The organism is Flavobacterium nitrogenifigens (assembly GCF_003254565.1).
GTDB classification, from domain to species: Bacteria; Bacteroidota; Bacteroidia; order Flavobacteriales; family Flavobacteriaceae; genus Flavobacterium; species Flavobacterium nitrogenifigens.
The window spans coordinates 1-115,343 of record NZ_QJRI01000178.1 but is presented as its reverse complement, the minus strand read 5'-3'; the positions used below and the strand labels follow the sequence as shown (position 1 = coordinate 115,343).

Sequence of the window (115,343 nt, the reverse complement as noted above, 5' to 3'; positions counted from 1 at the left end):
AGAAGAACACAGAGGTTTTTTCAGCCGTTTGTTCGGAAGATAAATTGAGTTATTTTTTAGGTTTGAATATTTGGATAAAAGTCCGTCTTGAGTTTTCAAGGCGGATTTTTGTTTTTAAGTTTAATTTAAAAAACATGAATTTAAAAAGGTTTATATTTGTATTGTAAAATGAAAGCATTATGGAAGCGATTAGATTAGAATTTCAGCCAGAAATTAGAGAAAAAATCTTAAAATTATTAAGTTCATTTTCTTCTGATGAATTGAAAATTGTGCAAGAAGATAGTTTTTCTGATCCAGAATTTGAAAAGAATAAGAAAATTTTGCAGGAAAGAGCTGAAAAAATAGAAAATCAGACAGCTCAATATATTACTTTTGAAGAGTTGGATATTTTGTTAGAGGAGACAATTAAGAAATAAGAAGATTAAGTTAACTGTTGAATTTAATGATGATCTTAAAAATATTGTGTACTTTATTGCGAAAGATAAACCTATTACGGGAAGAAAATTCAAAAATGAATTATTGAAACATTTAAAAAAAGATTTACAAAATCCATTTCACTCTAAAAAATCCATTTATTTTGATACTGAAACTTATAGGGATTATGTTTTTAAAGGTTGTACCACTATTTTTAAAATTGACTCCGAACAAAAGACTATTCATGTGATTGGTGTTTTAAAACATCGACTTTTTTAAATTAAATTTGCTGAAAACTAATCAAAATGCCAAGAATCCTTTCAATAGATTACGGACAAAAACGCACAGGAATTGCAGTGACAGACGAAATGCAGATTATCGCTTCGGGCTTAACCACGATTCCGACTCATACTTTAGTTGATTTTTTAAAAGATTATTTTGCCAAAGAAAAAGTCGAAGCGGTTTTAATTGGCGAACCTAAACAAATGAACGGTCTTCCTTCTGAAAGCGCTTCTGTAATTAATGGTTTTGTGACTCATTTTTCGAATATCTTTCCAGATATGAAAGTGATTCGTGTTGATGAGCGTTTTACTTCAAAAATGGCATTTCAAACCATGATCGACAGTGGTTTAAGTAAAAAACAGCGTCAGAACAAAGGTTTGATAGACGAAATTTCTGCCACAATTCTGCTTCAAGATTATCTTTCCGCAAAAAAATAGCGCTGTTCGTCGTATTTTTTATTTATAATTTAATGGTTTTTAGAAAATCCTAACTTTTATCGTCTAAAAATTAGTTTTTTTTTGCAATTAAAAAAGTACCTTTGCACTTTAAATAAAAATACTGTTATGCCTGACGAAACCATACGTTCAAATAGTGATGTAGTACTCATTGGCGCTGGAATAATGAGTGCCACTCTTGGAGTAATTTTGAAAGAATTACAACCAGATATAAAAATTGAAATTTACGAAAGATTAGATGTTGCTGCAGCAGAAAGCTCTGATGCTTGGAATAATGCAGGAACCGGACACTCTGCTTTTTGTGAACTAAATTATACTCCAGAAAAGGCAGACGGAAGCATAGATCCTAAAAAAGCAATAAGCATTGCAGAATCATTTGAGATTTCTCGCCAGTTTTGGTCTTACTTAGTGCAGCAGAATAAAGTGCCGTCGCCGGATAATTTTATTAAAAGCGTGCCTCATATGAGTTTTGTGTGGGGAGATAAAAATGTAGATTATTTAAAAAAGAGATTCGAAGCGCTGCAAAGCAATCCAATCTTTGCCGACATGACTTTCAGCACCGATTTTGAACAGCTTCAAAAATGGATGCCATTGGTAATGGAAGGCAGAAATGCTGATGAGAAATTAGCAGCAACACATATGGAAATTGGTACCGATGTTAATTTTGGTGCTTTAACAAGAAGTATGTTCAATTACTTAGAAAAGCTAGACGGTGTTTCTTTGTTCTTCAATCATGAAGTTAAAAAACTAAGACAGCGTGAAGACAAATCTTGGAGAATTAAGATTAAAGATTTGTCAACAGGAACTACTCGTAAAGCCTACACTAAATTTGTATTTATTGGTGCAGGAGGAGGTTCTCTTCCGTTATTAGAAAAAGCAAATGTTCCTGAAGGAAATGGATATGGAGGTTTCCCAGTAAGTGGTCAATGGCTGAAATGTACAAACCCAGAAGTAATTGCAAAACATCAAGCAAAAGTATATGGAAAAGCAAGCGTTGGAGCTCCTCCAATGTCTGTGCCTCATATTGATACTCGTGTAATTGATGGCGAAAAAGCACTTCTTTTTGGTCCATTCGCAGGATTCTCAACTCGTTTCCTTAAAAATGGTTCTTATTTAGATTTGCCGATGTCTATTAAGCCAAACAATTTAATTCCGATGTTGGCTGCAGGATATCATAATATTCCATTAACGAAATATTTAATAGAGCAGGTTCGTCAGTCTCCAAAAGACAGAATGAAAGCTTTACGCGAATATCTTCCAACAGCGCGCTCAAAAGACTGGAAATTAGAAAAAGCAGGACAGCGTGTTCAGGTGATCAAAAAAGATGAAAAAGAAGGTGGAGTTTTAGAATTTGGTACAGAAGTCATCAATACGCATGACGGAACTTTAGCAGTTCTATTAGGTGCTTCTCCTGGTGCTTCTACAGCTGTAGCAATTATGGTTGATTTGGTAAGCAGATGTTTTACAAATCAAATTAAAACACCAGAATGGCAAGCGAAATTAAAAACAATGATTCCGTCTTACGGGCAAACTTTAAATGATAAGCCTGAACTTTTAGAACAGCTTAGAAAACAAACAGCAGAAGTTTTAAAATTAAATTAAGCTTCTCATATTTCAATATTAAAAACAAATCCAGATGAATTAATCTGGATTTGTTGCTTTTAAGTCGGTTGTGTTTTTTAGAATCTTTTCTGCTAGATTGCTCATCCAGATTAATTGCTCAATTACCATTTGCGCTTCCTGCATTTTAGCTTGACGCGTTTCTTTATCCAAATCGTCATCTTCTGCTAAACGTGTAAAATGTCTGCGTTTTAATTCTTCAAATTGTAAAGTCACATCTTCTTTTTCGAAAAAAGTATCTTGTACCACAACTTCATTTCTTAAAACAGAAATAGAATGATCTAGATTGGCCAGAATAGTTTTGATGATGTAATTAAAAGAATCAGATGCAGAAGTGGTTTGGTGCGATTGAATATAAGTTGAAAGTGACGCTAAAGCAGATAATAAAGAGTGATTTAAAACCACTAATTTATTTACCAAAGGCATTGTTTTTTGTTTCGACTTAGGTTCTTGCATCATACGTTGAAAAGAAGTCATCAGGTTTCCTATTTCAACAAAAGCATTTTTTCTTGCTAAACGATATGAAGTAGGAACTTCTCCTTTTTTATTGTAAAAATCTGCAATCTCTTTTAAGTAATTTCTATTGGCTCGAATGGTGTTTTCAATATGAATGGGTGTATTGATGAATTCCCAAGCAGGCCATAAAAACTGATTGGCAATAAAAGCTAAAGTTGCTCCCGCGAGCGTATCTAATATTCTGTATTGAATAACTTCGTTAATATCTGGAGTTAAAATTCCGTAGATAAAAACGACATACATCGTAACAAATGTCGCACTAATCTTGTAATTGATTTGGGTAAATGAAATCCCAAGAAGCATACATACAATAGAGAAGATGCTCAGTGCAACATGATTCTGAATGACAGAGACAATTCCGAAAGCTATAATTCCTCCTAAAATAGTTCCAAACATTCTGTTATACGATCGTTCTTTGGTTAAACCATAACCAGGGCGCATGATTACTACAATAGTTAACAGAATCCAATATACGTTTTGAAATGGCAGAACTTGTCCAAGGAAAAAACCGATCAAAATAGTAATCGTCAAACGTATCGAATGTCTGAAAATCGAAGAAGAATAACTTAAATTTTCAATTAAAGTTCGAAGTGGATAATACTGTGGTGTTAAGAATTTTTCAAGTTCTTTGTCTTGATCTTTTAGTTTATAGGACTGCATTGCTAAAGAAAGCGCACGCTGAATCGTTTTAATTTTGCCAACCTGATTTTTGGCATATTTCAGCATATTAGTCAGCATTAAAACACCTTCTGCGGCTTCTTCTTTTCCTAGCGATTTTTCGTAATCAAAAATGGCAAATTCAAGAGCGTCCAATTCATTTTTTAAATCATGTTTGTCAACATAAACACTGATATGATTGACATTTTTGGAAAGTTTTTTGAGGGTTGAAGCCAATTTGTATGCAACATTCTGATATGTTCTTAAAACATCAGGATGCTTCGCAAATTTTTCATGAAGCTTGCTATGATCAAAAGAAGTATATAGCGCCAATTCTTGAATTTCGACTAAAGTGATAAAAACCAAAAGCATTTTTCTATTCTGGCTTGTAGTTCCAGATGCATTCTGGTTTCCAATCAGCATTTTTCTTAAATCTTCGTGAATAAGATTCAATTCTACCTGTACAGCCAGCTGTTTTTCTATAATAGCGGTTCTGTTGGCCTCGGGACTCCACAAATCTCCTCTTAATTTGAGATATTTGGCAGTAAGTTTTATTCCTTCGGCAATTTGTAGTTCTACATATTTATAAGGTTGTACGAAATGAAAAACAAGCGATACTATTAAATACAGAATTCCTCCAATAAAAATGAAACCCGAATATTCAAAAGCTTCCCAGCCTTCGTGCAAGTGTCCAAAAGATAAAGAAATTGATAATAAGGCAGAGAAGGAGATTAAAGTGGCTCGTTGTCCATAAACCGAAATCATAGAGCATAAAAACAGCAGAAACCCTAAAAAAATATAGAAAAGTATGGGAAATGGATAAACGAGATTTACTAAAAGATTAACTCCAGAGACAATAAACGAAGCAGCAATTAATCCTTTTATTTTATGGCTAAGAGAACTCGGAATATCACTGGGATACGTATAAAAAGCACCAAGCGCAATTGTAAATCCGATTTCAAAATGACCTAGAAAATTTAAAACTAAAACAGGAACAACAGAAGCAATAGTTACTTTAGAGGCGTTGAGGAAGGAAGTGCTGTTAGTAAATTTCGAAATTCTATCAATCATAAAAAGAGGTTTACTAACAAAGGTAAGAATTGTAGGAATGATTTTGGCATAATTATGGATGAGATTTTTAGTAGCGAGTAAAAAATACGAATAATACCGTATAAGAATTATTCATTGACTATTTTTTACTATTTTTGCCAGCTGAAATATCAGAACTTTAATTCTGTTTTTACAGCACATTAAAACATAAATAAAAACAAATGATTTTACCAATTGTAGGATACGGTGATCCTGTTTTAAGAAAAATAGGGCAGGATATTACACCAGAATATCCAAACCTAAAAGAAACGATCGCAAATATGTATGAGACTATGTATAATGCGTATGGAGTTGGACTTGCAGCACCGCAGGTTGGATTGCCAATTCGTTTGTTTGTGATAGATACAACGCCTTTTAGTGATGATGAGGATCTTCCTTCAGAGGAACAAAAAGATTTGAAAGGTTTTAAAAAGACTTTTATCAATGCTAAAATCGTTAAAGAAGAAGGAGAAGAGTGGGGATTTAATGAAGGCTGTTTGAGTATTCCTGATGTGCGCGAAGACGTTTACAGAAAACCAACTGTTACAATCGAATATTGTGAGGAAGATTTTGTAATGAAAACGGAAGTATTTGACGGATTAATTGCAAGAGTTATCCAGCATGAATACGACCACATTGAAGGAATCTTGTTTACAGATAAAATCTCATCTCTAAAAAAACGTTTAATCCAAAAGAAATTGAAAAATATTACTGAGGGAAAAACATCTCAGGAATATAGAATGAAATTTTTTGCAGCTAAAAAAGCAAGATAAGTTTTCTAAATATTTAGAAACAAAAAATAAATAAAATTCTTAATACTAATTTTAATAAAAATGAATTTAACGAAAATTTTAGCCATTTCAGGAAAACCAGGTTTATACGAATTAAAAGTACAAACTCGTACAGGTTTTGTGGCGGAATCATTAATTGATGGGAAGAAGATTACTGTAAATCTAAAAAGCAATGTAAGTTTATTGTCTGAAATTTCGATTTATACTTATGAAGGCGAGAAACCGTTAACTGAAGTAATGCAGCAGATTGCCGTTAAAGAAAACAAAGGACAAGCTATCTCTCATAAAGAAGATAACGCTACTTTATCTGCTTATTTTAAACAAATTCTTCCTGATTACGACGAAGAAAGAGTTTACCCATCAGATATCAAAAAAGTATTAAATTGGTATAACACGCTTCAAGCAAAAGGTTTGGTTACAGATTTAGCTCCTGCTGCTGAAGAACCAAAAGAAGAAGCTCCAGTTGCTGCTGAAAAACCGAAAAAAGCTCCAGCAGCTAAAAAAGCAAAAGCTAAAAAAGAAGAATAATAGTTTTTCTTTAAACATAAATAATCCTGTTAAGATGTTTTCTTGGCAGGATTTTTTAATTTTACAGAATCGAGTTTAAATCAAAAGAAACTTCAAAATGAGTAGAGAAAACCAGTTAAAAGCATTTGAGAGATTATTGAATATCATGGATGAACTTCGTGAGCAATGTCCGTGGGATAAAAAGCAGACTCTTCAGACATTAAGACATTTAACAATCGAAGAAACTTATGAATTGGGCGATGCTATTTTGGATAATGATTTAAATGAAGTTAAAAAAGAATTGGGAGATTTGTTGCTTCATATTGTCTTTTATGCCAAAATTGGCAGTGAAACCAATGATTTTGATATTGCTGACGTTTGCAATGAAATCTGTGAGAAACTCATTCACCGTCATCCTCATATCTATGGAGACGTGAAAGTAGAAAATGAAGAAGAGGTAAAACAAAACTGGGAAAAATTAAAACTTAAAGAAGGCAAGAAGTCTGTTTTAGAAGGTGTTCCAAGAAGTCTTCCGGCAATGGTTAAAGCAAGCCGAATTCAAGATAAAGTAAAAGGCGTGGGCTTCGATTGGGAAGAGCCACATCAAGTTTGGGATAAAGTGCAAGAAGAATTGCAAGAATTGCAAGACGAAGTAAAAACTGGAAATCAAGATAAAATTGAAGACGAGTTTGGTGACGTTTTGTTTTCTATGATTAATTACGCAAGATTTTTGAATGTAAATCCTGAAGATGCTTTAGAGAGAACCAATAAGAAGTTTATAAAACGTTTTCAATACTTAGAAAGTAAAGCCAACGAATTAGGAAAACCTTTAATGGATATGACGCTTACAGAAATGGATGTTTTCTGGAACGAGGCTAAAAAACTCTAGTTGTCGGCCAATTTTTTTAAAGCGCGAACATCTTTCAACATGATTTTTTTACCAACTAATTCTATTAATTCCAATTTATTAAAATCAGATAATAGACGGATACAGCTTTCTGTTGCCGTTCCAATAATACCTGCAAGCTCTTCTCTTGTTAGCTGAACTTTAAGTGTTTTGTCGGTATCTTCACCAAATTCATCATGCAAGTGCAGTAAAGTTTCGGCAAGTCTCTGCTTAACTGTTTTTTGAACTAAGGCAATTTTTTCATTTTCAGATTCTTTTAAATCTTCGCATACAGATTGCATCATATTTAAAGAAAACTGATTGTTATTATTAAAGAAATTGATGATTTCAGCTTTAGGAATAAAACAAACTTCCATGTCGGCAATCGCTTTTGCGGTCAAATTTGCAGGTTCATTGCTAATCATAGAACGCTGTCCCAGAAGTTCGCCAGATTTGACCAATTTTACAATTTGGTCTTTTCCGTTTGCACTCAGTTTTGAAAGCTTTCCAACACCATCTTTTACACAGAAAACGCCATTGGTTACTTCTCCTTCTTCAAAAAGAGCATCACCTTTTTTAATTTTGTAAGTCGTTTTACTGCTGGCTAATTTAATAACTTCTTCTTTGTTAAGGGCTTTTAATGAGCTTAACTGGCGTACAATGCATTGATCACATTTGTTCATGACAATATTTGTTTGCTGCAAAAATAAGGATATTTGAGTGTTTTTAACCACCTTTATAAGGTAAATTTATTATAAATTAGGGTTAGCTCTCTTTTGAGCTTTTTATTTTATAAATTTAGAATTCCAATTTCAAAATAATATGACAATTATCATCTTAATAATTGTGCTTTAATTGGAAATTTGTGGCAAATAAAAACAAGTTTATGAGGGAGCAAAGTTGTTTTCATTGTGGTTTAACTATTGAACAAAATGAAGAAATTGATTTTGATGATAAAAAGTTTTGTTGCACTGGCTGTAAAACAGTTTACGAAATTTTCAGCATCAATGACCTGACATCTTATTATGATTTTGAAAAGTCTCCAGGCGCCACTCCACAAGACATCAGAGGAAAATATGATTTTTTAGAAAATGAAACTATACTTGCAAAAGTTTTAGAGTTTCAAGAAGGAAACACATCGATTGTTTCTTTAAATATTCCACATATTCATTGCAGTTCTTGTATATGGATTTTAGAAAACCTAAATCGTCTTCAGCCTGGAATTAGCACTTCTCAAGTTAATTTTCACGAAAAGAAAGTTAGAATTACCTTTAATTCTGATGTAGTTTGTTTAAAAGAAATAGTTTATCTCCTTAGTTCTATAGGTTATGAACCTTATATTAGTTTAGAAAATTACGGATCTGCAAAAGCAAAAGTCGACAGAAGTTTAACCTATAAATTGGGTGTTGCATTTTTCTGTTTCGGAAATATCATGCTGCTTTCATTTCCAGAATATTTCGAAATGAAAGAGTTCTGGCTAGATAGTTACAAGCCGTTTTTTAGATTACTTATTTTTCTCCTAGCATTACCCACTTTTTTATACTCAGCGAGCGGATACTATGTTTCTGCTTATCATAGTATTAGAACGAGAATGCTTAATATTGATATTCCGATTGCTTTAGGAATTGTCGTGATGTTTATTCGCAGCACTTATGATATGCTGATGGATCACGGTCCAGGATTTTTTGACAGTTTGGCCAGTTTGATATTTTTTATGCTTCTTGGCAAAATGTTTCAGATTAAAACCTATAGTTTTTTAAGTTTCGAAAGGGATTTTAAATCTTATTTTCCAATCGCAGTTACCAAAATCAATAAAGATGCTTCTGAAGAAAACGTTGCCATTTATGATGTTCTAAAAGGAGATCGATTGTTAATTAGAAATCAGGAGCTTATCCCTGTTGATGGAATTTTAATCAGCGAAAGTGCCGAGATAGATTATAGTTTTGTTACAGGTGAAGCGGTACCAATCACTAAAAAGTCTGGTGATAAAGTTTTTGCAGGAGGAAAACAGATTGGTAAAGTAATAGAAATGGAAGTCTTGCATTCTGTTTCTCAAAGTTATTTAACTCAATTATGGAGTAACGAGATTTTTCAGAAAAAAGTAGATCAAAAACACAAAACCATAACAGATGCAATCAGTCGATATTTTACCCCCATATTATTGCTCATTGCATTTGCTGGTTTTGGTTATTGGATTTTTATAGATGCCAATACAGCTTTTAATGTCTTTACAGCGGTATTGATTGTAGCTTGTCCGTGTGCATTAGCACTAACTGCTCCGTTTACTTTTGGAAACATATTACGCATTTTAGGTAAAAAGAAATTCTATTTAAAAAATGCTGTAGTAATAGAACAGCTTGCCAAAGTTGATACTATTGTTTTTGATAAAACAGGAACAATTACGACCAACAAGAAATCAAATATAATGTATGAAGGAAATGCTATTTCAAATTCAGATATTATATTGATTAAAAACGTACTGCGAGGTTCAAACCATCCGTTAAGCAGAATGCTTTATGATTTTCTTCCAGAGACAAAACGTATTAATATAGAAGAGTTCCAAGAAATTACAGGAAAAGGTATTTTGGCTACTGTTGATGGGAAAGAAATAAAAATTGGTTCTGGACAATTTGTTAATGATATAGTTGCGGATGGTTTAGAAATTGAGAAGACAGCATTGCACATTAAGATAGGAGAGATCTATTTTGGAAAATTTACTTTCCAAAATCAATATAGAGAAGGTTTGGAAAAGCTTTTTGCAAATTTGAGTAAAGATTACAAAATAAAAGTGCTTTCTGGTGATAATGATGGAGAAAGATCAAATCTAGAAGCTATTCTGCCCAAAGGCACTGAGTTAGTGTTTAATCAAAAACCTGAACAAAAGCTTGAATACATAAAAAAACTTCAAGAAAAAGGACAAAATGTAATGATGGTTGGCGATGGCTTAAATGATGCTGGGGCATTAGCCCAAAGTAATGTAGGGATTTCCATATCAGAAAATGTCAATGTTTTTTCGCCAGCCTGCGATGCAATTTTGGACGCAACAGAATTTTCGCGTTTCAATTACTTTTTAAAGCTTTCCCATAAAGCAATTTTGATTATAAAGATGAGTTTTGGGCTTTCATTGCTGTACAACGTGGTCGGACTCGTATTTGCGGTTACAGGAAATCTGCTTCCGCTGGTTGCTGCGATCATTATGCCATTGAGTACAATTACGATTGTAAGTTTTGTGACTTTTATGTCTAACTATTTCAGTAATAGAAATTTAGAATGATTTTAAATTATTAAAGGACATATTTTATTAAATTTAACATAACTAATCGTCTATGATAATTATCATATTTTATGCGCCTTTAACAAACTAATTTTGTTAATATAAATTCAAGGTATGAGTGTTATTTATCTATTAATTTCAGTAAGTATTTTTGTGGCAATCTGTTTCTTTATTGCCTTTATCGCAGCTGTCAAATCTGGACAGTATGATGATGATTATACACCTTCAGTCAGAATTCTTTTTGATGACGAAACCAAAATTAATTCCCAAAATAATAATTCAACAATCGAAGAAAAACAAGTATAATTATGGAAATGGAACAGTTTTATTACGACAACAAAATTGTAAAAAAATTCATTTATGCCACAATTCTTTTTGGAGTTGTAGGTATGTTAGTGGGACTTACCTTGGCGGTAATGTACCTTTTTCCCAACATTACAGATGGGATTTCGTGGCTGAGTTACGGCCGTTTGAGACCGTTACACACCAATGCAGTTATTTTTGCCTTTGTAGGTAATGCTTTCTTCGCTGGTATGTACTACTCGCTGCAAAGATTGCTAAAAGCCAGAATGTTTAGTGATTTTCTTAGTAATCTTCACTTCTGGGGATGGCAGTTAATTATTGTAGCCGCTGCGATTACACTTCCGTTAGGTTATACTTCTTCTAAAGAATATGCAGAGTTAGAGTGGCCAATTGACATTGCTATCGCTTTAATTTGGGTGGTAATGGGTATCAATATGATTGGTACCATGCTTCGCCGTAGAGAGCGTCACTTATATGTTGCAATTTGGTTTTATTTAGCAACGTTTGTAACGGTAGCAGTATTGCATATCTTTAATAATATTGAAATTCCAGTTTCAGGTTTAAAAAGTTACTCTGTGTATGCTGGTGTTCAGGATGCGCTTGTACAATGGTGGTACGGGCACAATGCGGTGGCATTCTTCCTTACAACTCCATTCTTGGGATTAATGTACTATTTCGTTCCAAAAATTGCAAACAGACCTGTTTACTCTTATAGATTATCTATTATTCACTTTTGGTCTTTAATCTTTATCTATATATGGGCTGGACCTCACCACTTATTATACTCTGCATTGCCAAACTGGGCTCAGAATTTAGGGGTTGCATTCTCAGTAATGTTAATTGCTCCATCGTGGGGAGGTATGATCAATGGTCTTCTTACTTTAAGAGGAGCTTGGGATAAAGTTCGTGAAGAACCAGTTTTAAAATTCTTCGTAGTAGCGATTACTGGTTACGGTATGGCGACTTTTGAAGGGCCAATGTTGTCTTTAAAAAATGTAAATGCACTTGCTCACTATACTGATTGGATTGTAGCGCACGTACACGTAGGAGCTTTAGCTTGGAACGGCTTCATGTCATTTGGTATTATCTATTGGCTGATTCCAAGAATGACGAAATCGGAATTATTTTCTAAGGGCTTAGCAAACTTCCATTTCTGGATTGGGACTTTAGGTATTATATTTTATACAATTCCGTTGTATGTAGCTGGTTTTCAACAAGCATCAATGTGGAAACAGTTTAATCCAGATGGTACTTTAACTTATGGGAACTTCCTTGAAACGGTAACCGCTATTATGCCAATGTATTGGATGAGAGCTATCGGAGGTAGTTTATATCTAATAGGTATGCTGGCATTGGTTTATAATATTATTATGACTGTAAAGGCTGGTAATACAATTGAAGATGAATTGGCTCAAGCACCAGCTTTGCAAAGAATCAGCAGCAGTAGAGTAAGAGGAGAGAAATTCCATTCATGGTTAGAAAGAAAACCAATTCAGTTAACTATTCTAGCTACAATCGCAATTTTAATTGGAGGTATTATTCAGATTGTGCCAACAATTATGGTAAAATCAAATATTCCGACAATTTCAAGTGTAAAACCATATACACCGTTAGAGCTTGAAGGACGTGATTTATATATCAGAGAAGGTTGCGTTGGATGTCACTCACAATCAGTTCGTCCGTTTAGACACGAAGTTGTTCGTTACAATGGGCCGCAAGCTAAAGCGGGAGAGTTTGTTTATGACCATCCATTCTTATGGGGATCAAAACGTACAGGACCAGACTTATTGAGAGTAGGTGGTAAGTACAATGACAACTGGCATTTTAACCATATGTGGAATCCGCAAAGCACATCTGCTGGATCTATCATGCCAGGTTATAAATGGCTGTTTGATAACAAACCGATGGATATTTCATTGACTCAGAAAAAAATGCAGGCAATGATTTCTTTAGGAGTGCCATATACTCCAGAAGAAGTTGCAAATGCACAGAGAACTTTAAGAGAGCAGGCTGTTAAGATTGAAAAAAGCTTAGAAAGCGATCCTGATTTCGTTAAGAGTTATGAAGACAGCCGTAAAAAAGCTGCTGCAAAAGGCGAGAAATTCATTCCGATGAACGAAAGAGAAATCGTTGCTTTGATTGCTTATATTCAAAGACTTGGTACTGATATTAAAGTAAAAGAAACTTCAAAATAATAGCATTATGTTTGAACAGATAAAACACAATATGGAAACAATATCGGGTGTAGAATTATACCCGATTATTTCCCTCTTGATTTTCTTCTTCTTCTTTGTAGGATTAGGCATTTGGGTGTTCTCTTATAGAAAAGAAAAAATTCAAGAAATGAGTAATATACCTTTAGATGAAGGACTTAGTGTAATTACAAAAGATAGATAAAAATGAAAAAGTTTTTCCCAGTATATGTTAGAGTACCGCTGATTTTCTTCATCGTATTTGCTTTGATGGAATATTTTATAGATTCGGGCGATAAGCCAGCTTTTGTAAAATATCCAATGGTATCACTCTTTTTATTTGTCTTTTTGTTTATTCTAATTGCCATTGAGATTACGCTTAGCGCTGTAAATCGAGTAATGTTCCAATTATTATCACCAGAAGAAAAAGCACAAAAAGAACTTGAAGAAAGTTTAAGTTTCAAAGAAAGCACTTGGTTTAAAAACCTAATGCATAAATTGACTAAAACAGAACCAATTGAAAAAGAAGCCGACTTATTGATGGATCATGATTATGACGGAATCAAAGAGTTGGATAATAATTTACCGCCATGGTGGGTGTATTTATTCTACATCTGTATCATTTTTGGAGTAATTTATGTTGTTCGTTACGATGTTTTAGGTGCGGATGATCAGGAGATGGAATTGAAAAAAGAAATGGCACAGGCAAAAATTGATGTTGAAGAGTACATGAAAACTGCTCCAGATTTAATGGACGAAAAAACAGTTGTTTTACTAACTGATGCACCAAGTTTAGATGAAGGTAAAACAATCTTTACAACCAATTGTGCTGCCTGTCACCGTGCCGATGCAGGAGGGCAGATTGGACCAAACCTTACAGATGATAAATGGATTTTAGGAGGAGGAATTAAAAATCTATTCCATACCATTACAAATGGAGGTAGAGACGGTAAAGGGATGATTGCTTGGAAAGGAACCCTTAAGCCAAAAGAAATACAAAAAGTGGCAAGCTATATTCTGTCTTTGCAAGGAAGTAATCCTAAAGATCCTAAAGAGGCAGAAGGAGAAGTTTGGGTAGATGATAGTGCTCCTAAAACCGATGCCGCTGCAGCAACCACAAAAGATACCACAGAAGTTAAAAAATAATTAGAATATCATGTCAAATTTACCAGACGAAGCTTTTAGAGATACCATTGGAACAATAGATGAAGGTGGTAAACGAAAATTTATATTTCCTAAAAAACCGTCTGGTAAATTTTATGATTATAGAAAAATTGTCAGCTACGTTTTATTGGCGATTTTATTCATAAATCCTTTTATTAAGGTTAATGGGAATCAGTTTATGATGTTCAATATCTTGGAACGTCGTTTTAATATTTTTGGATTCCCTTTTTGGCCACAGGATTTTTATCTCTTCGTAATTTCAATGCTTGTCGGCGTTGTATTTATAATATTATTTACTGTTGTTTTCGGAAGAATATTTTGCGGCTGGATCTGCCCGCAGACTATTTTCCTCGAAATGGTTTTCCGTCGTATAGAGTATTGGATCGATGGAGATCGTGGGTCTCAGAGTCGATTAGCGAGACAGGAATGGAATGCTGAAAAAATTAGAAAGAGAGTTCTAAAATGGACGATATTTTTCCTAATCTCTTTCCTTATTGCTAATATTTTTCTTGCGTACTTGGTAGGAAGCGATGCTTTATTCTTAATGATAGAGCAAGGTCCTGTAAAACAAGCAAGCAATTTTATTGCGCTACTTATATTTACGAGTGTTTTCTATTTCGTTTTTGTATGGTTCCGTGAACAGGTTTGTATTATCGCTTGTCCATACGGAAGATTGCAAGGTGTTCTTCTAGACAATAAATCTATAAATGTTGCTTATGATTTTGTGCGTGGAGAAAAAGAAGAAGGACGTGCAAAATTCAAAAAAAATGAAGATAGGGCATTAACTGGAAAAGGAGATTGTATTGATTGTCTTCAATGTGTTCACGTCTGCCCAATGGGAATTGACATTAGAAACGGAACGCAGTTGGAATGTACAAACTGTACAGCTTGTATAGACGAATGTGATCATATTATGGAATCTGTAGGATTGCCAAAAGGTCTTATCCGATATGCTTCTGAAGATGAAATTGCAAAAAAAGAACCTTTCAAGTTTACAGCAAGAATGAAAGGATATACAGCTGTTCTCTTCATTTTATTGAGTATTTTTGTTGGAATGCTATTTTTAAGAACAGATGTTCAGGCTGTTGTTTTACGTTTGCCAGGTCAGTTGTTCCAGCATGATGGTGAAAAAATCAGTAATGTTTACACTTATAAAATTGTAAACAAAACAATGAAAGATTACAACGACATTCATTTTGAATTAATAGATCAAAAAGGAGAAATCAAAAATGTAGGAAAAAGACATTTTAAAGTTGCTAAAGAAGGAATTTCTCAAGGAACATTGTTTATCGAAATTGATGAAGTTTTATTGGAAAGTGATAAAACTAAAGTAAAAATAGGAGTTTATAATGGTTCTGAACTCATAGAAACTACATCAACAAATTTCTTAGGACCACGCAGTTTTAATTAAAACATTTACATCATGAAATTTAATTGGGGAACAGGAATTGTCATTGCATTCGGATTGTTTATGACCTTTATTTTATATTTTGTTTTTGAAGTGCAGTCAAATTCTAAATACGATAATGATTTGGTTGTCGAAGAATATTACAAACATGACACGCACTTTCAGGAAGAAATGGCAAGAATTCAGAATGCACACGATTTACAGCATAAGCCATCAATCAAATATACTGGAGAAGGTGTAGCAGTAATTTTTCCTGCAGGATTTGAAAGCGATAAAGTAAAAGGAAATATTCAATTGTACAGACCTTCAAATAAAAAATTTGATTTTAATACTCAAATTGCTTTAACCAATTCTGAAATCATTATTCCACAGAAAAAATTAATAAAAGGACGTTGGGATGTTAATATGGAATGGCAGTACGAGGGTAAAAAATATCTCACTAAAGAAGTTATTTACGTAAACTAAACATCATGTTATTCTCAGCTTTCTTCTTAGGTTTAATCAGCAGTTTGCATTGCGTCGGAATGTGTGGACCAATTGCTATGATGCTTCCTGTAGATAGGCAAAATGAAGCTAAAAGAGTGACGCAGATTATGACGTATCATTTCGGCAGATTATCAGCTTATGCTACTATCGGATTGATTTTTGGTTTGCTTGGAAGAGGTTTTTTCTTAGCAGGACTACAGCAAAAAATGTCAATTATTATTGGTGTCATAATGATTATTGTGGTTTTAATTCCTGAGAAAAAATTTGCACAATACAATTTTTCTAAGCCAGTTTATAAAATCATTTCAAAAATTAAAACTAATCTAGGAAGTCAGTTTAAAAATAAGAGTTACAAATCTCTTTTTACAATTGGTCTTCTAAACGGTTTTTTACCATGCGGAATGGTTTATGTTGCTTTGTTTGGAGCAATTGCAATGCAAAGCGCAAGTCTTGGAGTTCTTTACATGTTTTTGTTTGGAATCGGGACGATACCGTTAATGACAGTTGTGGTTTATGTCAACTCATTATTAAAATTGCCCTTCAGAAACAAAATCCAAAAGGCAATTCCGTATGTAGCCGTTATAATTGGTGTTTTATTTATCCTTCGTGGATTGGGATTGGGAATTCCATATATTTCTCCTTCAAACATGAGTTTGTTTGTACAGCAGACTCCAAACTGCCACTAGAAAATATCTTATTTCTTTGATGAAAATTGAAAAAATATTTCAATATATAGAAATATGGGCTTTTTCATTTCGAAAAAAAAAAGAGATTTTAAAGAAATAAGTTTCTGCATATAATAAACTATGTGCATTTAAATTAGTGAAACGGCTTTTTTAAAATTTCCAAATAAACTATGTTTCTTTGTGTTAAAAGAAAATATACTTGACGTTTATCCTAATTTAAACTATACGGTCATCGAAAACAGATTTGTTTCCGGTGACTTTCTTTTTAGATGTAAATCAAATGCCATGCAGATATTGCGGACAAAAGGTCTTCCTTCTTCTGTAATCTTGATTTTATTGTTTTCAATGACAATTAAATTATCATTTTCTATTTCTTTCAAAGCAGTTAACACTTCAGGAAGTTCGGTAAAATTTAAAGATTCTGCAGTCCAGGAAGTTTCTAGTTCGCAAGTTAAATTCAGAATATGTTTTCTAATGATAAGATCTTCATCGTTTAAAATATGACCTTTTACAACAGGAAGTTTATTAGATTCTAAAATCTCGTAGTACTCTTCTAAAATTTTGGTGTTTTGCGCAAAACTGTACCAACTGTCGCTAATTGAAGAAACACCTAGACCAATCATAACTTGAGTTTTAGAAGCGCTATAGCCCATAAAGTTTCTATGTAGATTCCCATTATGAGCCGCTTTGTATAAGCTGTCATCTTTTAAGGCAAAATGATCCATGCCAATTTCGTGATAGCCATTCTGAATAAGAAGTTTTTTACCAATTTCGTATAGTTTTCTCTTTTCGGCATCTTTTGGTAGATTCTCATCATTAAAACCACGTTGTCCGTTTCCTTTTATCCAAGGCACGTGCGCATAGCTGTAAAATGCCAATCTATCGGGTTTTAATGAATTTGTTTTTTCGACAGTATCAACTACATCTTCGATGGTTTGAAATGGAAGGCCGAAAATAATATCGTGTCCAATTGAAGTGTAGCCAATTTCTTTAGCCCAAAATGTTACTTTGGCAACATTATGAAACGGCTGAATTCTATTGATTGCTTTTTGAACTGTAGGTGAATAATCTTGCACACCAAAACTTACTCGGCGAAAGCCTAAATCATATAATTTTTTAAGCTGTTCGTGAGTGGTGTTGTTTGGATGTCCTTCAAAACTAAATTCATGTTTTTCTGCTTTTACAGCATGATCAAAAATTCCGTTAATAAGACACTCTAAATTTTCTTTTGAAAAGAAGGTAGGAGTTCCTCCGCCTAAATGAATTTCTTTAATTATGGGTTTTTCAGGAAGCAAATCACAATACATTTTCCATTCTTTCAGAACTGCCTGAATGTATTTTTCTTCTACCGAGTGATTTTTTGTAATACGTTTGTTGCACCCGCAAAAAGTGCACATACTTTCACAGAAAGGCAGGTGAATGTATAAACTTATTCCGTTTTTTGAATTGCTTTCAGAAAATGATTGCCTTAAAGTAGTAATCCATTTTTCGGATGTAAAGTCAGCTTCATTCCAATATGGAACTGTTGGGTAACTAGTATATCTTGGACCTGGAACATTATACTTTTGAGTCAAAGAAATTTTCATAATGACGGATTTAGTTTACATCAAAATTAAAACTTTAGGCTAAGACATAAAATGACAAATATCATATAACCTATAAAAAAAAGAGACTCAAATTGAGCCTCTTTTCTGAATTAAATAACTAACGTGATATAGAATCTTGGATGATTTTAAGCCATTTTTTCGCAAACTGATGATCTTGATAGACGCTAATCTGTTTGATGCGATCGTCGTCAAAATCATAGAATGGAATTATTATTTTTTTACCTGTTTCTTTTTCTTGAAAATCAAAATCAATTTTAACAATAGTATCAGAACCAGAATCTGTTGTCGGAACCAATTTGCATGAAGCAATTGTATTTAAATCGACATATATTGACTCTTGTTGATTCGGATTGAAATTCATCAAAATGAACTTGTTGTTTTTCTGATCAATAGTTAAAGTCTTATTATTGATCGATTCTGTCAAATCAAAATCTTCTGGATGAGTTGGATTGAATCTTTTTTTGATATTTAAAATTCTTGATTTGCTTGCAGCTGATGAACGCGCAGAAAAGTAAATAGGGATAGCGACAATAATTAAAATCACAATACCCATTATTGTGGTAGTAGTTTCCATAATGTTTTTAATGTAATAAATAAATGATACGCATAACAGTTTTCGGTTTGAAAACGGCTAAGTGCGTGCTGAAGAATAAGTCTTCTAATGAAAAATCAAGAATTTATTTACCAGAAAAAATGGAAAGCATAAAGTATGACTAAAACCTTTTTACTTTGAGTTGTAAAGAGTTTAGTGTATGCTGTACTAACTGAAACAGTTTGATGTTGCGGAATAAGCGGTAAAAGGGTATCAAAACATTTAATTATCCCAGTTGGATTTGTTTTGATGTTTGCGGCAAGCTGATAACTTCCCTGTGGCTGTATAAATGCAGATGAATCGGGAATGTCTTTGCAGAAGTTGGTGTCAGATTTTTCCGTTTCAATTACGTGTACAGAAGCTTGGTCTGCCTGATAAGCAAACAGTCCTGCAAGTATAAGTGTAATAAGAATAACGGTTTTACGAATCCAATTCATGTCGGCGAATTTAAGTCATAAAACGCAATTAAAGAAATTTTATAGAATTAATTAACACTCAAAAAAAAGTCCTCAGCGTAACTGAGGACCTATGAGGTTATTGTTGCATTTTAAAGTAATAATCTGCAGAATGTTTGCCACTTCCATAAAAGAGGAAGAATATGCAGACTAATAAAACGACTATAGCAAGAACTAAACTTTCAGAATGCATTCTTCCCATAGAGTTGACAAGAACGGCACCAAATAAAATGGGTAATTGAGCCGCAATCGCCCATCGGGTTAAAAGCCCAAAAATAATCATTATACCACCAATCATGTGGGCAGGAGCAATGTAATGCAGCATAAACATGCCTCCGCCATACTTATCGATAGGGGAAATCAAATCATGCAGGTATTGAATATTGGTGACGAAAGAGACACCTTTCATAAATAAAAATCCACCCAAAACAATACGTACTAAATCAACTGGTAAATAAGTGTGCGAATTTGCCCATTTATTTAAACTTTTTACATTTTCCATGATGTTGTGTGATTAAAAATTATATACTAAGTTACTAATTTTTAATTAAATATTTATTTTTAACACCTTGAAAATAAGTTTTTTACTTTTTATTTAACGCCTTGTTGAGAATTCTTAAATTGTTACACTTGAATGACTCCCAAATTAAAAGGTTTTTGAATAGGAGCATGGTTTGCTGCTTCGATTCCCATGGAAATCCAATTGCGGGTTTCGAGTGGGTCAATGATGGCATCTGTCCAAAGTCTAGAAGCAGCGTAGTATGGCGATGTTTGTGCATCGTAACGGGCTTTTATTTTATCGAATAATTCGGTTTCTTTTGCTTCATCGACTTTTTCTCCTTTTGCTTTGAGAGAAGAAGCTTCAATTTGCGCCAATACTTTTGCGGCTTGAGTTCCTCCCATAACAGCAAGTTCTGCACTTGGCCAGGCAAATATCAATCGAGGATCATAAGCTTTTCCGCACATAGCATAATTTCCTGCTCCGTATGAGTTTCCAACAATAACAGTGAATTTTGGAACAACAGAATTACTCACAGCATTTACCATTTTGGCACCGTCTTTAATAATTCCGCCGTGTTCTGATTTTGAACCAACCATAAAGCCTGTAACGTCTTGTAAAAATACTAAAGGAATTTTTTTCTGATTGCAATTGGCAATAAAACGAGTTGCCTTATCAGCGCTATCCGAATAAATAACGCCTCCAAACTGCATTTCACCTTTTTTGGTTTTTACTACTTTTCTCTGATTGGCAACGATTCCGACAGCCCAGCCATCAATTCTAGCATAACCTGTAATAAGAGATTGTCCGTAGCCTTCTTTATAAGCTTCAAATTCTGAATTATCAACCAAACGTTTAATGATTTCCATCATGTCATATTGTTCGGTTCTGGCTTTTGGAAGAATTCCGTAAATTTCGTTTGGATCTAAAGCTGGTTTTTCGGCTTTGATTCTGCTGTAGCCAGCTTTATCAAAATCACCAATTTTATCTACAATGTTTTTGATTTTGTCTAAAGCATCTTTATCGTCTTTAGCTTTATAATCGGTAACACCTGAAATTTCGCAATGAGTTGTTGCTCCGCCTAAAGTTTCATTGTCGATTGTTTCGCCAATTGCTGCTTTTACTAAATAGCTTCCAGCAAGGAAAATACTTCCAGTTTTATCAACGATTAGAGCTTCATCGCTCATAATAGGTAGGTAAGCGCCTCCAGCAACACAGCTTCCCATAACGGCAGCAATTTGGGTAATTCCCATACTGCTCATTTGAGCGTTGTTTCTAAAAATGCGTCCGAAATGTTCTTTATCTGGAAAAATTTCATCTTGCATTGGGAGATAAACCCCTGCGCTATCTACAAGATAAATAATTGGAAGTCGGTTTTCCATTGCGATTTCCTGCGCACGAAGGTTCTTCTTTCCTGTTATCGGGAACCAAGCTCCAGCTTTTACAGTAGCATCATTGGCAACCACGATACATTGTTTTCCTCTGATATAGCCAATTTTTACCACAACACCTCCCGAAGGACAACCGCCGTGTTCTGGATACATTCCTTCACCAGCAAAACCTCCAATTTCAATACTTTTAGAATTTTCGTCCAATAAATAAGCAATTCTTTCGCGAGCTGTCATTTTTCCTTCAGAATGCAATTTCTCGATTCTTTTTTCGCCTCCGCCTAATTTAACTTTTGCTAATTTTTGTTTTAGTTCAGAAAGAAGTAATTTATTGTGATCTTCGTTTTTATTGAAGTTTAAATCCATAATATAGTATTGATTTGATAAAATAGTGTTGGCTAATTTACAAAATCAATTGAAATAAACGAGTTGCTTTGTAAATTAAGAAAAAGTATTAAATAAAAAAAACATCCATTTTAGAGGATGTTTCTTTATTAGTGTTTTTAATTGGGATTATTTTTTAGGACCACAAACCATTTGCTTTAACAAAGCCCATTGCTTTAAAGCATCACGAGCTTCGACAGCAGGGTATCCTAACATAGTTTTTCCAGCAGGAACATCTCCAGTAACGCCAGATCCAGCGCCAATTATGGCGCCATCTCCAATTGTGGTGTGATCTTTTATAGAAGCGCTTCCTCCAATAATAACTCCATTTCCTAAGGTTACTGAACCTGCTAAACCGCTATTTCCAGCCATAATACAGAACTTGCCTAGTTTACTGTTATGTCCAATCTGAACTAAATTGTCTATTTTACAGCCATCACCAAGAATTGTAGAACTGAATTTACCGCGGTCTACACAAGAATTTGCTCCAATTTCTACACCGTTGCCAATAATAACATTTCCAATCTGTGGAATTTTTACCAAGCCTTTTTCTGTACAAGGACGAAATCCGAAACCATCTGCTCCAATTGTTGCGTTGGGGTGAATGATGCATTCGCTTCCAATATGGCAACGTTCGCGAATAACCGTCCCAGACCAAATAGTTGTGTTTCTTCCGATTGTGCACTCATCTAAAATGGTCACATTCGGATAAATTACTGTATTAGCGCCAATTTCAACTTTTGGGCCAATGTAACAGCCAGCGCCAATTTTAGCACCTTCGCCAATTATAGCAGTCTCGTCTATAGTGGCTGTTTTATGAATATTGTTATGAAAGATTGGGGCGGGGGGAGCAAAAAGGGCAAGGATTTGTGACATGGCCAAATCGGCATTTTTTACCTTTATGAAAGCACGGTTTTCTCCAGGTTCAATTGAAATGTCTTCATTTACAACTGCTATTGAAGCGTTAGATGTTGACCAGTATTTTTCGTATTTTTTATTTCCGATAAATGAGATTTCCGAAGTTGTTGCTTTTTCTAATTGTTCTGTTGCAGTTATGCTTTGTGAAGTGCTGCCGTAAATTACGCCATTAATAACTTCGTTAATTTCTTGGATAGAATAGGATCTCATTGACAAATTTTAATCGACTAAAAGGTTATTTTTTGCCAAATAAAATGAATTAGATTTTAATTACCTAATTATTTTTTCTCGTTTCTTAATAAATGTTTAAAATAATACGTGGATTTTTACAAAATTAACATTTTGGATATTAATTTAGTGAGTTTTTTTTAATGAATTGAATAGCAGTGGCTTGATGGTTTTGCCTAAAGTAAATGAGAATTCAGATGAAGAAAATAAATAATTTAATTGCTAAGTTATAGCTTACATTTGTTTTGTTAAATCATTTATAAAGTAGAGATTATAAAAAAAGCGATTCATTTTTAATGAAACGCTTTTTATAAATTATTCTTTAATTTTTGATAATGAAACTGCGTTAATGCAATAACGCAAGCCACTTGGCGGCGGACCGTCAGGAAAAACGTGGCCTAAATGTGCATCGCAAACATTGCAGACAACCTCAACACGAATCATTCCGTACGATTTGTCGGCATGGTAGCCAATTGCATTTTCTTTAATTGGTTGTGTAAAAGAAGGCCAGCCAGTTCCTGATTCAAATTTTTCGCTTGCATCAAAAAGAACTGTTCCGCAGCATTTGCATTCATAAATTCCAGGATCAAATAAACTGCACAATTCCGAGCTAAAAGATCTTTCCGTTCCTTTTAAACGCGTAACTTGAAATTCTTCTGGAGTTAGAATCTGTTTCCATTCGTCCTCTGTTTTCTCCACTTTTTTGTCTGGAGTTGGATTTCCTTTATTTGTAAAATGAATTACGTCTGCCCATTTTATCATAACTATTTATTTAAGTTTTCAGTCACAGTTTTCAGTCACAGTTTTCAGTCACAGTTTTAGCTAATTTAAACTGAAAACTGTGACTGCGACTGAAAACTTTATTCCTCTTCTTTCTGTCCCATCATCATGAGATAGGCTTTCAAGAATGGATCGATATTTCCGTTCATTACACCGTCAACATCACTTGTTTCGTAGCCGGTACGAACGTCTTTTACTAATTTATAAGGCTGCATTACGTAATTACGAATTTGCGAACCCCATTCAATTTTCATTTTTCCAGCTTCAATATCAGCACGCTGTGCTTGTTGTTTCTTCAACTCAATTTCATACAATTGAGAACGAAGCATTTGCATAGCACGCTGTCTGTTATCCTGTTGTGATCTCGTTTCAGAACACTGAATCTGGATTCCAGTTGGTTTGTGAACTAACTGAACTTTAGTTTCAACCTTGTTTACGTTCTGTCCACCAGCACCACTCGAACGAGAAGTTGTAATTTCAATATCGGCAGGATTAATGTCGATTTCGATGCTATCATCAACTAACGGATAAACGTAAACCGATACGAATGAAGTATGACGTTTTGCATTACTGTCAAAAGGCGAAATTCGAACTAAACGGTGAACTCCATTTTCTCCTTTTAGATATCCGAAAGAATAATCTCCTTCAAATTCTAAAGTTACGGTTTTAATTCCGGCAACGTCACCTTCTTGAAAGTTAAGTTCTTTAATTTTGTAACCATAACTTTCTCCCCACATCATGTACATACGCATCAGCATCCCTGCCCAGTCACAGCTTTCCGTTCCACCAGCACCAGCAGTGATTTGTACTACTGCACTTAAACTGTCACCTTCATCAGAAAGCATGTTTTTGAATTCGATATTTTCGATATGTGCTTGTGCAGCTTCATATTGTTCATCCAATTCTTCTACAGAAAGTTCTCCTTCTTTGTAAAAATCATAAGCAAGCTGTAATTCTTCTGTAAGCGCTACTGCTTTATCATAATCTTCAATCCATTTTTTCTTGTTTCGAAGATTCTTTACAATGTTTTCTGCTTCTTTTGGATTGTTCCAAAAATCAGGAGCGAAAGTTTTTTCTTCTTCGTTTGCGATTTCGATTAGCTTGGCATCAACGTCAAAGATACCTCCTCAACGCACCAAGGCGCTCCACAATACCTTTTACTTGTTCGGCTGTTGTCATAAATTAATTACTAGGTTTTATATGTTTTTTAGAATTATTACGTTAATTTGGTCTAGAGAAACCAGCGAGTTAAATTTTACCAAAACTTGCTGAGAATAACTATAAGTAATACGTAATTTTGCATACAAAAATAAGATATAGTTTTTAGAATATGGAAATAAATTTAATCAGCGATACCATAACAAAGCCTACTTATGAAATGCTGCAGTATATGTTTAATGCCCACGTTGGCGATGATGTATACAAACAGGACCCAACGGTGATTGAATTGGAAAACAGAACAGCAGAGTTTTTTGGTATGGAAGCTGGTCTTTTCTTTCCGTCTGGAACTATGGCAAACCAGACTGCAATAAAACTGCATACGCAGCCAGGAGAGCAGTTAATTGCTGATAAATATGCCCATGTTTATCATTATGAAGGAGGAGGAGTTTCTTTTAACAGCGGTGTTTCTTGCTGTTTAGTAGACGGAAACCGTGGAATGATAACTGCCGCACAAGTAAAAGCTGCAATAAACGATCCAGAGTTTTATCATAGTCCGCTAACAAGTTTGGTTTGTGTGGAAAATACAACCAATAAAGGCGGTGGTGCGTGTTACGAATTGGAAGATTTAAGAGAAATAAAAAAAGTATGTGACGCTCATAATTTGAAGTTTCATTTGGATGGCGCTAGAATATGGAATGCGTTAGTAGCTAAAAGGCAGAATCCTAGAGAATTTGGGGCTATTTTCGATACAATTTCGGTTTGTTTGTCTAAAGGTTTAGGCGCTCCAATTGGTTCTGTACTGCTTGGAAGTAAAGCTGATATTCACAGAGCGTTGAGAATCAGGAAGATATTAGGTGGTGGAATGCGTCAAGTTGGTTATTTAGCTGCGGCAGGATTGTACGCTTTAGCTCATAATATCGAAAGATTAGCGGAAGACCATCGCAGAGCAAAAGAAATTGCAAAAATCTTAAGCACAAAACCTTGGATTTTGTCTATTGAACCTGTAGAAACGAATATTTTGATTTTTTCGCTTGCAGAAGGTTACAGCGATCAATTATTAATTGAAAAATTAAAACAGAAAAATATACTTATAAGTTCTTTAGGACATAATAAGCTCAGAATTGTAACGCATTTAGATTACAAAGAAGTAATGCATACTTATGTGTTGGAAACGCTTTCGAAGTTTTAGCAGAAAGGTTCAAAGTCGCAAAGGTTCAGAGGGACAGAGGTTATAAAAAAAGAGGATGTAAAAACATCCTCTTTTTTTATGCCAAAGAAAGAAACCTCTGAACCTTTGCAACTCAGAACCTTTGTCCCTATTATTTAAACAAATTATCCATTCCAGGAATAGAAGGCATATCCATTCTTGCAACGGCATCTAATTCTCTTTCGTTTACACTTGTAGCTTTTTCTATTGCTTTATTTAACGTTACGATTAAGTAATCTTCTAATTGCTCTTTGTCTTCTAAAAGAGAATCATCAATAGAAAGCGACTTTATTTTTCTGCTAGCAGTAATTGTAACTTTTAATAATCCGTCAGCGCTTTGTTCATCAATCAAAACAGTATCTAAACGCTTTTTTGTATCTTCAATTTTTTGTTGGGTTTCTTTAAGTTTACCCATCATTCCCATTAAATCCATTTTTGTTGATTTTTTAAATTATTTCAGACAAAATTACTATATTGCTGTGTTAATTCAATAGAATAATTTAAGAAAAAATTAATTCTGTTCTGTTGGGTTTGTGCTATTTTTGCGTCTTCATATTTAAAAATTAATGCTTACTAAATGCAAAATGATATATCGGCCCCAAAGGCTAAAATAATACCAAAGACATTAAAAAAACATAAAGAAACTAGGATTGACAACTATTTCTGGCTTAACGACAGAGAAGATTCTGAGGTTATCGATTACCTAAATCAGGAGAATGCTTATTACGAAAGCATGACTTCTCATACAAAGACTTTACAAGACAATCTTTTTGAGGAAATGAAAGGAAGAATTAAAGAAGATGATTCTTCGGTTCCTTATTTCTACAATGGATATTTTTATATAACACGTTTCGAAACAGGTCAGGATTATCCAATTTTTGCCAGAAAAAAAGGAAGTCTTTCTGCGGAAGAAGAAATTCTTTTTGACTGTAACGAAATGGCAAAAGGACATGCTTATTTCAAATTAGGAGGTTTAAGCATTAGTCCAGACAATAAATTTGCCAGTTTCGGAGTAGATATTGTAGGGAGAAGAATCTACACTATTCAAATTAAAAACTTAGAAACAGGAGAGATTTTAGCAGATAAAATAGAAAATGTTACAGGAGCTTCTGTTTGGGCAAATGATAATAATACTATTTTTTATGTTCGACAAGATCAGGTAACCTTAAGAGCTGATAAAGTTTTTAGACATAAATTAAATACCAATTCAGAAGATGATGTTTTGGTTTATGATGAAGTAGATGATACTTTTAATGTGTCTATTAGCAAAGAAAAATCAAGGAAATACATTGTTATTGGTTCTGGAAGCACTTTGACAACGGAATATAGAATCTTGAATTCAAGTAATCCAGAAGGAGAATTTACTGTTTTTCAGCCACGCGTTCGCGGATTGGAATATAGTATTTCTCATTACGAAGATTCGTTTTATATTTTAACTAATAAAGACAAGGCGACGAATTTTAAGTTAATGAAAACGCCTGAAGCCAAAACAGGAAAGAGAAACTGGGTTGATCTTATTCCGCACAGAGAAGATGTTTTGTTGGAAGATATTGAGATATTTAAAAACTATTTGGTTGTTGAAGAACGCTCTAATGGATTGAATCACATCAGAATCATGCCTTGGAATGGAGAGCCTGATTATTATCTTCCTTTTGGTAGTGAAACCTATAATGCTTACACGACAACCAATGTTGATTTTGATACTGATATTTTACGTTACAGCTATCAGTCATTGGCAACTCCGTCTTCTGTAATCGACTTTAATATGAAGACTAAAACCAAAGAAATTTTAAAAGAGCAGCAGGTTTTAGGAGGAAAGTTTGATAAAGAGAATTATACAGAAGAGAGAGTTTGGGCAACGGCGAGAGATGGAGTAAAAGTGCCAATTTCGATGGTTTATAGAAAAGGAATAGAGAAAAACGGTAAAAATCCGTTGTTGCTTTATGCATACGGTTCTTACGGAATTACAATGGATACGTATTTTTCTTCAACAAGGTTATCGCTCTTAGACCGCGGATTTGTTTATGCGATCGCACATATTAGAGGAGGTGAGGACTTGGGAAGACAATGGTATGAGGACGGAAAACTGTTAAAAAAGAAAAATACCTTTACAGATTTCATCGATTGCTCTAAATTTGTAATAGACCAAAAGTACACTTCTCCAGAACATCTGTATGCAGAAGGAGGATCTGCTGGCGGACTTTTGATGGGAGTAATTGTAAATGAAGCTCCCGAATTGTATAATGGTGTTATCGCTCAGGTGCCCTTTGTAGACGTAATTACTACGATGCTAGACGACAGTATTCCGCTTACAACTGGAGAGTATGATGAATGGGGGAACCCAAACAACAAAAAATATTACGATTATATGTTGTCGTATTCACCTTACGACAATGTAAAAGCACAAGAATATCCTAATATGTATGTATCTACAGGTCTGCACGATTCGCAGGTACAATACTGGGAGCCAGCTAAATGGGTTGCGAAATTGAGAGATTTAAAAACAAATAATAAACTTTTGTTTTTAGATACCAACATGGATGCAGGTCATGGTGGGGCTTCGGGACGTTTTGAGGCTTTAAAAGACTTAGCAAAGGAATTTAGTTTTTTATTAGATTTAGAAAAAATTAAAAGCTAATTAGAAATTTTTTGTTAAATTTGCAACCTATCAAGGTTAATTTAAAAAGGCCTTTGATTAACTATTTTTTTATGAAAGAAGAAATAACTGCTTATAATAATGTTTTAGAGTTAATAGGAAATACCCCCCTTATTAAGCTAAATAAAATTACCGAAGAGTTAGAAGGAAATTTCTACGCAAAGGTAGAAGCTTTCAACCCAGGTCATTCCTCAAAAGATAGAATAGCATTATATATTATTGAAGAAGCCGAAAGAAAAGGAATTCTATCTCCGGGAGATACCATTATCGAAACAACCTCTGGTAATACAGGATTTAGTTTAGCAATGGTAAGCATTATTAAAGGTTACAATTGTATTTTGGCTGTAAGTTCAAAATCATCTAAAGACAAAATTGACATGTTGAGAAGTTTAGGCGCCAAAGTGTATGTCTGTCCGGCTCACGTTTCTGCAGATGATGAAAGATCTTATTATAATGTAGCAAAACGTTTGCACGAAGAGACAAAAGGTTCTGTCTATATTAATCAATATTTCAACCAACTTAATATTGATGCCCACTACAACACTACAGGTCCAGAGATTTGGGAACAAACAAAAGGACAAATCACGCACTTAGTTGCTTGCAGCGGAACAGGAGGAACGATCTCTGGAACTGCAAAATTCTTAAAAGAAAAAAATCCAAATATTAGAATCTTAGGAGTTGATGCTTTTGGGTCTGTATTGAAAAAATACCACGAAACAAGAGAATTTGACAGCAAAGAAATTTACCCTTACCGTATAGAAGGTCTTGGTAAAAACTTAATTCCATCGGCTACCGATTTTGATATTATTGATAAATTCATGAAAGTAACCGACGAAGAAAGCGCTCACTCTGCTAGAGAGGTTACTAGAAAAGAAGGTTTATTTGTTGGGTATACTTCGGGAGCAGTAATGCAAGCTATTAAGCAATATGCTGAAGAAGGAGAATTTACAAAAGACAGTAATATTATTGCTATTTTCCCAGATCATGGTTCTCGTTATATGAGTAAAGTATTCAGCGATGACTGGATGAACGAGCAAGGTTTCTTTGACAGTGTCAACGAAGAAGAAGCTCAAAAAATTGAATTCGTGAAGTAATAAAGTGCTTCTCAAAATATAGAAACTCCATTCGTGTTCGAATGGAGTTTTTTTTGGATAAACTTTTTTGAGTTATGGATGTTTTTCTTGTGATTGTTAAAGTGTGCTATTTCTTTTGATATACCGTATTTATACGTAAGAAATTGTTGTTTTTGATGATTTAAGTTTAATGTTTTGGTTGAAACTTTAAATTTTATTTAATATTTTTTATCCTCAAAATGCATAAAAATGTTGTTTTAACGAGTTTTTAGGTAATTTGTCGGAAATTTTTCTTTAAAAAAATGTAATAGTCTAGTTTTGAGGTATTAAGGCAACGAAGGTTGTTTAATCCCTAAAATCTACTATTATGAAAAAATTACTACTAACAGTATTGTTTGTAAGTTTTTTGAATGTGAAAGCACAAACACCAATTCAGGAATTTAATTTTAATGGTACTTTAAACAATACAGCAAATACGATTTCATTCATTGGAACCAATAATTTTGTAACTGACAGAGCAGGAGTTTTAAAAGGAGCTCAGCGATTAAATAATAAAGCTTTAGAAGCTGTGATAGATAATCTGCCTCAAGGAAAAAGTTCAAGAACAATTAGTATTTGGGTTAAATTCAACGATATTTCGAATGCAAACTATATCTGGGGCTACGGAAACCCTCTAAATGCTCAATATTGCGGTTTATTACAGCAAGGGACAACTTCTTCTGACTCTGACTTAAGTTTAGCTGCTTGGGGCGCTTCTAATGATGTCATAGTGTCTACACCCTTAGAAAAGAATATTTGGTATAATTATACTATAACATACGAAGGGGCTAATTCTAAGATATATCGTGACGGTAAATTATTGAAATATCTGGATGGGATGACTAGATCTACAAATGGAAATATTTTTAGGTTGGGAGAAATCAACACAATGGTGGGGATTAATGCTGATATTGACGATTTAAAGATTTACAATATAGCTTTAACGACAGATCAGGTGAGAGCATTATATGATAGCGAAATGACTTCTGATTTGTTAACTACGGCATCTGTAAAAGTAAAAACTGCAAATGAAACTATTGTTGCTCCAAATGAAGTTAATGGAACAGTAAAAAGTGTTGAGGTTTATTCGCAAGGGCAAAAAATAATGGGAAGCAATGCAACAAACATAGCAGATCTTCCTGAAGGGACTTATTTATTAAAAATTACCAGTACTCCGTTAAAAAAAATTACTTCGAAATAAATGGTTTTTTAGTTTGTTTTTAAATGTTAGTTAGTTTTTTTTTTTATTGCGTAAGCAATTGACTTTTTGGAATAGTAAGGAAAGCTTTCTGAGTTCAGGAAGCTTTTTTTAGTCTAATTTCCATCCAAAAGTAGTCTGAAATACATAATCATCTTTTGATGCTCCTTCTTTAGGTTTATTGTCATAATTGTAGATAAATGATAATTTGATGAAAAAATCTAATGGCAAATCATATTTTGTATCTACAGAAAAATCGGTACGAATTCTTTTGCTTTCTGTTAAGCTAGGATAAGCAGTCACTTTAGACTGAATACTAAAATCTCCAATATCATATAAATTTAGATCACTGCCCAGAAATAACTCCAAACTTTTATTTGCTTCTGTTACTCCTGTAAAACGTTCGTGGTTAAAAGATAATCCAGAAGCAACTCCCCAATATTTTTTGTTGTTATGTATTAGATATTTTCCATAACCTGCCTTTGATACAATACGAAGATCGATATCTTGCTCTGTATTTTTTAAAGTAACAACTGATAATGGAATAAAATAATCTTTTGGAAGTAAATGAATATAGCTTAAATCGGTGTCAATTCTACGTATGGGTTCGCTATCGTCTTGAATTGATTGAATTTGTTTGTACGTTGCAGTTCCGTACCATTTTTTCGCTGTATAGCCTAAATTCACATTTATAGTTAGTTGCTGTAAGCTTTGTGCTTTAGTTAATTTGATTCCTGCATCGAAACTAGCATCAAGTCTTCCCCAAAAGCTCTCGTCAACAGGTTTAATTCGTACAATATCAGCGAGATCAATAATGCTTTTGGTTTGTGTTTCAATATTGGTGATTTCGCATTTTCCAGGAGTTTCAATTTTGATGATTTTTCCGTTTAGTAAATCTCCATTCGAAAGATTTATAATATAAATTCGATCTGAACTAATATTTTTAACATGTTTCCATTCTAATTTAAAATCCTCTTTGCTATAGTCGGTTTCTATTTGCAGAACACCTTTATTCATTGTCTTTATTTCACCAATAATAATATCATTATTTTTTAGTACAAGAGTATCAGAAATCTGTGCATTGATCTTTAAGAAAAATAAAAGAAAAAATAAGAGTAAGGTTTTCTTCATGCTAAGGCTTATTTCTTTGATTTACAGCTTATAATGTTAAAGTTAGAAATAAAAACACAATTTTAGACAAAATCAAAAAAAATCCTGTTGCAATGCAGTCAAATTTTGCAAGTATGAGGGAGTTTAATTGAAATATTTTTAGATAGAATGTTATTTGAACAATAAAGTATTTTTGTGAGAATTGTGTATTTGCATGTAGGAATTGTTTGGATATGCTGAATTTTAATTATAGTTTTAACAAATTTTTTAAAAATAATAAATGAAATTTTAAAATTGTAAAATCTTTTAAATGCAAATTTTACAATAAATTGCTATTTGCCTCAAACCGAAACGATTCTGATAAAAGCTATAACTATGAAAAAAATATTACTCACTTTATTGTTTGTAAATTTTTTAACTGCCAATGCGCAAAATCCGGTACAGGAATTTAACTTCAATGGAAATTTAAACAGCGCCGATAATACTATTTCTTTTTTAGGTACGCCAGTTTTTGTAAATGACAGAATGGGAAGCCCTAAAAGTGCTTTACGGCTTACAAATAAAGCTTATCAGGCAGTAATAGGAGAGCTTCCTCAAGATAACAAGCCCAAAACAATATCGGTTTGGGTAAAATTTAATGCCATAAATATTCCTAATTATATTTTAGGTTATGGAGCAGCAGTAAACGGGCAGTATTTTGGTTTAGTTCAACAGCCCGTAACTGGAGGAAGTGCAGATTTAAGTCTAGTAGGCTGGGGAGATACCAACAATGTCATAGTTTCTGTTCCGTTAGTAAAAGAAACGTGGTACATGTATAGCATTACTTACGATGGCAATGTCTCAAAAATATATCGTAATGGCGAATTGCTAAAATCTGTAGAAGGAATTAAGCGTTCGGCAAAAGGTTATATTTTAAATCTTGGTAAATTAAATACATCAACGAGTATTAATACAGATATTGACGATTTAAGACTATATACTGTTGCTATGACAGACGAGCAGGTTAGGGAAGCATATAATAGTTCGAAAGTAAATGATGTTACTGTAGCTGAAGCAGCTGTTTCGAATTCGTCAACTTTAAATACTTCGAAAAAAACTGCTGCAGTACCTGCAAAAACTTCAGCATCTGCGGACAATACTATTGAGACAAATAAAACTGGTAAAAGGATTGAAGTTTTTTCACAAGGAAGACAAATAATGAGTGCTAATGCTTCTAATATTATTGATTTGCCAGAAGGTACTTATTTGATTAAGGTTATTAATACGAATGCTAAAAAGTAGAGTTCTTATATTGTTTTATATATAAAAAAAGCCTTTTGAATTTCGGAAGGCTTTTTTTGTTTTTAGCTTAGTACGCTGATTACTATGAATAGTACTACTAGTAGATTTTCTTTTTCATCAACTTTTATCAATTTCTTCTCACGATTTTTGTAAAATTAATTAAAAGAAGATATTTCCTGCTTTTTATTTAATTCGTTAATTCTTATTGTTTCATGGAATTAATATTAGTTTTCCTTTCCTAAGAAATAATCTACATCAATTTTTTTCTTTTTACATTCTATGCGTAAACGCTGTTCTATATACAGAGGTAGTTTTTCGATTTTGTCAAAATGTAAATCTTTATTTCCGAAAAGTATTAAATGTGTTGGTGTCATTTCAAAATCATAGACAAAGTTTGTATTACCATCACCTATTCCTAGAAATTTTTTATCAGAAGTTATTTCTACGCTTAAAGATTTTACAAAATTTGTTCCTAATAATTCAGCTTTTATAGGTGAAATCTCAATAGAAAAACCGTAATGTTTTGGCTTAACAATGATATCGTCTTCCGTAAAATAGAAGTTTAAAGATAGACCATTACTCATTATTTGATAGTTATTAGAATCTTCCGAAGAAACCCATATTCCATTGAAGTCTTTCACATTGTTTTGAGAATATGTATATAAAGTAAAAAAGAGCATTAATGTTATTAATAGCGATATTTTTCTCATTTCAATATAGTTTTAAAATTTGTAAGATTATCTTTTCTTTGTGCTATTCCATTGGCTGGATCAATGCCATTGACAATGCTTGATACTTTATCTACGTCATCATTGTCAGCGCTTTTGTTAATGTTATTTATTTGCCAAAAATACATACTAGCTTTCATCGCAACGTCAATGTTATTTTCTAATTCATTAATATGTCCCCCATCTTCTTTTTGTTTGTGAAAATACTTTTTGTTATTTTTATTTTCTTTATCTTCATTCCATGCATTACTAACGGCTTCGTAATTAGATTTTCCAGTTAAATGAATAAAGCCTTTTGCCATAAATGTAGAACCATCTTTTGATAATGGATTTCCATTACCCATTCTACATGAATATGTATAATCCATTAATAATGGAGAGCATAAGTATTTGTCTTTTACTACTAAATCTTTCGTGATTTTGTCTAATACTGGTACACAAGGCGAGGGATGTCCTCTTAAACATTTGCTTAAGTCTGAGTCATAGCCTTCAAATAAATCGCAGTAAAAGGTCTTACCAAATATTTCTTTAATTCTCTTTTTGGTTTTATAACAAACATCCTCGCTTAATTTCTTTAACCCCATAGTTTCTGCTCCAATTTGAGCCAAAAAATGATTCATTCTTAATGGAGTTGTAAGCTCAAATTTATCACTATATTTATTTATTGCTTTGGCTATTTCTTCTAATCTCTCTTTATCAACATCAGAAAACACTTTACTAAGTATATCTGCAGTAATATTAATTGTTGCTGGTTTATCTTCAGTGTCTTCTTCTTTAGATTCGCTGTCACATTTAAGCCATTTTTCAAGTACATCTATTTTTACTTTTGAGATATCTTTTCCATCTTTTATTTCTTGCTTGATTTTTATCCATAAAGTTTTATTGAAAATTAATGTCCAATAATCTCCGCCGAAATTAGACTTTGTAATTTCATTTGTAAAAGTTACCTCTTTGACGGTACTAGTTTTATCTGTCATTGATGAATAATCAATTAGAATTGGATCAAAACAATTTTTACCAATGCTTATTTGAGCTTCGAGATTGGTCATTATTTTTGTAAAGGTATATGGTTTTTTGTTTTGAATAGCATTTTTTAATTCTTTTAAAATTCTAATTACCGCTTCCCAATCACCATCATTCATTGGGTTTTCAATACCCCCTGTTGCTGGACACCCTCTTGCAGGTGATGGTAGTGAACAAGTTGTTTTTCCAGATGCTTCTTCAATTTCTTTTGATTCTTTTTCTACAGGAGCTGTATAACAATCAAAAGTGTCTTCTTCAATATAATATTCTCTAGGACCGCCTTTTTCATTTTTGTCACTTGTATTTGCACTTTTTGCACATGGAATACGATTTTCTAGACCATTCCAAGAATCTTTTGCATTATTTTGAGCTTCTATAATTTTATTTTTATCTTCTTGCGATAGGCTTTCATCTGCTAAAAGCAGAGAAATTTGTTCCTCTTGTATTTTATGTAATTCTTTAGCCTTAGCTACATCCTCATCTGTACCTTTGTAATTATTTAGGAAATTTTTAATATCATCAACTAATTTGTCTCCATCCAATAGCGAATTCCACCCATCAGGATCATAACTAGCAATAATCTCCCCAGAGATTAATTTAAAGTCTGTATTGATTCCGATGTTATCGAAAGTGATTCTAATACGAGAATATTTGCCAATATCTGGTCCGCCTGCAGCATTTGCCGCGTCGATAAGTGTACGGAATTTTTCTAAGAAAGGTAAAGTTACATAACCATCTCCGCTGAATTTACCGTTGCTTCCAGTTGAATGTAAAACGACTATTGGGAAATCTCCAGCTTTTACAACGTCATTTGCAAAAAGTTCAGGAAGCGGATTTTTATTGGCTAAATCTGCAGGGTCTGGCTTAATGCCACATCCTACAAAAGCAATTTCATCTTTTGCCATTGTGGAAAATTCGTGAACTGTACTATGAGTATATTTTCCAACTTCACAAGAAGCACCTACTGTATATTCGTAAGTAGCATTTGGTTTTAAATTACTGATCGTTGCAAATTCTCTTGGCGTAACTATTTTGTACCAATCCGAATTTGCGTTTTTCTCACGATAATTTACCTGATAATCAAAATTATCAATATCTCCGCTCCAAGTTATCTTTGCTTGATCTTGGCTGATATCAGTTGTAGTAATTGCTAGCGGTGCGGTACAATACATTTCGTAATCAAAAGCGAAAATTTCGCTATATCCATTATTTTTAAAAACACCAATTTCTTCTGCCCCCAAAAGCGCCTTTGCTTTTACTCTCCAAGCGTATTTTTTTCCAGGAAGCAACTGCGGTTCTGAAACTCCATATTGTAATGTTGTAGAACGTGTAGTTGTTGTATAAAGAGGAGGAGAGTATAAAAATGCATTTTGAACTGGAGTATATTTATCCCAAATTTCTACTAAAGAAAACTCATATTCAACATTGCTAACATTGATCTGACGCGGTGTCCAGCTGAAAATAATGTTCTGAATGTTCTGCTGCATAATAGAAGCATTATTCAGCGGAAGATTTAGAAACGGCGGATCGTTTTGGAAAATAATGGTGGTTACACTCGTTTTCTTAGAAAGCTTTTTGTTGGTTGCAAAGTCATATACCTCAACAGAAAAATTATAAATACCTTCTGGAAGAGCTTGCGCATATTGATTCGGATTGATTCCGACAAGATTCTGATATTCAAAGTATGGTGCTAAATCTACATTGGTCAACTGCAACGGAACTCCTCCTTCTAAGAAAAGATTACGTGCTCCGACAACAAAATCGTTGGTCATTAACGAAATAGACTGTCCTTGGAAATAACATTTCAGTCGAATCTGACGATTCGAAATAGTTAAATCGTTTAAAGCAATCTGTACTTTAATGGGACTGTTTATAGTAGTCGCATCGGCATAATTGCTTAAATAGATTGGCGATGGCTGCGTTATTTGAGTGCTAATTGTTACTGGATAAGTCTGTGCTATACCAGAAACTATTGCCGAAAGCCAAAACCCAAGGGTTAAGAATAGTTGAAATTGTAGTTTTTTTAGCATTTGGGTGTTTTTATAACTATTATACTTTAAAAATCTTTTCTTAATGGTTTAATTCGATTGAATCATTTACAGCTCTTTCTACTGCAAGCTGATGGTAAAACGGAATCATTTTTTCTTCTAATTGCTTACTGATTTCTTCTGTCGGTTTTTTATTATTATTTAAATCAAAAAACGTATTTATTTCCATTTTGCTGAAAGCTGCAATTGATTCGTTATTTTGCAATTCGTTTTGAGGTAGTTTTGAAAGCATCGCAAATTCTCTCATCATCCATCTGTGATTAACTAGTTGCTTTTCTGCTGTATTGCTTCTTTCTACCAATTTTAAATATTTATTGTAAGCCACTTTGTCTTTTGCATCTTCACTATTTATGCCATGCATTTTGTCCGTATTAACACGTCCAATTGCTGTGGTATAAACTTGTTCTATATTTTGATCTTTTGCGGTTATTTCACGATTTAACTTCTGAATGACGTCTGAAAGAACAGAATTATATTGCGTAATAGTTTCTTTACTTGAATTGTAAACATCCAGATAATCCAATACTTTTTCTTTGAATTCTTTATCTTCTAAAGCCATTCTTGCTGTATTCAATTCCTTATTCAGCTTTTCTAATTGTTCATCAGGTAGTGGTTTTAGATCGTTTTGAAGCTGTTCCAGTTTGGTGATAATTTCACTTTTCGTTCCTTCTAAAACAACATCTTGAGAAGAAATTTTTAAAATATTATCTAGAGTTTCATTTGCCGTGACTGCAGGTTTTTCTTCCACTCGTTTTGGACGGAGTTTTATTTTGTCAAAAGAGTAAGTGTAAGATAAAGTAGCAGTTAAATCATTATTGCGAACGGTTTGTGAACTGCTAAAAAGCGTAATGCAGTTTACCCCGAAATTATGTTTCTGCATGTAGATGTAAGAACCATTCAAACGGATATTAAATATGTCATTTACTTTATCGCCATTGTTAAAACTTGTGTTGTAACTTGTAGAAAATGAAGTGTTTAATTTTTTGTCGTAAAACAATTTTGTAGCTCCAATTGTAGGTCCTAAAATTAGATTATCACTAGTGTCCAGTTTTCCAATGGTGCTATTGAAAGAAGCTGTAAGATTTAAATCTCTTTGTGGATAGCCAATAATGTATGACAGTCCGGTGTTATAATAAGTGCTTGAGCCGCCTGCAATTGTTTTTCCTTCCTGTTGATTTACGGCATCCTGCATACTGAAAGTAGCATTAAAAGCTTGTTTTTGCTTTTTATCATTTTTCAAAAGATAATTGACAGTAAGTGCTGCATTCTGATTGACTTGTCTGAAGTTTAAAGTATCTAAATATTCATATTGATTGGTTTGATTAATGTAATCAAACTGATTGCGGCTATTGGTATATGATTGAAAGTTAGAGTAATTAATATTAAAATTTAATTTTTGATTAGCTCTGAAATCTGCACTGATTGAAGAAACCAATCTTTTCATCTGGCTTTGTTTCTGCTTGTCTAAATTGTCTTTCTGTAAACCTAAATTCAGGTTTAGACTTAATTTATCTTTATATAAAGTTTGAGAAGCATTTACTGTAATGTTCTCCAAATCATTATTAAAATAATATCCGCCCAATGTTCTGTAATTTGGATCAACTCGTTCGTAGCCTAAACCTAAAGTTCCTTTTCCGGCAGGATAAACCAATTGCCCTTTCATTGCTTTATAGCTTGTTGTAGTTGGGTTAGAATTTACAAATAATGAAGCGACATTTTTTGCTTTAGTATTTCCTTCAGCTCTTGTATCTTCTGTTATTGCACTGTTTGCAAATTCAGTTAAAATCTGTAATTTTTTAAATAATTTAAAAGAGGTTTCAAAACTGATTGCAGCGTTTTCTTTTGGCGAAACTCCCAACTCAAATGGAATAGGAATATCTAATGAATTTATCTCGTCTCTTGCCTTAAAAAAGGTAAGTCCAAGATTTATTTTTTCTAGCGCATATTGCGTTTTAAAACCGTATCCCATTCTTTTATATGTAGGAACAAGTTCAGTGTTTATAGCATCATATTCGCTGCTTCTAACCAAACGTCCATACATTGCGCTGATTTTGAATTTTCCTTGCGGAGTTAAATCAACACCCAAACCTGTAAACTGATGCCCAGCTAAAGTGTATGGCGAAAAAGTCATGCTCACGTCTCCAATATGGCCAGTTATCCATTTATAAGACGGATGAATGCTAAGGCGGTTCATAAGAGTTGGTTTGTTGTATCCAAACTTCTGATTGGTGTATGAAAATGAAAACGGAATATTGTATAAACCTGCGACATTCACATTGATATTTCCGTTTAAGAAATAGGTAAAAGGTTCTCTGGCGGCGTTTCCAGAATAGAAAACTCCATTGGCTGAAGCTCCTCCAGAAACGTTTACTAATTTGGCTTTTCCTAATTCTTCAACATTGAAATTCTGCGCAAATCCGATCGTATTACACAATAGTATGCTGAAAAATAATATTCTTTTTAAATTCATTATGATAAATTCAGGGCAATGAAATAGGGAAGGACTAACCTAATATTTCAAACTGTTTTATTTAAAAATTGACTTTTGATTTTACGCTTTTGACTTATTGTATAATTAGTTTTCTCAGTTTTGTTCCTTGCTGTGATTCAAACAATACAAAATAAATCCCCGATGAAAGTCCATTTAAACTAAAGTTGAACGAATATGTATCTTTTCCAGTTCCGCTTTTTGAATCGATTACGACATTATTATTTAGATTATAAACTTTAACGCTGGCTGACATCACGTTATCTAATGTTGCATCAACAGTAAAAATTCCGTTCGAAGGATTTGGATAAAGCTTTATATCAAATTTCTTCTGTAAATCGGTATCGTCCGGATCTACATATTCACCTTCAGTTACTATAATAGTTTTTGTCTGATAAGCTGTGCATCGGCCTTTCTCTGTATTGATTGTAATATCATATTCGCCAGCTTTAGGAAAACTCATTTCAGCATAATCGCCATTATTTGTTGTAACAATTGCTTCTGAAGGTAATTTCCATTCAATTTTGTCCGCCTTTGGATTGCTGATATCTACAATAATGAATTTTTCATTTACGAATACTTGAGATGACATCATAAACTCCGCACTGATATCAGATTCCTGACTCGAAATATTAATGGTATCTGTTGCCTGACAACCTAATTTGTTTGTTACTACTAAAGTATAATTGGCAGGTTCTGAAACTGTGATAATAGGATTTGTACTCTTGAATCCTTTGTCAGATGTCCATGCATAAGTTGCCTTATCATCATCGATTGTACCATTAATTGTAAGGCTTTGTTTGTAGCAAAGTGTAACATCTTCTCCTAAATAAATAACATCTTTTGGAGGATCTACGACAGTATAATTTCTTAAAATTTTACAACCTCTAGAATCTGTTATCTCAATAGAATAAACGCCTGCTGGAGCATTGCTTAATGTATTTGTTTTCTCACCAGTGTTCCATAAATATGTATAAGGAGCTGTTCCTGCAATTGGAGTTACAACAATTTTTGCATCAGAACCAAGGTAACATGTTGGCATTTTAATTGTTTCTGAGGCATCAAGATGAGGTGGAGCTACAAACGAAATAGATTTTGTTATAGTACATCCATTAAAGTCTGTAACTGTTACGGAATACGCTCCTGGTGTAGCATTTTTTAGAATTTCTGTAGTTGCGCCAGTATTCCATAAATAGCTATAAGGTTTTGTTCCGCCAGTAGTAGCAGGAGTAATAGTCCAATCGTTTCCATCTCCGCAAAGTGTGTAATCTGCAGAAAGTGTATTATTCAATTTTTGAGGTTCGCTAATTACAAACGAATCGCTTTTTGAAACGTTGTTTTTTGTATCGGTTACCTCAATATAGTAAGTTCCTATTCCAAGATTTCCTAAGGTAACATTTGTTCCAAGAACGCCTGTATCAGGAACAGAATGCCATTCGTATGTATATCCGGCAATACCTCCAGTTACATTTGCTTTAATGCTAGCATTTTTATCTCCATTGCATAAAACTGGATTAACAGAAGTAATAGTAGTAACTAATAAATCAGGTTGTGTAATTTCGTATAATTCAGAAGTAATTGTACATCCTTGGGCATCAGTTACAATGGCATAATATTTACCAGCAGGAAGACTTACGACAGTTGCAGTATTTCCGTTAACCTGAATATTTGAATTTGTAAACCATTTATAGTTGTAAGCTTGGGTTCCGCCTTGAACCACAATATTGATACTTCCATTAGAAAGCCCAAAACCTGTTGTTGGCGTAATTGTATTTTGAGTTATTAAAAGCTGTTTTGGCTCTGTAATTTCAATATTTACAATTGAAGTATAATTACAGCCTTTGCTGTCTTGTACTTGTATATCGTAAATATTAGCTTTTAAATTTGGAATTACAGCTGTAAGATTATTAAAAGCTATCCAATTCTCATAACCTGAATCTTGCGATTTATAACGGTATTGAAAACTATTGCTTCCGCCAGAAGCTGTTAACGTTATATTACCGTCATTGAATCCTAAACAGTTTGCATTTTTTTGTGTATAAGAAACCACGATCGGATCTGGCTGCGTAATTATAATTGATTTACTTGTCACTTCTACTTTATTGAAATCTTTTACAACAGCATAATAAGTTCCGATTTCAAGATTGCTTAGTAGCGCATTTGATTCGTTTGGAATTTTAACTCCATTTTTATACCAAGAAATAGTTCTAATTCCAAAACCTCCCTTTACAACCGCAGTTAGAGATCCATTTTTACCATTATTACAAGTAATTTCTGCCGATTGACTAACGCTGATTTCTAATACATTGTTGTTAAAATCAAACTCTGTTGATTTTGTACATCCAGTTGCATCGGTTGCTGATACAGTAAAAATGCTTGAAGCAAGATTTGTAAAATCAATTTGTTTTAAATTCGAATTCGGAACGTCTTTTATAATTGTTCCGTTGCTATCTTTACATACATATCTGTAAGGAGCAACTCCACCGACAATTTCGATATGAAGTTTACCATCATTATTTCCAGCAGTTGGAATTGTTGGTACAATTTTGTCCAAATCAAATCCGAAATCTTGAGGCTGATTGATGATAATATTGTTTAGTGTTCCGATACATAAATTTCCATCATAAACCGAAACAGAATAAGTGCCCTTTCTTAAAGTATATTGGTTTTTATCTGTGCTACCATTGCTCCATAAGTAAGTATATAGGGGAGATCCTGAAACGATATCAGGCGTTCCTCCAGTTACGTTAATTTCTACAACTCCATCGTATCCATCATAACAAGTTACATCTTGTTTATTTGCTGCAGTTACAATGATTTGAGTTGGCTGTGTGATTTCGAATAGACTAGAAGTAGTCTGATTGTTATTTGAGTCGATAACAGTTACGTAATATTTACCGGCAGGAATATTTCCTGTCGTTGCTTCGGCAATTAAAGTTGTATTGATTAAAGTGCCATTCTCTCTGTACCATTTGTAAGTATAGAATCCCTGCGCATCTGGAACACCAGTTCCTGTAACTGCTTTAGCTTTTAAAATACCTGTTGCATTGAAACAGTCAATAGTTTTGGCTATAGAAATAGTAACTTTAAGTTCTAATGGTTCTGTTATTGTAAATGGTTTTTCTAAAGTACAATTTTTACTATCTGTAACGACGAGTTTATATGATCCCGCTGATTGATTGTCTAAAACAGCTGTTGTTTGACCAACAATTTCTATGTTGTTTTTAAACCATTTATAAGAATAATTTGGAGTTCCACCAGAGATTTGAATAGAAATTTTTCCGTTGCTTAAGCCAAAACCTGAAGCGTTTGTAATATTTTGATTTGCAATAGCTAATGCATTTGCAGGTTCCGTAATTTCAAATGTTTTACTGATATAACAGTTTACAGCATTTTTGTCTGATACTGTCACAGTATAAGTTCCAGCAGGAAGATTATTAATATTAGTTTTCCCGTTATTAACGGCAGAATTATAATTCCATACAATATTATAATCAGAAGAACCTCCAGTTATAGTTAAATTGATCGTACCATCGTTTCCATTTTTACAAGAAACCTCTGTTTTTGTATTAGCAATTGCTAATGGATTTGGTTGTGTAATAGTATATTCGTTTGTTCCATATAATACGTTACTGTTTTGGTCTGTTACTGAAACAATGTATTTTCCAGCTCCTAAATTAGAAACTTTGTTTGTTGCTGATAATATTATAGTTGGAGCTAAAGCATTATACCATTTATATATATAAGCAGGTACACCACCAGTTACTGTTGCGGTTAATTCTGCAGTTGTGTCTCCAAAACATTTTACTTCTGTATTTGGAGTCATTGTGATAGCAGTAATATCTAATCTAGGTGGTTGAACTAATGTATATTCTTTAGTAATGGAACAATTATTTTGATCTGTAACAGTAAGTACATACGTTCCAATTGTTAGCTGATCTAATAATTTTGAAGTTCCAATAACTGGAGTTGTTCCTTTTACCCTCCAAGCATAAGTGTAATTTGCTGTACCGCCCGCAATATTAACTTCAATAACACCATTTTTGGTTTCAAAACCAGTTAAGTCTTTCACTTCGATGTCGTTTATAGTCAGTGGGGCTGTAGGCTGGGTTATTGTAATGTTGTTTAATACCGCTGTACATCCGTTTTTATCTGTAATCACTAAACTATAAATTGCTGCTGTAAGCCCTGTCAAGTCTTCTGTTGTTGCATAAGCTATATTATCTTTTTTCCATGCAAATGAATAAGGTAGAGTTCCTCCTGTAGTCGTAATATTAATTGCTCCAGTATCGTTGCCGTAACATAAAACAGGTGTGCTTGAAGTTAGCGTAGCGGCTAATTCATTAGGCTGTACAAGGTCAAGTTCAGTACTTTCTTTTGTCGCACCTACATTGTCACTTACAATTACTTTATATTTTCCAAAGCCTAAGTTCGGAAGAACATTAGTGTTTCCAGCAACTAAAGATCCATTTTTATACCATTTGTAGATGTAGTTGGCAACTCCCCCGTTAACAGTAGCTGTTATTTCTCCATTAGTGTTTCCATTGCACAAAATAGATTTAGTTTCATTTAAAGAAACGATTAATTCTGGATTTTCTGCAATCGTGTACGTTTGTGTAGCAATACATGATTTACTATCTGTTACTGCCAAAGTATATTTACCAGCTTTGAGTCCAGAAATATCTTTTGTAGTTCTTAAAAATGCATTGTCTTTGTCGTATGTCCAATTATATGTATAATTTCCATTATTTGGAGTTCCTCCAGTTATAGTATTAAGAGTAATAGCCCCAGTACTTTGTCCATATATAGCAACATTTGTTATTGAAGGTGTCGGAATATTAATAGCAGTAGGCTGACCGATAACAATTCCATTTATTGTAAAAGGACAATTGTTAGCATCTTTTACAGTTACCGAATAAGTTCCAGCAGTTAAAGTAGTTTGATTTTTCGCCGTACTTCCATTACTCCATAAATAAGTGTAACCACTTCCTATTGTTCCGCCAGAAACGTCCAATGTAATATTACCATTATTTCCTCCAAAACAATCTGGATCAGCCTTAGTATAAGTGACATCCAGAGATTTAGCTGGCTGTGTAAGAGTATAATCGATATATGTTGAAGGAGTTTGTCCTTCGTTAACTCTTACTCTGTAAGTTCCGGAAGATATATTAGTAATTACGGCTGTTGTTATTCCTTGAGGAACTTCAACAGTACCATTCATTTTATACCATTTATAAGTATATCCAGATCCTGAGCCTCCATAAGCTCTTGCTGTAATACTACCAGAAGAATCTCCAACGCACATAATATCTGTATGATCATCAATTGTTACAGCTAAAGCATTAAGTACCAAATTATCGCTAGTAAAATCGCATCCATTTGTATCTGTTATAATAACATGATAAGTTCCATTATCAAGGCCAACTGCTTCACCGTTCTGGTCAGAATCTGGATCAATTAGGGTATTTCCTTTGTACCATGTATAAGTGTATCCTGGAGTACCGCCCATTCCAGAAACTTTTATTTTCCCATCAAATGTTGTTGGAGTAGAAGGCTGGGTTTGCACAATAGTTGGATTAATAGAAACTTTTGTTTGAGGTTCTCCAATATAAAAATAGGTTGGTTTAGTTGAAAATTTACATCCTGAATCATCAGTAACTGTAAAATAATAGTCTCCTTCTTTTAGTTTAGTTGCATCCGAAATTAAATTTTGTTGAGCTGTATCGGTTGATATAATAATCGTATATCCTCCATTTGATAAAGGTTTTCCTCCTGAAATGTCAAATGTAATTTTACCATCATCACCTCCAAAACATTTTGCATCCGTTTCTTTATGCTTAACAATTATTTGTGTATTATGAGTGACAGTCACATTATTGTAAGCATGGTTTTGGGGAGTTGCATTATCAGTTACATCTAAGTTATATTGACCTGCTGCACCTGTCACAACATTACCGTATTTGGTTTCATTTGTACCATCAAGATAGGTTATGCTCCAAGTGTACGTATAGACTCCTTCCTCTTCTAAAGTACCACCAGTGGCGATTGCTGTTAAGGTACTTGTTCCTCCAAAACATCCATTGATAACCGCTTCGCTAGTACTTACTTTTAGTTCATATAGAGGTTCTCCAACTTTAAATTCTTTTACTGCAGAACATACCTTGTTTTCTGTCACTGTCACTGTGTAGGTTCCAGCTTTTAATCCTGAAATGTCACGTGTAGTAGCCGAAAAGCTAACATCATCATCTTTAGACCAGCTATATGTATAGGTACCCGCTCCGTTTGTCGTTCCTCCAGTAATAGGTAATAAGGCTATAGAGCCGTTTGCGAGTCCCTTTCCAGAAGCAGCATTTGCTGTACCATTGATAACAATAGCAGCAGGATTATCAATAACAACTCTCTTAATTCCTGTTTGAGTTTGAGAATAAGTTAAAAATGATGTTAACAATAAAAAAAAGAGTATATTTTTTTTCATATTTTTTGATCATTTGCAGTTATATCTATGCAAGTTTTTTTGTCAGTAACTTTAATATAATAAGTCCCTTGGGGAACAGTAATTTCATTTGTTATAGATTCAAATTCTATTTCAGGACCAGAATCTATTTTATAAGTATATGGACTTTGACCACCAGTAGCTTTTATTTGTATTTTCCCCTTTTCGCCATTACATGCAGGCTGTGTTTCTGCAATTTCAAATTTAAATTCACTTAAAGGGGGCAATATTTTAAATGAAGGATTGGGAGGTTCGTTTACACTGCTTTCCTGAGTTCCAATAAAAGTTTGATATTTGAAGTAATATTCTCCTTGTGCCAAACCCGAAAAAGTATATTTTTTTGCATTTTGAGGATCGACTAAAATCTGTGGATCGGGAATTTGTGCACCATTTTTATAAAAGAAACTAAATCTGAAACTCTCATTTTGCATTAATTCTCTTGAGAAAACTACATTTACTGTTCCGTCGTTACTATAAACACAAGAAGTATAGTTTTCCTCTGAAACAGATGTTATTTTTGGAGAGCATGGTATTATATTATATGTTACCGTATTTGTATATTGAGAATGATAACCAGTTCGGAAATGTACTACTGATTTGTTATTATAGCCCGGCAAGTCGCTTAGTTTGAAATAAGCACTTCTTTGTTCTTGATATGAAGCTGGAAAATCTTGCCAATTTTCACTGTCAAATTTATACTGCCAATTCCATCCATTATTTAATTCGATTGTCTCTTCTGCGCAGTAACTTGTTTTTCCGGATGGGAATAAATGAATTAAATAAGGAATTGTTGAAGCAAAACAACCTAAAAAATATACTTCACTTCCATTATTACTATTATTAGGACTTAAAACATCATATACTGGATTTTGAGTTATATAACATCCTCGATGTTCACTAGCGAAATAAAAATTGATTTTATTATCAATAGGAGATACATAAAAGAAGTCTTGCCTTAAAATCGGAGTATACATATCATTAGGATAAAAATCTAACATTTGATTACTGAAATTGATCTGGTGTGAACCAACAGTTTGTTCCAACTCTTCACGAGGATTAATATCTGATACAAATAATATCCCATACTCCGTCTGAGCATTTATATTGCTAAGCGAACATAAAATCATAAAAAATAGTAAGTAAAGTTTCTTCATATTTTTTGATCGTTTGCGGTTATATCGATGCAACTTTTAGAATCTCTAACTGTTATATAATGATCTCCTGCAGGTAAAGCAATATCTTCTGAAGTAGATAAAAATTCAACTTCGGCTGTTGAGTCAATTGAATAGAAATAAGGGCTAGTTCCATTGGAAGCAATTATTTTTATTATGCCAGGTTGATTGTTGCATACTGGTTGAGTTGTTATTATTTGATAGCTAAACTGAGTTGGTGGATCCACCTTAAAAGTTTTACTCATTGCCTGACTTAAACTTGTGCCATTTGCTGTAGTTAATCTTGTTTGATAATTTAAAATATAAGACTGTATTCCTAGCCCTTTCCATGTGTAGCTTTTTGGACTGGCTGTCATCATAGATTTAGTTATAGTTTTATTAGCCAGACCAGAACCGTCAGCATGTGTCAGAGCCATTTCATATTGTTCGTTATCTAGAAGTTCTCTGTCAAAGTTTAATGTTACTTCGCCATCAGATTTATATACACAAGATGTTAGATTGTTTGAAGAAACTGAGTTTAAAACAGGAGGGCATGGATTCACATAATATGATACAATATTTGAGTAAACTTCTTCTCCATTAACACTAGTGTCAGAATCAATAAGAACACGAAAGTCAATGTTTCCTACATAAGTTGAAGAAACATAAGTAGACCTATTAAATTGGAATGTTTGATTAAAGCCTGTACTAATATTTGTTGATTGAAAATTACCACCTTCAATTCGATATTCCCATACAAAACGCTGCGTGCCCGTACAGCCCGTAGCTTGAAGGTTTACTTTGTCACAGAAACTATTATCCGTACTAGGCTGTGTTAGTACTTGATTGCTTATTATGCTAAATTCAGGGATGATTTCTGCACCTGACCGACCACCTGAAATGCCTGACGCTTTATAGCAATTGGCATTAAAATTGGTAGCTTCTAATCCAGAAGTCCAATCTTCACCGCATGGACCACTACAACTGTAAGATTCAGGTCTGTAAGCATCAAAATAGAATTGAGTGGGTTTTTGATCAAATATTAAATATTGATTGACTACTTTTATTGGATAAAGTAAATTTCCATCAGTTTTTTTTATCCAGTATCTGTAATAATATTGATCTTTTATATAATAATTAAAGGTATAACCGCCAGCATCTCCAGCATTTGTATACATAATATACGTTTGCGAACAAACTTTGCAGTTTATAAATAAAATAATAAAAAATGTAAAGTAAAATTTCTTCATACTTATTCGTTAACTGATAAATCGATACATGAATTTGTATTTTTCTCCTGTGCATTTGAAAATTGTATTAGTCCAAAAAAAAGAAAAAATACAAGCAGAAATTTTTTTTTTCATCTTTTTAGTCATTTGCATCTTTATCTATACAGCCACTTTTATCAGTAACTAGAATATTATAATTGTTTTTGTTTAAATTTCTAATATAATATTTCCCATTACTATATTCTGGAGTAACTTTTTGTTCATTTTTATAAAAATAAAAAGGAGGAGTGCCACTAGTAATTGTGATTTCAATAAAGCCATCATTTCCTCCAACGCAAGTTGGATCTTTCTGATCACTGATAGTGAAAGACAGTTTTTGAGGATTTACATATTGAAATGGATCTTGTGTACTAACTAAATAACCTTTTGGGATTCCATTTTCACTTGCTTGATATTCTATATTGAAGAAATTTTTGTTTTCTAATTTTCCTAATTCTGTAAAAGAGTATTTAAACTTCTGCTCCTTATCATCATATACAAATTTTGTAATAGGTACCTTATTTTGAAGAAAAATACCTCCAATAGCTGGGTTTGCATTTTTTGCATAAATTATTTGTATCTGTTCACCAGTTCGTAGTTGTCTATCAAAGTAAACATCTAAGCTTTGAATATTATCATCATAACATTTTGGCCCAACATAAACGAAATATTCTAAAACTGGAGCACATGGCTTATAGTTTATTGTTAGGGGATCAGTAAAAGGACGATTTTGGCTATAGCCTAACCTAAACAGTACCTGCTTATTTATGTAGTCTGTATGGTTTGCTCCAATCAATTCTTGCATACTTATGTCAAGAATTTCTTTTTCATTAACTTGTTTTCCGTTTAGATTAAGAGGAACATCAATCCAAGTAACAGCATTATCTAAACTATATTGCCAATGATAAGCCTCGGCAGGAAAACCAGGAGGATAAGCAGCTAAACTAAGCTGTTCTCCAGCGCATAATTCGCTTGGAGTGGTACTTGAATTACTTATCGTGACATTAGGTTTAAAACCATCAATAGCAAATCTTTCGTCTTCACAACTAAACAAAGTTGCAGTTCCATTTTTTATAAATGTAGCTGCAGAAATTGTTTTCGATTGATCCCCGCTACAGCTAGAAACACCAGTCTTAGATAAGCATGTTGATTTTATGGTTAATCCAAAAGTTTGAAAGTTTGGGACACTAAAATACTCGTCATATTCTGTATATTCAACAAAATGTGTTTTACTTTTGATCTGTTCTTTATAAACTTTACCATTCCCAAAAATCTGCCATCCATATTGACCATCCCAACAGTACTTTTGTGTGGGTACAGAATATGAAAGATAGAAAAAGTAGGTTTGTCCAAATCCCTTAAATGAATATGCAAAAAGCAGTAAAATGAGTAACTTTTTCATTTAATTAAAATTTCACTGTATAAAAATCCATTTTAGACATTCTCCCGTCTTTAAATAATGCTCTTATACCGTATTTATAAGTTGTATTAATTGTTAATGTTGGATCTGATAATTTTCTAGTTTCTGGTTTTACCATTTGAATTAATTGTAAAGACTCTGTATTTGTAGCTTTGTATATTTCAAAACTTTCTACTCCAGCTTCATCATAGCTCCAAGACAAGTCGATGCTTTTTGTAGTAACATTTGCTTGAGCGAAAAATCCTTTGACAGCTGGTTTTACGGTATAATTTGGAACAAATAGAGCAATTTCTGGAGACGGCTTAGAAACTAATCCGCTTTCATCTTTTGCATAAATGGCATATCGATAAGTAGAACCTTCTTTTGCTTTTTTATCTTGATAATTTTCAGACTTATCTATATCATTCCAAATTAATTCCCATTTTTCTTGATCGTTTTCCTTTCGGTAAAGCTGATGTGATTTTACATCTTCACTCTGGCTGTTTGCCCATTCTAAAAATACTGCTCCATCTTTTATCTCATATTTTGTAAAAACAGGAGAAGCAGGAGGAATAACATCTGGTTTTTTTACAATTAAAGTTTCTGAAAAAGGAGACATATTATATCGGTAATCTACAGCTATAATTCTATAATATACTTTGCTATTTAAGCTTTTAAGAATCACTTTGTCTTCAAAGGTGTTTTTTTCATGAGGGCTTACTGTCAGCTGACTGAATTCTTCTTCTGCTGTATTTCCTTTGTAAATGCGATATCCTAAAAGGTCTTTTTCTTTGTTTGGAGTCCATGATAATTTTACAACACCCAAACTGTCAATGGTGGCTTTTAGACCAATAGGTTTTGCAGGCGGAATTGAATCGACAGGCTGAACTAACATCGGAAAAGAAGTTCTGCTGTTTCCATTTTTTCCAACAGCTGTAATGGTAAAATAATTCGTAGCAAGTAATTTATTATAAGTTACAGAACGATCTTTCGCAGGAATATTTTTAATTACTTTTACGTATTTATCATCATCGTAATCAGAACGGTTAAGCTCAAACCCAGAAATTTCACTATTTCCTTCTTCAGGAAATTCCCAAGTTAATGTAACAGTAGAATCGTCTTTAAAATCTTTTACCGTCAAATGCGGAACATATTTCAATAAAGCTTTTCCTTTTCCAGAAACAACCTCTGAATAGGGACCTAGCTCTCCAAAAGGAGAAATGCCTTGAATACGATAATTGTATGAAGTATTATTAGCAATAGAATCAACATAAAAAATTCTATTATTGTTTGCATTTTCTTGGCTTAAACTTGTGTATGGTTTTTCTGTGATTCTTTTATAATTAATTTTATCAGTTGAACGTTCCACATAGTAACTTCCATAAACATGTGCAAGAATTTTAAAATTCCAACTTAACATAGTACTATTGTCTGTAAAATGTGCCGTAAGATCCATTGGTTTTGGTAATGGCTCATATTCTTTTAAGCTAACAAATGCTCCTCCATAAACAATGCTTAATTCTTTTTCGGGTACATTTGAAGAAATTCGATAGGCATATTTTTCGTTTTGTTTTACAGTTTTATCTTCAAAACCTAAACCAGCTTTTTTAGCAACTTCAAAATCTTTATCTGCTGTATATAATGCAAATGTGAAACGTTGTTCTGCTTCTTCAGAAAGATTTACAATAGATTCTAGATTATCAGCTCCAGTTACGCTAAAACTTTCCCCAAAAATTGCTTGAGCAATAATAGCGGCATTATCATTTTCATCAATTAACTTTTCCCAAGTTTCTACAGGTTCTGGTTTAAAAGCTTCAGCTAAAACTACACGTTCTGGTTTTTCCAGAGTTTTGTTGTCTCTCGTAACGGTAAATCGTTCAATTAAATAACCGTAAGTATTTAATTTTTTCCAAGCAATAGGAGTATTTACTGCCCAGCGTAATAAAATGCGGTCTTTTTGAACTCTTGCAATTACCTGGATTTCGTTCTTTTTTTCAGTGTCGCTTTTTTTCGAAGAATTGTTTTGCGCAATTCCTGAAAAAATAAAAACTAAAGAAAGGATAAAGAAAAATTTGAACTTCATTATTAAATTGATTTATTGAATGTGAATACTGAACTGCTTCCTAATTGTCCTCCAGGAAGAGTGTAATTCAGTTTTATATTGTAGGTTCCTTGTTTGATATAAGGGAATTTTCCATTAATGATATAATCATACTTCGTAACCATTTGCTGATTTAAAGTATTTAAATATTTGTTAACCACTTTATACCTTAAATTGACAAAATCTGTTTTATAATAATATGGCAGATTATAACGAAAAGGCAGATATTCCTTTAACATATAACTTGTCGGATTATTTATGATATAATCTTGGTACCATGCCAATGTTTCTACGCCTTTTGTTGGAGGAACACCAAGAGAGGAGTTGCTTCTATCAAATTGGAAATCATTTTCTAAAGGATATCCTTGGTAAACTAAAGGGAAAATTTCATTTTTATAGTAACTATCATCTAATATTGCTTCCGCATTGATTAAAGGAACATACATTGTTTTAGCGTTTCCGATAATCTCAATTTCATCAAAAGGTTCAGTTGAACTGTTTAGTGACTGTAAAGCATGCACATCAGAATAGATAATCTCAACCAAAGTTTGTTTAGGTTTTTTTGCGGCCATTTTTTCAGAGAAACTATTGTACTGGCTTGTATTGAAATTATATTGTAATAATTCAACGCCATCACCACCAGTTACAACTTCTGCTAGTTTACTGTCTTTTATTTCAACATTTGCATTTTCACCCAAATTCTGATTAGTATAGTTTTCTTTCAGATTACTATTAGCATCACTTTTTGTTTCAAGTGTCATTAATGAAATATTATAAGTCTTAGATGTTTGTAATGGTGGTAAATCAACACTTACTTTTCTCAGAGTACTATTATACGATATTGATCCTGTACTTGAAGCCGTTCCAGTTTTATAGAATGCTTTTTGAGATTGTCCTTGTTTTAATTCAAACAAGTAAGGTTGTCCTTGTTTTAGTACAACATACGCTTGTTTAGATTCGTTTTGATAAACATATTTCTGGTCTATTACAGGATAACAATATGCAATATTGGTTAAAGGAATATTGTTTGGAGCAAGCCCTGTAGTAAAATTTCGAACCTCAGTTTCAGTAGCAATCTGGCCATCATCATAAACCGTTTTCCAAGCTCCATTAGTGAGTTCTTGAAAACTTACTTTTACTGTACTTACAAGATTTGAATTTGGCGGAAATACATCAAAAGGAGTAAAGCTTAATAAATCTTTAGTTTGATTCCATGTTATTTCTCCTGGAATAACTACACCATCTTTTTTAACAGTGTATTCTTCCAGTTTAAGCTTATATGTTTTAACGCCAGAATCTTCTTCTAATGTAAAGTTCTTTTCTACTGGAAAATTAAATCCAACTTGAGGTACTGCAAAAACGCTAACATCTTTTGTGCCTTCGGCTGGAGTAATGTCAGCAATTGTTTTCAAACCTCCTAAAGGGGCATCATTAATAAACTCGCATTGCTTACCAAATTCTAATTTAAACCTAAAACTTCCTTTAACAGCACCTCCGAGTAAGTTAAAATAACCTCCGAGATAACCTCTAATCCAGACGGGATTTGGTAGTTTAGCTTGTAAAAGAACGGCACCACCACCTTTTATGATGGATATTTTCTTTTTGATCATAAATAATTTGATTTTGATTCCGAGTTCTCCCTGCAGATAAGCATAAGATTGCCCGTTGGCATACCATCCATTTAGACCAATTTGCCCAGAACCTTTGCATTGTGCTTCGCCATAATCTTTTACCATAATGTCAAATCCAAATCCGCATTGGAAGTTGGCATAAAATACAAGAAAAGTTAGATCTCCTGTTTTTAAACTAAAGTCAGATCCAAAAGCAAAACCTTTACCAGAAGCGACACTATTTTCATCTCTCATATAATCGAGAGATTCTGCGCTAACGCCTAGAATTTGCGCAACAATAGATGGTGGAGGAGGGCTTGCAGGAATATCATCTCCAATCATAAAGTAACCTCCAGCTTCAACTTCAAAAGATCCAATGGCCAGTTTTATTCCTAAACGATCTGTTGGGGTACCCATTCTAATATACCATTTGTCTGGTGCAAAATGTAGTACTGCCCAACCAGCTCTGTTACCAGAAGCTCGGCCTTTAATAAAACCTCCAGGAGTATCTATATATAAGTCAAACGTTCCATGAAGAGTTTTAGACCTAAAATCGTATTCGATTGCGGCAAAAGCATTGATGCCCATTCGCGCTTTAACATCAGTAGGATATAACTGCTCGGCTGCTTTAGAAAGATTTGAAGTTTTTAATGCTTCTAATGCAACTTTAGACATTAAAGATTCGTTTTCAGTTACAGTTTTTAAGGCTTCTGTTAATTCTGATGCTCCTGGTATTTCGAAAGTTTGCATTACGTGCCCTTCACCATAAATACTGATTCGGTTTATACCTCCATGAGTATTGAATGCAATTTCGAATCCAGCGCCACCCCAGAAAGCATCAGCCGTTGCGGTTCCTGCAAATTTAAGTATAGCTTTAACTCCTAGTCCTGAATCTTCATCAGGAACATAGTTAGAACCAGAAGCGACAAAGCTACTACTAAAACCATCTTTTTTCATTTTGTAGTAAGCACCACCGCCAAAACCTTTAAAGGTAATTGCGCCAGCAGGAATATTTAGATTGTCGACCATTGCATCTACATACCAATATCTAAAGCTTTTTGAACCAAAGATTGCGTTGGCTTCAACAGAAATTCCTCCTGTAAAGTCGGCGCCCAGCATTCCTTTAAAGCCATCTCCGTAAATAGGGTCGTTGTCTAATATGGTAATGCTTCCTTTAAATTTAACGCCGCCAAGATCTGCTGCAACCTTGATTTCTTCAAATTTAAGACGGTCGAATTTCCATTTCTGAATTCCTTCTTCAGGGGAAAATTTTCCAATAACATAGAATTTGGTAGCACCATTAAATTGATCTTTCATCAAGTTAATAGCCAAATCTACTTTTAAACTTGCAGATTTTTCATCTGCTGTTAAAGCAATTTCATTAATTGTTACAGGGAAATTACTAACTGTTGCATCTTTTTCAGGATTATTTTTATATCCGAAGTAATCAGCAGTTATATACGGAATTACAGTTTGTAAAGTTAAGTTTTGAAAAATGATACCTTTAAAGGCTACAGTTTCTTTTTTCGTAGGAACTATAACATTCCCTTTGTCATCATATACAGTTACATATTTTTCATTGCTAATTGCAGCACCAGAATTTTCTACTCTGTTACTTGCGTTAAGCGAAATTGTTCCATATAAAACGGCTTTTGGTAAAAACTTGCCTTCTTTTACTTTTAATTCGACATAAGAGTTTTTTTCTAAGTTAGCAGTTCCTTTAAATACTTGAAAACAGATGTCCTTAGTCACCTCTGCCTTTAAAAGATATTCATTATCTATGGCATTAAAAACAGCAGCATATCCAAGTTCTCCCTTTCCTTCTGATGCGCATTGTCCTGAAGAAACAGGTAAAATAATTCCGCCATTAAAACCTGCAGAAACAAGAGAATTGGCTCTAAAGCCTAATTCAATATGATCAACAGAAAACTGCCATCCCGAAGCATCTCCATCTCCAATATTTAAAATATTATCTCCTGTAAAAACGCCAGAAACTCCCATTCTGTCAATTAACAGATTGGTAGCTTGGAATGTAATTCGTTCGTTTGTGCCTTTCTTTTTAAATTGTGATGGCAAAACTAGTTTTAGCGATTGAACATAAAATCCACGCCATAATTTTTCATTTCCAGGAACTAGATAATCCTTTTCATAATCTTTCGGCCAGACAATATTGGTTGAATTTCGCAAATCGCTCATGTCAATGACCGCTTTGTTCAGTTCGAAACAATATCCAGGATGTTTCGTCAATTGAAAAGTCGGTAAACTAATATCAATCAATATATCATTCCAGTTGCCTACAACAGCCTTAAATTTTGCCGTTACACGACTATCACCAGCAATAGGGTTATAAGTTGCATCAACTGGCTCGAGCATGGTTCTTGAAAATAAAACTTCTGCATCAATACCTAATTCTTTAAAGCCGTTACAATCAATAGTCACATAGGTTTTGTTTGTAACAACACCAGTGGCCATTTCCATCCCACCTTTTAAAACCAAAAGCGTTTTATCGCCAAACATCTGAATTGGCACATCACCTAGTAGAACAAGATTAGTGTCGCCCACCAATCCTCCTTTATGAGAGAGTTTGATATTGTTGGCTCCAAAAAATAGTTCTTTCCTATTTCCTTGTGAATCTGTTTGCGGAAGTACAATTTTTACAAAAGCCGTTAATTCAGTATACTGAGGAGTAAATTTGGCATTGCTAATTCCTAAAGAATATTGAATACCACCAATAGTTTTTTTAATTCCTATTGGTAGCATTGTTAGATTTTTAGGTTCTAAATAATCAGTGAGATTATCGTTTTTTTCGATTTCATTGAAAACCTCTTTGGCTTTTTCAAGAAATTGATTGGTTGGATCACCTATAGGGTAATTTTTTGCTATAAAAGAGCTAGTAAATTCGCTTTCCGTAGCTCCATTGAATGTGCTTTTTACAACTTGCTGATCCAGCATTAACTGTTTTGGAGCGCTCTTTTTAATATTTGAAATAGTATCAATGTTTGAGCTTGAAAAACAGTTTATACTTGCTAAGAATAAAACTATACTAAATACAAAAGAAGGAAACTTTGAAGTAATTTTTTTCAATTTATAGTAGGTTTGGTTATGTGTTTTTGAGATAAGGCTATCAGAAAGAAAAGAATGTTTTGAGAATATAAACTTTTGGGAAATTCTAATCTTTTAAAGCAATATTTAAGAAAGTAAAGTTCTTTTCATAGATCTGACTTGGGGGTTAAATCGTAATGGATTGTTAAAATTTTGCCAAAAATAAACTTTTTGTAAGACAAAACATTACGGGTTTCCACATTTTGTGAAAAAAAAATAAAAAAAAGCCCTCCAGATTTTGGAAGGCTTGTAAATTATCTCTTTTTCTGCTGACCTGGAGCATAAGCTTTAGCACTTTGATCTCCATTCATTTTTTTGGCTTGTCCTGGTGGTATTTTTTTACCTGAAGTAGGGTGGCTGTGAGTGTGTACATGTGTGCTACAGCTGATCACGCTAAGTACTAAGAACAAAAGTACTAACGCTACTACAGCAATTCGAGTGATTTTTGATGTTTGCATTTTTAGTTTAAATTATATTTGAGGTGTTGCAAATATAATCGAAATCTTATCTTTAGAAGTATTTAATCTTAGTTTAAAATGAGTTCAAATAATGGTCTGGCTATTTCTTATTTTAGTTGCGAATTCCTGAATATCTGCAAAGTAATATGACGATAAAAAAAAAGTTTTTAATAATTGGGTTTACAGGTTTTGTTCATTTGGATAAGAAAGCGAGACGGAAAGGAGAGGATAACTTTTTGTTCTAAATATCTTAACGAATGGATTTTTCTTTTACTGGTTAATGAAAATGGTGTTTGGAAAATCGAAAAAATTGAAGATAGCGATATTATCAGCGCTACATTAAACAAACATAAATCTTCACTTGACGCAGAAGATTTGATTCTATTTTTTAAAAACTATTATTACGCCAATAATAATGATTTCTCGAATGATTTGTAAATAAAATCCAATTATAAAGAATGGCTTTCTATCTGCAAAACCCCATATATAAAACAGCTGTAATAGTCTCGATATTCATCAATATCAAAAATTAAAAGATAAGTGTTGTGTCAATCTTTAAAATTGCAAATTTGATATCGGTACAGAAATGTTCTATTCGGATCTTCTAAATTTTCTAGTTTAGTAATATGAAATTGAGCCAGATCCTTATTCGTGATTTGTCCCGTTTCGATTAATGAATTTAAAAAACTAGAGTTTTTAAATGAAATTATAGTTTCATGTTTTATTACTCCGTTTCCGCAATAAAAACTAAAAGGTATTTCAAAATCAGGTGTTTCAGCAGGAAACGATCGTTGACCGCTTAATTGTATTTTTTTAATAATTGAAATTTTGGTCATTGTGAACAGCTTGGTTTTAATCAATTTTATAATTAAAAATTATTAATACAAAACAATGAAAAAATGCTCCCATTTGTACTGATTTTATAAATGTAAATAAAAAAAGCTCCAGAAAAATCTAGAGCTTTTTAAAATATATTTATAGAAAGACTATTCTTCTTTCATGGTATGATAAACGTTCATAACGTCATCATCTTCTTCTATTTTTTCAATCAATTTCTCAACGTCAGCGATTTGAGCTTCAGTCAATTCTTTAGTAATTTGCGGAATACGCTCAAAACCAGAAGAAAGGATTTCAAGACCTCTGTTTTCTAATTCTTTCTGCAAAGCACCAAAACTTCCAAAAGGAGCATAGATTAAGATTCCGTCTTCATCTTCAAAAACCTCTTCAGCACCAAAATCAATTAATTCTAATTCTAATTCCTCAGCATCAATACCGTCTTTTGCAATTCTGAAGTTGCAAGTATGGTCAAACATAAACTCAACAGAACCTTGAGTTCCCATTGTTCCGTTGCATTTGTTGAAATAACTGCGAATGTTTGCTACAGTTCTGTTATTGTTGTCAGAAGCAGTCTCAATTAAGATAGCAATTCCGTGAGGAGCATATCCTTCAAACAAAATTTCTTTATAGTTAGCAGTATCTTTGTTACTTGCATTTTTAATAGCGCGCTCCACATTGTCTTTCGGCATGTTTGCAGCTTTCGCATTTTGTATAACAGCTCTTAATCTAGAATTGGCGTCTGGGTTAGGTCCGCCTTCTTTAACAGCCATTACGATATCTTTACCAATTCTGGTAAATGTTTTGGCCATTGCTGACCAACGTTTCATTTTTCTTCCTTTTCTAAATTCGAACGCTCTTCCCATTTCTAATTTTTAGTTTTGTGATGCAAAAATACGGTTTTCCTAATTTTTACAAAAACAAAATTGTTCTTTTTTGTTTCAAGTTTCAGGTTTCAAGTTACTTGGTTTGTGTTGAATTTAACCGCAAAGTGCGCAATCCCGATAGCTATCGGGAACGCAAAGCACGCGAAGAAATTTTTAAACTAGGCTATAGAATAAAAAAGCTCGCAAAGCTAAATGAATAAAACTATGCAAACCTTATATATATCCAAGTAGACATTGCAGAAAAAAACTTAGAACCTTAGCATCTCAGTATCTTAGAATCTTAAAAAAAAACTATTTAGCCCCTCCATTAAATTCGTTAATGATATTAACCGCTTCGTTGAGGTACGGATTTGTTTTAAGATTATCCATCTGATATTGGTTAATCGTTTTGTCATTTGGGTAAGCGCCTAGAAGAAACTGATTAACGCTAGAGTTATATACATCAAGTGGATTGTTTTCGTCATTAAAAGTATTAATCTCTGTCCAAAGCGCATTCATTGTTTTTTTCTGTTTGAAAACTGCGTCTAGCGTAAGCGGAATCTCTGCTTTTGGAGTGTTTACAAGCTGATCTATTTTGAGATTGATTTTTTTTATGTTGTTGAAAAAGTAATTGTCTGACAATCTTTCTGAACTATTTTTAGCAATTTTATCGATTAGATTTCGCTTGACATAAGTTTTGTATTTTAAGAAAGGTTCTATACTGTCATTTTTTATGGCTGTCGGAAAATCACTTTCTTTTTGGTAAACATCTTCGTAAAATTCGGGAAGTAACACATCTGGTTTCACTCCAATGTATTGATGGCTTTTTCCAGTAATCCTGTAAAACTTATTGATTGTAATTTTTAGAAAATCTGTATTTTTTTCTTCATCGAGCGGAAGAATAGTCTGCATGGTAGCTTTTCCAAGCGTATTGCTTCCTAACAAAAGCGCACGATTGTAATCTTGCATGATAGAAGAGAAAAACTCGCTTGCCGAAGCTGTATTGCTGTTTACTAAAACCACAATTGGGCCTCTGTAAATAACACCTTTAAAAGGATCATTAATTACAGATTTTTCTTTTTTGCTATCAATTACAATAGAAAGCGGACCGTAATCTACAAACATTCCAGCCAGTTTTATGGCTTCTTCCATAGAACCGCCACCATTGTCAATAAGGTCAATAACAAGACCTTTTATGCTATCTCTTTGCAGTTTTATGACTTCACGTGCAACATCGTCGGCGCATCCTTTTCTGCTGGTACCGTCAAGATCTGCATAGAAACTCGGAATTTTTACATAACCAATTTTGCTGTCTTTGCCAATAATAAAACTGAAAACCGAATTTTCTTCATCCTTCATCATTTGTTTCTCAATATAAACATCAAAACTTTTACCCGAATTGCGTTTTAAAGTAAGTGTAATATGTTTGTTGCTTTCAGATAAAATCATAGTTGATATAGACTCTAATGAAGCGCATGAAACCTGAAGCGTTTCCTTCTGATTGGAAATAGAAATAATCTGATCGCCTTTTTTTACTTGTCCCGTCTGATATGCAGGGCCGTTTGGATCTACCTCATCAATAATAATTTCGTTTTTCTCGTTGAGGTTTACCGTCATTCCAAGCGATAGGTGTTCTTTTGATAAAGAAGCCACAAAGCTAGTTTTAGAATCATCACTAAAATAAGCTGTATGAGGATCAAAGTATGTACAGAAGAAATTATAGAGCTTTTCTTCTTGTTTAGCATTAGTTTCTAATAATGTGCTAAAACGGCATATTTCATTCGAAACGATTTGATTTTTTGAAGCTTGCTCAATCGATTTGAAATTAGTTTTTACAGAATCCAGATTATCACTCATTTCTGCAATATCATCTAAGATTTGATAACGCAGTTTTTTTACCCAAACCTTTTCGATGTCTTCTTTTTTCAAATAAAAGGCAAAAGACTTTTTATAAAAACGGATTGTATCTTTTTTAGTGTAATCAATCGGAGTTGTTTGGATCTTTTCTAAGGCTTTTTTGGTGCGTAAAAGACCATTTACATATTTAGCTTTTATATCAGTAAGAAAACTGCAATCGTTCTTTAGGATTAGGTTATCGAGATTGTAGCGATATTTCTGAGCCAATTCATCATATTCGCTCTTAAAAAATATATTGCGAGAAGGGTCAAGTTCGTTAATTAAGTTGTCAAAAACGAATACAGATAAACTATCATCAACTGGTTTTGGCCTTAAGTGTTCTGCTTGAATAAGCGCATTTATTTTGTTTAATATTTCACAAGTTTCTGCGCTGTTCTGACCAATGGATATAGTTGATGTCAGCAAAAAAAGGAGTAGTGAAATTTTTTTCATAAATGGAAATTCATGGTTCATGATTAAAGTTACATTAATTTTTTTATAAATTGTAGTATTTTTAGCAAAATATCGACAACTAAAAGCATTTAACCGTTAAACGAATAAGCATCAAATAAATTAACCTGAATTGGTTTATTTTAAAGCAAAAAAAATGCGTTACAACTGTAACGCATTTTTTACATTATAAAGTCAAAAGTTATTTCTTGTAAAACGGTAATTTAACCACTTTTGCAGGAACGTCATTTTTTCTGATTCTAATAAAAATATCGCTGTCAACCGCACTGTTTGCAGTTGTAACATATCCTAAACCAATTCCTTTATTCATAGAAGGAGACATAGTTCCAGAAGTTACAATTCCGATTACATCTCCAGAACCATCAACAATTTCATAATCATGTCTTGGCACTGCGCGTTCTTGCATTTCAAAAGCAATTAATTTTCTTGTAACACCTGCTTCTTTTTGTTTTTTAAGCGCCTCAGAATTAGTAAAATCTTTTGTAAATTTTGTAATCCATCCTAAACCAGCTTCAAGCGGAGAAGTAGTATCGTTAATATCATTTCCGTAAAGGCAGAATCCCATCTCTAAACGTAAAGTATCACGAGCAGCAAGACCAATTGGTTTAATACCGAAAGCAGCTCCAGCTTCAAAAACTTTATTCCAGATAGCCCCAGCATCTGCATTTTTGCAATAGATCTCAAAACCTCCAGAACCAGTATAACCAGTAGCAGAAATAATAACATCGCTAAAACCTGCAAAATCTGCCACTTCAAAATGGTAATATGTAATCGCAGACAAATCTACAGAAGTTAACGACTGCATAGCTTCAACAGCTTTTGGTCCTTGAATTGCTAATAAAGAATATTCGTCAGAAAGATTCTTCATTTCTACTCCCAAATCATTGTGAGAAGTGATCCAGTTCCAATCCTTTTCAATATTAGAAGCATTCACAACTAGTAAATACTCTTCCTCTTTCATTTTATAAATAATCAAATCGTCAACAATTCCGCCTTCGTTGTTTGGAAGACAAGAATATTGTGCTCTTCCAATTGTCAAAGTAGAAGCATCGTTTGAAGTCACTTTCTGAATCAAAGCCAAAGCATTTGGACCTGTCAATAAAAATTCACCCATGTGAGAAACGTCAAAAACGCCCACACCATTACGAACCGTTTCGTGTTCAGCATTAACCCCTTCATAAGTGATAGGCATATTATAACCAGCAAAAGGAAGCATTTTAGCTCCTAAACTTTCATGTATGTGCGTAAGCGCAGTATTTTTCATTGTGTTGTTTTATAAAATTGTTTTGCAAATCTATTCAAAAAATATCAAATTAAAAGACCTTAAATTATAAATTTCGCAATAATTTGAAGCTATTTCCTGCTATCCGCTATATTCCCGATAAACAAAAACTACGGCTTAAAAGCCTTGTTTTTCTAAATCGGGAGATGCCGCTGCTATCAGGGCTAGGAGTGACAGTTTCAATAGAAGACTCAGGATTTCAATTTTTTATGTAATTTTAGGATACAAAAAAGAAATCGACAGATTCATAATTAAGAGGACGATTTTGCAAATTAGCTATGTTTATTAAAACAAGTGAAACGCCTTTACTCATAAAGTAAAACTATGATTCTATGTGTTTAAAATTAACACCAACTAAAGAATGAAATCACCGTATTTAATTAATAAAGAAGAATTTCAGAAGTTATACAAACCTGTAAATCCTCAAACTCATAAAGGAACACAAGGTCATGCGGTGATTATTGCGGGAAGTTACGGCAAAATAGGAGCGGCAGTTTTAGCTTCAAAATCCTGTCTCAAAACAGGTTGCGGGCTCGTAACGACTTTTATACCCAAATGCGGTTATCAAATCCTTCAAATCTCCATTCCAGAAGTAATGACGGTAACTGACGAAAACACCAATTTTATTACCAATATCCATCTGCCATTAATTCCGCAAGCAGTCGGAATCGGACCCGGAATAGGGAAGGAGCTCGGAACTCAAAAAGCATTATTTGAATTTTTAAGAGTCAATAAAGCGCCTTTGGTTCTGGATGCAGATGCTTTAAATATCATTTCTGAAAATTTATCTTGGCTAGAATTAGTTCCAGAAGATACCATTCTAACACCACACCCAAAAGAATTAGAACGGTTGATAGGAAAATGGAATTCAGAAGCTGAGAAATTTCAAAAAACAGTTGCTTTTTCAGAAAAATACAAAGTCATTGTGGTCATGAAAGGCGCACCGACATACATTATCAACAGAACTTCTGTCTACGAAAACACAAGCGGAAACGCTGCACTCGCAACCGCAGGAAGCGGCGATGTCTTAACCGGAATCCTAACAAGTCTTCTAGCGCAAGGTTACGAACCCAAATACGCTTCTAAAATGGGTGTCTACCTCCACGGTTTAACAGCCGATTTGGCTTTGCCAAAAACAGGTTATGAATCTTTTACGGCCTCTACGATTATTAAGTATTTAGGGAAAGCTTTTTTGAGTTTAGTTTAACCGCAAAGAGCGCAAAGCTTTACGCAAGGTTCGCAAAGCTTTTTTAATCTCGCAAAGACGCGAAGTCGCAAAGAATATAAAAAACTTTGCGACTTCGCGTCTTTGCGAGCAAAATTCTCTATCATGTAAAACAATCCTCGCGTTCTTTGCGTAAAGCTTTGCGCTCTTTGCGGTTAAAATCATTAAGTTTGTAATATGAAAAACTTCGATCTTAGAACAGTAAATGTCATGCGTTATATAACGCCACTGCGCGAAGGTGGTTCTTTACCCGCTTTAGCAGAAGCCGATGACGACTTTAAATACGTATTAAAATTCAGAGGTGCCGGACACGGCGTAAAGGCCTTAATCGCCGAATTAGTTGGCGGACAAATTGCTAAAGCCTTAAAACTGCAATTGCCAGAATTAGTTTTCGCAAACCTAGACGAAGCTTTCGGAAGAACCGAAGCCGATGAAGAAATTCAGGATTTACTGCAAGGAAGTCAGGGATTGAATTTGGCACTTCACTTTTTGTCAGGAGCCATAACTTTTGATCCTGCTGTAACGACAGTTGATGCAAAATTAGCTTCACAAATTGTTTGGCTGGACGCTTATATCACCAATGTTGACAGAACTTTCAGAAACACCAATATGCTGATCTGGCATAAAGAATTATGGCTGATCGATCATGGTGCGTGTTTGTATTTTCATCATTCTTGGCACAACTGGGAACAGCATGCTAAAAGTCCGTTTGCATTGATAAAAGACCACGTTTTATTGCCTCAGGCTTCACTTTTAAAAGAAGTTGATGCTGAATTTAAAGCGATGCTAACGCCAGAAGTTTTAGAAGAAATTGTCAATACAATTCCGCTAGACTGGCTGCAATGGGAAGACGCCGACGAAACGCCAGAAGGATTGCGAAACGTTTATTTGCAATTTTTAAAGACAAGATTAGAGAATTCAGAAATATTTGTAAATCAGGCTCAAAATGCAAGATAATCACTTATACGAATATGCTGTGATTCGTGTTGTGCCAAGGGTAGAACGCGAAGAATTCCTGAATATCGGAATCATTTTGTTTTGCAAAAAAGCCAAATTTATAAAGGTTCTTTTTCATTTAAATAAAGAAAAAATACAAGCTCTTTCTAATGATTTCGACATCGAACAATTAGAATGTAATTTAACCTCTTTAGTAAAAATAGCCAACGGAGCCAAAGACGGCGGACCAATTGCCGAATTTGAAATTCCGGAGCGTTTTAGATGGTTAACAGCTATTAGAAGTTCGGCAATTCAAACCTCAAGACCTCATCCTGGATTGAGTCAAGATTTGGAGAAAACCATTCAGCGTTTGTTTGAAGAACTCGTTTTGTAATTCTTTTTAACCATATAAGTTGTTTAAGGTGATCTAAGTTTTAGACTGAAAAAAATCTCGCAAAGACACGAAGGCGCAAAGAATATAAAAACTTTGCGACTCTGCGTCTTTGCGAGATTAAAAAACTTCGTGTCTTAGCGCCTTTATGGCAAACAAAAAAATCTACTAGAAAGAACCACAAACATTACCGCCCAAAGTAGGTCCTGCATTTGCAGAAATATCAGCTTTAACAGCAGTATTAGCCAATTTTAGGATAGAATATGGCGGAGTAAAAGCAGTTCCGCTTCCTGCTTGAGTTCCTGTTACACTTGTAAATATATTGCTCGTAGAAGTAACGGCTGTAAAACCAGTCATTAATTCGATCGGATTTTTTACGCCTTCAAAAACATTGCTTTCTACACGAATGTTAGCTTCAAAACCTGCAGCAATACATTTATTGCTTACAGTGCTGTTAAAGAAACTGTTTACAATATGCACTTGTCCAAAACGAACTCTAGGCATTCTTTCTCTACAACCTGGAGCCCACCAGCATCTTGCAAAAGTGATTCTTAATTTTCCGCGGTCTGCAGTTGCGCCATCGCTTGAACCAATTAAATTTGAATATCTATGGTCATCTGATCCTCCAGAACCGCCCGCTTTTGGAGGTTTTAGGTAGTGAAATTTAGTGTACGTAACCGAAATATAATCTGATTTGTTTTTGATGTCGAAGTTTCCGTCAACGCCATCTCTAAATTCGCAATGATCTATCCAAACATTTGTACATTCGTCTAGAACAGCATTATCCCATCCGTCAGTGTCATAAGCGCCAGGGCCTTCAAAAATCAAGTTTCTGATGATAATGTTTTTGCATCGTTTGATGTTGAAAATTCCAGAACCATCTTTAGTTTGGTCAGTAGAAACTAATTTAGCACCGCTTGCGCCATAAATAGTTTTTCCAGTTTGATCCTGAAAAGACAATCTCGCTGTAATCGTAATGGTGCCTGAAACCTTAATCACTTTTACAGCAGTGTTTTCGACTGCCGATTTAAGTTGAGCGTAAGTTGTAACTGTGGTTTCAGCAGAAGAACCTCCTCCGGTTGTGCCTCCGTTTTGCGAAGCCCATCCTGGCACCTCAGCGCAGTTTCCGATTTTAGCAGTCGGATTGGTTGCAGAAGCATCAATCGCTGTTTCATTTGTTGGTTGAATACTTGCTTCTGTGTTTGAAGCAATTTCTTCGGAGTTACATGCAGTAAATCCGAAAATCAATGCTGCGGCGAACATTGAAAGTGTTGATTTTAAATTCATAATTAAAGTTTGGTTATTTAATAAGTTAACAACGCAAAACTCAATATTATTTGTAGGAAAAAAGTTGAACAAGTTCAAACTTTTGTAAAAAAATCTACGAAATGTGTTTTTTTAACACTTCTAAAATTACAAAAATGTATTTTATGTGTATTTTTACGTAATCGATTACATTAATTTAAGCCCTTAAATAATAATGAGTTGAAAAAACAAATTTAACCTCACAAAAAACCACAAAAACCACAAGATGTACAACCTACTAAGAACAAACATTGAGCGAAAGATTCCGCTCACAGATGCAGAATGGGATATTATTGTCTCAAAGGCCGAACTCATCAAACTGAAAAAGAATCAGTTTCTGCAAATCCAAAATTCGAATAGCAGTTACGAAGGATTTATTTTGAAAGGCTCATTCAAAACCTACATTTTAAACGAAAACGGAACAGAAACCGTAATTTTCTTTTCATTCGAAAACGAATGGATTTGCGATCTGGAAAGCTTTTACCACCAAAAACCAACGACATACAATATTAAAGCCATAGAAGACAGCGAAATCGTGGTTATTAGTAAAATGCAAAAAGCGTATTTGTTTGCTGTAATTCCGAAACTTATTAAGTTTCATGTTCTAATGATTGAACGCGCCAATGTCGCTATTCAGCAAAGGCTTTTGGATGTGCTGAATAAAACCTCAAAACAGCGTTATCTGGATTTTAAAGAACGTTATCCACAAAAAGTAAGTTCGATAAATAATAAGAATTTGTCTTCGTATTTGGGAGTTTCACACGAATTTCTTTCAAAGATTAAGAGAACGGTTTCTTAGTTTTTGAGGTTCAAAGGTGCAAAGATTCAAAGTGACAAAGGTTTTTCTGTAGAGACCCACTGCGGTGCGTCTTACGTTGTGTAAAAAATCTCGCAAAGTCGCAGAGACGCAAAGTTTTTATCTCAAAGTTATACGTAATCTTGTCATTTCGAGGAACGAGACTCGAGCGATAGCGAACAGGCGAAGCAAATCTTCACAAGTAACTCCGTAGCGATAATCCAATCTTTGTAGAGTTTCTCGCGAAGATTTCTCGTTCCTCGAAATGACAAACTGCATGGGAACTTTATCAAAAAACTTTGCGCCTCTGCGTCTTTGCGAGATTAAAAAAACTTTCCGCCTTTGTGTCTTCGCGGCAAAAAAACTTGATTAAAAATCCAACATTCCAAACAAGCATTCAGTAGAAAAATGAAGCCTTACATTTTCCTTTTCTTCATTTTCAATAACCAATACATCATTAGGTTCTAAATGATATGGCTTTTCATCAATTGTAATAACTGCTGTATGTAAAGAAAATACAATTACCACTTCAGCATTACAATTCTGATTGCCATTTGCAATTTCCAATTTATGATGGGATATTTTCTCAGAAACCATCCAATTAAAATCAGTGCCTTTGGTGAAAGAAGTTACCTCATCATCCGAATTAAATTCCATGATTTCATACTTCTCATATGCTTTTTTTTCTTTGTTTACCTCAACATCTAAGTCGTTATCGAGCATAACCAAGTATCGGTGATAGCCTTTAAATTTGGTAAACTCCGAAGGCACTTCTTCAATTGTAGCACTGCTAATTCTAAATGCAAAATCTCTATCGGCGTAATTTGCTGTTTTTGGATAAATCATATATTCATATGTCAATCCACCACTCCAAATAGAGGGTTTAGTATTTTTTTTAGAGAAAAGCTGTATGTTCATTTATTGAATATTTTATTTAGAGAAAACAATTTGTCGTTTGTTTGAAGAGATCGTGTTGTAACTATTTTGAACCATATAAGTTATATAAGATAATATAAGGTTTGTCTGAAAAACGAATCTCGCAAAGTCGCAGAGACGCAAAGTTTTTTAGGCAAAGTTTGCATACAGTTTGTCATTTCGAGGAACGAGAAATCTTCGCGAGAAGCTCTACAAAGATTGGATTCTAGTAGCGGAGTTACTTACGAAGATTTGCTTTGCCTGTTTGCTATCGCTCGAGTCTCGTTCCTCGAAATGACAAGATTGGGTATATAATGCATGAAACAAAACTTAGCGAATCTCTACGTAATTCTTTGCGAATCTTTGTGGTATAACACTACAACACTTTCTCCAAATAAATAAACTCCAAAGGTTCAGCAGAAACTGTCGTGTGAATTTCACTCTCAGGGAAAGCTTCACGTTTTCCAGTATCTACGTAACCATGACGTTTGTACCACGCCACAAGTTCTTCACGTACCGAAATAACCGTCATAATAATGCTTGACAATCCCAAAGATTTTGCATGAATTTCGGCTTCAGCTAGGAGTTTTTTACCGATTCCGCTGTTTTGAAGTTCTGGCGAAACGGTAAGCATTCCTAAATACAATTGATGTCCTTTTTCAACCAATAAAACTGAACCGATGATTTTGTCATTTTCTGTAAATTTCAGAATTGTATTTTTTGGATCCAGAAAGATTTCTGTCATTTCGGGTTCGTCGGTTCTTTTTCCTTCTAGTAAATGCGCTTCGGTTGTCCAGCCTTTTTTAGAAGTTTCACCTCTGTATGCTGAATTTATTAAGATGGTTAATGCTGGAATGTCTTCTAGTAATACTTTTGTAATCACGAGTAATATATTCTGGAATTGATTTTTCAAAGATAAAAAAAGTCGCAAAATTTTAATTGTAGCTTTTAGTTTATAATAAGTAGTTGCTAAAATTATCTAAGCAAATAGGCTGCTATTGTTTTCTTGAAAAGAGAAGGCACATAGACTATTTTTTTCTCTTTGTCGAGTCCTATATCAGCTGCATAATATTCTTCTTTTCTGGTATCTGAAAGAATTTCTTTTGAGCCATCTTTATTTACATAATAAATAACTCCAGTCCAACAGCTCACAATAAATGTACTATCGGCTATTGGTTCAATTCCATCTGTATTTTCATCCATGCCTTCTGCCAAAAGCTGTTTATTCTTTTTAGGATCTATTTTGTATAATGATCCACTGTCTAAAAAATACAAATCAGTATCGATAGCTTTTAGGCCATTTGGTTTGTTTAGGTTTTCTAAATAAACAGTTGCACTATCATTTTCTAATTTGAAAATTTTACCCCCTTTTGGGTCAGAAACATAAACAACTCCTTTTTTATCAACAGTTACATCATTTAATATTTTGGCAGCATCAACGGTTATTTTTTTCAGTATTTTTTGTTGTTTGATATCTATAATTACAATTTCTGTAAGGTCGGCTACAAATAACTTATTCTTGAATTTTGCCATTCCTTTTGGGGCATTTAAACCTGATATCCAATTTAAATTAATGATTTTTCCATCGGCAGTTAATTTTCCTATGCTTCCTTTTCCGTCACGTTCAGCTGGCGAACCATCCATTAAAGAGGTGTATAAAATCTGATCTGTTTTGTCAAATAATACCGATTCAGGAATGGGTAAAATACTATCGGTTATCCAAATTCTATTTAAAGAATGTTGAGCAATACTCGAAAAACTGATTGTAAATAGCACTAAAACATAATAAACATTTTTTTTCATTTTGATTGGCTTTTGAATTTTCTTTGTGTTCACGAATTGGATGCTCGCCCTAGCGAAGGGATTTATTTTTCAATTAAAGTTCCTTCACTTTCGGTTTGTTGTAATTGATTTACATATGTTTTTCGAAATGATAATTTTTTTTCTTTTGAAGTTATTTCAAAAACTGTCGATCCTAGATTTTTATATCTATTAAACACGGCTGCAACAAGCGAGTCACCAATATTATTCATTTCTTCAATATCATCACTTGTTTTTCTCAAAATCATGTCGTTACAAACAATTAAAGTTTTTTCGGAGCTTAACACGAAAGTTTTGAATTTTCCTTTTGCAATTGTTCCACTAACCTTTTTCTCAGAATAATTATGACTTTTCATATCAAATGTATATATGCCTTCATTTACGGAATTGGTTTGATATTTTCTACCAGTCAAAATTGATTCAGATTTGCAACTGATCAAGATTAGAAGTATTAGAAGTAAAATATATTTATTCATCAATTTAGAATTTGTTTCTGTTAATTCTATTTTTAGTTGCAAGCTAATTCCTCTTTGCTAACGTGGAGTATTGCTTTTTATCTTTTCAATTAAGCTATTTTCTTTTTCTATTAATTTTTCAAATGGAGCTTTATTTGGAAGATGTTGTTTTTGATATTGTTCAATTAGCGGAATCGTTAAAACAATCTTTAAGGTGTTATAATAATCACTGATTTCACTTCTTTTTTGATTGATCGTTTTGGTTAAATTCTCTACATTAGATTTTTGAATGCTATATTTTTCTTCGCTTTTTGCAATCAGATTTAAGATTTTCTGTTTCATTACACTATCTCGAATGCTATTAATATGTCTGTTTGCCGATGCATAATAGTCTTCAGATTTTTGATTGTAATTATAAAAAATATCTGTTGTATCTCCTGTTTTCAGTTCTTTTAATTCATTCTCTAAACTTTTAAGCTCAGGAGACTTGTCTACAAGTTCCTGAAATAAGTCTTCGATTAAATCATTACCACTTTTAAGTCTTCCTAAATCAATAGATTTTTCCTCGAAAGCTTTTGGTTCTTCATTATTTCTATAAACGGTTTCATTTTTTTGACAAGATATCAAGAGAATTAATGAAAGGAAAGTGATTTTTTTTTGCATAGTTTTAAATATCAAGTTGAACGAAAACGAAGCTACAAAAAAAGGACTCATTTCTAATTTATATTTGTAAGGAATTTTTGGTTGAAGAAATTTATAAAGTGCATTAGAAAATAGCTTAACCTAATGTTTTATATTTTTGAATAAATTTAAATTTGTAAATTCACTTGCTATCGCGAGCGTCCCGCTCGTGCTCGTTCCAATTGGTTTTTGAATTTCTTTGTGTTCACGAGCGGGACGCTCGCGCTAGCGGGGGCAGGATTCTCATTTTATAATCAAAGAATCAATATTTTCTGTTTTGTATACGTAAGTACTCTTGTTCTTAATATTGTACAAAAAAAGATGAGATTGAGTTTGACCTATATAAACATTTTGATTGGAAGTAGATATTTTTTTACCACTATATTCAAATATAATTTTTCTATTAGATATGCCATCCTTAATTTTATCGGCATCTAATTTTCTATAAGTACTAATTTGATTTCCGATATAAATGACAGAAAATATAGTAATTAATAATATATTGTCGTTTATGAGATTTTGATTTTTAAAAAGAGTACTGGAAAAGTAAATTACAGATAAAAAGAGACATGCATAAATTAAATTTACATCTTGTAATTCATAAGTTTTCAAGCAAAAATATTTAGTCAAAATTATAGTAGAAACACTTTCAATAAGAAGTAATAAAAGTAGTGGTACGGGAAAAGTTGATAAAATACGCCATATTTTCTTTTTTTGTTGAGGTTTAATCCCCTCCCTTTCTTCAATGCTATCATCTTCAATGATTTCTTTATCATTGTTTGTTTTTATAAAATCTGGATGATTGATAAGTCTATTATATACAAATATATATAGTGTTGATGCCAAGAGAACGATTGTTGGCAAAAAAGAAAGTAAAATCTCTGTATTACTTATATAGTGATAAATATCTATATTAAATTCTTTATAGTAATAATGTAAATTGCAGAAACCAAAATAAATTAAACAAACTGTTATAATAGGTACATACTCGACAATTTTTTTCATTTAATTGTTATGTATTTTGAAATTGTTACTAACTCATTTGTAGTTGAAATAAATATTCGTAGATATTTCTGCTTTCGTAAGCATTTAGTTTATGTATATTTTGTGTTAACGAGTAGGACACTAACGCTAGCGGGCGAGGTTGGGGAATAAAGATGCAAGATTTTTCGGTTAAACACAAATTTTGCAAATATAAAACCATTTTTAAATTCAGCCCCAAACTCCGATCTCGCCAAATGGCTGTTAGTACCAGTTTTTTATTTACAACTTAATTTCTTTTTATTTAAAAACTCAGTTTTGTTGTTGGTAATTATTAAAGTATCTATTTCTCCGCCAACTGTTGGAACAGCTGGTTCAAATCTCATTTGGTCAATAGTTGTTCTTATTAAGTGTCTCGAAAAGTCAACACCGTCTTGTAAGTTCATTGTTTGGAATATTGGTAATCTTTGCGGGTTATTCAAAAGTCTATTTATTACATCTGTATCACCACCTCTTACAATTCCATAGTTAATTTGGTTTTGAGGCTGAATATAATTATGTCTTTGGCCCACATTATTAAATATGTCAACTCCAAAAACGAATGGATCGTTATTATCATATCCTGCAACAACAAAACCAGTTTTAGGTATTGGATTAAACTGTCTAAAATAATTTAACAAGTCTGTTACCAAGTCATTTGTTGTTCGTGGCGGGTTTGCAAGATTATTAATTTCAAATTGTTCTATATAGTGAGCAATCGGTAAATCGTCAATTTGTGCATCTCCAAATGTTCCAATACCATATTTATCAAATATTTTAAAAACTTTTAGTGTTGCATCAGATAATGTGATCATTGTCTGAATATTAATTTGTTGTTGTGGATTTTGAGGATTTGGAACTGTTTGATTAAATGCCCCCGTAGTTCTACTGTCACCAGAAATTACTATTCCTGTTGGTGTGTAAACTGCAATAATTACTGACATAATTTAGGTTTTAAAATTGTTGCTAAATCATTTATATGCGAAACAAACTTTCACATGTACATCTAAAAATCGGCTAGATAAGTGAAGCTTTATTTCGGTTTCTTAATTTTCAAATATATGTTTTTTTTCTTGCCAATTTTTACGGATTTCCGTACTTGAATTTTTATTTTATAACTCAAAATAATTTTAGAGTATTGAAATAAAAAAAAACGACTGAAATTTATTTTCAGTCGTTGTAAGATGATAATAATAAATGGTTATCCCAAGAAACTCTTCAACTCCTCATAAGTCCCAATTTTCACACTAACTTTCTCCTCATTAATAACGCTCTCAATTTGAGCAGGAATAGGAAGTGTAATTCCTAAAGCAGGTTCAACCACATCTAAGAATTTAATAGGATGCGCTGTTTCTAAGAAAATACCAATGGCGTTAGGGTGTTTTTTCAGTTCTTTTTTCAAACCTAAATAACCCACAGCGCCGTGCGGTTCTGCAATATAACCGTCTGTATTGTAGATTTTCTTTAAAGCATCAAGCGTTTCTTCGTCTGTATAACTATAAGAAGAAAAGTCTTTTTCGAAAGCTTTTAAGTCGTTGTTGTACAATTCCTGAATTCTAATAAAGTTGCTTGGGTTTCCAACGTCCATGGCGTTAGAGATTGTTGCTTTAGAAGGTTTTGGGTCGTATTTTCCGTTTTCTAAGAATCTTGGCACCGTGTCGTTTACGTTTGTAGAAGCTACGAAATGCTCAATAGGCAAACCTAATTTCTTAGCCATAATTCCCGCGCATATATTCCCGAAGTTTCCGCTTGGGCAAGAGAAAACTAAAGGTTTGTTTTGGCTTTTCAACGCTTTGTAAGCAAAGAAGAAATAAAACATTTGCGGTAACCAGCGTGCAATATTAATCGAGTTGGCAGAAGTCAGGTTTTTGTGCGCTAAAGTTTCGTCTAAAAACGCTTTTTTCACCATATCCTGACAATCGTCAAAAACACCGTCAACTTCAAGAGCTTTAATATTTTGCCCTAAAGTAGTCAATTGTTTTTCCTGAATATCGCTCACTTTTCCAGACGGATATAAAATGACAACATCAACGCCGTCAACGCCTAAAAATCCGCTTGCAACGGCTCCGCCTGTATCTCCAGAAGTAGCTACTAAAACAGTGTTTTTAGCGTCTTTTTTGTCTTTATTGAAATAGCCCAAACAACGTGACATAAAACGCGCTCCAACGTCTTTAAAAGCCATTGTAGGACCATGAAATAATTCTAACGAATAGATTCCGTTTTCGACTTTCACAACCGGAAAATCAAAAACTAAAGTTTCGGCAATGATTTCTTTTAGTTTTTCTGCAGGTATTTCGTCGCCAACAAATTGTTTAATCGCTTCAAAAGCAATTTCTTCATGGCTTAAACTTTCAATTTTATCAAAAAAAGAAGGATCAAGCGGTGTGATGCTTTCTGGGAAATATAATCCTTTGTCAGTTGCTAATCCTTGTATAACAGCTTCTTGAAAAGAAACTTTTGGGGCATTATGGTTTAAACTGTAGTATTTCATTTCTAATTTTAGATTTTAGATTTTAGATTATTTGAAATGTAAATTCCAATGGTTTGTGTTTATTTAACCGCAATCCCGATAGCTATCGGGAGCAAAGGAATTGGTTTCTTTTGAAAACGCAGAGTTCGCAAAGCTTTGTGGTAATATCTTTTTATTTCAATAGTTATTTTTAAGCATTTTTGTCATTTCGACGTAAGGAGAAATCTTCGCATATAACTCCGCAACGTTGAACTAATCTTTGTCGAGTTTCTCGTGGAGTTTTCTCCTTACGTCGAAATGACAAACTGCATGGCTATGCTTTGTGTCTACTCTTTGTCGAGCTTCTCGTGTGATCCTTCGTTCCTCAGGATGACAAACAGGACGTGTCATACTTTGCGTGGGCTTCGACGGAGTTTATCCTGAGGAACGAAGGGCTCAGCCTGACAAACTTTGTCTTAATACTTAATTCTTCGTACTTAATATTTTTCTACAAAATTCTTACGCCGTCTGGATTGATTTTCGAGACGTGAATTTCATACGGTAAATTCATTTTTTCGTAAACGTCGCTCATGGCTTTTGCGATTTGGTCGGCTGTGTTTTTTCCTCTGCTTAAAGCGAAGATTGATGGGCCAGAACCTGAGATTCCAGAACCTAAAGCACCGTTTTCGTAAGCCGTTTGTTTGATTTGGTCGAAACCTGGAATTAAAACGCTTCTTAAAGGCTCTACGATTTCATCATGAAGTGAACGTCCGATTAATTCGTAATCTTTGGTGTAAAGACCTGCAACCAATCCGCCTACATTTCCCCATTGCATAATGGCGCTTTTTAGGGAAACGTTTTGTTTTAAAACCGAACGAGCGTCAGACGTTTTCAACTCAATTTGCGGGTGAACCACCGTTGCGTACAATTCCTCTGGACTATCAATTCTGATAATGTCAAGCGGGGCATAACTTCTTACCAAAGTAAATCCGCCTAAAAGGGCAGGGGCAACGTTGTCGGCATGCGCGTTTCCGCTGGCTAATTTCTCGCCCTGCATCGCAAACTGAACTAAATCTTTACGAGAATAAGGTCGTCCCAATAATTCATTAATTCCGAAAACCGCTCCCGCAGAACTTGCCGCACTGCTTCCGATTCCGCTTCCAGCTTTTATGTTTTTATAAATTTCGATTTCGAATCCGAAGTCTAATTCGTCTAAAGTTTCTAACATGGCCAAAGCGGCAACTCCAGAAACGTTTTTCTCAGTTTCTAAAGGCAAATTGGCACCGACAATTTTAGTGATTCGAACTCCTTTTTGATCGACTTTTCGAACAATCATTTCGTCGCCCGCATTGTCTAAGCAAAGTCCCAATACGTCAAATCCGCATGAGAGGTTGGCAATAGTTGCTGGGCAAAAAAGTTTAATTTCCATTTCTTTTTAAAGGTTCTGAGTTGCTAAGATGCTAAGGTTCTAAGTTTTTCTTTGCAACTGTTTATTTTTTAGTTTCTAAGGTTTCGAGATTCTAAGAGGCTAAGATTAGTTTTGAAAAAACTCAGAACCTTAGCATCTTAGAACCTTAGCACCTTTAAATATTTCCTATTCTAATAACGTCTGCAAAAATTCCTGATGCTGTTACAGCAGCTCCTGCACCGGCTCCTTTGATCAATAAAGGCTGATCTACGTAACGATCTGTGTAGAACAATACGATATTGTCTTTTCCTTCTAAATTGTAGAAAGGATGATCTTTTGGAATGAATTGCAGACCAACGCTTGCTTTTCCGTTTTCGAATTGCGCTACGTATTTCAATCTTGAATCTTTGGCTAAAGCTTCTTTGTAAATGCCATCAAAATGAGCAGCATGTTTGATTAGCGATGCGAAGAAATCTTCGTTGTTTGTTGTTGCTAAACACTCTGCTGGCAGGAACGATTCGTTTGCAATTGCGTCAATGTCCATTTCGTAACCGCTTTCGCGAATTAGGATTAGAATTTTACGCGCTACGTCGATTCCGCTTAAATCAATTTTTGGATCTGGTTCTGTAAAACCTTGAACTCCAGCTTCTTTTACCACATCGTGGAAAGAGTTGTTTTCGTCAAAATTGTTGAAAATAAAGTTCAAACTTCCAGATAAAACTGCTTGAATTTTATGCACTTTATCTCCAGAGGCAATCAGATTTTTTACAGTATCAATAATTGGCAATCCCGCACCAACATTCGTTTCAAACAAGAAAGGAGCATTGTATTGGCGTGATAAGCTTTTTAGTTTTTTATAGTTGTCGTAAGCAGAAGAACAAGCAATTTTGTTGCAAGTTACAACGGCAATACTCTCTTTTAAGAATTTCTCGTATGCTTCAGAAACTGTCGCATTTGCCGTGATGTCCACGAAAATGCTGTTACGTAAATTCAGTTCTTCTGCACGTTTGATGAATCCGTCTATACTTGCTGGTTCGCCTTCTGCTAAAGCGGCATCCCAATTTTTTAATGAAATTCCGTCTTCATCAAAAATCATTTTTCTTGAGTTAGACAACGCAATTACGCGAACGTTGATCTTTAAATTATCTTTTAAGAACTTTCTTTGGTTGTGAATCTGTTCGATGAATTTTTCACCCACATTTCCAACTCCCATTACAAATAGGTTCAGCTGTTTTGTGTTTTCTTCGAAGAAATTCTCGTGTAAAGTATTCAACGCTTTTTTAACGTCTCTTTCGTTAATTACAGTCGAAATATTTCTTTCAGAAGCACCTTGCGCAATGGCACGAATATTTACGTTGTTTTTTCCTAAAGTGCTGAACATTCTTCCGCTTAAACCTTGGTGATTTTTCATGTTTTCACCCACTAAAGCAATAATGCAAAGGTCTTTTTCTACATAACAAGGATCGATTTTGTTTTGTGAAATTTCGATTTCAAAAGCTCTGTTGATTGCAGCTTCGGCATTATCAGCATCAGAATTCAGAATTCCGATACAAATTGAATGCTCAGAAGAAGCTTGCGTAATAAAAATCACGTTGATTTTTTCCTGAGATAATACTTCGAATAATCTTCTTGATGAACCTGCAACTCCAATCATTCCTGGACCTTCAAGAGTTACAAGCGAAATATGATCAATATGGCTAATTCCTTTTACAACAGTATCTTTTGATGAAACCTGATTCGAAATTAAAGTCCCTTCAGCTTCTGGCTCAAAAGTATTTTTGATTAAAATTGGAATGTTTTTTCTTAAAACTGGCTGAATTGTTGGTGGATACAATACTTTTGCTCCAAAATGCGACAATTCCATCGCTTCTTGATAAGAGATATTCGCAATTGGCTGTGCTTGTTTAACGATTTTTGGGTTTGCAGTAAACATTCCGTTTACGTCAGTCCAGATTTCCAATTGTTCAGCGTTGATTGCTCCAGCAATAATGGCAGCAGTATAATCTGAACCTCCGCGTCCTAAAGTTGAAGTGATTCCGTCCAAAGTCTGCGCTATAAAACCAGGCATAATATTGATTTTCGCTTCATTCGAACCAAAATATTCCTGAATCAATTTATTTGAAACTTCGAAGTTAACCACAGCTTTTCCGAAGTTATTATCTGTTTTAATTAATTCTCTACTGTCTTTGTAAACTGCATCTTTACTGATTTGCTCATAGGCTTTAGCAATAATGAATGAAGAAAGCAATTCACCAAAACTTAAAATAGTATCGGCAGTTCTAGGAGATAATTCGCCAAGCAAGAAACAGCCGTCTAATAAAGTTTCTAAATGGTTGATGATTCTTTTTACATGACTCAGCAAACTGCTTTGTTCGCTAACGGGAATAAGTTCTTTAAGTGTGTCAAGGTGTTTTTTCTCGATTTCAGCCACAACTTCTCTAAAGCTTTCATCGTTTGCGGCTGCTTTTGCGGCTGCTAATTGTAGTAAATCTGTCACTTTGCTTAGTGCTGAAACTACAACAACGAGTTGATCCTGTTTTGCTTTTTGGTTTACAATGTCGAGAACGAGTTTTATATTTTGAGCATTGGCAACCGAAGTTCCGCCAAATTTTAATACTTTCATTTTTGTGATATTTTTTAATAAGGTGCAAAGGTTTTGAGTGGCAAAGGTTCAAAGGTTATCAACTGTGAACTGAAACTGAAAACTGCAACTTTTTTTTCTTTGTAAATGTTTTTTATGTATCCAATAACTCTCTTCTTTCAAGAAAAAAGTATAGGTAACCTAGAATTATATGTAAAAATGTATACCCCTAAGGGGTAGTAGTTGTTGTAGTAGTAATAATGGTAGCAGCAATCGCAACTCCTGTTTGAGCTGTAATAATTGTAGATTGATATTTTATGCTGTTACTTTTCATTTTTGATTTTTCAAAAGTACAGCTTTTTGCAAGAGTTAAAAACCCGAAAAGCTTTTTTACGAATATTTTAATAATTCAAATCTCTATAAATCAATATTGAGTATTTGTTAAAATTGAATATGTTAAATTGATGTTTTGGCATATTTTGAACAGCAATTTTTATAGATTGAACCTTTGCAATGGATTGATGTCGAGCTTAAAAAGACATGAAAAACGGGTAAAAAAGAGATATTTTGATTTGAATTGCGATTTAAAGTATGTTAAGAGCTTTTATAGAAATCTTAATTATTGTGATAAAATGTTGCTTTTTAATATTGATTTGTTGAATTTTGGCGTTTAAAATTTACAATCATCATGAGAGAGATTCATTATATAAGTTCAGAAACAATTACTTTAGAAACATTACAAGAAATTTTAAGCCAAAATAAAATACTTGAATTATCTGAAGAAGCTAAAGTAAATGTTCAGAAATGCCGCGATTATTTAGATAAGAAAATGGCATCGCATACGGCACCAATTTACGGTATCAATACAGGTTTCGGATCTTTATATAGTGTAAAAATCTCTAATGAGAATTTATCTAAACTTCAAGAAAATCTTGTGAAATCGCACTCTTGTGGTACAGGTGAAGAAGTTCCTGCAGAAATTGTAAAAATGATGCTGTTGCTTAAAATACAATCTTTAAGTTATGGACATTCAGGAGTTCAATTAATCACATTGCAGCGTTTAGTTGATTTTTATAATAATGATATTCTTCCAATAATATATACTCAAGGTTCGCTTGGTGCTTCTGGAGATTTAGCGCCGCTGGCACATTTATCTTTGCCATTAATTGGAGAAGGAGTTGTATTGTTTGAAGGAAAAAAAGTGGCTTCTGCCGAAATTTTGAAGCAGTTTAATTGGGAACCAATCGTTTTACAATCAAAAGAAGGTTTGGCTTTATTGAACGGAACTCAGTTTATGAGTGCTTACGGAGCTCACATTTTAATTAAAGCATATAAATATTCGTATTTAGCAGACTTAATCGGAACCATTTCTCTAGAAGGTTTTGATGGAAGAATTGAGCCATTTAACGAATTGATACATTATATACGTCCGCATAAAGGACAAATCGTAACCGCACAAAGAATCACTGAATTCTTGGATGGAAGTGAAATTATCACTCAAGAAAAGAAACATGTTCAAGATCCGTATTCTTTCCGTTGTATGCCACAGGTTCACGGCGCTTCAAAAGATGCGATTGACTATGTTCGAAAAGTATTCAAAACAGAAATCAATTCTGTAACCGATAATCCTAATATATTTATAGAAGCCGATCAGATTATTTCTGGCGGAAATTTCCACGGACAGCCTTTAGCATTAGCTTTAGACTTTATGGCAATTGCTTTGGCAGAATTAGGAAGCATTTCTGAAAGAAGAACGTATCAGTTGATTTCAGGATTGAGAAATCTTCCTGCATTTTTGGTAGATAATCCAGGATTGAATTCAGGTTTCATGATTCCGCAATATACTGCTGCAAGTATTGCAAGTCAGAACAAACAATTGGCAACTCCGGCGAGTATCGATAGCATTGTTTCGAGTAACGGACAAGAGGATCACGTGAGTATGGGAGCAAACGGAGCTACAAAAGCCTTACGTATTTTAGATAATTTAGAGCGTATTTTGGCTATTGAATTGTTGAATGCATCACAGGCAATTGCCTACAGAGAGCCTCTAAAATCAAGCAATTTTATCGAAATGTTCTTAAGCAGCTATAGAGAAGTGGTGCCTTTGGTAAAAGAAGATAGAATCTTACATAATGACATAGAAAACACGGTTTTATTCCTTTCGAGTTTTCAAATTGAAAACGATTTGTTAACAATGGCTTAACACTGAAACGTGTTATTGAAGGTAATTTTGCACTATCAAAAATAAAACAATGTCAATAAACAGTATTTTCCAATTTTTAGTGCCGAAAGACAAGAAATTCTTTCCACTTTTTGAAGAGGCTTCTAGCAATTTAATTGAATTAGCTTCTAACTTACACGAAGCTGTAAATTTACCATTAAAAGAAAGAGAGATCCTTTTTCAAAAGATTGACGAATTAGAACAAAAAGGAGAAGACATTACTCGTCAGACTAACTTAGAGTTAAGCAGAAACTTTATTACTCCGTTTGACAGAGAAGATATTCATACGTTAATTACTTCAATTGATAACGTTGCAGATTACCTTCATGGTGCATCTAGCCGTATGAGATTGTATCAAGTTGATAAGATTACAAAATCTATCAGAAAGATGACAGAAATCAACCTTGAAGCTTGTCAAAATATTGACAGTGCAGTAAAAGAGTTGAGAAACTTACAAAACTTTAAAGTTATTAAAGATGCGTGTGCTAGAATTAACAAACTAGAAAACAAATCTGATAACGTTTATAACAAAGCAGTTTTTGAAATTTTTGAAAACGAAACAGACGCTAAAAATATTATTAAATATAAAGAGGTGTTATCTGTTTTAGAATCAGCAACAGATAAATGTAAGAGTGTTGCGAACATACTAGAATCTATTTCTGTAAAACATTCTTAATTCAATTTTTCAATCTGAAGTTATAATCTTATGACTATACTTATATTAATTATAGTGCTTGCCTTAATTTTTGATTACATCAATGGTTTTCATGATGCGGCAAATGCTATAGCGACTGTTGTTGCAACAAAGGTTTTGACACCTTTTCAGGCGGTAGTCTGGGCAGCATTTTTTAACTTTCTGGCGTATTGGGTTTTCGGATTTGGTGTTGCAGATACTGTTGCTAAAACAGCGCATACTATGGAAATTAACCTAGTAGTAATCTTGGCCGGAGTTATTGCTGCAATCTGTTGGAATTTATTGACTTGGTGGTTAGGAATTCCTTCAAGTTCTTCACATACATTAATTGGAGGTTTTGCGGGAGCGGCTGTAGCGCACGCTATTGCAGTTCATGGTTTCTCTGGTTATGTTGGAGAAGACGGAGCAACTCACTACTGGTATGAAATCGTAAGCTGGTATAAAGCAGGAAAAGACGGAGCAATGCCGTCGGGAGTTCTCATTATCATTGCTTTTATTGTTTTAGCGCCATTATTAGGAGCATTGGCTTCTTATTTAATTTCGATTTGGCTTTTAAATGCTTCTCGTAAAACAATTGGTCCTAAAATCTTTACTGCGGCTTTAATGATTGCTACAATTGTATTTGTGTACTATCAAATGGTGCCTTATGATAAGATTGAAAAGCCAAGATTTGATTCTCATTTCTGGAGCGTTGCTTTTGAAGCTCACAATATTAAATGGTTCTTAGTTGCTTTCATTATCTTGACAGTAAGTGGGTTTTGTTTAATATTCAGCAGTTTAAATCTTCATCAAGCAGATGCGGCTCTAAAGAAAATGCAGTTGTTATCTTCTGCGGCATTTAGTTTAGGTCATGGAGGTAACGATTCTCAAAAAGTAATGGGTATTATTGCTGCAGCTGTAGCAGTTTATATCAATACAAACCCAGGAGTTCATATGGATGCTTGGTTAGATGTTGTCCTTCCAAATGATGATGCAGGTATTAAAGGTGTAATGCCAAGCTGGATTCCTCTTGCTTGTTATTCTGCGATTGCTGCAGGAACTTTAAGCGGTGGATGGAAAATTGTGAAAACAATGGGTTCTAAAATCACTAAAGTAAGCTCGTTTGAAGGTGTTGCTGCTGAAACTGCAGGTGCTTTGACACTTTACTTTACAGAACACTTAAAAATTCCAGTAAGTACAACGCATACTATCACAGGATCTATTATTGGAGTTGGATTAACAAAACGTGTTTCTGCCGTTAGATGGGGAGTTACTGTAAGTTTAATCTGGGCTTGGATCTTAACTATTCCAATTTCGGCTTTATTGGCAGGTTTGGTTTATTTTATTCTAAGCGTCTTTATTTAATCTGAAAAAATGAATTTTGTAAAATGTGAAAAGTAAATCACATTTTGTTAATATAGAAAACCGATTTCAAATCTGAAATCGGTTTTTTTTGTTTTAATTTGTTTTAAAGTAAAAGTATAAAAGCTTTTAGAGGCTATAGGAATAGCCGATTTTGTAGACTTTTGTAAATAGTTTAATATTTAAAAATAATGAAGAGAATAATTGTATTGGTTTTAATGCTGATTGTAAAAACTGGTTTTGCTCAATCAAAAGAAAAATCTTTTAAATTTGGTTTTGTCGACCAGACAGGAAAGGAAATAGTTCCTTGTAAATATGACGGCATTAACGCATTTGAAAGTGGTTTTGCTGTTGTACAATTAAAAGGCAAAAGTGGCGTAGTGGATAAAACCGGAAAAGAAGTTATTCGCTGTATTTATGATGAAATACTAAACAAACAGAATTGGATTATTGTAAGCAATAAAAATGCTAAAGCCCAATATTTAATTAAGTCTTCGGATGTATTGTTGACTAAAAAATACGATGAAGCAAAAACTTTGTCGCCTGAAATAACGGCCGTAAAACTGAATAGTAAATGGGGTTTTATAGATGTGGTTGGGGAAGAAATAACTCCGAAATATGACGAAATAATTGACTTTGCAGATCGGTTTGCTGTTGTGAAACTAAATGGCAAATTTGGTATTGTAGATCAGATTGGGAAAGAGGTTGTTCCTCCAATTTATGATCAAGTTCAAAATTTTAAAGATGGTTTTGCAGTAGTAGAATCTAATAATAAGTTTGGAGTAATTAGTGAAGAAGGGAAAATTGTAGTTCCTGTTAAGTACGATATGAATTTTTATTTTAAGGATAATGTATCTATTGTAAAACAGGAAAATAAATATGGTATCTTAGATAACGACGGAAAAGAAATTGTGCCAATACAATACGATTTCATGGTTTTGAATGATGATTTATTTCAAGTGAAATCAGGCGAGAAGTACGGATTGATTGATAAAACAGGAAAAGAAATCGCTTCAGTAAAATATGATTTGATTGAATCTTTTAAAGATGGAATAGCTGTTGTGAAGCTAGATGGAAAATACGGTTTCGTTGATAAAGAAGGAAAAGAAATTGTAACTCCGAAATACGAAAAAGCAGATGATTTTAAAGATGGTTTGGGTGTGGTTAGAATGCAAGTTGGGAAGTAAAATCAAAGCTTTTGAAGGTTTTTATGATTATGCTTACGCTTATAATGTGTTTGTTTAAGATGTTTTTGATCTTTCGAAATTATACTTATAGTTCCGTCAATTTCAAGCATGGCAAGTTTAATATCTGTGAGATGTTCTAAACCGTGCTCGCGCGCTGCTTCTTTTAGTTCTTCGTGCGAAACATCTAATCGGCTTAAAGTTTTAAAATCTAATATGCCATCATGGATTAATATTTCTGGTTTGTCAAGCAATAAATCGCCAAGAGTTTTGAATCTTTTTGTTAGTTTTTTGACGGCAAAGTTGATTGAAAATAAAACCAAAGCGGCGATTAATCCTCCAATTAAACTGGTGTCGGGGCCAACCATTGCATTTTGAACAGAGTTGCTGATTAGTAAAATGAGAATAATATCGGCAGTGTTTAATTGAGAAAGTTCTTTTTTACCAAATATTCGTAAGGCAATTGTCATGAAGAAATAAACGGCAACGCTTCGAATGATTATATCTAAATAGGGGAAAGCCATGTTTTTTTATTTTAAAGTTAAATAAAAAAAGCTTTGTCAAAGGTTTAAACTTTGACAAAGCTGCTAAATTATTTATGTGATATTAAGTTTAAATGAACTTAATTATAATTTAAAATTCTTTTCAATCGCTCTAATCATTTCTCCTGCCACATCTTTATTGGTAGCGCCTTCAATTCCTTCAAGACCTGGAGAAGAGTTAACTTCTAACAATAACGGACCTTTAGAAGAACGAATAATATCAACGCCAGCTACTTTTAAGTCCATCGCTTTTGCAGCTTTAATCGCGATCTTTTTCTCTTCAGGAGTAATTTTAATAACAGAAGCTGTTCCGCCAAGGTGAATGTTTGCTCTAAATTCGCCTGGCATTGCTTCACGCTGGATTGCGGCAACTACTTTTCCGTCAATCACAAAACAGCGAATGTCTTTTCCGTTGGCTTCTTTAATGAATTCCTGAACCAGAATGTTGGCATTTAAACTTTTAAAAGCATTGATAACACTTTCTGCCGCTTTTTTGGTTTCGGCCAAAACAACCCCTTTTCCTTGTGTTCCTTCCAATAATTTTACAATTAAAGGTGAACCGCCAACCATTTTAATTAAATTGTCTGTATCAAGCGGAGAATTGGCAAATCCGGTAGTTGGAATATCAATTCCGCTGTTTAGTAATAATTGCAAAGAATATAGTTTGTCTCGAGATTGAGTTATGGCTGTAGCTGAATTTAGAACAAAAACTTTTAATGCTTCAAACTGACGCGTTAGAGCACAACCGTAAAAAGTAATGCTCGGACGAATCCTTGGAATAATAGCATCAAATTCGTTAAGGATTTTTCCGCCTCTGTAATGAATCTCAGGTTTTTTAGCATCTAGTTTCATGTAGCATTCCTTGATATTTAGGAAATGCATTTCATGGCCGCGCATTTCGCCAGCTTCCATGATTCTTTTATTACTATATAATTCTGGATTGCTAGCTAAAAGTCCAATTCGCAAACCAGTTTTTGCTTTTTCAGAGTTTTGGTATAATTCTTTTAGAGATTCTGCTGTAGGCTGTCCTAAAAGATATTTTTGTTCAGGATCGACTAAAACCCTTCCGCTCATGGCTTCACGTCCTAAAAGCATTCTAAATCCCATAGAATCGCGATTGGTCAAAGTCATTTCGATTGGCCATTTGGCATCGCCAATTTTTAAGCTGGTTTGAATTACATAACGATGTTCTCTAAATCCACTCGAACTTTTTACGATTCGTTTATCAACCAAAGGCGCTTCGCAATGAATAATGGTTTTGATATTATTCTGAATCGGATTAATGTCGAATTTAACCCAATTAGCATCATTTTTTATAAAAGGCGCTATATTTAAAGCGTGCATCGCCGAAGTTTTGGCGCCAGAATCTACACGAGCCTTAATTGTCGGGATTCCTAGTTCTGGAAATGCGCACCATTCTTCGCTGCCTAAAATGACTTTGTTTTGAAGCATATTTTGTTTTTTATTATAGAATTTAAATTCAAAAATAGCTATTTGCTTTTATTAAAGATAGTGATTTTTAATAAAAAAAATACCCGTTATGTTATGAAAACGTAACGGGCATATTATGAATGTTATAAATTTTGACTAATTTATTGATTCGTTGGCTCTTCGGCTTTATGAATTTCTACTGATAATTCTTGCGAATCATCTTTTAAGTCCATCATGATTTCATCACCAGAATGTATTTTTGAAGTGATGATTTCTTCGGCTAACAAATCTTCAACATATTTCTGAATTGCTCTTTTTAGCGGTCTAGCTCCAAACTGTTTGTCAAAACCTTTTTCGGCAATAAACGCTTTTGCTTTGTCTGTTAAGCTTAATTTGTAGCCTAACTCTGCAATACGAGAATATAGTTTTTTCAATTCGATTTCGATAATCAAATCAATATCAGCTTTTTCTAGTGCGTTGAATACAATTACGTCATCAATTCTGTTTAAGAACTCAGGAGCAAAAGTTTTCTTTAATGCATTTTCAATAATGCTTTTCGAATTTTCATCGGCTTGCGCTGTTCTTGCAGCAGTTCCGAATCCTACACCTTGTCCGAAATCTTTCAACTGACGTGCACCAACGTTAGAGGTCATGATAATGATAGTGTTTTTAAAGTCAATTTTACGACCTAAACTATCTGTCAAATATCCGTCATCTAAAACTTGAAGCATCATGTTGAATACATCTGGATGCGCTTTTTCGATCTCATCTAAAAGAACTACACAGTATGGTTTTCTACGAACTTTCTCAGTCAATTGACCACCTTCTTCGTAACCAACGTATCCTGGAGGTGCTCCAACTAAACGAGAAATAGCAAATTTCTCCATGTATTCGCTCATATCAATACGAACTAAAGCATCTTCCGAATCAAATAATTCTTTTGCTAAAACTTTAGCCAATTGCGTTTTACCAACCCCAGTCTGACCTAAGAAAATGAATGAACCAATTGGTTTGTTCGGATCTTTAAGTCCAGCTCTGTTACGTTGAATAGAACGTGCAATTTTTAAAACTGCTTCATTTTGACCAATTACTTTATTCTGAATCAATTCAGGCAATTGAGCCAATTTGTTGCTTTCTGTTTGTGCAATTCTGTTTACAGGAATTCCAGTCATCATAGAAACAACATCGGCTACATTATCTTCTGTAACTTCGATTCTGTTGTTTTTAGAATCTTCTTCCCATTGTTCTTGTGCTAAAGCAAGATCTTTTTCGATACGTTTTTCATCATCGCGAAGTTTGGCTGCTTCTTCATATTTCTGTTTTTTAACAACCATATTTTTCATTTCGCGAACTTCTTCCAACTGACGTTCTAGATCCAAAATTTGTTTCGGAACATCAATGTTAGTGATGTGAACACGTGAACCAGCTTCGTCCATTGCATCGATTGCTTTGTCTGGTAAGAAACGCTCAGACATATATCTGTTTGTTAATTTAACGCAGGCCTCGATAGCTTCCGGAGTATAAGTTACGTTGTGGTGATCTTCGTATTTGTCTTTTACGTTGTTCAAAATAGCGATTGTTTCTTCAACAGAAGTTGGTTCTACAATTACTTTTTGAAAACGTCTTTCTAAAGCACCGTCTTTTTCAATATACTGTCTGTACTCATCAAGAGTAGTAGCACCAATACATTGAATTTCACCTCTAGCTAAAGCAGGTTTGAACATGTTTGAAGCATCAAGCGAACCTGTTGCTCCACCAGCTCCTACAATAGTATGGATCTCATCAATAAAAAGAATAATATCGTCGTTTTTCTCCAGCTCGTTCATTACGGCTTTCATTCTTTCTTCAAACTGTCCGCGGTATTTAGTTCCTGCAACTAAGCTTGCAAGATCAAGAGTAACAACACGTTTGTGGAAAAGAATACGAGATACTTTCTTTTGGATGATACGTAAAGCAAGTCCTTCTGCAATAGCAGATTTACCAACTCCAGGTTCTCCAATAAGAAGCGGATTGTTCTTTTTTCTACGGCTTAAAATTTGCGATACACGCTCAATTTCTTTTTCTCGTCCTACAACAGGGTCTAATTTTCCTTCCTCAGCCATTTCTGTTAAATCTCTCCCAAAATTATCTAAAACAGGAGTTTTTGATTTTTTGTTTGACTTATTGGCGGGATTATTAAAGCTGCTTTCTTTTAGACTGTCATCTTGTCCTGAATCGTCATTGTACGATTCGTTTCTTGGCAAGTTTTCTAAGAATTCTTCTTCGTTTGGAGTCATATTTAAGTACTGTTCTTTAGCTACGTCATAATCTATTTTTAGTTTATTCAATAGCTTGGTTGTTGGATCGTTTTCGTTTCTCAAGATGCATAACAGCAAATGTGCCGTGCTAATCGATGAACTTTGAAATACTTTAGCTTCAAGAAAAGTGGTCTTCAGGGCTCTTTCGGCCTGTCGGGTAAGATGAAGGTTTTTCTTTTCTGCATTTACTTCAACGCTCAGGTTGGCAGGGCTAAGTACTTCTACTTTTCTGCGTAAATGATCTAAATCGACAGCTAGGTTATTAAGTATATGAATAGCTTTTCCGTTACCATCTCTTAAAATACCTAGCATAAGATGTTCTGTACCAATAAAGTCGTGCCCTAGACGTAGAGCTTCCTCTTTACTGTACGTAATAACATCTTTTACTCTTGGTGAAAAATTATCATCCATAATATATAATTGGTATTGTAAATTTAGTGAATTACAGTTTTAAAAACAAAAACCGTACCCTTCGAAATCTCCTGTCAGCTAATAGACGAAAAAATAGACAATAAAAGCGTTAAAAAACGTTTAATTTATTAACTAAAAGCCAAAATAAAGTTGTTAATAAATCATTTAAATAAGTGTAAGGAAATAGCTGAAAAAATTTTAAAAAAACGTATCTTGGCACGCTTTGAAAACTAATATAATTATTTAATATAACAACTTATGTCTGAAGGAGAAAAGTTAATTCCTATTAACATAGAGGATGAAATGAAGTCAGCTTACATCGATTATTCGATGTCAGTAATTGTATCGAGAGCACTTCCTGATGTTAGAGATGGCTTGAAACCAGTGCATCGAAGAGTTCTTTACGGAATGTATGATTTAGGTGTAACATCAAGATCTGCCCACAAAAAGTCTGCGAGAATTGTAGGGGAGGTTCTGGGTAAGTATCACCCACACGGTGATACCTCTGTTTATGACGCAATGGTGCGTATGGCGCAGGAATGGAGTATGCGTTATTTATTAGTTGACGGACAAGGTAACTTTGGTTCTGTCGATGGTGACAGTCCTGCAGCAATGCGTTATACTGAGGCCAGAATGCGCAAAATTTCTGAAGAAATTATGGCAGATATCGAAAAAGAAACAGTTGATTTTCAATTGAACTTTGACGATACATTATATGAACCAAAAGTAATGCCTACAAAAGTTCCTACTTTATTAGTAAACGGAGCAACCGGTATTGCAGTTGGTATGGCGACAAATATGCCGCCTCACAATTTAACTGAGGTTATCAACGGTACTTTAGCATACTTAGATAATAATGATATTGAAGTTGACGAATTGATGACACATATTAAAGCGCCAGATTTTCCAACTGGTGGTGTAATATATGGTTATGAAGGTGTTCGCGAAGCTTTTAAAACGGGTAGAGGACGTATTGTAATGCGTGCTAAAGTTGGTTTTGAAGAAGTTGACGGAAGAGAGTGTATCATCGTTACTGAGATTCCATATCAAGTTAACAAAGCCGAAATGATCAAACGTACGGCTGATTTGGTTAACGAGAAAAAAATCGAAGGTATTGCCAATATCCGTGACGAGTCGGATAGAAGCGGTATGCGTATCGTGTATATTTTAAAACGAGATGCTACGCCAAATGTAGTTTTAAATACTTTATACAAATACACTCAATTACAATCTTCTTTTAGTGTAAATAACATTGCATTAGTAAAAGGACGTCCTCAATTGCTCAATCTAAAAGATATGATTCACTACTTTATTGAGCACCGTCACGATGTAGTGGTAAGAAGAACGCAGTTTGAATTGCGTAAAGCTGAGGAAAGAGCTCACATTTTAGAAGGGTTAATCATTGCTTCTGATAATATCGACGAAGTTATTGCGTTAATTAGAGGGTCTAAAAACACAGACGAGGCAAGAGAAAAATTAATCGAAAGATTTAAATTGTCAGATATTCAGGCTCGTGCAATTGTTGAGATGCGTTTACGTCAGTTGACAGGTCTGGAGCAAGATAAATTAAGAGCTGAGTTTGACGAATTGATGAAGTTAATTGAGCATTTAAAAGCTTTATTAGCAGATGTTAATTTAAGAATCGACTTGATTAAAGAAGAGCTTACTGAAATTCGTGATAAATACGGAGATGACCGTCGTTCTCAAATTGAATATTCTGGAGGTGATGTAAGTATTGAAGATTTAATTGCTGATGAAAGTGTAGTAATTACGATTTCGCATGCAGGTTATATCAAACGTACAAACTTATCTGAGTATAAAACACAAAATAGAGGTGGAGTTGGACAGAAGAGTGCAGGAACAAGAGATCAAGATTTCTTAGAGCACATGTTCGTGGCAACAAACCACCAGTATATGATGTTCTTTACCCAAAAAGGAAAATGTTTCTGGATGCGTGTTTATGAAATTCCAGAAGGAAGCAAAACAGCAAAAGGTAGAGCAATTCAAAACTTAGTAAATATTGAAAGCGACGATAAAGTAAAAGCTTTCATTTGTACACAAGACTTAAAAGACAAAGATTATATCAATACACATAATCTTGTAATGGTAACTAAAAAAGGACAGGTGAAGAAAACTTCTTTAGAGAAATATTCTAAACCAAGAGCAAATGGAGTTGCCGCAATTACAATTAAAGATGGTGATGAGTTAATTGGAGCTCAGTTGACAAACGGAGAAAGCCAAATTATTATGGCGGTTAAATCTGGTAAGTTAGTACGTTTTGAGGAGACTAAAACACGTCCGATGGGAAGAACAGCTTCTGGAGTTCGTGGAATTACTTTAAAAGACGAAACAGACGAGGTAATCGGAATGGTTACAGTGGATAAAAATGATATTACAGAATCGCAGATTTTAGTTGTAACTGAAAATGGATACGGAAAACGTACTAAATTGGTTGACGAAGATGGAGAAGATGTATATAGAATTACAAACCGTGGAGGTAAAGGGGTTAAAACGCTTAACATCACAGAGAAAACTGGTAAATTGATTTCTATTAATGCGGTTACAGATGCTGATGATTTAATGATTATCAACAAATCTGGATTAACTATCAGAATGGCGATTGAAGATTTACGTGTTATGGGACGTGCTACTCAAGGTGTTAGATTGATTAACCTTAAAGGTAAAGATTCTATTGCTGCCGTTACAACAGTAATGAAAGATGATGCAGAAGAGGTAGAGTTAGATGAAGATGGAAATGTAATCGCTGCAATCGAAAGAGTTAAGCCTGATATGGAAGTTCTTGAAGATGACGGAACTGCAGAAGAGGACGATGACTCTGATGATGAAGAAGTAGAAGACGAGGACGATGCGGATACAGATGATGAAGAATCTGAAGAATAAGTAAAAACAAAAAATTAAATACAAACAAATATCATTATGAAAAGTAAATATGTAATACTTGCATCAGCATTACTGATCTCTGTAGCTACGTTTGCTCAAAAAGATCAAATTAAAAATGCTGAAAAAGCATTAAAAGGTGGAGACGCACAAGGAGCTTTGACGCAATTAAAAGATGCAGAGAGCTTAATTGCAAATGCTAAAGATACAGAACAAGCACAATACTATTTCGTTCAAGGGAATGCTTTTCTTGAGCTTGCAAACAAAAAAGTTGAAGAAGGTAAAAATTTATTGGCAGCTGCAGATAGCTACAAAAAATTAATTGACGTAGAAAAAACTTCTGGAAAACAGAAATATTCTACGCAAGCTGCAGCGTCAATCACGAACATTAAAGGATTATTAATTAATTCTGCAATTGCTGATACACAAGCAAACAAAAATGTTGATGGCGCAAAGAAATTGTACCAAGCGTATGAATTGGACAAAAAAGACACAATTAACTTGTACTATGCAGCTTCTACAGCTGTAAATTCACAAGATTATGATCTTGCATTGCCAATGTACGAAGAGTTGAAAAAACTAAATTATTCAGGAAAAGGAACTTTGTATACTGCTGTAAACAAAGCTTCTGGAAATGATGATAGTTTTGCTAATGCTAAGGAAAGAGATTTAGCTGTAAAATTAGGAACTCATGATAAACCTAAAACTGAAGCTATTCCTTCTAAAAGAGGTGAAATCTATAAAAATTTAGCATTAATTTTAGTTCAAAAAGGACGTACGGAAGATGCTAAAAAGGCAATCGCTGATGCTAGAAAAGCAAATCCAGATGATACTTCTTTGATTTTAACTGAAGCTAATTTGTATTTGGAGACTAAAGACTTCGATATGTACAAAAAATTAGTGGGTGAGGCTTTGGAAAAAGATCCAAACAATGCTGATTTAGTGTTCAATTTAGGGGTAATTAGTGCTGGAGCTAAAAACAATGCTGATGCTGAGAAATATTACTTAAAAGCAATTGAAATTAATCCTAATTATACAAATGCTTACTTAAACCTTGCTGCTTTAAAATTAGAAGCTGAAAAACCAATCATTGACGAAATGAACAAGTTGGGAACTTCTGCTAAAGATATGAAACGTTACGATGTTCTTAAAGCGCAAAGAGAGGCTGTTTTTAAAGGAGTTATCCCTTATCTTAAAAAAGCTAACGAGTTAGATCCTAAAAACGAGGATGTTTCTAAAACATTATTAGGAGTTTATAGCGCTCTTGAAATGACTGCAGAGGCTAAAGCATTAAAAGCAAAAATGTAATTATTGGCTTTTTAAAATAAAGAAAAAACCATCCCGTCTAGACGGGATGGTTTTTTTTATGCTTCTAACCGATTAGTTCAGCAGATAAAGTGATAGTTGTATTTAGCAATTTTGAAATCGGACAGATTTCTTTTGCTTTGGCAGCTGTTGCAGCAAATTGTTCAGCAGAAATTGCTGGAACTTTACCTTTTAAGTCCAAATGTATTAAAGTGATTGTTCCATCTTCAAAAGTTACTGTGGCTTCTGTAGTTAAATCATCGGCGGTAAAACCAGCTTCGTTAAGTAAAAAGCTTAATTGCATTGTAAAACAGCCAGAATGAGCCGCAGCAACCAATTCTTCAGGATTTGTTCCAACACCGTCAGCAAATCTTGTTTTAAAAGACAGTTGTGCATTATCTAAAGTTGTACTTTGTGTACTTATTGTTCCTTTTCCTTCCATACCGGTTCCTTTCCAGTTGGCGTGTGCTTTTCTTGTAAATTTCATATTCTCTTATTTAAAAATTAGTATTAAATGTTATTTGCTTAGTTGCCAGTTAATAGTGGTAACTCAAATATAATCAATATTTTGCAAAATAATTTTATGAAATTTAATGAGATTGTTAAGTTTTGGGTTTAGGGTTGGGGTGAGTTTTAACCGCAAAGTGCGCAAGGGTTTACACAAAGCACGCAAAGTTTTTAAGTTTGTTCGAGGTTTTAAAAACTTTATCAAAGTTTGAAACTTTGATAAAGTTTTTGCATCATCATAGTAAAACAAAGCTTTACGAACTTTGTGGTTAAAAAAAAAGACACAATGATTGTCATTGCATCTTTTTAAATTATATAAAAAATAAAATTCCAAATTCCAATTAACAACGCTTAATTGGAATTTGGAATTTAAAAAATTGGAATTTCTAGTATCTATTCTTGTCCCAAGTTTCGAAGTTGCTTCAATTTATCTTTCCATACGTCAAGACTTTCTTTGTGGATAGCAATGTTTTTGCGTACTTCTGTAACAATTGAATTCTCTTTTTTAGCATTTTTTGTATTGGTAAAGAACTGAATGTTGTTTTCTAATTGGAAAATTTCATTTTGTACTTCTTCAATTTTACGCATAATAAAGATCTTTTCATTGTCTAATTTACGCGTATCATTGCTGTCAGACAAAGAATCAAGACGATTTGCAAAACGCATCATTTCAGATTCTTTTTTGCTTAAGCTTAGTTTTTCGAAAAGAGCATCTAAGATTTTATTGAATTTCCCTTCAATATGTCTTCTAGAAAAAGGAACTTTTCCAAACCCTTTCCAAGTTTCAATATGTGCTTTTATGGCATCTAAGTCAGTTTTGTGATCTCCAGTCAATTGGAAAGCTCTTAAAACATCTAGATAAGCTTTTTTATTGTCAAAAGCAGCTACTTCTTCACTGTTTTCTTCAGACTTATGCTCTTTTAATTTGTCAAAATAATGGTTGCAGGCATCCTTGAATTCTTTCCAGATTTTGTCTGAATATTTTTTAGGAACATGGCCAATTTGTTTCCATTCTTCCTGGATTTGTTTCATCACAGGAGTTGTAGCTTGAAAGTCTGTACTTTCCTGTAATTCTTTTGCTTTTGCAACAAGAGCTAGTTTCTTATTTAAATTATCGTTCTGATCTTTTTTAATGTCTTTGTAAAACGAATTTTTGAAAGCATTAAAATTTCTTACCGCAGTTTTAAAAGCAGCCCAAGTTTCTTCATTAACTTCAGAAGGAACTTTTCCAGCAGCAAAAAACTCATTTCTTAGATCTTCTACTTTTTGAATCTGAACAAGCCATTGTGAATGAGAGTTTACTTTTTCGCTTCCAAGAGCTTCAATTTTAGCAATAATTTCTTTTTTGGCTTCAAGATTTTTTTGCTCATTTGCTCTTTGGCTCTCAAATAAAAGTTCTCTCTTATCGTGTATTTTCTTAGTCAGTTCACTAAACTGATTCCAGATGGCGTCACGGTGTTCTTTAGAAACAGGTCCGATTTCTTCTTTCCAGATTCTATGTAAATCTTGTAATTCACGGAAAGATTTACTCACATCAGCATCGTTTACCAATTCTTCGACGCGAGCTATAATTTTTTGTTTTAATTCTAAGTTATGTTTAAAATCTAAATCTCTAGCCTCACGGTCTAAATGAAGATAATCGTAGAAGTTTTCTACATGGAAATGGTAATTATTCCAAACATGATTGTATTTGTCTTTCGGAATAGCTCCTGCATTTTTCCATCTTTCTCTTAATTCATTAAAATGTTTAAGAGTGTCTTTGATATTTTCTTGCGGATTAATTAATTCCTTTAATTCTTCAACAATAGCCAGACGATTGTCTAAATTGGTTTTTAAATTAGTCTGTAAATGTTTAAAATGAGCATTTCTTTTCTCTCTAAAAACATTATAATACTCGTCGAATTTTGATTTTAGAGGAAGGTGATATTCAAACTCTTCGCTAGGATCCGGATTAGAAGCTAAAAATTCTTCTTTTTTCTCCTCTATAAGATGGTGATATTGTAACAGAAAAGCTTTTTTGATTTCTTCGATATGATCTTTTACAGACATTACCTTGTCTATATTCACCAGTTTTTTAAGTTCATCAACAAGAGCATCTAGAGAGAATGTATTATAATCCTGCATAGGAATGTCGTGACGCTCCTTTAGCGTTTCGTCTTCGCTTTCAGCAGCGTTCGAATTGGTAATAATATCTAATGCTTCTTGATGAGCATCACCTTGATTAGCTACTTCATTTTCAGTTTCTGGAACCAAATTTTCGGTCAGAGTTTCAGAATCTGAGGTTTCAATTGCATCATTTGCTATAGAATCATTTAGTTCGATTCCAGTTTTTCCGTCTGCTTCATGCAGGTTATCATTCTTTTCTTCTAACATCTTAAAATGTATAAGGTTTTTATTCTAAACAGTGCGAAAGATAGTAAAGGTGTTTCTAAATACAAAATAAATCCTTTGTTTATACGCTAATTTACGGTGAAATTCTTATTGATTAATTCAATTTAGCAGTATGATATATTAATTTTTGTCATTTTAATTGATAAGATAGAAATAATATTTTTTGCGATTTTTCAATGAAAAAAGAAAATAATCGTAAAAAGTGAAGCCGAATCAATAGTTAGTTTTAAATCAAAACAAAACCAACAGTCCTACTTCCATTCCGAAATTATATGATTTTTCTCCGCCAAAAGCCACGCTAGGGTGTACATAAAATAAATTTGTTGGAGTGATTTTTCGTCCAAATTCCATAAAAGCATTATTCTGAAAGCCATCTAAAACATAATTATATCTAAAACCTACATCGGTAGCAATCCAATTTTTACCAAAAAACCATAATAAGTTGTTTTCTAGCAATGTCACGCTTACATCGCTTCGATTGCTTGATCCTGCAAAACTCTGGGAATGTTCAACAGTCGCAAGCCATAAAAATTTCTTTTTATTGAAGTATTTTGCAAAGATACCAGCTGGAATTACTACCCATTTTCCTGTACCAAAACTTGGGTCTGCAGCAGAATTTGAGATAACGCGGGTTCTAAGACCAATACCGCTGGTTTTTTTAAAATAAGGGATAAAACTAAGTCCAGCACCAACATCACCAAGTCCAGTTTGATTGATAGAATTGGAATTGGTTGAAATTAAAGGCAAATCAAATCTCAGATTCCAGGCTTTATTGCCAATTGGCTGTAAAACACGCAAATTTGTAGTATTATACGAGCCATTTTTAGTATCTAAGTATTCATTGTACAGGAGAATAGTCTGTAGAAAATAATGATATCGAGGTTCAGCAAAGGGACTATTGCTTCTGTCTATATCTTCATCTTGTGCTGTTGCAAGAAATGTAATAAGAAAAAAAATGCTAAAGTAAAGTAGTTGTTTTTTCATAAATGTCTGCAAATGAGTAGACTAATTTACGAAAATTACTTTAACATTTTAATTTTTTATTTGTTCCAGATTTTCCAAGCTTTTTCGGCTTGAAAAATAAGCATATCATGTCCGTTTTTAATAACAGCACCTTTTTCTTTCGCTTTTCGCAAGAAAGTGGTTTCTGCAGGATTATAGATTAAATCGTATGCAATATGTTTTTCGGTAAAGAATTCATAAGGTAAATTTGGACAAGCTTCAATATTCGGACTTGTTCCAACTGGCGTGCAATTAATTATAATTTGAAAATTATCAAAAGTAGTTGCATTAATCAAATCATAATCAATAATGTTTTCCTTTGCTTCTCTAGAAACAAAAGTGTACGGAATATCCAATTCGTCCAAAGCAAAAGCAACACCTTTAGAAGCGCCTCCGGTTCCTAAAATAAGGGCTTTTTTATGATGAGGCTCTAATAATGGTTTTAAAGACTTTTTGAATCCGTAATAATCGGTGTTATAGCCTTTTAATTTACCGCTTTTAGTAAATTTAATTGTATTGACAGCGCCAATTAGAGCGGCTTTTTTTGATAATTTATCTAAGAAAGGAATAACTTGTTCTTTGTACGGAATGGTAACATTTAAACCCTTTAAATCAGGATTGTTTTTAATTAATTCTGTGAAGTAATTAATCTCAGAAATGTCAAAATTCTCATAGCTGTTGCCAGCAAAAACTTCATTATTAAATTTTTCTGTAAAATAACCTTTTGAAAAAGAGTAGCTTATGTTGCGTCCTAATAATCCAAAACGTCTTCTTAATAAAATATCAACCATTCTTATTTACGATGTTTTTCTATATAATTTTTTACTGTTTTTTTTGCCCAAACCACAGGAAACAAATCTTCGATTAGAATATAGTTGTCAAAGTTAAGGCGTAAACCATTGCTTAAGTGAAATTTAGCTTTAGTGTTGTCTTGAATCATAAAATATAATCCTGCCAAACGATATTCGATTTCATTTTCTTCAGGGAAATATTCTGTAGCCTGTAATAAAGTTTGTATAGCCGTTTCAAATTCTCCTAAAAATTGAAGAATGTCAACCCAGAATAACCAAGTGTCTAATGCATAATCTCCAAACTCAACCGCTTTTCTAAAACCAAATTCGGCTTCTTCAAAGAAATTCATCTGTTTGTTGATTGTAGCATATCTTTTCCAGTACAAACGATTCTGATTATCGATTGCCAATGCTTTATTGACAAAGAATAATGCTTTCTGATAGTTTTTCTGGCGAAGGTGAAAATCTGTTATGGCAATCCAGCCTTTGTCTAAAAGCGGATCTTCATGAACAGTTTGGTTATAATATTGAATTGCTTTCGCTAAATTTCCAAGTTTTTCATAACATTTTCCAATTCGAAGCAATGCATAAGAAGTTGCATCGTCCAATTCGATGGTTCTGTTATAGCTTTCAATTGCTTCATTGTATTTTTTTAGGCGCTCATACGCTTTTGCTTTTTCCATGAAAGCTCCTAAAAATTCATCATCAATCAGCGTTGCATAATCAAATGCGCGAATAGCATTTTCATACTCTTTTACGCCATAATGTAGACGTCCAAGCTGATGCCACGCAATTTCACTGTACGGATTTCTGTCGATATATTCGTTAAGATATACAATAGCTTCTTGGTTCTGATCTAAAAATTCAAAACAATATACTACGTTATAGAGAGCAGATTGATCTTCTAAGTCTTCTTCAAGACATTTGATAAAACTCTCCTTTGCCAGCTCGAGATTATCCATAAAAAGATATTCCATGCCAATTAAATTGTACACATCAGCATAATCATCAGTGTATTGAAGCGCGATTTTTAACAGTTCAACTGCTTTTTCGTGCTGATCTCTTTTGGAACAGATATTGGCTTTCTGGATGTAGATTTCCTCGTTGTTAGGTTCAATTGCGTATAACTCATTCAAAAGCTTTTCAGCGATCTCGAGTTTGTCATCATAAACTAGCATTTCTACTTGTACTAATTTTAAGCCTGTAGATTTTGGATGCTGGTCTAATGCAAGTTTTAAGGCCTTTTTTGCTAAATTAGCCTTACCTATGTCTAAATAATGAAGAATTATTTCTTCGAATTCTTCAGAATCAAAAAAGAGTACTTTGTTAGTTTTTAACATCGACTCAAATTTGGATAGGGATAGGTTATAATCTTCTTCTTCGTTGCTTAATTGCATACTTCGTATTTTTGAAATTAGCCTGTTATAAATTTAGGCAACCATATAATCGCTGTAAGGATAGGAAATTAATTGTTTTGAACAATTTAATTAACAATATATGGCGTTTTTTATTCTATTTTGGGAAGAAATCTCCTTTATTATTAAGGGATTAGCTTCGGTTTTGTCATTTTTTTATTTGTATCGGAAGACTTTTTTGAAATAGAAATTGAGCATTAATTTCTGTCAGTTTTACTAAAAATAGTGCTCAAATAATTTTATAATTTAGTTATTGTTCTTCTTCATTATTTCGTCCATCACGTCTAAAATAATCGCACAACCTTCTCTAATTTCATCTTCAGAAATAGTCAAAGGAGGTGTAATTCTGATTGCGCATCCTTCAAATAAAAGCCAGAATAAAATAAGTCCTCTGTCTTGACAAGTTAAAATGACTTCGTTGGTAATATCTGCCGATTCTGTCATGGCGGCAAGCATTAATCCTTTTCCTCTAACTTCTGTAATCAAAGGATGTACCAAAAGCGATCTGAAGAGTTTTTCCTTCTCTAGCGTTTCTGCCATTAAATTTGTTTCAGTTAATTCTTGCAAAGTAGCTAAACAAGCTGACGCAATGACAGGGTGACCTCCAAAAGTGGTGATATGTCCTAATTTTGGGTTTTCTGTTAAAAGATCCATTTTTTCAGCAGAGGCAGTAAATGCTCCAACTGGCATTCCGCCGCCCATTCCTTTGCCCATAACCACAATATCTGGAACAACATCATAATTTTGGAAACCAAAAAGTTTTCCCGTTCTTCCAAAACCTGGTTGGATTTCATCAACTATCATTAAAGCTCCAACCTCATCGCAACGTTCACGAACTTTCTGCAAAAAGTTATTTTCGGGCTGAATAAATCCTGCACCACCTTGAATGGTTTCTAAAAGAATAGCGGCTGTTCGAGTGGTTATCTTCTGTAAATCTTCTTCGTTGTTGAAAGTGATAAAATCAACATCTGGAAGTAGGGGTCTAAAAGCTTGTTTGCGTTCTTCAAATCCCATCACACTCATAGAACCCATAGTGTTTCCGTGATAAGCGTTGTGGCAAGAAATAAGCTGGCTGCGTCCTGTAACACGCTTGGCTAATTTTAACGAACCTTCAATCGCTTCTGTACCAGAATTAACCAAATAGGTTTTGTTTAAAGACTCTGGAAGCAGAGAAGCCATCATTTTGCAGTATTGAACGGCTGGACTTTGAGAATATTCGCCGTAAACCATTACGTGCGAATATTTATCCAGTTGATCTTTTATAGCTTGATTGACTCTCGGATGCTGATGTCCTAAAGTACAAGCCGAAACTCCGGCAACAAAATCTAAATATTTTTTATCGTTTGTATCGTAAATATATGAGCCAATGGCATGCGAAACTTCCATTCCCAGTGGGTAAGGAGAGGTTTGCGCTTGGTATTTTATAAAATCTGGATTCATTTTTTTTAGCTTCTAAGTTGCTGAGATACTAAGATCCTGAGCTTCTATGTTTTTAACTGTAAACTGTGACCGCGACTGAAAACTTTTTGAGGTTCAAAGTGGCAAAAGTACTGAGATTCTAAGGTTTTTGACTTTACGCTTAAGTTAACTTTGTGGTTTAAACAATCGCAAAGCATTGTAAACTGTGACCGAAAAACTGTCACTGAGACTGAAAACTATTTGCTTTTAGCTTTCGTGTCTGTCTTAGCAGCAGGATTCTTCTTGTCGTAATTCAAGGTTTCTTTCCTGACTTTCAGTGGAACGTTTTTACCTTTTTCCTCTTCGTCTTTTCCTTGTTTAATCAGTTTGTCATTCTCTTCATTTTCTTCTGCGGTAAAAATATCATCTTTCGATTTTATTCTTTCGTCGCCACGCCATTTCATTCCTCGCAGTTTACGAGCATTTTCGGGAAGTTCATCTTCAGGAAAAATATCTCCGTCGACTTTGTTGAAGAAGGTAATCGTTTCAATGGCATTGTTTTCCAATATCATATTGATCTTGCTGCTAACATTTTTATTGATCCCGATGAGTTCATGGGCATCGTTCCGCATATAATAAATTACTTCGGTGTTTTTGATAACATCAACATCATGAAGTTTTCCATCTCGAAATTTTCCAAACAAATTGAGCCCCTTGACTTGATTAAATCCTGTTCCGAGCGTGTCCTTGGATAAGACGAAAGTATTGTTAAGTACTTTCAAAGAATCAATTTTCCTTGTCTTATTATCACCAATCAAGTGCATTATATCTCCCGTAATTTGGTTGTCACCATTCCAAAGAATCGGATTTCCAATCAATTTTGTTAAGGCGATTTTTGAATCAGAATGTATTGAGTCACATTTACCGCTCATATCTGTTTTGTAGAAACGAACATTTTTATAAGCTCTTAAAATTCTTTCCCCTTCTTTTCCCGTAACCATTAATTTTTGTCCGTGAATGTAAACCGAGTCATTTTCAACAAGATTAATGGCAACCGCTCTTTTAGTTACAAACATGGAGTCTTTCAGCTTATAAAGCTCTGCATAATGGCCTTTTACAATTCCTTTATTGATAGAATCGGTGATTTTTACGTTTCGTGTTGCCGAAGCAAATTCGGTATTTCGATTATAAAATAAACTATCGCCTTCTATACGTCTATCGTCATATTTAATGTATGATTTTCGTAGAAAATGGGCTAAGTTTTTCTTTGTGTCGTAAAAACCTTTTTCAGTATAAATATAATTGGCTTTACTAGTAATAGTGGATGGGCCAAGAAGATAGGTGTGACCAGAATTGCTATAATAATCCAAATGATTTGATTTGATCACATATTTCGGATTCGTAATCGTAACTTCAGTCAAAAACTGGAATTTCTTTTCTTTTACAAAATATCTTCCAGATTTACTCACTAATGTATTGTCTTTGTTAATGATAGTACCTTTGGTGTTGTAAAATGCTTCTTGAACATTTCTGTCAAAATTAATAGTATCAGTCTGCAAAGTAGCATCTGGCGAAGTTAAAACGGCATTTCCTGTAGCAAAAGCTTTTTTTGCATTACCGCTATATTCAGCATATTTACTATTCAGAAATAAAGTATCTCCTTGTACTAATTGTACATTCCCGAATGCTTTTAGATAATTCTCTTTTTGAAAAAAATAGGCCTTATTGCAAGTTAATACAACTCCATCGTGGTTTACTTTTACATTTCCAGTAAGTAAAAGCGCATCAGGTACATTAACCTGATCTACATCAGAAAAGTCAGCATTCTCGATGACAATTGTTTTCGGAGATTGTGCAGGTTTTTTTGCTTGCGCGAAAGTGAATTGAATGCTTAAAAAAGACAGACAGATAAATATGAAAAAGAGTGATTTCTTCAACTGATTAAATTTTTGTCAAATTTATAAAAAAGGTTAGAACCTGTGGCTGATATTAGGATTAATTTATAATAAGTCATCAACAGTCTAAAGTCAGATTTAAGCGTCATTTAATTTTTCAACAAAATGTCAAACTCTCACGTTGTAGTGCTTGTATTTTAGACTGAAAACATTGTAAATTAGATAAAACGTTTTCGGAGTTTTAAAAAATGAGCTATTTTTAGAAAATTGTTTTGATGCTTTTTGGTGTCAAATGTAAAGAGACAAGATAAGAATAGCCTAAAAATATGATAAGTAAAAAAATAATCGCAGCCGGAATAACATTGACGGTTCTATTTTCAGCCTGTAAAACAAAAGATTTAAAAATGAGCACAGCAAACGAACAAACTGCGACAGAAAAGAAAGTTGTAGTGTATCAAGTTTTTACTCGTCTTTTTGGAAATAAAAATACAACCAACAAACCTTGGGGAACTATTGAAGAAAATGGTGTGGGGAAATTTAATGATTTTACCGACAAAGCGCTTCATGAAATAAAAGATTTAGGGGTTAACTATATTTGGTATACGGGAGTTCCGCATCATGCTCTCGTGCGTGATTATACGGCGTATGGAATTTCAAATGATGATCCAGAAGTAGTAAAAGGACGCGCAGGTTCTCCTTACGCGGTAAAAGATTATTACAATGTAAATCCAGATTTGGCTGTAAATCCTGCAAAACGATTAGAAGAATTTGAGGCTTTAATCAAACGAACTCATAATGCAGGTTTGAAAGTTATCATTGATATTGTTCCAAATCACATTGCAAGAAAATATGAAGGAAAAACAAATCCAGAAGGAGTAAAAGATTTTGGAGCAGATGATGATATTACGGTTGAATATAAGCGTGACAATAATTTTTATTATATTCCACAGCAGCATTTTGAAATTCCTGACGGTGACATTCCTTTAAATGGAGAGAAAAATCCGCTTATTGATGGAAAATTTGATGAAAATCCTGCGAAATGGACTGGAAATGGCTCCCGTAAAATTAAACCAGACCAAAATGATTGGTATGAAACTGTAAAAGTAAATTACGGAGTGCGTCCCGACGGAACTAAAGATTTTCCTGAACTTCCTGCTGGTTTTGACCAGAAAAACTATCAAGAACATTTTGCTTTTTGGCAAGATAAAGACGTTCCTAATTCTTGGAAGAAATTTAGAGATATTGCATTGTACTGGACAGCAAAAGGTGTTGATGGATTCCGTTATGATATGGCAGAAATGGTTCCATACGAATTTTGGAGTTATATGAACTCTTCTATTAAAATGAAAAACCCGAATGCGTTTTTATTGGCAGAAGTTTATAACCCGAATGAATATCGCAATTATATCCGTTTAGGAAAAATGGATTATCTCTATGATAAAGTGGAAACTTATGATAAGCTGAAAGATATTATTCGCGGAAAATCTTCTCCAGACGAATTGACAAGTATTCAAAACGGAATGTCAGATATAGAACATCATATGCTTCATTTTCTTGACAATCATGATGAACAGCGTTTGGCAAGTCCAGAATTTGCTGGAACGCCAGAGAGAGGAAAACCTTTAATGGTAGTTTCTGCAACAATAAGCACTTCGCCAACAATGATTTATTTCGGACAGGAAGTAGGAGAGGCAGGAAACGAAGATGCTGGTTTTGGAAAACGCTCCAGAACATCGATTTTTGATTATATCGGAGTTCCAAGCCATCAGCGTTGGATGAATGGTGGTAAATTTGATGGAGGACAGCTTTCAGAACCTGAAAAACAGCTTCGTGATTTTTACAAACGATTATTGAACTTTACTATTAATAGTAGTGCTTTAATGGGAAGTTTTGAAGAAATTCAAACCATAAACCGACAAAACAATGAAGGTTATGATGCGTTGCTTTATTCTTATGCACGCTGGTCAGAAAATCAAAAATTGATTGTAGTTGCTAATTTTTCTTCTGAGAAAGGAAGTGAGTTTAATTTGAAAGTGCCTTCATCGCTCATTTCTAAATGGAATTTAAAAGATGGAGATTATCAAATGGAAGATCAATTGCATCAAAAGAAAACATTTGTGTTGAAAGTGCAAAATGGGCAAGGAGAAGTTAAACTCATAATTCAGCCTTCAGAATCTTTGATTTTAGAATTGAAAAGTTAATCCTTTTTTTAAGCTCATTTTAACCCATAGAAACATAGTTTAGCATTTTTATAAAAGGCGTTTCACTAGTTTGAAATCACATAGTTGATCTATGTGTAGAAAATAGTTTCTTTCGGATTCTTTTTCCCAAATAAAAATCTATGTTTCTATGTGTTAAAATCTATTTTTTGTTTTTAAACCTTTTTCAGTAAAGAAAAGATCTCTTTTATAGAAAATGTTGCACCACAAACAAACTCGTCAGAGGCGCCATAATAAACGGTCAGGGTATCGCCATCAGGATCAAGAATATGACCGTTTGTGAAAACCACGTTTCCAAAGAAACCGCTTAATTCATAATTTGTTTTTGGAAACATGATTGGGGTTTCAGTTCTTGAAATCACTTTTGAAGGGTCTTCTAAATCTAACAAAAAAGCACCTAAACAATATTGGTGAAATTCATTGGCTCCGTGATAAATTTCGAGCCAGCCGAATTCTGTTTTTATAGGAGCAGCACCAGCGCCGACTCTTTTGCTATCCCAACTTTCTTTTCTGGTTTTGATAATGCATTTATGATTTCCCCAATGAATGCCATCTGGAGAAGAAGCTATCCAAATGTAATTTCCGCCAATATCGACGCTGCTCGGACGATGCAAGGCATAGAATAATCCATTTATTTTTTCTTCAAAAATAGCACAGTCTTTATTGTGAGGAGGAAAAATCATTCCATGTTTTTGAAAATTTTTCCAATCTGTAGTGGTTCGTAAACCGACGCCAACACCACTAGGAGAAACAGAAGTAAAAGTCAGGTAATATTTTCCTTCAATTAAAGAAACACGACAATCTTCAATCCCAAAAGTTTCCAGTATTCCTTCTCCAACTAAATGTGGATAATTTTCGGGTTCGTAAAATTGTTTTCCATCTTCGCTGCACAATAATCGAATATGAGATAATGTAGTCAAGTAGTCAATGCCTTGATAGTTAATTACACGTGCGTCTGTTGCAATAAGTTCCGGATGGTTTTTTAAAATTTCAATAATTTGAATTGTTCCTGCTTCTGTTAAGATTGGAAACGAGATGATGTTTTCGCTTTGTTTTGGTCTTTCGGCAACACGTACTGCCAGCCAGATTTTATTTTGAAACTGAAACACGCCAGGATTTAAGAGGCAGGTAATTTCTAGACCTTCTCTGCTTGGTGGTATATCTGACGGTGATAATAAAGGGTTTTCTGTAAAACGATTGGCAATATCTTTCATGATCTTCGTTTAAGCACCTAAAAGGTATAAAAAAAAGCTGATACTTAATTGCATCAGCTTCTTTTCTATACTTTTTTAACCTTTTTGAGTGCTTCAACGTAATACTCGTTTACTTTTTCCCAATTTATATGATTATAAAAGGCATCAATATAACTGCCTTTTCGGTTTTGATAATCTAAATAATAAGCATGTTCCCAAAGATCAATTCCCATAATTGGAGTTCCTGGAATCAAAGCGTTTTTCATCAATGGATTGTCCTGATTGTCTGTTATTGTGATTTGCAATTTGCCATAACGGTCCACAACTAGCCAAACCCATCCAGAACCAAACTGCTTTTCTGACTGCGTTTTAAATTGATTCGTCAAATTGTTAAAAGAACCAAATTCTTTATTTATCGAACCAGCTAGAGTATCTTTTGGAGTTTGCTCTTTCGGGCTAAGAATATTAAAATACAAAGTATGATTGTAATACCCGCCTGCATTCTGACGAAGCTTTAAATTAGTAAGAGGCATTTTTTTTAAGATGTCCTCAATAGGCATATTTTCAAACTCAGTCGAAAGAATCTCTTTATTGAAATTGTTTGTATACGACAAATAATGCTTAGAATAATGTGTTTCTAAAGTTAAGCTCCTTATGTCTGGCGCAAGTGCGTCATAATTAAATGGCAATTTTGTCATTTCAAAAGAACCAGGATCGGCTTTAACATCATTTGGTGAGCCGATAGTTATTTTTTCTTCTTTTGTTGGAAGAGGAACTTCAACTACTTCAACCAGCTTATCTTCTTTACAGGAAAATAATAGTAAAAATGAAGCTAAAGTGCTGAAAAGAACAACGTTTTTCTTCATAATGTTTTTATTTTGATGTTAATGAATTGATGATCTCGATATAATGTTCTTTGGCTTCGTCTACAGACATATGGCTTATCTGCATCCAGGCATTAGTTTTAAAAGCATCTCGTAAATCAAAATTTTGAGATTGATTGTAAACCGCAGTTCCAAAGGTAGCCTGTTTGTAAAAAGCATAAAGTCTTAACTGCACATCTTGCGGCAGCGCGGCTTGAGTCATTGTCATAGCAACTTCTACAGCTTTAGCAAAGCGAATATCTAAATCTTTATCAGCCATTTATGCCTTTGTAGCAATAATTGTTTTTCCGCCAATTGCTTTTTGATTTAGCTCAACATTGATTGGCGTACCTAAAGGTAAAAATAAATCTACTCTTGAACCAAATTTAATAAAACCAGCGTCAGTTCCTTGAACAACTTGCATTCCTTCTTTAGCATAGTTTACAATTCTACGAGCCAAAGCACCAGCAATTTGTCTGTATAAAATAGCACCGAAAGTTTCGTTTTCGATTACTACAGTAGTTCTTTCGTTTTCCTCACTTGCTTTTGGGTGCCAGGCAACTAAAAATTTACCAGGGTGATATTTGCTAAATTTAATAATACCGTCCATGGCGTAACGTGTTACGTGCACATTGATTGGTGACATAAAAATAGAAACCTGTAAACGTTTATCTTTAAAATATTCTCCTTCATAAACTTCTTCGATAACCACCACTTTTCCATCAACAGGAGCTAGGATGTGATCGCTGTTTCTAACTGCAATTCTCTTAGGATTTCTAAAGAATTGTAAAATAATGATCAAAATTACAAGCGCTGCAATTTGAATAAGCATTCTAAGCCAATTGATATCTATAAATCTTTCAGCAATTAAAAGTACAGCTACAGTAAAAACAGTACCTAATAAAATGGACGGGCCTCCCTCTTTATGAAACATAATATAAAATTTGATAAAATAAAAATATAATTGGTGCTACAAATATAACACTATCTAATCGATCTAAAATACCTCCATGACCAGGCATTATCGAACCGCTATCTTTAATGCCTGCAATTCGTTTAAATTTGGATTCTATTAAGTCTCCGATAGTTCCAAAAATGCTCACAATTAATGCGATAATCGTCCAGATTAAGATTGATGTGTTGCTAAATTCTGGTTTAGGCTGAATATAGAGTTTAGAAATCAAAAAACCAGCAAAAGCAGCAAAAACTACACCTCCAAGAAAACCTTCAATGGTCTTTTTTGGAGAAACACGTTCAAACAATTTGTGTTTTCCCATTGATTTTCCGACCAAATAAGCAAAAGTGTCATTCGTCCAAATCAAAACAAATAACCCCAAGATAATTTTCGGATTATAATCATTTGTTCCAAAAGAAATTTTTACAATAAATACAAAAGGAAGTGTAATGTATCCGAGCAGATACAAGTATTTTGAAGAAGTGCTTACTTTTTGTACAGAATCGTAAAATAAAAATATGATACATTTTATAGAAACGACAATTGTGACGGCTAGAAGAACTAAATCTAGCTGTTTGATATTGGTTTCTAAACTGATATTAGAATTGAATGTATCGTTTATAAATTTTGTCGTCTGTTTGTTGTAATGGCTTACAAGAATAATTGTAGCATAGACTAAAGTCCCAAAGAGAATAGAAAATACTTTATTTAGGTTTACGATATTAGAAAATTCATATATCGTGATAATCAGGAAAACACCAAAAAGGGTAATGAAGCTTTCTGTAGAAAACAATATCGAAGTTAATAATAAAGCGATATAAACAGCACCAGAAATGGTTCTCTTCAGTGTTTCGTTCATCTTAAAGATCTTCTAGAAGCAGTAAATAAAGGTTTTTGGCAACACTTCCGTATTGTGTAAAATCTTCGTCTTTCGCTTTTTCGAAATATTTTATTGTAGTGATATTAGTAGGTATGTCTCTTTCGTATTTACGTTTTATAGCACTCAATCCGTCGCTTTTCATTGGCAGGATTTGGCTGGTAGTGGCTATAATTACAATATTTGCAGGTAATTCGTTTGGTTTATTTTGTCGAATTTGTTTTGATGAAAATAAAATAGAACCTTCATCGGCTATAAGGTTCTCACAGCTTGCCAATAAGAATTTTGGTTGAGCAGGAGCGATGTAAAATAATTTGTTTTCATCTAATAGATTAAATAAAGCTGGTTCGTAGCATAAAACTTCTTGTTCAAACCAGTCGTTTTCTTCTAAAATATTTTCAAACTGTTCAGAAAGTTCTCCCATATTTTCGCAGTACAAGAATTTACCTCCATTTTTTTTGAAATTGAAAATAAATTGCTCATCTAAGGATAAATGGCTGTTCTGCGCAGAAGTTCCTGCATATTCGCTTTCGTTCACTTCGTCAGAAGCGGCCTCACTAGAGCCAAATATTTTTTTGAAAAAATTCATTTTTTATATGAAATGCTTTACATGTTAATTGAAAACGTTCAAAGATAAAAAAATCTTAATTCAAAAGGGACTTTTGAATTAAGATTTTGAAAAATATTATTATGTATTTGGTAATTCCTTATGAAACTACCTCTTCTAAATTTTTATCGAATGTACGTTTTCCGAAGATGTTTTCTAAGTCATCTTTAAAAATCACTTCTTTTTCAATCAGAATATCAGCAAGTTGGTTTAACTTGTCTTTGTTTTCTTCTAATATCTGAATTGCTCTTTGGTATTGACCTTCGATTAAATCTGAAATTTCTTTGTCAATAATTTTTGCAGTTTCGTCAGAATATGGTTTAGAGAAATTATATTCACTCTGTCCAGTTGAATCGTAATACGTCACGTTTCCGATTTTGTCGTTCAATCCGTAGATTGTTACCATTGCGCGAGCTTGACGAGTTACTTTTTCTAAATCGCTTAATGCACCAGTTGAAATTCTGTCAAAAGTTACTTTTTCAGCAGCTCTACCGCCCATAGTAGCACACATTTCGTCTAACATTTGATCGGTTCTCACGATTTGTCTTTCTTCTGGCAAGTACCAAGCAGCTCCTAAACTTTGTCCACGAGGAACGATAGTTACTTTAATAAGTGGTGCAGCATGCTCCAACATCCAGCTTACAGTTGCGTGACCAGCTTCGTGTATTGCGATTGCTCTTTTTTCATCAGGAGTGATAATCTTGTTTTTCTTTTCAAGACCCCCAATAATTCTATCAACAGCATCAAGGAAATCTTGTCTGTCAACTGCTGCTTTGTTGTTTCTTGCAGCAATTAATGCAGCTTCGTTACAAACGTTAGCAATATCAGCACCAGAGAAACCTGGAGTTTGTTTCGCTAAGAAATCTAAATCAAGACCTTCAACTTTTTTGATAGGAGCTAAGTGTACTTTGAAGATTTCAGCTCTTTCGCGAATGTCTGGTAAGTCAACAAAAATTTGTCTATCGAAACGTCCAGCACGCATTAAAGCTTTGTCTAGAACGTCAGCTCTGTTGGTTGCTGCCAAAACAATTACGTTAGAGTTTGTACCGAAACCGTCCATTTCTGTCAGTAATTGGTTCAAAGTGTTTTCTCTTTCGTCGTTTCCGCCAGACATATTGCTTTTTCCTCTTGCTCTACCAACAGCGTCGATCTCATCAATGAAAATGATAGCGGGAGATTTTTCTTTAGCTTGTTTGAATAAGTCACGTACACGTGAAGCACCAACTCCAACAAACATCTCTACGAAATCTGAACCCGATAAAGAGAAGAAAGGTACTTGCGCTTCACCAGCAACAGCTTTTGCCAATAAAGTTTTACCAGTTCCCGGAGGTCCTACCAATAAAGCTCCTTTTGGAATTTTACCTCCTAGGTTTGTATATTTTTCTGGGTTTTTAAGGAATTCAACGATTTCCTGAATTTCTTCTTTAGCGCCTTCTAAACCAGCAACATCTTTAAATGTAGTTTTAATGTCTGTTTTTTCATCAAACAATTTAGCTTTAGATTTTCCGATATTGAAGATCTGTCCGCCACCTCCAGCACCTCCGCCAGACATTTTACGCATAATGAAAATCCATACACCAACAATGATGATGATAGGAAGCAAGCTGATTAAAATATCGCTCCAGTTATTTTTTTGAAGGAAATTATAATCTTTTAATTTATGTTCGTTAACTGCTTTTTCAAGTTTAGTCTGAAAGATTTGATCATTACCAATTTCCAAAGTATAGTGCGGACCTTTGTTTGGCTGTTTGAAAATATCTTCAGCTACTTTTTTATTTGCTGGGTCTTTAAGAGCCGCAGCATTCAAATATACTTCAGCTTCTGCTTTATTGTAAACAATTACTTTTTCAATTTGGCCTTTTTCTAGAAGGGTGTTGAATTTAGAAGAAGTTAATTGAGCAGGTTCGCTTAAGCTTGATCCTCCTGTGGCAAAACTTATGAATAAAAAAACTAAAAGTATTGCGGTGTATATTAACCAAGGACTTATTTTAAATTTATTCGGATTTGGATTATTATCTTTAGCCATTTAATGAAAGTTTCTTTAGTATTTGTTCTCGATTGAAGTTATTTTGGCATCGCCCCAAAGGCTTTCGATGTTATAATATTCGCGAATATGTTTCTGGAAAACGTGTACTACAATGTGTACATAATCCATTAAAACCCATTCTGCATTATCGGTTCCTTCTACGTGCCAAGGTTTATCTTTTAAGTCTTTTGATACAATTTTTTGAATTGAGTTTACGATGGCGTTAACTTGGGTGTTTGAGCTACCGTTGCAAATAACAAAATAGTCGCATACAGCAGTATCTATATCTCTTAAGTCAAGAATGTCGATATCATTTCCTTTTACTTCCTCAATCCCTTTGATTATGTTCGCCAGTAGAACATCATTATTAATAGTCTTTTTCGCCATGAATTATTTTATATGAATTTGTAAAGTTACCAAATTTTGTGATTATTTTTGAACCTTAACAAAATATTAAATTAAGATATTTAAATTATTTAATGAAACTAATCAAACTCGATGCCATAGATTCTACAAATGACTTCCTAAAGGCTTTGGCAAGTCAAGATGAACTGGAGAATTTTACAACGGTAACAGCTGAAAATCAGACAAAAGGAAAGGGGCAAGTAGGTGGTGTATGGAAGACTGAAGCTGGTAAGAACTTAACTATGAGTGTTTTGGTTAAAGATTTTCTGTTTAGCAATGATGAAGTTTTCAATTTAAGTCTTGTTGTTTCGTTATCGGTTGCAGAGGTGTTAAAAACATTAAATATTCCTGATATTTGTATTAAATGGCCAAACGACATTCTGTCATACAATAAGAAATTGGTTGGCATATTAATCGAAAATACCTTAAAAAGCGATGGCAGGATCGTGTCAGTTGCCGGAATCGGGATCAATGTTAACCAGACTGATTTTAACGAATTGCCAACAGCTTGTTCAATGTCAGTTATTGCAGGTAAATCTTTTGATAAAGAAGAATTAGCAATTCTAATTGTTGAAAAGCTAAAAGAGAAGATTCAATTGTGGAATACCTCAGCAAAGATTTTTTGGGACGATTACTTTAATTTTTTATTTAAAAAAGGAATTCCAACAGCATTCAGAGACAATAATGACCAAGATTTTATGGGAATCATTCAAGGCGTTTCTCCGATTGGTAAATTACAGGTTTTATTAGAAGATGATTCTGTTGCGGAGTTTGAGATTAAAGAAGTGAAAATGCTTTACTAAGATGTTAAGGTTCTGAGATGCTAAGATTCTAAGTTTTTTTTTGTAGAGGCGCACTGCAATGCGTCTAACTATGGTGTTAAGGTTGTGAGATGCTAAGATTCTAAGTTTTTTTATTTTAATCTCGCAAAGTCGCAGAGACGCAAAGTTTTTTTAAAACAGATTGAAAATGATTTAAGTAGATTTTTTTTAAGATTAAAACATTAAAAGCTTTGCGTCTCTGCGACTTTGCGAGAGCATAAAAAAAAATGTCCAACAATAGTCGGACATTTTCATTTATAATTCACAATTAATAATTCACCATTATTAAAGCTTGTTCATATTGTTTGCTAAAGTTTCAATAAACTTACTAATTGGACCTTTAACCATCATCGCCATCATAGCGTTGAATTCACCTTCAAAGAACAATTGAACAGCACTTTCTGAATCAGAAACAGTGTCAATGTTTGAAGTTAGTGTAAACGGAAGTTTATCACTTGCAGCACCCAAAATAATTTTGTTTGGTGCTACTTTATCTTTCATTTTTAATTTGATTTCCGGCATCCCTTTCAATCCAAAAATAAAAGCGTCTTCGCCAGTCACTTCAAATTTAGCGATATTGTCTGGCATTAATTTTTCGAAATTCTTTACGTCAGTCAGTTGATCAAATAGATCCTGAGCTGATTTCTGAACAGTAACTTTTGGACTTTCTAAGTTCATATTGTTTTTTGTTTTTGTTTTTTTACTGCAAATGTTTTTTTTACCGCAAAGGACGCAAGGTTTTTTTATACTTTGATTTTATTTAAGTTCGCAAAGCTGAAACTTTAAGTAAAATTCCAATTTTTTAATCCCGATAGCTATCGGGACAAATTCCAAAAGGAGCAAAGCGACTCTAAAATCTAAAATCTAAAATCTAAAATTTCACTCCTGTCCCCAAGTAGATGGGCTTACGCTCCATTCTTGAAGAGTTGATTGCTGATCTTCTGTGATGTATTGTTTCTGAACTGCTAAATCTAATAGATTTTCGTAGTTGCTTAAGGTGAATAAATCAACATTAGCTTCTTTAAAGTTTTCTTCGGCAACGCCAAAACCATAAGTAAAGACAGCTGCCATACCTTTAACATTAGCACCTTCGTTTCTTAAAGCTTCAACAGCCAGCAAACTGCTTTTTCCAGTACTGATTAAGTCTTCAACAACGACAACATTTTGTCCTTTTTGTAAAAAACCTTCCACTTGGTTTTGTCTACCGTGTTTTTTAGGTTCTGGACGCACGTATACGAACGGAAGACCTAAACTTTCGGCAACCAAAATTCCAACTCCAATGGCTCCAGTAGCAACACCAGCAATCACATCAGGTTTTCCAAATTGTTTTTCGATGTTTTTAGCAAACTCATCACGAACATAGTTTCTGATGCTCGGAAATGAAAGAATTAACCTATTATCACAGTAAATAGGAGATTTCCAACCAGAAGCCCATGTAAAAGGATTTTCGGGATTCAATTTAATTGCATTTATTTGCAAAAGCAATTCGGCTGTTTTTTCGGCAGTATCTTTATTAAAAATCATAATACAAATGTATAAAGTTTTTGTAAACGACAAACCACTTTTTTTGACAAATGAAATCTCGAAAGAAACAGATTTCCAATTGTTCTTGTTGGAGAGTATTGATATCGAACAGCTTATTATAAAAATTTTTCAAAATAAAATTCAAAAAGCCATTCTATATCATCCCGACGAAAGTGAGATGATGAAAACCCTAAAAGCCAAGATTCCGGTAAATAAAGCGGGCGGAGGCTTTGTCTATAACAAAAAAGGCGAAGTCTTGTTTATCTTTAGAAACGGGAAATGGGATCTGCCAAAAGGCGGAATCGAGAAAGGGGAAGACATCGAAGCGACGGCTATGCGTGAGGTAGAGGAGGAGACAGGAGTAAACCAGCTTCGTATTACGAATAAACTTCAAAAAACCTATCACATCTTTAAACGCAACGGAAAATACAAACTTAAAATCACGCATTGGTTCGAAATGTTCTCCGATTTTGAAGGAACACCACACGGACAAATCGAAGAAGGAATTGAAAAAGTTGCCTGGTTAAACCCAGAACAAATCAAAGAAGCACTTAAAAACTCATACGAAAACATTAAATTGTTATTCGAAGAAGAAAAGAAACCAATAGAAAAAATGGTAGCTCCAATCGCCTATCGCTCGGGCCCAGATTCTAAATAAACAGGTATTTAAAGTCTCTAAATTAGAATTTGAAAATTGAAGATTAACAATTCATTTGGGCGTGCCACCAATAAAAGAAAAGACCCAATCAATTTTGCGTTCATTGGGTCTTTTTTTTATTGCTGTCGGGCTTTCGCTGCTACTTCGGTAGCTTAGCTCAATCCCTCACGCGGGCAATCGGCTTAAAAAGTTCGTTCTGTTTTTAGTTTAAACGTTTTATTCGCTATCTTCATTTTTAATGCCTTTGAGTAATGCGTAAATTGCCATTGCATGTCCCTGTCCCAAGCTAAAATCATTTTTAAGCCAGTTGACAATATCTCCAGCTTTTACTTCTGGTTTTACTTCTCCGTTTGCTGTAAATCCTTTTTGTTCAGCTAGAGCTCTAAACTCAGTTGGACCATTTCCTGTTTTTTCTTTGATTGTCTTTAGGTATCCTTGAAATGACATAAAATATAAAGTTAGAAGTTAAGTAAAACGAAAATACAAATTAAAGTAAGATTAGTATTAAGTTTTGTTTAATTTCTTTAGCTCAACTTTATCAAATTTTCAAACCTTGACAAAGTTTTAAGATTTAATTTTTAAGATGTTAGCATTTTTAAAAACATTCCGTTAGGAATGTCTGGTCGGTAGAAAATGAAATGTTGAATTACGGTTATACGTTCCGTAGGAACGTTTGATTGGTAATACAGATGGATTATTTCCACATAACAGGTGTCCCTACAGGACACATTCATCAAAACGATATTATTTTTTTCTACCGATGAGATATTCCTATCGGAATATTAATTTTTGCGATTAATAAAATAAATAGATTTAAATTCATTCCGTTAGGAATGTCTGGTCGGTAGAAAATGAAATGTTGAATTGCGGTTATACGTTCTGTAGGAACGTTTGATTGGTAATACAGATGGATTATTTCCACATAACAGGTGTCCCTACAGGACACATTCATCAAAACGATATTG

The 115,343-nt window shown here is 33.8% G+C and carries 93 protein-coding genes (1 of these 93 running past the window's edge); 35 read left to right on the top strand and 58 right to left on the bottom strand.

Annotated features, from left to right (window positions below):
* The 5 genes from DM397_RS16240 to DM397_RS16220 all read left to right on the top strand — a co-directional run.
* Nucleotides 1–43 carry the 3' portion of a PAS domain-containing protein gene (locus DM397_RS16240; RefSeq protein ID WP_111378541.1) on the top strand. Its footprint begins 590 nt before the window's first position, so the window shows 43 of its 633 coding nt (coding positions 591–633); its start codon lies beyond the left edge, outside the window; its stop codon occupies nt 41–43.
* A 136-nt stretch (nt 44–179) separates the two neighbouring features.
* Complete coding sequence (locus DM397_RS16235) at nt 180–416, top strand: hypothetical protein (protein WP_111378540.1); 237 nt, start codon at nt 180–182, stop codon at nt 414–416.
* Between the two features lie 4 nt (nt 417–420).
* Nucleotides 421–693 (top strand): type II toxin-antitoxin system RelE/ParE family toxin, encoded by a 273-nt coding sequence (locus tag DM397_RS16230; protein ID WP_111378539.1) that lies wholly within the window; start codon nt 421–423, stop codon nt 691–693.
* A gap of 26 nt (nt 694–719) precedes the next feature.
* A complete protein-coding gene (ruvX, locus tag DM397_RS16225) occupies nt 720–1,133 on the top strand; it encodes a Holliday junction resolvase RuvX (RefSeq protein ID WP_111378538.1) in 414 nt (137 codons plus the stop codon).
* 126 nt (nt 1,134–1,259) lie between these two features.
* The gene (locus DM397_RS16220; protein WP_111378537.1) at nt 1,260–2,753 is read left to right on the top strand and encodes a malate:quinone oxidoreductase; all 1,494 of its coding nucleotides are present in this window, start codon (nt 1,260–1,262) and stop codon (nt 2,751–2,753) included.
* A 39-nt stretch (nt 2,754–2,792) separates the two neighbouring features.
* On the opposite strand, the gene DM397_RS16215 is transcribed toward DM397_RS16220, so the two are convergent.
* Entirely contained in the window at nt 2,793–5,015 is a 2,223-nt protein-coding gene (locus tag DM397_RS16215) for an FUSC family protein (protein ID WP_111378536.1), read from the bottom strand.
* Nucleotides 5,016–5,215: 200 nt separating this feature from the next.
* Here DM397_RS16215 and def point away from each other — a divergent pair, with 200 nt between their 5' ends.
* The 3 genes from def (at nt 5,216) to mazG (ending at nt 7,220) form a co-directional block, all read left to right on the top strand.
* Nucleotides 5,216–5,806, top strand: a complete 591-nt coding sequence (def, locus tag DM397_RS16210; protein WP_111378535.1) for a peptide deformylase — start codon at nt 5,216–5,218, stop codon at nt 5,804–5,806.
* Between the two features lie 60 nt (nt 5,807–5,866).
* Nucleotides 5,867–6,352, top strand: a complete 486-nt coding sequence (locus DM397_RS16205) for a DUF5606 family protein (protein ID WP_111378534.1) — start codon at nt 5,867–5,869, stop codon at nt 6,350–6,352.
* Between the two features lie 97 nt (nt 6,353–6,449).
* Complete coding sequence (mazG, locus tag DM397_RS16200) at nt 6,450–7,220, top strand: nucleoside triphosphate pyrophosphohydrolase (protein WP_111378533.1); 771 nt, start codon at nt 6,450–6,452, stop codon at nt 7,218–7,220.
* Here mazG and DM397_RS16195 read toward each other — a convergent pair.
* Nucleotides 7,217–7,900, bottom strand: a complete 684-nt coding sequence (locus DM397_RS16195; protein WP_111378532.1) for a Crp/Fnr family transcriptional regulator — start codon at nt 7,898–7,900, stop codon at nt 7,217–7,219. The genes mazG and DM397_RS16195 overlap by 4 nt on opposite strands.
* A 203-nt stretch (nt 7,901–8,103) precedes the next feature.
* Between DM397_RS16195 and DM397_RS16190 the strand changes: the two genes are divergently transcribed.
* The 8 genes from DM397_RS16190 to DM397_RS16155 all read left to right on the top strand — a co-directional run bounded on the left by DM397_RS16190 (nt 8,104) and on the right by DM397_RS16155 (nt 16,730).
* Complete coding sequence (locus tag DM397_RS16190) at nt 8,104–10,491, top strand: heavy metal translocating P-type ATPase (RefSeq protein WP_111378531.1); 2,388 nt, start codon at nt 8,104–8,106, stop codon at nt 10,489–10,491.
* A 114-nt stretch (nt 10,492–10,605) separates the two neighbouring features.
* Nucleotides 10,606–10,797 carry a cbb3-type cytochrome oxidase assembly protein CcoS gene (gene ccoS, locus DM397_RS16185; protein WP_111378530.1) on the top strand — a complete coding sequence of 64 codons (192 nt, stop codon included), beginning with the start codon at nt 10,606–10,608 and terminating at the stop codon, nt 10,795–10,797.
* A gap of 2 nt (nt 10,798–10,799) precedes the next feature.
* Nucleotides 10,800–12,989 carry a cytochrome-c oxidase, cbb3-type subunit I gene (ccoN, locus tag DM397_RS16180; protein WP_111378529.1) on the top strand — a complete coding sequence of 730 codons (2,190 nt, stop codon included), beginning with the start codon at nt 10,800–10,802 and terminating at the stop codon, nt 12,987–12,989.
* 7 nt (nt 12,990–12,996) lie between these two features.
* On the top strand, nt 12,997–13,191 hold the full coding sequence (locus DM397_RS16175; RefSeq protein ID WP_111378528.1) for a CcoQ/FixQ family Cbb3-type cytochrome c oxidase assembly chaperone: 195 nt from the start codon (nt 12,997–12,999) through the stop codon (nt 13,189–13,191).
* A 2-nt stretch (nt 13,192–13,193) separates the two neighbouring features.
* Nucleotides 13,194–14,132, top strand: coding sequence for a cbb3-type cytochrome c oxidase N-terminal domain-containing protein (locus tag DM397_RS16170; RefSeq protein ID WP_111378527.1), 939 nt, complete (start codon nt 13,194–13,196; stop codon nt 14,130–14,132).
* A gap of 10 nt (nt 14,133–14,142) precedes the next feature.
* Nucleotides 14,143–15,561 (top strand): cytochrome c oxidase accessory protein CcoG, encoded by a 1,419-nt coding sequence (gene ccoG / locus DM397_RS16165; protein WP_111378526.1) that lies wholly within the window; start codon nt 14,143–14,145, stop codon nt 15,559–15,561.
* A 12-nt stretch (nt 15,562–15,573) separates the two neighbouring features.
* Nucleotides 15,574–16,023, top strand: a complete 450-nt coding sequence (locus DM397_RS16160) for a FixH family protein (protein WP_008462668.1) — start codon at nt 15,574–15,576, stop codon at nt 16,021–16,023.
* 5 nt (nt 16,024–16,028) lie between these two features.
* Entirely contained in the window at nt 16,029–16,730 is a 702-nt protein-coding gene (locus DM397_RS16155) for a sulfite exporter TauE/SafE family protein (RefSeq protein WP_111378525.1), read from the top strand.
* A gap of 221 nt (nt 16,731–16,951) precedes the next feature.
* Here the strand turns inward: DM397_RS16155 and hemN are convergent, their stop codons facing one another.
* The 8 genes from hemN to prfB all read right to left on the bottom strand — a co-directional run bounded on the left by hemN (nt 16,952) and on the right by prfB (nt 24,760).
* The gene (hemN, locus tag DM397_RS16150; RefSeq protein WP_111378524.1) at nt 16,952–18,316 is read right to left on the bottom strand and encodes an oxygen-independent coproporphyrinogen III oxidase; all 1,365 of its coding nucleotides are present in this window, start codon (nt 18,314–18,316) and stop codon (nt 16,952–16,954) included.
* A 118-nt stretch (nt 18,317–18,434) separates the two neighbouring features.
* Nucleotides 18,435–18,911 carry a hypothetical protein gene (locus DM397_RS16145; protein WP_111378523.1) on the bottom strand — a complete coding sequence of 159 codons (477 nt, stop codon included), beginning with the start codon at nt 18,909–18,911 and terminating at the stop codon, nt 18,435–18,437.
* 107 nt (nt 18,912–19,018) lie between these two features.
* Nucleotides 19,019–19,366 carry a hypothetical protein gene (locus tag DM397_RS16140; protein ID WP_111378522.1) on the bottom strand — a complete coding sequence of 116 codons (348 nt, stop codon included), beginning with the start codon at nt 19,364–19,366 and terminating at the stop codon, nt 19,019–19,021.
* Nucleotides 19,367–19,463: 97 nt separating this feature from the next.
* Nucleotides 19,464–19,886 (bottom strand): DoxX family protein, encoded by a 423-nt coding sequence (locus DM397_RS16135; protein WP_111378521.1) that lies wholly within the window; start codon nt 19,884–19,886, stop codon nt 19,464–19,466.
* Between the two features lie 122 nt (nt 19,887–20,008).
* Entirely contained in the window at nt 20,009–21,637 is a 1,629-nt protein-coding gene (locus tag DM397_RS16130) for an acyl-CoA carboxylase subunit beta (RefSeq protein ID WP_111378520.1), read from the bottom strand.
* 147 nt (nt 21,638–21,784) lie between these two features.
* Nucleotides 21,785–22,783, bottom strand: a complete 999-nt coding sequence (lpxD, locus tag DM397_RS16125) for a UDP-3-O-(3-hydroxymyristoyl)glucosamine N-acyltransferase (protein WP_111378519.1) — start codon at nt 22,781–22,783, stop codon at nt 21,785–21,787.
* 333 nt (nt 22,784–23,116) lie between these two features.
* Nucleotides 23,117–23,563 (bottom strand): peptide-methionine (R)-S-oxide reductase MsrB, encoded by a 447-nt coding sequence (msrB, locus tag DM397_RS16120; protein WP_111378518.1) that lies wholly within the window; start codon nt 23,561–23,563, stop codon nt 23,117–23,119.
* A gap of 98 nt (nt 23,564–23,661) precedes the next feature.
* A protein-coding gene (prfB, locus tag DM397_RS16115; RefSeq protein WP_111378517.1) for a peptide chain release factor 2 occupies nt 23,662–24,760 on the bottom strand; the annotation gives its coding sequence in 2 pieces (ribosomal slippage) (nt 23,662–24,696 and nt 24,698–24,760; 1,098 coding nt in all).
* A gap of 151 nt (nt 24,761–24,911) precedes the next feature.
* On the opposite strand from prfB, the gene DM397_RS16110 reads away from it, so the two are divergent.
* Nucleotides 24,912–25,931, top strand: a complete 1,020-nt coding sequence (locus tag DM397_RS16110) for a threonine aldolase family protein (protein WP_111378516.1) — start codon at nt 24,912–24,914, stop codon at nt 25,929–25,931.
* A gap of 130 nt (nt 25,932–26,061) precedes the next feature.
* Here the strand turns inward: DM397_RS16110 and DM397_RS16105 are convergent, their stop codons facing one another.
* A complete protein-coding gene (locus DM397_RS16105; RefSeq protein WP_008462685.1) occupies nt 26,062–26,382 on the bottom strand; it encodes a YbaB/EbfC family nucleoid-associated protein in 321 nt (106 codons plus the stop codon).
* 144 nt (nt 26,383–26,526) lie between these two features.
* Here DM397_RS16105 and DM397_RS16100 point away from each other — a divergent pair, with 144 nt between their 5' ends.
* The 3 genes from DM397_RS16100 to DM397_RS16090 all read left to right on the top strand — a co-directional run bounded on the left by DM397_RS16100 (nt 26,527) and on the right by DM397_RS16090 (nt 30,918).
* Nucleotides 26,527–28,587 (top strand): S9 family peptidase, encoded by a 2,061-nt coding sequence (locus DM397_RS16100; RefSeq protein ID WP_111378515.1) that lies wholly within the window; start codon nt 26,527–26,529, stop codon nt 28,585–28,587.
* A gap of 71 nt (nt 28,588–28,658) precedes the next feature.
* The gene (locus tag DM397_RS16095; protein WP_111378514.1) at nt 28,659–29,699 is read left to right on the top strand and encodes a PLP-dependent cysteine synthase family protein; all 1,041 of its coding nucleotides are present in this window, start codon (nt 28,659–28,661) and stop codon (nt 29,697–29,699) included.
* Nucleotides 29,700–30,045: 346 nt separating this feature from the next.
* On the top strand, nt 30,046–30,918 hold the full coding sequence (locus DM397_RS16090; protein ID WP_111378513.1) for a LamG-like jellyroll fold domain-containing protein: 873 nt from the start codon (nt 30,046–30,048) through the stop codon (nt 30,916–30,918).
* Between the two features lie 108 nt (nt 30,919–31,026).
* Here the strand turns inward: DM397_RS16090 and DM397_RS16085 are convergent, their stop codons facing one another.
* Entirely contained in the window at nt 31,027–32,046 is a 1,020-nt protein-coding gene (locus DM397_RS16085; RefSeq protein WP_111378512.1) for a DUF481 domain-containing protein, read from the bottom strand.
* A 354-nt stretch (nt 32,047–32,400) separates the two neighbouring features.
* Here DM397_RS16085 and DM397_RS16080 point away from each other — a divergent pair, with 354 nt between their 5' ends.
* The gene (locus DM397_RS16080) at nt 32,401–33,306 is read left to right on the top strand and encodes a LamG-like jellyroll fold domain-containing protein (protein WP_167511681.1); all 906 of its coding nucleotides are present in this window, start codon (nt 32,401–32,403) and stop codon (nt 33,304–33,306) included.
* A 224-nt stretch (nt 33,307–33,530) separates the two neighbouring features.
* Here DM397_RS16080 and DM397_RS16075 read toward each other — a convergent pair whose 3' ends face one another.
* The 10 genes from DM397_RS16075 to DM397_RS16030 all read right to left on the bottom strand — a co-directional run bounded on the left by DM397_RS16075 (nt 33,531) and on the right by DM397_RS16030 (nt 57,175).
* Nucleotides 33,531–34,016, bottom strand: coding sequence for a hypothetical protein (locus DM397_RS16075; RefSeq protein ID WP_111378511.1), 486 nt, complete (start codon nt 34,014–34,016; stop codon nt 33,531–33,533).
* Complete coding sequence (locus tag DM397_RS16070; protein ID WP_111378510.1) at nt 34,013–37,087, bottom strand: fibronectin type III domain-containing protein; 3,075 nt, start codon at nt 37,085–37,087, stop codon at nt 34,013–34,015. The genes DM397_RS16075 and DM397_RS16070 overlap by 4 nt, the downstream gene beginning before the upstream one ends.
* A 40-nt stretch (nt 37,088–37,127) precedes the next feature.
* Nucleotides 37,128–39,575, bottom strand: a complete 2,448-nt coding sequence (locus DM397_RS16065) for a TonB-dependent receptor (protein WP_111378509.1) — start codon at nt 39,573–39,575, stop codon at nt 37,128–37,130.
* Nucleotides 39,576–39,669: 94 nt separating this feature from the next.
* Nucleotides 39,670–46,068: a T9SS type A sorting domain-containing protein gene (locus tag DM397_RS16060; RefSeq protein ID WP_111378508.1), complete on the bottom strand. Its 6,399-nt coding sequence runs from the start codon at nt 46,066–46,068 to the stop codon at nt 39,670–39,672.
* On the bottom strand, nt 46,065–47,240 hold the full coding sequence (locus DM397_RS16055) for a SprB repeat-containing protein (protein ID WP_111378507.1): 1,176 nt from the start codon (nt 47,238–47,240) through the stop codon (nt 46,065–46,067). The genes DM397_RS16060 and DM397_RS16055 overlap by 4 nt, the downstream gene beginning before the upstream one ends.
* On the bottom strand, nt 47,237–48,487 hold the full coding sequence (locus DM397_RS16050) for a hypothetical protein (protein ID WP_142479054.1): 1,251 nt from the start codon (nt 48,485–48,487) through the stop codon (nt 47,237–47,239). The genes DM397_RS16055 and DM397_RS16050 overlap by 4 nt, the downstream gene beginning before the upstream one ends.
* A 118-nt stretch (nt 48,488–48,605) precedes the next feature.
* The gene (locus tag DM397_RS16045) at nt 48,606–49,907 is read right to left on the bottom strand and encodes a SprB repeat-containing protein (RefSeq protein ID WP_111378505.1); all 1,302 of its coding nucleotides are present in this window, start codon (nt 49,905–49,907) and stop codon (nt 48,606–48,608) included.
* 4 nt (nt 49,908–49,911) lie between these two features.
* Nucleotides 49,912–51,987: a fibronectin type III domain-containing protein gene (locus tag DM397_RS16040; protein ID WP_111378504.1), complete on the bottom strand. Its 2,076-nt coding sequence runs from the start codon at nt 51,985–51,987 to the stop codon at nt 49,912–49,914.
* A gap of 2 nt (nt 51,988–51,989) precedes the next feature.
* Nucleotides 51,990–56,699 carry a hypothetical protein gene (locus tag DM397_RS16035; RefSeq protein ID WP_111378503.1) on the bottom strand — a complete coding sequence of 1,570 codons (4,710 nt, stop codon included), beginning with the start codon at nt 56,697–56,699 and terminating at the stop codon, nt 51,990–51,992.
* A 272-nt stretch (nt 56,700–56,971) separates the two neighbouring features.
* Complete coding sequence (locus DM397_RS16030; protein WP_111378502.1) at nt 56,972–57,175, bottom strand: hypothetical protein; 204 nt, start codon at nt 57,173–57,175, stop codon at nt 56,972–56,974.
* Nucleotides 57,176–57,349: 174 nt separating this feature from the next.
* On the opposite strand from DM397_RS16030, the gene DM397_RS16025 reads away from it, so the two are divergent.
* The gene (locus DM397_RS16025; protein ID WP_111378501.1) at nt 57,350–57,613 is read left to right on the top strand and encodes a hypothetical protein; all 264 of its coding nucleotides are present in this window, start codon (nt 57,350–57,352) and stop codon (nt 57,611–57,613) included.
* Nucleotides 57,614–58,161: 548 nt separating this feature from the next.
* Here the strand turns inward: DM397_RS16025 and DM397_RS16015 are convergent.
* The 3 genes from DM397_RS16015 to gcvT form a co-directional block, all read right to left on the bottom strand.
* A complete protein-coding gene (locus DM397_RS16015; RefSeq protein WP_012024626.1) occupies nt 58,162–58,875 on the bottom strand; it encodes a YebC/PmpR family DNA-binding transcriptional regulator in 714 nt (237 codons plus the stop codon).
* Nucleotides 58,876–59,187: 312 nt separating this feature from the next.
* The gene (locus DM397_RS16005; protein WP_111378706.1) at nt 59,188–61,224 is read right to left on the bottom strand and encodes a S41 family peptidase; all 2,037 of its coding nucleotides are present in this window, start codon (nt 61,222–61,224) and stop codon (nt 59,188–59,190) included.
* Between the two features lie 199 nt (nt 61,225–61,423).
* A complete protein-coding gene (gene gcvT / locus DM397_RS16000) occupies nt 61,424–62,506 on the bottom strand; it encodes a glycine cleavage system aminomethyltransferase GcvT (RefSeq protein ID WP_111378498.1) in 1,083 nt (360 codons plus the stop codon).
* Between the two features lie 379 nt (nt 62,507–62,885).
* On the opposite strand from gcvT, the gene DM397_RS15995 reads away from it, so the two are divergent.
* From DM397_RS15995 to DM397_RS15980, 3 genes are all read left to right on the top strand, one after another.
* On the top strand, nt 62,886–63,731 hold the full coding sequence (locus DM397_RS15995) for an NAD(P)H-hydrate dehydratase (RefSeq protein ID WP_111378497.1): 846 nt from the start codon (nt 62,886–62,888) through the stop codon (nt 63,729–63,731).
* A gap of 195 nt (nt 63,732–63,926) precedes the next feature.
* Nucleotides 63,927–64,706 (top strand): HipA family kinase, encoded by a 780-nt coding sequence (locus DM397_RS15985; RefSeq protein WP_111378495.1) that lies wholly within the window; start codon nt 63,927–63,929, stop codon nt 64,704–64,706.
* Nucleotides 64,696–65,079 (top strand): DUF3037 domain-containing protein, encoded by a 384-nt coding sequence (locus DM397_RS15980; protein WP_111378494.1) that lies wholly within the window; start codon nt 64,696–64,698, stop codon nt 65,077–65,079. Before DM397_RS15985 ends, DM397_RS15980 begins: the two co-directional genes overlap by 11 nt.
* A 165-nt stretch (nt 65,080–65,244) precedes the next feature.
* Here DM397_RS15980 and DM397_RS15975 read toward each other — a convergent pair whose 3' ends face one another.
* Nucleotides 65,245–66,363: a pectate lyase family protein gene (locus DM397_RS15975; protein WP_111378493.1), complete on the bottom strand. Its 1,119-nt coding sequence runs from the start codon at nt 66,361–66,363 to the stop codon at nt 65,245–65,247.
* Nucleotides 66,364–66,607: 244 nt separating this feature from the next.
* Here DM397_RS15975 and DM397_RS15970 point away from each other — a divergent pair, with 244 nt between their 5' ends.
* Complete coding sequence (locus tag DM397_RS15970) at nt 66,608–67,180, top strand: Crp/Fnr family transcriptional regulator (RefSeq protein WP_111378492.1); 573 nt, start codon at nt 66,608–66,610, stop codon at nt 67,178–67,180.
* Between the two features lie 366 nt (nt 67,181–67,546).
* Here the strand turns inward: DM397_RS15970 and DM397_RS15965 are convergent, their stop codons facing one another.
* The 10 genes from DM397_RS15965 to thrA form a co-directional block, all read right to left on the bottom strand.
* The gene (locus DM397_RS15965) at nt 67,547–68,095 is read right to left on the bottom strand and encodes a HutD family protein (protein ID WP_111378491.1); all 549 of its coding nucleotides are present in this window, start codon (nt 68,093–68,095) and stop codon (nt 67,547–67,549) included.
* Between the two features lie 373 nt (nt 68,096–68,468).
* Nucleotides 68,469–68,975 carry a GNAT family N-acetyltransferase gene (locus DM397_RS15960; protein WP_111378490.1) on the bottom strand — a complete coding sequence of 169 codons (507 nt, stop codon included), beginning with the start codon at nt 68,973–68,975 and terminating at the stop codon, nt 68,469–68,471.
* 92 nt (nt 68,976–69,067) lie between these two features.
* Nucleotides 69,068–69,895: an SMP-30/gluconolactonase/LRE family protein gene (locus DM397_RS15955; protein WP_111378489.1), complete on the bottom strand. Its 828-nt coding sequence runs from the start codon at nt 69,893–69,895 to the stop codon at nt 69,068–69,070.
* Nucleotides 69,896–69,957: 62 nt separating this feature from the next.
* A complete protein-coding gene (locus DM397_RS15950) occupies nt 69,958–70,269 on the bottom strand; it encodes a hypothetical protein (protein WP_142479055.1) in 312 nt (103 codons plus the stop codon).
* 177 nt (nt 70,270–70,446) lie between these two features.
* Nucleotides 70,447–71,031: a hypothetical protein gene (locus DM397_RS15945; RefSeq protein WP_111378487.1), complete on the bottom strand. Its 585-nt coding sequence runs from the start codon at nt 71,029–71,031 to the stop codon at nt 70,447–70,449.
* 261 nt (nt 71,032–71,292) lie between these two features.
* Nucleotides 71,293–72,054 (bottom strand): hypothetical protein, encoded by a 762-nt coding sequence (locus DM397_RS15940; RefSeq protein WP_111378486.1) that lies wholly within the window; start codon nt 72,052–72,054, stop codon nt 71,293–71,295.
* Nucleotides 72,055–72,308: 254 nt separating this feature from the next.
* On the bottom strand, nt 72,309–73,013 hold the full coding sequence (locus tag DM397_RS15930; RefSeq protein ID WP_111378484.1) for an Ntn hydrolase family protein: 705 nt from the start codon (nt 73,011–73,013) through the stop codon (nt 72,309–72,311).
* Nucleotides 73,014–73,270: 257 nt separating this feature from the next.
* Entirely contained in the window at nt 73,271–74,560 is a 1,290-nt protein-coding gene (thrC, locus tag DM397_RS15925; RefSeq protein WP_111378483.1) for a threonine synthase, read from the bottom strand.
* Nucleotides 74,561–75,026: 466 nt separating this feature from the next.
* On the bottom strand, nt 75,027–75,947 hold the full coding sequence (locus tag DM397_RS15920) for a homoserine kinase (protein ID WP_111378482.1): 921 nt from the start codon (nt 75,945–75,947) through the stop codon (nt 75,027–75,029).
* A gap of 154 nt (nt 75,948–76,101) precedes the next feature.
* The gene (gene thrA / locus DM397_RS15915) at nt 76,102–78,549 is read right to left on the bottom strand and encodes a bifunctional aspartate kinase/homoserine dehydrogenase I (RefSeq protein ID WP_111378481.1); all 2,448 of its coding nucleotides are present in this window, start codon (nt 78,547–78,549) and stop codon (nt 76,102–76,104) included.
* Between the two features lie 646 nt (nt 78,550–79,195).
* On the opposite strand from thrA, the gene hutH reads away from it, so the two are divergent.
* The 4 genes from hutH to DM397_RS15895 all read left to right on the top strand — a co-directional run bounded on the left by hutH (nt 79,196) and on the right by DM397_RS15895 (nt 83,950).
* Nucleotides 79,196–80,710 carry a histidine ammonia-lyase gene (hutH, locus tag DM397_RS15910; protein WP_111378480.1) on the top strand — a complete coding sequence of 505 codons (1,515 nt, stop codon included), beginning with the start codon at nt 79,196–79,198 and terminating at the stop codon, nt 80,708–80,710.
* 49 nt (nt 80,711–80,759) lie between these two features.
* Complete coding sequence (locus DM397_RS15905) at nt 80,760–81,404, top strand: DUF47 domain-containing protein (RefSeq protein ID WP_008462731.1); 645 nt, start codon at nt 80,760–80,762, stop codon at nt 81,402–81,404.
* Nucleotides 81,405–81,434: 30 nt separating this feature from the next.
* Nucleotides 81,435–82,766 carry an inorganic phosphate transporter gene (locus tag DM397_RS15900; protein ID WP_111378479.1) on the top strand — a complete coding sequence of 444 codons (1,332 nt, stop codon included), beginning with the start codon at nt 81,435–81,437 and terminating at the stop codon, nt 82,764–82,766.
* A 188-nt stretch (nt 82,767–82,954) separates the two neighbouring features.
* Nucleotides 82,955–83,950, top strand: coding sequence for a WG repeat-containing protein (locus DM397_RS15895; protein WP_111378478.1), 996 nt, complete (start codon nt 82,955–82,957; stop codon nt 83,948–83,950).
* A gap of 2 nt (nt 83,951–83,952) precedes the next feature.
* On the opposite strand, the gene DM397_RS15890 is transcribed toward DM397_RS15895, so the two are convergent.
* The 3 genes from DM397_RS15890 to DM397_RS15880 all read right to left on the bottom strand — a co-directional run bounded on the left by DM397_RS15890 (nt 83,953) and on the right by DM397_RS15880 (nt 88,628).
* Nucleotides 83,953–84,471, bottom strand: coding sequence for a DUF421 domain-containing protein (locus DM397_RS15890; RefSeq protein WP_111378477.1), 519 nt, complete (start codon nt 84,469–84,471; stop codon nt 83,953–83,955).
* 102 nt (nt 84,472–84,573) lie between these two features.
* A complete protein-coding gene (gene rimK / locus DM397_RS15885) occupies nt 84,574–85,941 on the bottom strand; it encodes a 30S ribosomal protein S6--L-glutamate ligase (protein WP_111378476.1) in 1,368 nt (455 codons plus the stop codon).
* Nucleotides 85,942–86,081: 140 nt separating this feature from the next.
* Nucleotides 86,082–88,628, bottom strand: a complete 2,547-nt coding sequence (locus DM397_RS15880) for an ATP-dependent Clp protease ATP-binding subunit (protein WP_111378475.1) — start codon at nt 88,626–88,628, stop codon at nt 86,082–86,084.
* 258 nt (nt 88,629–88,886) lie between these two features.
* Between DM397_RS15880 and gyrA the strand changes: the two genes are divergently transcribed.
* Nucleotides 88,887–91,529 carry a DNA gyrase subunit A gene (gene gyrA / locus DM397_RS15875; protein WP_111378474.1) on the top strand — a complete coding sequence of 881 codons (2,643 nt, stop codon included), beginning with the start codon at nt 88,887–88,889 and terminating at the stop codon, nt 91,527–91,529.
* Nucleotides 91,530–91,565: 36 nt separating this feature from the next.
* Entirely contained in the window at nt 91,566–92,834 is a 1,269-nt protein-coding gene (locus DM397_RS15870) for a tetratricopeptide repeat protein (RefSeq protein WP_111378473.1), read from the top strand.
* A 64-nt stretch (nt 92,835–92,898) separates the two neighbouring features.
* Here DM397_RS15870 and DM397_RS15865 read toward each other — a convergent pair whose 3' ends face one another.
* From DM397_RS15865 to DM397_RS15835, 7 genes are all read right to left on the bottom strand, one after another.
* Nucleotides 92,899–93,318: an OsmC family protein gene (locus DM397_RS15865; RefSeq protein WP_111378472.1), complete on the bottom strand. Its 420-nt coding sequence runs from the start codon at nt 93,316–93,318 to the stop codon at nt 92,899–92,901.
* Between the two features lie 413 nt (nt 93,319–93,731).
* Entirely contained in the window at nt 93,732–95,711 is a 1,980-nt protein-coding gene (locus DM397_RS15860) for a DUF349 domain-containing protein (RefSeq protein WP_111378471.1), read from the bottom strand.
* A gap of 249 nt (nt 95,712–95,960) precedes the next feature.
* Nucleotides 95,961–96,713 (bottom strand): lipid A phosphoethanolamine transferase, encoded by a 753-nt coding sequence (locus DM397_RS15855; protein WP_111378470.1) that lies wholly within the window; start codon nt 96,711–96,713, stop codon nt 95,961–95,963.
* A gap of 56 nt (nt 96,714–96,769) precedes the next feature.
* A complete protein-coding gene (locus tag DM397_RS15850; protein ID WP_111378469.1) occupies nt 96,770–97,522 on the bottom strand; it encodes a shikimate dehydrogenase family protein in 753 nt (250 codons plus the stop codon).
* 2 nt (nt 97,523–97,524) lie between these two features.
* Entirely contained in the window at nt 97,525–98,919 is a 1,395-nt protein-coding gene (locus tag DM397_RS15845; RefSeq protein WP_111378468.1) for a tetratricopeptide repeat protein, read from the bottom strand.
* Between the two features lie 264 nt (nt 98,920–99,183).
* The gene (locus tag DM397_RS15840) at nt 99,184–100,377 is read right to left on the bottom strand and encodes an aspartate aminotransferase family protein (RefSeq protein ID WP_111378467.1); all 1,194 of its coding nucleotides are present in this window, start codon (nt 100,375–100,377) and stop codon (nt 99,184–99,186) included.
* Nucleotides 100,378–100,592: 215 nt separating this feature from the next.
* Nucleotides 100,593–102,239, bottom strand: a complete 1,647-nt coding sequence (locus DM397_RS15835) for an OstA-like protein (protein ID WP_111378705.1) — start codon at nt 102,237–102,239, stop codon at nt 100,593–100,595.
* Between the two features lie 317 nt (nt 102,240–102,556).
* On the opposite strand from DM397_RS15835, the gene DM397_RS15830 reads away from it, so the two are divergent.
* A complete protein-coding gene (locus DM397_RS15830; protein ID WP_111378466.1) occupies nt 102,557–104,431 on the top strand; it encodes an alpha-amylase family protein in 1,875 nt (624 codons plus the stop codon).
* A 173-nt stretch (nt 104,432–104,604) separates the two neighbouring features.
* On the opposite strand, the gene DM397_RS15825 is transcribed toward DM397_RS15830, so the two are convergent.
* The 8 genes from DM397_RS15825 to rsfS all read right to left on the bottom strand — a co-directional run bounded on the left by DM397_RS15825 (nt 104,605) and on the right by rsfS (nt 111,357).
* The gene (locus tag DM397_RS15825; RefSeq protein ID WP_111378465.1) at nt 104,605–105,663 is read right to left on the bottom strand and encodes a glycoside hydrolase family 130 protein; all 1,059 of its coding nucleotides are present in this window, start codon (nt 105,661–105,663) and stop codon (nt 104,605–104,607) included.
* A gap of 65 nt (nt 105,664–105,728) precedes the next feature.
* Nucleotides 105,729–106,508, bottom strand: a complete 780-nt coding sequence (locus DM397_RS15820; RefSeq protein ID WP_111378464.1) for a superoxide dismutase — start codon at nt 106,506–106,508, stop codon at nt 105,729–105,731.
* A gap of 7 nt (nt 106,509–106,515) precedes the next feature.
* On the bottom strand, nt 106,516–106,785 hold the full coding sequence (locus DM397_RS15815) for an acyl-CoA-binding protein (RefSeq protein ID WP_111378463.1): 270 nt from the start codon (nt 106,783–106,785) through the stop codon (nt 106,516–106,518).
* The gene (locus tag DM397_RS15810) at nt 106,786–107,439 is read right to left on the bottom strand and encodes a phosphatidylserine decarboxylase family protein (RefSeq protein WP_111366542.1); all 654 of its coding nucleotides are present in this window, start codon (nt 107,437–107,439) and stop codon (nt 106,786–106,788) included.
* Nucleotides 107,429–108,319, bottom strand: a complete 891-nt coding sequence (locus DM397_RS15805; RefSeq protein WP_111378462.1) for a phosphatidate cytidylyltransferase — start codon at nt 108,317–108,319, stop codon at nt 107,429–107,431. Before DM397_RS15805 ends, DM397_RS15810 begins: the two co-directional genes overlap by 11 nt.
* Nucleotide 108,320: 1 nt before the next feature.
* Complete coding sequence (locus DM397_RS15800; RefSeq protein WP_111378461.1) at nt 108,321–108,926, bottom strand: lactate utilization protein B/C; 606 nt, start codon at nt 108,924–108,926, stop codon at nt 108,321–108,323.
* A 118-nt stretch (nt 108,927–109,044) separates the two neighbouring features.
* Nucleotides 109,045–110,970, bottom strand: coding sequence for an ATP-dependent zinc metalloprotease FtsH (gene ftsH / locus DM397_RS15795; protein WP_111378460.1), 1,926 nt, complete (start codon nt 110,968–110,970; stop codon nt 109,045–109,047).
* A 15-nt stretch (nt 110,971–110,985) separates the two neighbouring features.
* A complete protein-coding gene (gene rsfS / locus DM397_RS15790; RefSeq protein WP_111366534.1) occupies nt 110,986–111,357 on the bottom strand; it encodes a ribosome silencing factor in 372 nt (123 codons plus the stop codon).
* A gap of 92 nt (nt 111,358–111,449) precedes the next feature.
* On the opposite strand from rsfS, the gene DM397_RS15785 reads away from it, so the two are divergent.
* Nucleotides 111,450–112,178: a biotin--[acetyl-CoA-carboxylase] ligase gene (locus DM397_RS15785; RefSeq protein WP_111378459.1), complete on the top strand. Its 729-nt coding sequence runs from the start codon at nt 111,450–111,452 to the stop codon at nt 112,176–112,178.
* Nucleotides 112,179–112,481: 303 nt separating this feature from the next.
* Here DM397_RS15785 and DM397_RS15780 read toward each other — a convergent pair whose 3' ends face one another.
* The gene (locus DM397_RS15780; protein ID WP_111378458.1) at nt 112,482–112,874 is read right to left on the bottom strand and encodes an SRPBCC family protein; all 393 of its coding nucleotides are present in this window, start codon (nt 112,872–112,874) and stop codon (nt 112,482–112,484) included.
* 201 nt (nt 112,875–113,075) lie between these two features.
* A complete protein-coding gene (gene pyrE, locus DM397_RS15775) occupies nt 113,076–113,720 on the bottom strand; it encodes an orotate phosphoribosyltransferase (protein ID WP_091130212.1) in 645 nt (214 codons plus the stop codon).
* Nucleotides 113,721–113,727: 7 nt separating this feature from the next.
* Between pyrE and DM397_RS15770 the strand changes: the two genes are divergently transcribed.
* Nucleotides 113,728–114,378, top strand: coding sequence for an NUDIX hydrolase (locus DM397_RS15770; RefSeq protein ID WP_111378457.1), 651 nt, complete (start codon nt 113,728–113,730; stop codon nt 114,376–114,378).
* Nucleotides 114,379–114,594: 216 nt separating this feature from the next.
* Here the strand turns inward: DM397_RS15770 and DM397_RS15765 are convergent, their stop codons facing one another.
* Together DM397_RS15765 and DM397_RS23945 are read right to left on the bottom strand one after the other, a co-directional pair.
* Complete coding sequence (locus DM397_RS15765) at nt 114,595–114,825, bottom strand: DUF4287 domain-containing protein (protein ID WP_111378456.1); 231 nt, start codon at nt 114,823–114,825, stop codon at nt 114,595–114,597.
* Nucleotides 114,826–115,132: 307 nt separating this feature from the next.
* The coding region (locus DM397_RS23945) for a hypothetical protein (RefSeq protein WP_204251881.1) at nt 115,133–115,343 on the bottom strand (211 nt) is incomplete at its 5' end.

Bases quoted from the DNA above. Each gene is read 5' to 3' on its own strand.
- DM397_RS15985 (WP_111378495.1), top strand. From the start codon at position 63,927: ATGAAAAACTTCGATCTTAGAACAGTAAATGTCATGCGTTATATAACG.
- DM397_RS15945 (WP_111378487.1), bottom strand. From the start codon at position 71,031: ATGCAAAAAAAAATCACTTTCCTTTCATTAATTCTCTTGATATCTTGT.
- thrC (WP_111378483.1), bottom strand. From the start codon at position 74,560: ATGAAATACTACAGTTTAAACCATAATGCCCCAAAAGTTTCTTTTCAA.
- DM397_RS16060 (WP_111378508.1), bottom strand. From the start codon at position 46,068: ATGAAAAAAAATATACTCTTTTTTTTATTGTTAACATCATTTTTAACT.
- DM397_RS15920 (WP_111378482.1), bottom strand. From the start codon at position 75,947: ATGGAAATTAAACTTTTTTGCCCAGCAACTATTGCCAACCTCTCATGC.
- DM397_RS16070 (WP_111378510.1), bottom strand. From the start codon at position 37,087: ATGCTAAAAAAACTACAATTTCAACTATTCTTAACCCTTGGGTTTTGG.
- DM397_RS15805 (WP_111378462.1), bottom strand. From the start codon at position 108,319: ATGAACGAAACACTGAAGAGAACCATTTCTGGTGCTGTTTATATCGCT.
- DM397_RS16110 (WP_111378516.1), top strand. From the start codon at position 24,912: ATGGAAATAAATTTAATCAGCGATACCATAACAAAGCCTACTTATGAA.
- DM397_RS16175 (WP_111378528.1), top strand. From the start codon at position 12,997: ATGTTTGAACAGATAAAACACAATATGGAAACAATATCGGGTGTAGAA.
- DM397_RS15995 (WP_111378497.1), top strand. From the start codon at position 62,886: ATGAAATCACCGTATTTAATTAATAAAGAAGAATTTCAGAAGTTATAC.
- DM397_RS16005 (WP_111378706.1), bottom strand. From the start codon at position 61,224: ATGAAAAAAATTTCACTACTCCTTTTTTTGCTGACATCAACTATATCC.
- DM397_RS15860 (WP_111378471.1), bottom strand. From the start codon at position 95,711: ATGTTAGAAGAAAAGAATGATAACCTGCATGAAGCAGACGGAAAAACT.
- DM397_RS15905 (WP_008462731.1), top strand. From the start codon at position 80,760: ATGTCAATAAACAGTATTTTCCAATTTTTAGTGCCGAAAGACAAGAAA.
- ccoN (WP_111378529.1), top strand. From the start codon at position 10,800: ATGGAAATGGAACAGTTTTATTACGACAACAAAATTGTAAAAAAATTC.
- DM397_RS15950 (WP_142479055.1), bottom strand. From the start codon at position 70,269: ATGAAAAGTCATAATTATTCTGAGAAAAAGGTTAGTGGAACAATTGCA.
- DM397_RS16135 (WP_111378521.1), bottom strand. From the start codon at position 19,886: ATGGAAAATGTAAAAAGTTTAAATAAATGGGCAAATTCGCACACTTAT.
- DM397_RS15980 (WP_111378494.1), top strand. From the start codon at position 64,696: ATGCAAGATAATCACTTATACGAATATGCTGTGATTCGTGTTGTGCCA.
- DM397_RS15770 (WP_111378457.1), top strand. From the start codon at position 113,728: ATGTATAAAGTTTTTGTAAACGACAAACCACTTTTTTTGACAAATGAA.
- DM397_RS16015 (WP_012024626.1), bottom strand. From the start codon at position 58,875: ATGGGAAGAGCGTTCGAATTTAGAAAAGGAAGAAAAATGAAACGTTGG.
- DM397_RS16205 (WP_111378534.1), top strand. From the start codon at position 5,867: ATGAATTTAACGAAAATTTTAGCCATTTCAGGAAAACCAGGTTTATAC.
- rimK (WP_111378476.1), bottom strand. From the start codon at position 85,941: ATGCTTCAAAACAAAGTCATTTTAGGCAGCGAAGAATGGTGCGCATTT.
- DM397_RS15820 (WP_111378464.1), bottom strand. From the start codon at position 106,508: ATGAAGAAAAACGTTGTTCTTTTCAGCACTTTAGCTTCATTTTTACTA.
- DM397_RS15850 (WP_111378469.1), bottom strand. From the start codon at position 97,522: ATGGTTGATATTTTATTAAGAAGACGTTTTGGATTATTAGGACGCAAC.
- DM397_RS15780 (WP_111378458.1), bottom strand. From the start codon at position 112,874: ATGAACTTAGAAAGTCCAAAAGTTACTGTTCAGAAATCAGCTCAGGAT.
- DM397_RS15810 (WP_111366542.1), bottom strand. From the start codon at position 107,439: ATGTTTCATAAAGAGGGAGGCCCGTCCATTTTATTAGGTACTGTTTTT.
- DM397_RS16040 (WP_111378504.1), bottom strand. From the start codon at position 51,987: ATGAAGTTCAAATTTTTCTTTATCCTTTCTTTAGTTTTTATTTTTTCA.
- DM397_RS16105 (WP_008462685.1), bottom strand. From the start codon at position 26,382: ATGGATTTAATGGGAATGATGGGTAAACTTAAAGAAACCCAACAAAAA.
- DM397_RS16100 (WP_111378515.1), top strand. From the start codon at position 26,527: ATGCAAAATGATATATCGGCCCCAAAGGCTAAAATAATACCAAAGACA.
- DM397_RS16080 (WP_167511681.1), top strand. From the start codon at position 32,401: ATGAAAAAAATATTACTCACTTTATTGTTTGTAAATTTTTTAACTGCC.
- DM397_RS15815 (WP_111378463.1), bottom strand. From the start codon at position 106,785: ATGGCTGATAAAGATTTAGATATTCGCTTTGCTAAAGCTGTAGAAGTT.
- ccoG (WP_111378526.1), top strand. From the start codon at position 14,143: ATGTCAAATTTACCAGACGAAGCTTTTAGAGATACCATTGGAACAATA.
- lpxD (WP_111378519.1), bottom strand. From the start codon at position 22,783: ATGAGATCCTATTCTATCCAAGAAATTAACGAAGTTATTAATGGCGTA.
- DM397_RS15800 (WP_111378461.1), bottom strand. From the start codon at position 108,926: ATGAATTTTTTCAAAAAAATATTTGGCTCTAGTGAGGCCGCTTCTGAC.
- DM397_RS15880 (WP_111378475.1), bottom strand. From the start codon at position 88,628: ATGGATGATAATTTTTCACCAAGAGTAAAAGATGTTATTACGTACAGT.
- DM397_RS16055 (WP_111378507.1), bottom strand. From the start codon at position 47,240: ATGAAGAAACTTTACTTACTATTTTTTATGATTTTATGTTCGCTTAGC.
- DM397_RS16075 (WP_111378511.1), bottom strand. From the start codon at position 34,016: ATGAGAAAAATATCGCTATTAATAACATTAATGCTCTTTTTTACTTTA.
- DM397_RS15940 (WP_111378486.1), bottom strand. From the start codon at position 72,054: ATGAAAAAAATTGTCGAGTATGTACCTATTATAACAGTTTGTTTAATT.
- DM397_RS16130 (WP_111378520.1), bottom strand. From the start codon at position 21,637: ATGGATTTAAACTTCAATAAAAACGAAGATCACAATAAATTACTTCTT.
- DM397_RS16235 (WP_111378540.1), top strand. From the start codon at position 180: ATGGAAGCGATTAGATTAGAATTTCAGCCAGAAATTAGAGAAAAAATC.
- DM397_RS15840 (WP_111378467.1), bottom strand. From the start codon at position 100,377: ATGAATCCAGATTTTATAAAATACCAAGCGCAAACCTCTCCTTACCCA.
- DM397_RS16140 (WP_111378522.1), bottom strand. From the start codon at position 19,366: ATGAATTGGATTCGTAAAACCGTTATTCTTATTACACTTATACTTGCA.
- hutH (WP_111378480.1), top strand. From the start codon at position 79,196: ATGAGAGAGATTCATTATATAAGTTCAGAAACAATTACTTTAGAAACA.
- gyrA (WP_111378474.1), top strand. From the start codon at position 88,887: ATGTCTGAAGGAGAAAAGTTAATTCCTATTAACATAGAGGATGAAATG.
- ccoS (WP_111378530.1), top strand. From the start codon at position 10,606: ATGAGTGTTATTTATCTATTAATTTCAGTAAGTATTTTTGTGGCAATC.
- DM397_RS15830 (WP_111378466.1), top strand. From the start codon at position 102,557: ATGATAAGTAAAAAAATAATCGCAGCCGGAATAACATTGACGGTTCTA.
- DM397_RS16145 (WP_111378523.1), bottom strand. From the start codon at position 18,911: ATGGAAACTACTACCACAATAATGGGTATTGTGATTTTAATTATTGTC.
- DM397_RS15870 (WP_111378473.1), top strand. From the start codon at position 91,566: ATGAAAAGTAAATATGTAATACTTGCATCAGCATTACTGATCTCTGTA.
- DM397_RS15825 (WP_111378465.1), bottom strand. From the start codon at position 105,663: ATGAAAGATATTGCCAATCGTTTTACAGAAAACCCTTTATTATCACCG.
- DM397_RS15895 (WP_111378478.1), top strand. From the start codon at position 82,955: ATGAAGAGAATAATTGTATTGGTTTTAATGCTGATTGTAAAAACTGGT.
- def (WP_111378535.1), top strand. From the start codon at position 5,216: ATGATTTTACCAATTGTAGGATACGGTGATCCTGTTTTAAGAAAAATA.
- DM397_RS16215 (WP_111378536.1), bottom strand. From the start codon at position 5,015: ATGATTGATAGAATTTCGAAATTTACTAACAGCACTTCCTTCCTCAAC.
- DM397_RS16190 (WP_111378531.1), top strand. From the start codon at position 8,104: ATGAGGGAGCAAAGTTGTTTTCATTGTGGTTTAACTATTGAACAAAAT.
- thrA (WP_111378481.1), bottom strand. From the start codon at position 78,549: ATGAAAGTATTAAAATTTGGCGGAACTTCGGTTGCCAATGCTCAAAAT.
- DM397_RS16220 (WP_111378537.1), top strand. From the start codon at position 1,260: ATGCCTGACGAAACCATACGTTCAAATAGTGATGTAGTACTCATTGGC.
- DM397_RS16050 (WP_142479054.1), bottom strand. From the start codon at position 48,487: ATGAAGAAATTTTACTTTACATTTTTTATTATTTTATTTATAAACTGC.
- DM397_RS15975 (WP_111378493.1), bottom strand. From the start codon at position 66,363: ATGAATTTAAAATCAACACTTTCAATGTTCGCCGCAGCATTGATTTTC.
- msrB (WP_111378518.1), bottom strand. From the start codon at position 23,563: ATGATAAAATGGGCAGACGTAATTCATTTTACAAATAAAGGAAATCCA.
- DM397_RS15855 (WP_111378470.1), bottom strand. From the start codon at position 96,713: ATGAAAAAACAACTACTTTACTTTAGCATTTTTTTTCTTATTACATTT.
- DM397_RS16045 (WP_111378505.1), bottom strand. From the start codon at position 49,907: ATGAAAAAGTTACTCATTTTACTGCTTTTTGCATATTCATTTAAGGGA.
- DM397_RS16085 (WP_111378512.1), bottom strand. From the start codon at position 32,046: ATGAAGAAAACCTTACTCTTATTTTTTCTTTTATTTTTCTTAAAGATC.
- DM397_RS15970 (WP_111378492.1), top strand. From the start codon at position 66,608: ATGTACAACCTACTAAGAACAAACATTGAGCGAAAGATTCCGCTCACA.
- DM397_RS16030 (WP_111378502.1), bottom strand. From the start codon at position 57,175: ATGCAAACATCAAAAATCACTCGAATTGCTGTAGTAGCGTTAGTACTT.
- DM397_RS16065 (WP_111378509.1), bottom strand. From the start codon at position 39,575: ATGAATTTAAAAAGAATATTATTTTTCAGCATACTATTGTGTAATACG.
- rsfS (WP_111366534.1), bottom strand. From the start codon at position 111,357: ATGGCGAAAAAGACTATTAATAATGATGTTCTACTGGCGAACATAATC.
- ftsH (WP_111378460.1), bottom strand. From the start codon at position 110,970: ATGGCTAAAGATAATAATCCAAATCCGAATAAATTTAAAATAAGTCCT.
- DM397_RS16090 (WP_111378513.1), top strand. From the start codon at position 30,046: ATGAAAAAATTACTACTAACAGTATTGTTTGTAAGTTTTTTGAATGTG.
- DM397_RS15900 (WP_111378479.1), top strand. From the start codon at position 81,435: ATGACTATACTTATATTAATTATAGTGCTTGCCTTAATTTTTGATTAC.
- ruvX (WP_111378538.1), top strand. From the start codon at position 720: ATGCCAAGAATCCTTTCAATAGATTACGGACAAAAACGCACAGGAATT.
- DM397_RS15890 (WP_111378477.1), bottom strand. From the start codon at position 84,471: ATGGCTTTCCCCTATTTAGATATAATCATTCGAAGCGTTGCCGTTTAT.
- DM397_RS16155 (WP_111378525.1), top strand. From the start codon at position 16,029: ATGTTATTCTCAGCTTTCTTCTTAGGTTTAATCAGCAGTTTGCATTGC.
- DM397_RS15865 (WP_111378472.1), bottom strand. From the start codon at position 93,318: ATGAAATTTACAAGAAAAGCACACGCCAACTGGAAAGGAACCGGTATG.
- DM397_RS15765 (WP_111378456.1), bottom strand. From the start codon at position 114,825: ATGTCATTTCAAGGATACCTAAAGACAATCAAAGAAAAAACAGGAAAT.
- DM397_RS16170 (WP_111378527.1), top strand. From the start codon at position 13,194: ATGAAAAAGTTTTTCCCAGTATATGTTAGAGTACCGCTGATTTTCTTC.
- DM397_RS15785 (WP_111378459.1), top strand. From the start codon at position 111,450: ATGAAACTAATCAAACTCGATGCCATAGATTCTACAAATGACTTCCTA.
- DM397_RS16160 (WP_008462668.1), top strand. From the start codon at position 15,574: ATGAAATTTAATTGGGGAACAGGAATTGTCATTGCATTCGGATTGTTT.
- DM397_RS16195 (WP_111378532.1), bottom strand. From the start codon at position 7,900: ATGAACAAATGTGATCAATGCATTGTACGCCAGTTAAGCTCATTAAAA.
- pyrE (WP_091130212.1), bottom strand. From the start codon at position 113,720: ATGATTTTTAATAAAGATACTGCCGAAAAAACAGCCGAATTGCTTTTG.
- DM397_RS16095 (WP_111378514.1), top strand. From the start codon at position 28,659: ATGAAAGAAGAAATAACTGCTTATAATAATGTTTTAGAGTTAATAGGA.
- hemN (WP_111378524.1), bottom strand. From the start codon at position 18,316: ATGAAAATTTCTTTGACTCAAAAGTATAATGTTCCAGGTCCAAGATAT.
- gcvT (WP_111378498.1), bottom strand. From the start codon at position 62,506: ATGAAAAATACTGCGCTTACGCACATACATGAAAGTTTAGGAGCTAAA.
- DM397_RS15845 (WP_111378468.1), bottom strand. From the start codon at position 98,919: ATGCAATTAAGCAACGAAGAAGAAGATTATAACCTATCCCTATCCAAA.
- DM397_RS15965 (WP_111378491.1), bottom strand. From the start codon at position 68,095: ATGAACATACAGCTTTTCTCTAAAAAAAATACTAAACCCTCTATTTGG.
- DM397_RS15955 (WP_111378489.1), bottom strand. From the start codon at position 69,895: ATGAAAAAAAATGTTTATTATGTTTTAGTGCTATTTACAATCAGTTTT.
- mazG (WP_111378533.1), top strand. From the start codon at position 6,450: ATGAGTAGAGAAAACCAGTTAAAAGCATTTGAGAGATTATTGAATATC.
- DM397_RS15930 (WP_111378484.1), bottom strand. From the start codon at position 73,013: ATGTCAGTAATTATTGCAGTTTACACACCAACAGGAATAGTAATTTCT.